Genomic DNA, 100,906 nt, shown 5'->3' with positions numbered 1-100,906 from the left:
CCTTCCCATCCCGAACAGGACCGTGAAACGACTCTACGCCGATGATAGTGCGGATTCCCGTGTGAAAGTAGGTAATCGTCAGGCTCCCTAAGCCAAGAACCCCTGCCCAAAAGGCGGGGGTTTTTGCATTTGAGCGGCGGAAATGCACGGCACAGGCCAAGCAATACTGCGACCGGAGCCGAGACGGCCGACGGTCGTGGATCAGGATCTGCCATCCCCGAGCAATCCGCCACCAAGCATCGTTGATATCCTCGGTACGTTCTCTGCGAACCACGCCGATCCACCTTCAGTTAGCGTCCGGTCGATGTCGATACATCCAGTGGCGATGTTTTGATGATCGATGATGCGCGACGTTCGTCGAAGATGGTCGATAAATGTCGCCTTCTGGCAAAATTCCCTGCTTCATCTGCCGGTCTTTCGACGAACCCTGTCGGCCTGATCGGCGTGCATCCTTCTACGAACGCACCACGAAATCGTCATAAAAATCTATGCGCATAAAGTCCGTTCGCACGGCATGCGCTGCAGAGCGGGGAGCAGGCCCTTCGGGGTAATATCGCCATTCGTCCCGATTCCCAGTGCTTTCAGGCGTCCGCTGGCGGTCGGTATCCTCCGTATTCCGTCTCTCGCACAGTTCATGACTGACAGCCCTGCCCAAGGTAGTCGGACGACCGACTTCTTGCCGTATCTCGTCGCCGCAACGTTCTTCATGGAGTACCTCGACACGACCGTGATCGCGACCGCGCTGCCGCAAATGGCGCGTTCGTTCGGTGTCGGTCCGAACGCGCTGAGCCTCGGGATGACCGCCTATATGCTCGCGTTGGCGGTGTTCATCCCGATCAGCGGCTGGATCGCGGACCGCTATGGATCGCGTACGGTATTCGCGAGTGCGATCGTCGTCTTTACCGGTGCGTCGGTGCTGTGCGGGCTGTCCGAAGGTGTCGTGACGTTCACGGCTGCACGGCTACTGCAGGGCGTCGGCGGGGCGATGATGGTGCCGGTCGGACGGATGATCGTCGTGCGCAGCACCGAGAAGGCGAAGCTGATGCGAGCGATCGCGACGATCACGTGGCCGGGCATCGTCGCGCCGGTCGTCGGGCCGCCGATCGGCGGCTTCATCACGACCTATGCGTCGTGGCGCTGGATCTTCCTGCTGAACGTCCCGTTCGGTATTGCCGCGCTCGTCTGTACCTGGCTGATCGTCCGGAACACGCGGGCTGACGAGCAACGGCCGCTCGACTGGGCTGGATTCGTGCTGGCCGGTGGTGCATTGACTTGTCTGTTGATCGGTACCGAAGCGGCCGGCCAGCAGGATGTGGACTTCACGCGCGCGGGCGTCCTGGTGGGGGCGAGCGTGCTGTTCGGCGCGGCCGCGTGGTGGCATGCGCGACGCTGCGCGCATCCGCTGCTCGACTTCACCACGCTGAAGGTGCCGACCTTCTCGGTGACGGTGATCTCCGGCTCGATCACGCGGATGGCGATCAACGCCGTGCCGTACCTGCTGCCGCTGTTGTTCCAGATCGGCTTCGGGTTGTCGCCGTTCCAGTCCGGCCTGTTGCTGCTCGCGAGTGCGCTCGGCAATCTGGGGATGAAGGCGGGAACGTCGTGGATTCTCGACCGATATGGTTTCCGGCGCGTTGCGCTCGTCGACGTGACAATTGTCGGCATCTTCACGATTGCGTGCGGCTGGCTGACCGCGTCGACGCCGCTGGCAATCACGCTGCTCGTCGTATTCGTCTACGGACTCACGCGGTCGATGCAGTTCACGACGCTCGCGACACTCGCCTATGCGGATATCCCGGCGCATCAGACGAGTGCAGCCAGCACGCTGTGGAGTGCCGCACAGCAGATGACGATCGGGATGGGGATCGCGTTCGGTGCATTGTCGCTGCGGCTCGCAGCGTTGGTGCGCGGCGATGCCGCCGGCATGCATTACGTGCTCGACGATTTCCGCTGGGCATTCGTCGCGGCCGGCGTGCTCGCGCTACTGACGTTGCCGGGTTATGCCCGGCTGGCTTCCGATGCAGGCGATCGGCTGCGGGCGAGTGTGGCGCGAGGGTAGGTCGAACGACGCATCCAATTTGCACCGCGATAGGTGAGCGCGACTGTTTTTCGTCGCTCACCCGAAACGTCGATCCGTTGTGGTGGTTGCGATGGCCTGACGGTCAGCGCAGTCGGCCCTTTGTCGCTGCTGCGGGCGTGCGGGCAGTAGCGTAGCGCGGTGCTCCCCGCGTGAAACAGAAATCATCCGCGTGACGAACGTCGGGACGGCGCCACGCTCGTCCTCGCTGCCGTCACTGCGCGTCATGAAAGATGATGCCGACCGTGTGGCGGTGGCCACTGCGAATCCGGCTCACGCCGTGGCGCAGGTTGACGCGATAGACGCCGCGCGTCCCCTGCACGGGTCTGCCATGCACGGCGAAGATCACCGCGTCGCCTTGCATCAGCGGCACCACTTCCGCCCGTGATTGCATGCGTGGCCGCTGTTCCGTCAACACGAATTCCCCGCCCGTGAAATCGCGGCCCGGCGCCGACAGCAGGATCGCGACCTGCAGCGGAAACACGTGCTCGCCATAAAGATCCTGATGGAGACAGTTGTAGTCGTCGGGACCGTATTGCAGGATCAGCGGCGTCGGTCGCGTTTGCCCCGCCGCCCGGCAGCGATCGAGGAATGTCGTGTGGTCGTTCGGATAGCGGACGTCGATTCCGAGTGCCTGGTTCCAGCGATTCGCGATGGGTGCGAGATGCGGGTAGATTGTCGTGCGAAGCTCGGCAATGACCGCGGGCAGCGGGTACGCGAAATACTTGTATTCGCCGCGGCCGAATCCGTGCCGCGCCATCACGACGCGTGAACGATAAAGCGCATCCCGTGGATAGAGCGACGCGAGCGCATCGCATTCGTTCGTCGAAATCAGGCCTGGCACAGGCGCGCATCCATAGCGATCGAGCTCGGCGCCGACAGTCGGCCAGTCGATGGCGTCGACGCGTTGTGCGATGTCCGTCGATTCGATGGCAGGCTGCAGATCGGCGATGTTCACGGGCGTCCCTTGGTTCGTCAGCGATGTGGCGCCGAGCCGTGCGGAATGCCCGGAAGCATTGCGTGCACGGTTGGAGCCACGAAGAAAGTTGATGAGCCCAGTCTAGCGACGTTCGTGTGCAGACGCGCTCTAGATCTTGCGCTTCAATTCGGAAGCAAGAGGGAAAGGCACAGGACGCGCACGGACACATCGAAGGCGGCGACGTATCAGTGCGGAGAAGCGAAGAAGCGAAGAAGCGAAGAAGCGAAGAAGCGAAGAAGCGAAGAAGCGAAGAAGCGAAGAAGCGAAGAAGCGAAGAAGCGAAGAAGCGAGCGGCGAATCTTCCACGCCAGGCGGCCGGCTCACACCGGCCACCCGTCGCAACGTGAATCAAGCCACCGACCGGAACAACCAGTAGAGCCCGCCGGCAAGCGCGATCGACGCCGGCAGCGTCAGCACCCACGCGAGCACGAGGCTGCGCACCGTGCTCCACTGCAGCCCGGAGCCGTTCGCCGCCATCGTCCCCGCGACCCCCGACGACAGCACGTGTGTCGTCGACACGGGCAATCCGTACACGTCGGCGGCGCCGATCGTCAGCATCGCGACGAGTTCGGCCGATGCGCCTTGTCCGTACGTCAGATGCTGCTTGCCGATTTTCTCGCCGACGGTCACGACGATCCGCTTCCAGCCGACCATCGTGCCGAGGCCCAGCGCGATCGCGACGGCAACCTTCACCCACGTCGGAATGAATTTGGTCGCGTGGTCGAGCTGCTTGTGATAGTTGTCGATCGCCAGCTTGTCGTCGGCCGCGAACGCGGGCTGACCCGACTTCTCGATCAGGCGGATTGCTTCGGATACCAGATACATCGTGTTGCGCACGTTGTCGACGTCGCGCTGCGGCACGGCTGCCATCGAGCCCGACGTGCCGACCGCGGTCGCGAGCGACGTCGACAACTGCTGGACGGCCGGCAGCACCGCGGGCGTCAGTTCGCGATGCTGCACGTAGCGCTCGACGTCGGCACGCGGGTTCGCGGACGGCGCGACGCCGTTCGTGTACTTCCCGAACGTCGCGGCCGCCTGGTTCGCGACCGCCACGAAGGTCTGCGTCTCGGCCGGCGTGACGGCCTTGTTCAGCGCATAGGCGGTCGGCACCGTGCCGATCAGGATCAGCATGATGAGCCCCATCCCTTTCTGCCCGTCGTTCGACCCGTGCGCAAACGACACGCCCGTGCAGGTCAAGATCAGCAGGCAGCGAATCCAGAACGGCGGCGGCTGGTCTTTCGGCGGCTCCTTGTACAACTCCGGAACTCGCACGAGCGTCTTCAGCACGAGCAGCAGCAGCGCTGCGCACAGAAAGCCGACCATCGGCGAGAACAGCAGCGACTTGCCGACACCGAGCGCCTGGCCCCAGTCGACGCCGCTCGTGCCGGACGGCCCGTGCATCAGCTGGTTCATCAGCCCCACACCGATGATCGAACCGATCAGCGTATGCGAACTCGAAGACGGCAACCCGAAATACCAGGTCGCGAGGTTCCACATGATGGCGGCGATCAGCAGCGCGAACACCATCGCGAAGCCCGCGCCGCTGCCGACCTGCAGGATCAGCTCGACCGGCAGCAACTGCAGGATGCCGAAGGCAACGGCACCGCTCGAGACCATCACGCCGAGGAAGTTCCACATGCCGGACCAGATCACCGCGACGTTCGGCGTCAGCGAGTGCGTATAGATCACGGTGGCGACCGCGTTCGCGGTGTCGTGGAAGCCGTTGACGAATTCGAAGCCGAGCGCGATCAGCAGCGCCGCGCCGAGCAGCAGGTACGGGAACAGCTTGCCTTCGCGGATCGGCGACAGATCGTCGATCAGGTGCGTGGCGATATAGAGCGCGCCGAGCGCCAGCACCAGCAGGAAGACGGCATAGCCGACCTGTCTGGTGCGTTCGACGGAGCCCGGGTTGTTCGGTGCGGACGAAGCAGGTTGATTCATGACGCCATCTCGTGAGGGAACCGCGTCCGATCCTATCTGCGGCCAGCAGTCAGTTTGATGACAGTCGGGACCACGAACGGCGTGTCTTGCCGACGTGTAAGGCGATTGAAGGCGTGTATGCGCAACGTGACGTGCCGGCCCGCATCGTCGTCCACATAGTGAGCGCAATGGCGCTCTACGCGTTGCGGTCCGCGCTCAACGTCCATCCGTTCGGTGACGCAACAAGCGTCGTGCAGGACAGCGGCGCGACGTCGATGCGGGCCGCTGCCTTCGAATCCATCCGCCGCACATGGGCGATGGCCGCGCGGACGATTGGCGCATGCGTGATTGCGACGATGTCGCGATCTTGCCGCAGCCCGTTCAACCATGTGCCGACGCGGTGCATGGCGGCTTCGAACGATTCACCGCCGTGCGGCGACGCCGACGGGTCTGCGATCCACGCATCCAGTTCGTCCGGCAAGTCGCGTGCGAGGTCGTGCAGGCGCTGGCCTCGCCAGTTGCCGTAATCGATGTCGCGCAGTGCGTCGTCGATGTCGACATGAAGTCCGAGCGCATCGGCGGTCTGCCGCGCGCAGCATGCGGGGCTGCACAGCAGGAGCGCGCCGGCGGTACCTGCCCACCGGCCGCGTAGCGCAGCGGCTTCGGCGAGCCCGCGTGTATCGAGCGGATCGTCGTCGGGAAACGCGCCGGTGCGCATCGCCCGGGTCGATGCGTGTGCGATCAGGCGCAGCGAGGTAGGCATGTTCATGTCGGTTTTCGGATGATCCGGGACGGGCGCACGTGTTCGCCTGGCACCGCTTCAATACGCGAACATTCGCGCGTACAATTCGCCCGATACGAAGCGCGGAAGCCGGTGCAAGCCCGGCGCGGTCGCGCCACTGTAACCGGTGATCGATGATCCCGGAAGCCAGACCTGCCTTCGTACCCATCCAACATTTGTCGGGGCGCGATTCCCCTGAGGTGCATCCATGAGCGAAGCAGTGCTGAAGCCGGCGGTCGTGCCGGCGCCCATTCCCGTCCGTGAACTGTTGCCGTGGGCCGTGTTCGTCGGCCTGATCCTGTTGCTCGCGCTTTATTTCGTCGGCGCGGAACAAGGTGCGACGTCGCTCGTGCCGGGCATGTACGTCCACGAATTCGTCCACGACGGCCGCCACCTGCTCGGCTTCCCCTGCCACTGACGCGGAGTTCACGATGGTCGGAAAGCTGCTCATGCGCGGGATGCTCGCAGGCATCGCCGCAGGCCTCCTCACGTTCGGTTTCGCGAAGGTCGTCGGCGAACCGCAAGTCGATCAGGCAATCTCCTTTGAAGAAAAAACCGACGCCGCCAAGGGCGACGCACCGGAGCCGGAGCTGGTCAGCCGCCACACGCAGGCCGGCCTCGGCTTGCTGACGGGCGTCGTGACCTATGGCGCGGCATTCGGCGGGCTGTTCTCGCTGGTCTTCGCGTATGCCTACGGGCGAGGCAGCCGCCTCCCGGCCCGTCCGCTGGCCGCGTGGCTCGCGCTGGCGGCGTTCATCGCGCTCGTGATCGTGCCGAACCTCAAGTACCCGGCCAATCCGCCGTCGGTCGGCGACCCCGACACGATCGGCTATCGCACGGGCCTGTTCTTCCTGATGATCGCGATTTCCGTCGCGACGATGGTGTTCTCGGTCAGCGTGCGCCGCCATCTGCTGGCGAAGCTCGGCCAGTGGAACGCGTCGATCGTCGCCGGGCTCGTGTTCGTCGCGATCATCGCGGCCGTGCAGATCGGGTTGCCGTCTGTCAGCGAGTTGCCGGCCGATTTCCCGGCGGCCTTGCTGTGGAAGTTCCGCGTGGCGGCCATCGGCATGCAGGTGATCATGTGGACGACGATCGGCCTGCTGTTCGGCGCATGGGTCGAGCGCGGCGAGCGCATCGGCATGCGCGCCGCCTGACGCGCACGGCAACGGGGCACGCCTAGCGCAGCATGCGTGGCGCGCTCCCCGTCGATTCGCGCGCCAGCGCGACGAACGCGGCCAGATAGTCGATCGATGCGTCCGCTTCGCGGATGCCGAGGAAGATCTGCTTCGCGATCCCCTTCTTGCCGAGCTTGACCGGCACGACCGGCATCCGGTCGGCGTATTCGTCGGCAAGCCATCTCGGCAGCGCGGCCACGCCGCGCTCGCTCGCCACCATCTGCAGCATGATGTCGGTCGTCTCGATCGACTTGTGCCGCCTCGGCACGATGCCGGCCGGCGTCAGGAACTGGTTGTAGATGTCGAGCCGGTCGGTTTCGACCGGATAGGTGATCAGGATCTCGTCGGTCAGCTGTTCGGGCGTCACGTAATCGGCGTTCGCGAACCGGTGCGAATCGGCGACCACCAGCACCTGCTCGTAGTCGAACACGGGGTCGAAGCGCAGGCCCGGCTTGTTCAGCGGATCGGGCGTCACGAGCACGTCGATGTCATGGCCGAACAGGGCGCCGATGCCGCCGAACTGGAAGCGCTGCTTCACGTCCACGTCGACGTCGGGCCAGCGCGACAGGTACGGCGACACGACCTTCAGCAGCCACTGGTAGCACGGGTGGCACTCCATCCCGATGCGCAGCGTGCCGCGCTCGCCCTTCGCGTACTGCTTCATCCGCTCCTCGGCGAGCTCGAACTGCGGCAGCAGCCGGTTCGCCAGCTTCAGCAGATACTGCCCGCCCTGGGTGAGCCGCAGGCCGCGGCCCTCCCGGTCCCAGATCGGCGTGCCGAGCTGCTGCTCGATTTTCCGGACGGTGTGGCTGAGTGCCGATTGCGTGAGGTGCAGCGCGTGGGCGGCCGCGGTCAGTGAGCCCTGGCGCTCGACTTCACGGATTACGACGAGATGGAATCGTTCCAGCATGGATATCGCTCGTGCAACGGATACATGAACAGATTTAATGGATGAATGAAATAATGCCATTTTATTTCATGGAATGAAATCCCTATGATGGCTGCCGGATCTTCACTTCTTCTGGACGGCAGCTCATGGTCACGACACACAACCTCGGTTTCCCGCGCATCGGTGCGAAGCGCGAACTCAAGTTCGGTCTCGAACGCTACTGGAAGGGCGAATCGTCGCGTGACGAACTGAAGGCGCTCGGCGCCGAGCTGCGCAAGCGTCACTGGAACGACCAGCGCGACCTGGACCTGGCCCCGATCGGCGACTTCGCGTTCTACGATCAGGTGCTCGACATGAGCTTCACGCTCGGCAACCTGCCGAAGCGCGTGCAGGGTTTCCACGGCGATGTGCTCGACAACTATTTCCGCGTCGCGCGCGGCCGTTCGGCGCAGTCGGCGGACGAGCATGCGGCGTGCTGCGGTGGGGTCTCCGCCGGTGAAATGACGAAGTGGTTCGATACGAACTACCACTACATCGTGCCGGAATTCCACGCGGACACGAACTTCTCGCTCGACCCGTCGCGCCTGCTCCAGCAACTGGCGGAAGCGCAGGCGCAGGGCGTGGCCGCGAAGCCGGTCATCCTCGGCCCCGTCACGTACCTGTGGCTCGGCAAGGCGAAGGACGATTCCGACCGCCTCGCGCTGCTGCCGAAGCTGCTGCCCGTGTACGGCGCGCTGCTCGACACGCTGACCGCGCAGGGCGTCGAATGGGTGCAGATCGACGAACCGATTTTCGTCACCGAACTCGACGCCGAGTGGCGTCAGGCATTGCGCACCGCCTATGCGGCGCTGGAAACGCGCCGCATCAAGCTGCTGCTCGCTACCTACTTCGGCCAGCTTCAGGACAACCTGGCGCTCGCGAGTTCGCTGCCGGTCGACGGCCTGCATGTCGATGCGATCAATGCACGCGACGAAGTCGACGCGCTGGTGCGTGAACTGCCGGCCGAGCGCGTGCTGTCGGTTGGCGCGATCAACGGCCGCAACATCTGGAAGACGGACCTGAACGCGACGCTCGACTGGCTCGAGCCGCTCGCGAAGCAACTGGGCGATCGCCTGTGGCTCGCCCCGTCGTGCTCGCTGCTGCACGTGCCGGTCGATCTCGCGAGCGAGGAGAAGCTCGATGCGGAAATCCGCTCGTGGCTCGCGTTCGCGCTGCAGAAGCTCGACGAGCTGAAGGTGCTCGCGACCGCGCTGAACGAAGGCCGCGACAAGGTGGCCGATGCACTGACCGCGAACGCTGCCGCGATCCATTCGCGCCGCCACTCGCCGCGCGTGCACAACCCGGCGGTGAAGGCCGCGATCGCCGGCATCGACGCGCAGCTGGGCAACCGCGTGAGCCCCTACACGCAGCGTGCGTCGAAGCAGTCGGCACGCCTGAAGCTGCCGGCGTTCCCGACGACGACGATCGGCTCGTTCCCGCAGACCGGCGAAATCCGTCACGCGCGCAGCCAGTTCAAGGCCGGTGCGCTGGACGATGCGGGCTACCGGGCCGCGATGCAGGCTGAAATCGAACGCAGCGTGCGCGAGCAGGAAGCACTGGAACTCGACGTGCTGGTGCACGGCGAAGCCGAGCGCAACGACATGGTCGAATACTTCGGCGAGCAGCTCGACGGCTACGCGTTCAGCCAGTTCGGCTGGGTGCAGTCGTACGGTTCGCGCTGCGTGAAGCCGCCGATCCTGTTCGGCGACATCAGCCGCCCGAAGGCGATGACGGTCGAATGGATCACGTATGCGCAGTCGCTGACGAACAAGCCGATGAAGGGCATGCTGACCGGCCCCGTGACGATCCTGAACTGGTCGTTCGTGCGCGACGACCAGCCGCGCTCGGTGTCGTGCTACCAGCTCGCGCTGGCGATCCGCGAGGAAGTGCTCGATCTCGAGAAGGCCGGCGTGCGCGTGATCCAGATCGACGAGGCCGCCCTGCGCGAAGGGTTGCCGCTGCGCCGCGCGCAATGGGGCGCGTACCTGAAGTGGGCGGTCGAGTCGTTCCGCATCACCGCGAACGGCGTGCAGGACGACACGCAGATCCATACGCACATGTGCTATTCGGAGTTCAACGACATCATCGCGTCGATCGCCGACATGGATGCGGACGTGATCACGATCGAGACCTCGCGCTCGGACATGGAGCTGCTCGACGCGTTCGACGACTTCAAGTATCCGAACGAGATCGGGCCGGGCGTGTACGACATTCACTCGCCGAACATCCCGACGCAGGAACATATCGTCGGCCTGATGAGGAAGGCGGCGGAACGGATTCCGGCGGAGCGTCTGTGGGTCAATCCGGACTGCGGGCTGAAGACGCGCCAGTGGGCGGAAGTGATTCCGGCGCTGACGAACATGGTCGCTGCCGCGAAGACGCTGCGCAGCCAGGTGCAATAACGCAGCGAGCGCTGCACGCCGCCGTTGCGATCGAAGATCGGACGGCAAAAAAAGCGGCCCGCGGAAGCGGGCCGTTTTGCGTCATGCGTGCACTTGCGTTACGCCGTGCGTGCGCCGCGCGGCAGCGGCTCGTTCGTCTTGCCGGGCGCGCCGGCATCGTCGATGCTGACGCGGCGCGAGATCAGCCACACGCACAGCGACGACAGGAGCGCGGCGCTCGTGTACTGGAGCGCGAGCGGCCACCATTGCGGCGCGGTGTTCTGCGCAATGATGGTCGCGACGAGCGGCGTGAGGCCGCCGGCGAGCGCGCCGCACACCTGGTACGCGATCGAGATCGCCGTGTAGCGGATGCGTGCGACGAAGATGCCGCTGACGAAGCCCGCGACCACCGAGTAGTAGCCCGATTCCGCGAGCGTCGCGAGGCCGACGCCGACCGTGATCGACAGCGGCGTGCCCATGTGCACGAGCGGCAGCATCACGAACGGGACGATCGCGGCCCATGCGCCGGTGATCAGCAGCACGCGCGTGGTGCCGAAGCGCTGCGCGAGGAAGGCGGCCGCGAGCTGCACGACGAACTGCAGCACCGCGACGATCGTCATGCAATGCAGCACCATCGACCGGTCGAGCGACAGGAACTGCGTCGCGTAGCTGATCATGAAGATGTTGCTGAAATACACGCCGGCGATGCCATACACGTTCGCGCCGATCGCGAGCAGCAGCAGCGGCCAGTACTTGAGCGCTTCACGTAGCGGTTTTTGCGCGATGTTGCCGCTCTTCCTGACTTCCTCGAACTCGGGCGATTCGGACACGCTCGCGCGGATCACGAAGCCGACGATCAGCAGCACGGAACTCGCGAGGAACGGCACGCGCCAGCCCCAGCTCATCATGTCTTCCTTCGACAGCGTGCTGATCGCGCCGAACGCGAGCATCGACAGGATCAGGCCGCTCGCGCTGCCGAGCTGCGCGAACGACGCGAAGAACGTGCGTTTGCCTTCCGGCGCATGCTCGCCGGCGAGCAGCACCGCGCCGCCCCATTCGCCGCCGACCGCGATGCCTTGCAGCACCCGCATCAGCACGAGCAGGACCGGTGCAATCACACCGGCCTGCGCGTGGGTCGGCAGCAGGCCGATAGCGACCGTCGACACCGCCATCAGCATCAGCGTCGCGAGCAGCGAGCGCTTGCGGCCGAAGCGGTCGCCGAGATAGCCGAACATCACGCCGCCGAGCGGCCGTGCGAAGAAGCCCACCGCGAACGAGCCGAACGATGCGAGGAGGCTGATGAAGCGGTTTTCGCCGGGAAAGAACAGCGGCCCGAACACGATGGCGGCGGCGGTCGCGTAGCTATAGAAGTCGTACCACTCGATCGTGGTGCCGACGAACGACGCGAGTGCGGCCCGTTTGGGTTGCTTGACGGAAGTCCCCATCTTGATATGTGCTCCTCTGGAATCCTTTGATTTTGGAATAGGGGGTGGCGCGGGAGTCAGTCGCGGTACTTGACGCCCGGCAGCACGCACAGCAGCTCGTAGGCGAGGTTCGCGCCGAGCAGCGCCGTGGTGCCGAACGGGTCGTACGGCGGCGCGACTTCGACGAGATCGCAACCGACGATGTTCAGCCCTTTCGCGCCGCGGATGATCTCGAGCGCCTGCGGCACTGTGAGGCCCGCGATTTCCGGCGTGCCGGTGCCCGGCGCGTAGGCCGGGTCGATGCCGTCGATGTCGAAGCTGATGTAGACGGGCGTATCGCCGACGCGCGCGCGCACTTCTTCCATCAGCGGCGCGAGCGACTTGTTCCAGCATTCCTCGGCCTGGACGACGCGGAAGCCCTGCTCGCGGCACCAGTCGAAATCCTCGGCCGCGTAGCCGGTGCCGCGCAGGCCGATCTGCGTGACCTTGTCGCCGTGCAGCAGGCCTTCCTCGACCGCGCGGCGGAACGGCGTGCCGTGCGCGATCTTTTCACCCATCATCGTGTCGTTCACGTCGGCGTGTGCATCGACGTGGATCAATGCAACCTTGCCGTGCTTGCGGTGGATCGCGCGCAGGATCGGCAGCGCGATCGTGTGGTCGCCGCCCAGCGTGATCGGCTTGCAGTCATGCTCGAGGATCGCGTCGTACGCGGCTTCGATGCGCGCGATGGAATCGTGCAGGTTGTACGGATTGATCGCGACGTCGCCGATGTCGGCGATCTGCAGCGAATCGAACGGCGCGGCGCGCGTGGCCATGTTGTACGGGCGCAGCAGCACGGATTCGGTGCGGATCTGGCGCGGGCCGAAGCGTGCGCCGGTGCGGTTGGAGGTGCCGAGGTCGAACGGCACGCCGACGAAGCAGGCGTCGAGGCCTTCGGCGCTCGCCACGTGCGGCAGGCGCATCATCGTCGCGATGCCGCCGCAGCGCGGCATTTCATTGCCGCCGAGCGGCTGGAAATGGGTGTGGTCGTTCATGGGCTGTCTCTTCCGATGTGGGGTTGCCGTATCATGCGACGCGGCCTGGCGCACAGTTTTACGCGTTCCGCCGGGAAAGAAGAATGCGAAGATATCGACGTAAACATCGATTTTCATCGATGTATGGAAGGGGATGAACGTGCTGGGGAATCTGTCGACCCTCGATCTACGGTTGATCCGCGTGTTTCTCGCGGTCACGGACGCGGGCGGCGTGTCGGCCGCGCAGGCCGTGCTGAACGTCGGGCAGTCGACGATCAGCGCGCAGCTTTCGTCGCTGGAGACGCGGCTCGGCTACCGGCTCTGCGAGCGCGGCCGCAGCGGTTTCCGGCTCACGCCGAAGGGCGAGCGGTTCCACGCGATGAGCCGCAAGCTGCTCGCGGCGCTCGACGAATTCGGGATGGCCGCGCGGCACATGGACCGCCAGCTGGTCGGCACGCTGCACATCGGCCTGATCGGCCATACGCCGGTGAGCCAGAACGCGCGGATCGCCGAGGCGATCGCCGCGTTCCGCACGCGCGACGAGGCCGTGCGCTTCTCGATCTCCGTGCGCGCGCCGGGCGATCTCGAGGAGAAGCTGCTGAGCGACGAGATCCAGATCGCGGTCGGCTACTTCTGGCACCGGGTGCCGTCGCTGCACTACACGCCGCTGTTCATCGAGCGCCAGGTCGCGTACTGCGGGCGCGGCCATCCGCTGTTCGACGGCGCCGGCGCGCTGACGCCGGCCGACGTCGCGGGCTTCGAATGGGCGTGGCGCTCGTATCCGCTGCCCGAAGCGCAGATGTCGACGACGCCCGACCGCGTGACCGCGACGGCCGACAACATGGAGGCCGTCGCGCTGCTGATCCTGTCCGGCCACCACCTCGGCTACCTGCCGCAGCATTTCGCGGCGCCCTACGTCGCGCAGGGGCTGCTCGCGCCGCTCAATCCGGAGCAACTGCGCTACGACGTCACGTTCCACATGGTCGTCGCCCGCAACGGGCGCGGCAATCCGCTCGTGGAAGCGTTTCTCGAAGATCTGGAACGCGCGCACCAGCCGACCGACATCGCGTAGGCGGCCGGCATCGACAATGTGAACGAGTGTTGCGGCGGCGCGATCCGGCGCGGCCCACATCGACGGGCGTCGAAGTGATGAAACGGGTGTCGGGCCCGGCTTGCGTGAACCGTGCACGCGCCGGCATCACGGCACCGGCAGCCCCGCGTCGTGCTTGACCTCGCGCAGCGACAGCGCCGATTCGATCGACGTCACGCCCGGCAGCATCCGCAGCGATTCGCGCAGGAACGTGCCGTAATCGTCGAGATCGCGCGCCACGACCTGCAGCAGATAATCGGCAGTGCCCGCCACGTTGTGGCACGCCAGGATCCGCTCGATGCCGAGCACTTCCCGCTCGAAGCGGTCGGCGGTCTTGCGGTCGTGCGTCGCGAACCGCACGAGCACGAACGCAACGACGCCGTAGCCGAGCGCCTGGCGCGACAGCTGCGCGCGGTATCGCTCGATGTAGCCGTCGTTTTCGAGGCGCTTCAGGCGGCGCGCGCAAGGGGTCTCGGAGAGGCCCACGGTGTCGGCGAGGCGGGCGATCGGCAGGCGGCCGTCGCGCTGCACCGCGGCAAGGATGGCGCGGTCGGTTTTGTCGAGTTCGGTCATGATGGCGGATTCCTGATGCGGATTCGACGATTGTGGCGGATTCCCCTACGGATCGCCAATCCTGAGCCAAAGATGGCCAATAATCCCTCGCGCTCCAGCGGCAACATATCGCCGTAAGAGGAGAGGGGCAGACCATGATTTCCACGCATTTGCTGTTGATTTATCTCGCCGCGCTGGCGGCCATCTACGCGGTGCCGGGGCCGGACATGGCGCTCGTGCTGCAGACCAGCATCGGCCGCGGCGTGCGGCCGGGAATGGCGGCCGCCGCGGGCCTGTCGCTCGCGCGCACCGCGCACGTGACGTTGTCCGCCTGCGGTGTCGCGGCGCTGATCCGCAGCGCGCCGTGGCTGTACGAAGTGATCCGCTACGGCGGCGCGCTGTATCTCGCGTATGTCGCGATCCAGGTGTTCCGTTCGCCCGTGTTCGCGCTCGGCGACGGCGACGCGGCGGCCACGGCGGGCGAGTTGCGGCAGTCGTTCGTGAAGGGCCTGCTCACCAACCTGCTGAACCCGAAGGCACTGTTGTTCTGCTCGGTGCTGCTGCCGCAGTTCGTGCGCCCCGAGGCCGGGCCGGTGGTGTTGCAGATGTTCGAACTGGGCGCGCTGCTGGTGGCGGCCGGCGTGTGCTTCGACCTCGCGTGCGTGTTCGGCGCGTCGCGGATCGCCGCGTGGATGCGTGCGCATCCGCTCGCGCAGACGGTGCAGCGCTGGACGTTTTCCGCGGCGCTGATCGGCTTTGCGCTGCGCCTGTCGATGGACTGAGTGGCGCCGCGGCGCTGCGCCGGCGCAGGTCGCGCGGCGCGTCGCCGCATCCGACGAGGGCCGCGCGCAATGCCGGCCCGCGCATGCGCCCCGCCGCAGAAGGGCGTGCGCGCAAATCGTCTGACTGATCTAAACTCCCTGTTACTTCGCGCTGTCGCGAACCCGAACGACCGAACGGAACCGTCTCCCGCCGGCCCTGTCCGATTTCCTGGCTGTTCCGTGCAACGCGGTACCAAGGAGGGTCTGAACATGGCAAGGCATCTTCACGCCGACCGTGAACCCCGAATCGTCGCCGAGTCCAAGTGCCTCGGGCCGTGCGATCCGGCAGAACGCATCCACGTCACGATCATGTTGCGGCGGCAGGAAGAAGGGCAACTCGATACGCTGCTTCACCAGCTCGCCACCGGCGACGCGCAAGCGAAACCGGTGTCGCGCGAAACCTTCGCGCAACGTTTTTCCGCCAATCCCGACGACATTCGCAAGGCCGAGGACTTCGCGCGTCGCCACCAGCTGACGGTCGATCGCGTCGATCCGGTCGAAAGCGTCGTCGTGGTGTCCGGCACGATCCAGCAGTTCGAAGCCGCGTTCGGCGTCAAGCTCGAGCGCTTCGAGCATCGGTCGATCGGCCAGTATCGCGGCCGCTCCGGCCCGATCGCGCTGCCCGACGATCTCGGCGACGCCGTCACGGCCGTGCTCGGCCTCGACAGCCGTCCGCAGGCGCGGCCGCACTTCCGCCTGAGGCCGCCGTTCACGCCCGCGCGCGGCGGCGCGGCGGGCGTCACGTTCACCCCGGTCCAGCTCGCATCGCTGTACGACTTCCCGGCCGGCGACGGCGCCGGGCAGTGCATCGCGATCATCGAGCTCGGCGGCGGCTATCGCGCGGCGGACATCCAGCAGTATTTCCGCGGGCTCGGCATCACGAAGCCGCCGACGCTCGTCGACGTCAACGTCGGCACCGGCCGCAACACGCCGACCGGCGATCCGAGCGGCCCGGACGGTGAAGTTGCGCTCGACATCGAGATCGCCGGCGCGATCGCGCCGGCCGCGAAGATCGCCGTCTATTTCGCGCCGAACAGCGACGCGGGCTTCATCCAGGCCGTCAACGCGGCCGTCAGCGACAGGACCCACAAGCCGTCGGTGATCTCGATCAGCTGGGGCGGCCCGGAGGCCATCTGGCAGGCGCAGTCCGCGCAGGCGTTCAACCGCGTGCTGCAGGCGGCGGCCGCGCAGGGCATCACGGTGTGCGCGGCCTCCGGCGACAGCGGCTCGGGCGACGGGTTGCAGGACGGCGCCGATCATGTCGACTTCCCCGCATCGAGCCCATATGTGCTCGGCTGCGGCGGCACGCAGCTCGACGCGCTGCCCGGGCAGGGCATTCGCAGCGAGGTCACGTGGAACGACGAGGCGGCCGGCGGCGGCGCGGGCGGGGGCGGCGTCAGCACGCTGTTCGACCTGCCGGTGTGGCAGCAGGGGCTTGCCGCGACGCTGGCCGACGGCAGCCGCGTGCCGCTTGCGAAGCGCGGCGTGCCGGACGTCGCCGGCGATGCATCGCCGCAGACCGGCTACGAAGTGTCGATCGCGGGCACTGCTACGGTGATGGGCGGCACGAGTGCGGTCGCGCCGCTGTGGGCCGCGCTGATCGCGCGGATCAACGCGGCGGCTAGTGCGGCGGCGAGTGCGGCGGCGAGTGCGGCGGGCGGGGCGTCCGCCGGCTGGGTCAATCCGGTGCTCTACAGGAATCCGGGGGCGCTGCGCGACATCACGCACGGCTCGAACGGGACCTACGCGGCCGCGCAGGGCTGGGATGCCTGCACGGGCCTCGGCAGCCCGAACGGTGCGCAGCTCGCCGCGATCCTGACGCGCAAGCCGTCGAGCTGACGGCCGCGGTACACGTCTTTCCGCATGGCGCGGGCTGCCTGCCCGCGCCTTTTTCTCACCTCCAGGAGCAGCACGATGGGCATCGATTCCGCATCTTCCGGCGGCGTGTATCCGCTGCATCACGGCGACCACAATTCGCATGGCGTGCCGCCGACCGTCAACCCGGTCGCGTTGAGCCACGGTCGTGACCAGCCGTTCTTCGATCCGGTCGCGTACGGCAACGGCCCCGACGATTCGGTGACCGACACCACCGAGGCGGCCGCGATCACGCATCACACGATCCTGATCGACGGGAAGCGCATCGCCTACACGGCGACGGCCGGCCATCTCGTGACGGTCGACCCGAGCAGTTCGCTGCCGGCCGCGAAGCTCTTCTACGTCGCGTTCACGGCCGACGGCGCGAAGGAAGAAACGCGGCCCGTGACGTTCTTCTACAACGGCGGGCCCGGCTCGTCGTCGGTGTTCGTGCTGCTGGGCTCGTTCGCGCCGAAGCGCATCAAGACGTCGATGCCGGGGTTCACGCCGCCCGCGCCGTACCAGATGGAAGACAACCCGGACAGCATGATCGACCACAGCGACCTGGTGTTCATCAACCCGGTCGGCACCGGCTATTCGGCGGCCGTCGCGCCGAACAAGAACCGCAACTTCTGGGGCGTCGACCAGGATGCGGATTCGCTGAAGCAGTTCATCAAGCGCTACCTGACGAAGAACAACCGCTGGAATTCGCCGAAATACCTGTTCGGCGAATCGTACGGCACCGCGCGCAGCTGCGTGCTCGCGTACAAGCTGCACGAGGACGGCGTCGACCTGAACGGCGTCACGCTGCAATCGTCGATCCTCGACTACCGGCAGGCCGGCAACCCGGTCGGCGCGCTGCCGACCGCGGCGGCCGATGCGTGGTATCACAAGAAGCTCGGCGTCACGCCGGCGCCGACCGATCTCGGCGCGTTCGTCGAGGAAGTCGCGCAGTTCGCGCGCACCGACTACCTGAACGCGTTGCGCACGGTCCCGCATGCGAACCCGGCCGCCGTGCAGAAGCTGTCGCAATACACGGGCATCGATACGGCGACGCTGCAGTCGTGGAGCCTCGACATCGCCGGCTACGACGCGCGCGGCAATTCGCTGTTCCTGACGACGCTGCTGCATGCGCAGGGGCTCGCGCTCGGCTCGTACGACGGCCGCGTGACCGGAATCTCGTCGGGCATCGCCGGCAAGATCGACCCGAACTCGGGCGGCAACGATCCGACGATGACGGCCGTGACGGGCGTCTATACGGCGATGTGGAACAGCTACCTGAACGAGCAGCTGAAGTTCACGTCGAATTCCGCGTTCACCGACCTGAACGACCAGGCGTTCCAGAACTGGGATTTCAGCCACATCGATCCGACCGGCGCGCAGCAGGGTATCGATGCGCAGGGGAACGTGATCCTCTATACGGCCGGCGATCTCGCCGCGGTGATGGCGCTGAACGTCGACCTGAAGGTGCTGTCGGCGAACGGTTTCTACGATTTCGTCACGCCGTTCTACCAGACCGTGATCGACCTGCAGCAGATGCCGCTCGAGGACCAGAAGGTGCGGCAGAACCTGTCCGCGCGTTTTTATCCGTCGGGGCACATGGTGTATCTCGACGGCGGCTCGCGTACCGCGCTCAAGCGCGATCTCGCGGCGATGTACGACGCGACGGTGAGCGATACGGGGGCGCGGATGCGGATTCGCGCGCTGCAGGCGTCGAAGACGGGCGGGCACGCATAGGGTTGCCCGCCGCCGGGTTGCCGCGCGTAGCCGTCACGGCCGCGCGCGGCGGTTGGGCTCCGACGCTGCCGGCCGGTCGCCAGGCCCCGCAGCGCAGGATGGCGACGCGGCAGTCGTTGTGCCGCGGTCGCGATTTACGCGGCCGGCCAGTCGAACGGCGTGTACGGCAGCGCGCGCTTGTGGCGCGAAGCGTCGAAGAAGCGCAGCACCGTTTCGTACACGCGGTCTTCGACCGGCTTGCCTTCGAGGAAATCGTCGATCTCGTCGTAGGTCACGCCGTACGCGTGCTCGTCGGGCCGCAGCGGGCGCAGCTCCTCGAGGTCGGCCGTCGGCACCTTCATCACGATCAGCTCCTCGCCGCCGAGCGCACGCGCGACCGCGCGGACGCGCCGCTTGCTCAGGCCCGCGAGCGGCAGGATGTCCGCGCCGCCGTCGCCGAACTTCGTGAAGAAACCCATCAGCGATTCGGCCGCATGGTCGGTACCGATCACGATGCCGCGCCGTGCGCCGGCCACCGCATACTGCGCGATCATGCGCTCGCGCGCCTTGATGTTGCCGTGCACGAAATCCTGCTGCGCCGGCGTGTCGAATGCGTGGCCGGAGGCGACCAGCGAGCGGAGCATCGCGTCGGCGGCCGGCTTCACGTCGACCGTCAGCACCTCGTCCGCGCGCACGAACGCGAGCGCGCGCTGGGCATCGGCTTCGTCGTTCTGCACGCCGTTCGGCAAGCGCATCGCGATGAAGCGCGCATCGTAGTCGTCGGCGCGCAGGCGCTCGACCGCCAGTTGCGCGAGCCGGCCGGCCGTCGACGAATCGACGCCGCCGCTGATGCCGAGCACGTAGGTCCGCAGGCCGGTCGAACGAAGATATTGCGCGAGGAAATCGATGCGGCGATCGATCTCAGCCTCGGCGTCGAAGTGCGGGGCAACGTTCAGTTCGGCAATGATCGCGCGCTGGCGGCTGGCGTAATCGGCGGATGTCATGAAGGAAGTTCCGGAACGAAATGCAAGGCGCCCATCATAAGCGCAATCGCGGCGCGGTGCCGCGCCGGGCGTGCGTTCCGGCGGTTTTGCGTTGCATCGGCGAGACGGGCTGCATCGCCATGGTGCACGGTGCGCCGGGCGGGTGCAGGGTGCCGCGTGACGGGCATCCCTGCGCCCGGCGCCGACGCGGGCACCGGCCCGGCGGCGCGCGTCAGCGCCGCGCGAGCACGACGCCCACCAGCGCGAGCGCGAAGCCGGCGAGCTGGATCGCCGCGAGCGTTTCGCCGAACAGCCAGTAGCCCTGCAGCGCGGCCAGCGGCGGCGCGAGGAACAGCAGCGACGTCGCGCGCGCGGCGTTGCCGCGGCGCAGCATCCACATCAGCATCGTGACCGCGCCGCCGGACAGGAACACGACGCCCCACACCAGCGACACCCACAGCGCCGGCGCGCCGATCCAGCGGGTTTCGTGAAGCAGCGCGACGAAGACGGCCGCGACGATCGCCGCACCGAAATTCTGCACGGCAACCGCCGTGCGCAGGTCGCTTTGCGCGAGCTTGCCCTTCTGGTACAGCGAGCCGGCGGTGATCGACCCGACCGCGAGCACCGAGACGGCGACGACGAGCCACGCAGGCGCGGCGCCCGGCGCCGGCGCGACACCGCCCGTCACCTTCGGCGCCAGCACGAGCGCGACGCCGGCGAGCCCGAGTGCCATCCCGAGCCAGCCGCGCGCGGGCAGGCGCTCGTTGAACAGCGGCACGGCGAGCACGGCGGTGGCGAGCGGCTGCAGTGCGCCGAGCAGTGCCATGACGCCTGCGTTCAGCCCTTGCGCGACGGCCCAGTAGCTCGCGCCGAGATAGACGCCCTGCAGCAGCGCGCCCGCGATCAGGTGGCGCGGCCATTCGCGCCGGGCCGGCCACGGCGCGCGCGCGACGAGCGCCACCGCGCCGAACAGCGCGGCCGTGCCCGCGAAACGCGCGAGCAGGAACAGGTTGGGATCGGCGTAGGGCTTGATGGCCCGCGCAACGATGAAGCCGGTGGACCAGAGTGCGACGAAAGCGGCGGCGACGAGCGAGGTCAGCATGCATGGCGGGCCGCGCTGCGGCCGGACAGAATCGTGAAGTCGGCCAGTATCGGGGGAAGCGATGCCGGCGTCTTGTCGAATCCTGCACTCATGCTGCGTGCCGAATGTGCGCCACGTGCGGCCGTCGGTGCGGGCCGGGCGGTGCCGCGGGAGCGGGATGGGCGCCGCCCGGCATGCGCAACGGGCGGGCGTGAAGCAGCGGAGATCAGTCGATCGAGAACGTGTCGAGCGGCTGATTGGCGCGGGCGTCGGTCGCGAAGCGCGCGGCGAGCTGTTCGTAGAGCCGGCGGGCCTCGTCGAGCGTCAGGTCGATCCAGTACGGATCGCCGGCCGCGTCGTTGAGCCGTTCGGGCGGAAACTGGATTTCGATCACACTGCCTTTGCGATACATGGCGTGAGCCCCTTTGCTTGGTCTGTCGTTCTGCGAAGCGCAAAGTGTAGCAACCGGCGCCGCGCCGATTCGCGCGCGTCGGGCAATACAGAATTTCGCTTTCGGGAAACGCGGCCCGCCCGGCGTCCCGCCGCCGTCAAATGCCGGTCAAACGGCCGTAATACAATGGGCGGCTTACCCATTACCAGTCGCCTCGGGCGCACACGCGATGCTGGCGGAACAACGTCATCAATTCATCCTGTCGGAGCTCGGACGGTCGGGCGCATTGTCGGTCGCGGAACTCGTCCGCTCGCTCGACGTGTCGCGCGAGACCGTGCGGCGCGACCTGAACGCACTGGCCGCACGCGGCCTGCTCGTGATGACGCACGGCGGCGCGCTGGCCGCGGATCGCCGTGAGCCGAGCCTGTCGGAGCGCGAAGCCGCGAATGCCGAAGCGAAGCGCACGATCGGGCGGCGCGCAGCCGAGTTCGTGCCCGACGATGCCTCGGTGCTGATCGATTCGGGCAGCACGCCGCATGCGGTTGCGCTCGCGCTCGCCGACCGGCACCGGCTGTCGATCTACACGAACGACTGGCGCACCGCGTTCGTGCTCGCGCGACGCAACGGCAATCGCGTGACGCTGCTCGGCGGCGAGCTGTCCGACGACGAGGACGCCACCTTCGGGCTCGACACGATCCAGCAGCTCGCGCAGTACCACGTCGATTTCGCGTTCATCGGCGCCGGCGGCATCACGCCCGACGGCGAATGCACCGACTACTCGCGGCTCGCGGCCGAGGTGCGCAGCCGGATGATCGCGGCGGCCGGCACGGCGATGATCGTCGCCGATCATTCGAAATTCGGCCGCGTGACGCCGGTACGGATCAACGGCACGGCCGCCGCCCGCTATCTCGTGACCGAGCGCGCGCCCGACAAGGCCGTGCGCCGCGCGCTGACCGCGCGCGGGATCGAGCTGCTCGTGTGCGACTGACGCGCGCCGGACATACAAGGTTCATCGAACCGTCATTCCGCGGGAAGAACCGCCGTCAAGACTGACTCATTCACCTCGACCGGCCGCCAGGCCAGGGAGCAACGAATGACCGTCAGCGTGCGCAGCTATCTTTCCCCCACCTTGGTCCTGCTGGCCTTCGACTGGCCCGATGCGGCGTCGCGTGCCGATTTCCTCGGTTTCGCGATCCGGCGCACGCCGGGCTTCTGGTCGGCCGACGGCAAGACGCGCGCGCCGGACAGCTGGCTGCCGAACCGCCTGACGTTCGACGGCCCGGCCGCGCACACGCAGGGCGACGCGCCGACCGACCAGGCGCCGATCCAGAAATTCATGTGGTGGGACGCACGCATCGATCCGCAGGATCGCGGCGCATCGTTTCGCTACGACGTGTATCCGGTCGTCGGCACGCCGGCGAATCTGCAGGTACTCGACGCGCAAGCCGGCGTGTGCGACGTCGTGCTGCCCGCCCATGTCGAGGACGGCATCGGCACGTGGTTCAACCGCGCGGTGGTCAGTTCGCAGGCGTTCGCAAAGCAGGTGGCGGCGCTGGGCCTCGCGCCGAATGCGGCGCCGAGCGACGCGCAGGCGCTGAAGCTGCGCACCTGGCTCGCGAACGACATGGAGCAGGTGTTCGTGGAGATGCTCGATCCGGCATCGCGCGCGGCGTCGGCCGTCTATCACCTGACCGACACGCTGTGGGCGCTGCCCGCGTTCGAAGCGTTCGGGCGCACTCACGGCGAAGCGTCGCTCGCGATCGTCTACGACGCGCACACGACGGCGCGCAAGGGCAAGCCGCCGCTACCGTCGCCGAACCAGCCGGCCGTCGATGCGCTGCAGGGGCTCGCGACGCTCGCGCCGCGCGACCGGACGCACATCATGCACGACAAGTTCATCGTGACCGATGCGGCGTCGAACCCGGCGCCCGTGCGCGTGCTGACCGGCTCCGCGAACTTCACGACCGAGGGGCTCACGGAGCAGGCGAACGTGCTGCACGCGTTCGATTCGCCCGAGCTTGCCGCGCTCTACAACGCGCGTGCGCATGCGCTGGCCGGGAATCCGCCGATCGCGGCGACCGCGCGGCTGTCGCCGGGCTGGTCGGAACCGATGACGATCGGCAGCGCGCAGGTGCGGCTCGCGTTTTCGCCGGAACCGGCGGGGCAGCGCACCGAGATCGACACGATCGTCGCCGCGATCGCGGCCGCGAAGCATTCGGTGTCGTTCTGCCTGTTCATGCCGACCGACGCGGCGCTGCGCGACGCGTGCTTCGCGGCCGGCGACCGCGGGCTGATGATGTTCGGGCTGGTGAACAGGATCAACGCCGGCAGCGCGACGAAGGCCGATGCCGCGCGGCAGGCCGGCCAGACGCTCGATGCGGCGACGCTCGCGAACCTCGAGCTGTATCACCGCAGCCGCGACAACCGCGACGTGATCGATGCCGCGTATTTCTCGCCGGCCACCGTGCCGCAGGGTTTCGAGCCCGAGCTGCGCCTCTTCCCGGGCGAGCCGGCGCCGGCCTTTCCGCCGGTCGTGATCCATCACAAGTTCATCGTGATCGATGCGGAAGGCGCGAATCCGGTCGTCTATACGGGCTCGGCGAACATGAGCCGCAATTCCGAGCAGTACAACGACGAGAACCTGCTCGAGATCCGCGACAAGCGGATCGCGGCGATCTATCTCGCGGAATTCCTGCGGCTTTACGAGCACTATCGTGCACGGGCGCTGGCGATCGATGCGAAGCAGCCGCACGGCACGGGCACCGGTACGGGCGCGCATGCGCGGCTCGCGCTTGCGCCCGATTCGAGCTGGGCGAAGAAGTACTACGTGGCGGGAAGCCCGGAAGAGAAGGCGCGGATCGCACTGGCGTCGGCCGCGCCGACGGACTGACCTGAGAGAAGGCGACGGGCGCGGATGTCGCGCGCCCGGTATGAGGCCGGCCGGGAAACCGGCCGCCGTCGTCGCTTATGCGGCGACGTAGCGCAGCACGGCGTCGGCGATCGTGTCGCGATGCCGGGCGCGCAGGCGCGGCGCCGACGGGTCGCGTCCGAACGCGGCGCCGAACGTGTAGCGGTTCGACACGCGGTGGAAGCAGAACGAGCTGATCAGCAGGTGCAGGTCGAATGCGTCGATGTCCTTGCGGAACGCGCCGCTCGCCGCGCCGCGCTCGACCAGTTCCTCGAGCGTCTTGATGATGCTGACGTTGCGGTTCTTGAACGACTTGAGCTGTTCGAGATACTTCGCGCCGTGGATGTTCTCGATCGACACGAGGCGGACGAAGTCGCGATGCTTGTCGTGATAGTCGAACGTGAATTCGACGAGGCGACGCATGCCTTCGCGCGGCTCCATGTCGCCGACGTGCAGCTCCTGCTCGAGTGCGCGGATGTCGCCGTACACCTTCTCCAGCACGGCCTCGTACAGGCCTTCCTTGCTTTCGAAGTAGTAGTAGAGCATCCGCTTCGTCGTGTTGGTACGCTCGGCGATTGCGTCGACGCGCGCGCCGGCGAGCCCCATCGCGGAGAATTCCTGCGTGGCGACATCGAGGATGTTGCGCTTGGTTTGCTCGGGATCGTATTTGCGCCGCGCATCGGACGGAAGCGTGCGGGTATCGGACGTGGCGGCCTTGCTTCCTGCTTTCATGTGACTTTATTGTGGCTTCGGCGGCGTGGAAAAGGCATTCTAGCATGCGGGAAATCCCCGCCCGGCCGACCTTCCGCTCTAATCGGCAGGGCGGTTCCGGCCGCCGCGGCCGCTCAGCGGCGGCAGGACGCGAGCGCGTCGCGGGCCTGGTACGCCGTGTACGTGAGCTGCGCGGCCGCGAGGCCCGCCAGCCCGAACGTGCGCGTGAGCCCGAACGCGTTGAAGCCTTCCGGCACCGGCCGGCCTTCGGCCAGTGCGGCCGCGAGCGCTTCGCCGGCGACCGTGGTCGGCGCCATCCCGTGGCCGCCGAACGCGATCGCGTGCCACACGCCGTCCGCGTCGCGGCCGATCTGCGGCATCTTGTGCCGCGCGTAGCTCATCAGCCCGCCCCACGCGTAGTCGACCTTCACGTCTTCCAGTTGCGGATACACGCGCAGCAGGTCGCGCCGCAGCAGGCGGGCGATCGCGTCGGGGCCGCGGTCGAGCACGGAGATCCGGCCGCCCCACAGGATGCGCGTGTCCTTCAGCGGGCGGTAATAGTCGAATGCGAAACGCGTGTCGTAGATCGCGTACGGTGCGTCGATCGCGTCGGGCAGGCGCGTGCCGAGCGGCTCGGTCGCGATCACGTAGGTCGCGATCGGCAGCACCGCGCGCTCGATGCGCGGCGACACGCCGCGTGCATAGCCGCCGCCGGCGAACACGACGTCCTTCGCGCGCACCGTGCCCTGTGCGGTGCGTACGACGTACCCGGCGCCTTCGCGCGCGATGCCGAGCGCGGCCGAGCGTTCGTACACGCGCGCGCCGCCGCGCGATGCGGCCGCCGCGACGCCGAGCACGTACTTGAGCGGATGGAAGTGGAACGCGTTCGGCTCGAACAGGCCGCCGTAATAGCGCTGCGTCTTCAGCCGCTTGCGCAGCGCGGCCGTCGAAACGGGTTCCCAGTCGACGCCGAGTTCGTCCTTCATCAGCGTGCGCACGCTGTCGAGCCTCGAAGGATCGTCGAACCAGTTCGCGAGCATCACGCCCTGGTCGACGATGTCGCAGTCGATGCCGTAGCGCGCGATCCGCGCGCGGATCAGGTCGACTGCCTCGACGGTGAGCCGGTACAGCCGGCGCCCCTCGTCGCGGCCGAGCGTGCGCAGCAGGTCGGCGTTGTCGAGGCTGTAGCCGCCGAAGACGAAGCCGCCATTGCGGCCCGATGCGCCGAAGCCGACCCGTTCGCTGTCGAGCACGACGACGTCATGCACGCCGCGCTCGACGAGGCCGAGTGCCGTGCACAGGCCGGCGAGGCCGCCGCCGACGATGCAGACCTGCGTGTCGATCGTGCCGGTCAGTTGCGGGTAGGGCTGGCGGGTAACGGTGGCTTCGTAGAAGTTCTGCATGCGATTTCGTTGACTCGTAACGGCGGAAAAACAGGCGGCGCGCGTCGATCTTGCCTGAACGCGCGCGCCGCGTCGAATGGGGGCGCAGGGCACCGGCCGTCGCGACTGGGCGGCGGCCGGTGCGAAGTGGGCGGGTGCGGGCCGATGCGGGCCGACTCGCGCGGTCAGGTGCCCGGTGTCGGGTTGGCCGGACGGGCGATGTAGCCCGCGTAGCCGGTTTCGGCCTGCGGCGCGGTTTCGGGTGTCGCGTTGCGTTCGATCCACGGCGCGATTTCCATGTCTTCGTAGCGCACGAGGCGGCATTTGCGCACGAGTGCGTAGCCGAGCCAGATCGCGAGGAAGAACGGCAGGCCGATGTAGGTCGCAGCGACGCCCACCCAGTCGATCTTGTCGGAGAGGAACGCCTGATAATCCTGGCCGAGCGCGACGACCGCGCACAACGCGAATGCGAACAGCGGGCCGAACGGGAACCACTTCGACCGGTACGGCAGCTGGTCGAGCCGGTAGCCCTGCTTCAGGAACCCCTTGCGGAACCGGTAGTGGCTGACCGCGATGCCGAGCCACGTGATGAAGCCGGCCATGCCCGACGTGTTCAGCAGCCACAGGTAGACCGTCTTGTCGCCATACAGCGACGTGAGGAAACACAGCGCGCCGACGGCCGTCGTCGCATACAGCGCGTTGCGCGGCACGCCGCCGCGCGACAGCTTCGCGAAGATCTTCGGCGCGCGGCCTTCGACCGCGAGGTTGTAGAGCATCCGCGTGGACGCGTACATGCCCGAGTTGCCGGCCGACAGCACGGCCGTGAGGATCACCGCGTTCATCACGCCGGCGGCGAACGCGAGGCCCGCGTGGCGGAACACGAGCGTGAACGGGCTCACGCCGATGTCGGTCACGTCGCTCTTCAGCAGGTTCGGGTCGGTATAGGGAATCAGCACGCCGATCACGAAGATCGCGAACACGTAGAACAGCAGGATGCGCCAGAAGATCTGCTTCACCGCGCGCGGGATCGTCGTGCGCGGGTTTTCCGATTCGCCGGCCGCGACGCCGATCATTTCGGTGCCCTGGAACGAGAAGCCCGCGATCATCGCGACGCCGAGCATCGTCGCCCAGCCGCCGGCGAACGGCGCGTCGCCGATCGTGAAGTTGCCCCAGCCCGCGCTCGGGCCGCCCTGCATGATCCCGAAGATCATCAGCAGGCCGACGCCGACGAACGCGAGCACCGTCAGCACCTTGATCAGCGCGAACCAGTATTCGGCTTCGCCGAAGCCGCGCACCGACAGCGCGTTGAGCGCGAAGATCAATGTCAGGAACAGCGCGCTCCACCAGACGCCCGGCACGTGCGGGAACCAGTAATGCATCACGAGCTGCGCGGCGACGAGTTCCACCGCCAGCGTCACGGCCCAGCTGTACCAGTAGTTCCAGCCGAGCGCGAAGCCGAAGCCTTCGTCGACGAACTTCGCGCCGTAGGTCGCGAACGAGCCCGACACCGGCATGAACGCGGCCATTTCGCCGAGGCTCGTCATCAGGAAATAGACCATCAGGCCGATCACCATGTACGCGAGCATCGCGCCGCCGGGGCCGGCCTGCGAGATCGACGCGCCGGACGCGACGAACAGGCCCGTGCCGATCGAGCCGCCGATCGCGATCATCCGCAGATGGCGTGCCTGCAGCGCACGGTGGAGGGACGGCTTCGCGGGCGGCGAGCCGGACGGACGGGGTGAATCGGGGCGGGCATCTGAATGCATGGCGGGCGCTGGGCGCTGTCTCCGGGATTATTTTTCGATGACGAAGCGCGACGCGTTGCCGGCTGCGGGCCGGGCAGCGGTAATGCGGTGCGAAAGCGCGCCGGTGAGCCGGGGCGCGATGCGTGTCGCCTTCGTCAGGCGTCCGGCTGCCGTTGTGGCGGCCGGCGGCGCGCCGGGTGCGTTGCACCTCGACGTCGCAACGATTGTGTGTGCCCGATGCACGGCCGGCAAACGATATTTCCGCACAGGGTGATGCAGGATTGTCATCAACTTGCGTCGAGTTGCGACGCGTCCTCGTGCCCGTCTGCGGGCTTTGGAAACGTCCCATATCGGCGCGCAAGCGCATCGGATCGGCGTGCCAAGGTGTTGCGTTTTCGGAATGAAGTCGTGAGTTAATATCAATAGCGGCCCGACTTGTGGCCACCGACAATGTGTTTCATGGATCGTGCCTTGCGAGGCGGGAGCGCGCCGTCTGGCCGGGCTTCCGGCGGTGGCGCGGCGCGATGCGCCGTGCGGTGCACCGGGCCTGCCGCGCGGCGCATCCGCTTGCACAGGGCGCGCGAACGCGCTCCAATCGAATCACGCGGGCGGCGCTGCCGCCGCACCGATCAATCTGTCCCTGAAGAGGAAGTGATGCAATTCAACGACATTCTTGCCGCGCTCGATATCGATCTCGCCCAGTGGAAAGGCAATGCGCTGACCGCGCGTTCGCCGCTCGACGGCGCGACGCTCGCGACGCTGGCCGTCGACACGCCCGCCGACGCCGAGCGCAAGATCGACGCCGCGCACGACGCATTCCTCAAGTGGCGCACGGTGCCGGCGCCGGTGCGCGGCGAGTTCGTGCGCGTGTTCGGCAACGTGCTCCGTGAGCACAAGGCCGAACTGGGCCGCCTCGTCACGCTCGAAGCCGGCAAGATCACGTCGGAAGGCCTGGGCGAAGTGCAGGAAATGATCGACATCTGCGATTTCGCGGTCGGCCTGTCGCGCCAGCTCTACGGCCTGACGATCGCATCCGAGCGCCCGGGCCACCGGATGATGGAAACGTGGCACCCGATCGGCGTGTGCGGCGTGATCTCGGCGTTCAACTTCCCGGTCGCGGTGTGGGCCTGGAACGCGGCGCTCGCGTTCGTGTGCGGCGATTCGGTCGTGTGGAAGCCGTCCGAGAAGACGCCGCTCACCGCGATCGCGTGCCACGTGCTGCTCGAGAAGGCGCTCCGCGAGTTCGAGAAGACGCATCCGGGCGTCGCGCCGAAGGGCCTGAGCCAGCTGGTGCTGGGCATGCGCGATGTCGGCGAGGTGCTGACGGCGTCGAAGAAGGTGCCGGTCGTCAGCGCGACGGGCAGCGTGCGGATGGGCCAGGAAGTCGCGAAGGTGCTGAGCCAGCGTCTCGCGCGCGGCATCCTCGAACTCGGCGGCAACAACGGGATGATCGTCGCGCCGAGCGCGGACCTGGATCTCGTGGTGCGCGCGGTCACGTTCGCGGCGGTCGGCACGGCCGGCCAGCGCTGCACGACGCTGCGCCGCCTGATCGTGCATCGCAGCCTGGTCGAGCAACTGCTGCCGCGCATCGAGAAGGCCTACGCGTCGGTGAAGGTCGGCAACCCGCTTGAAGAAGGCACGCTGGTCGGCCCGCTGGTCGATCGCGCATCGTTCGATGCGATGCAGAAGGCGCTGGGCGACGCACGCGAACAGGGCGGCGAGGTGAAGGGCGGCGAGCGCGTCGACGTCGGTCACGCGGATGCGTACTACGTGCGTCCGGCCATCGTGCGGATGCCGAAGCAATCGGCCGTGGTCGAGCGCGAGACGTTCGCACCGATCCTGTACGTGATGGTCTACGACAACTTCGACGACGCGATCGAACTGCACAATGCGGTGCCGCAAGGCCTGTCGTCGGCGATCTTCACGAACGACATGCGCGAGGCCGAGCAGTTCATGTCGGCAGCGGGCAGCGACTGCGGGATCGTCAACGTGAACATCGGCACGAGCGGCGCGGAGATCGGCGGCGCGTTCGGCGGCGAGAAGGAAACGGGCGGCGGCCGCGAGTCGGGTTCGGATGCGTGGAAGGCGTATATGCGCCGCGCGACGAATACGATCAACTACAGCCGGCAGCTGCCGCTGGCGCAGGGGGTGAAGTTCGACGTGTGAGGCGGGGCGCCCGATATCGGGCGCCGTGCGTGAACGAGAAGGGCCGGTTACCGCGTTGCGGTACCGGCCCTTCGTTTCTTCCAGTGCGGACGGTGGAGCGCGCGATGCGTCTCCACGCGTCGCTATGCGTTGCCTGCCTCTCCGATTGCCGGCATGTTCTGCACGACCAGCATCTGCGGGCTCGACAGCGTGATCCCCGCCGCGCGCAACTGCTTGAGGATCTCGAACAGCAGATCGCTCTTCGTCGAACTCGCGATCCGCGGGCTCGACACGTAGCCCGTCACGCTCAGCGTGATCCCGTCCGGCGTGAGCTGGCTGAACGTGACCGACGGCGCCGGCTTCTCGAGGATCGCCTGGTGCTCGCGGTACGCGTCGAGCAGCAGGTCGCGCACCTGCTCGGGATCGGTGTTCAGCGGGAACGTCAGCACCAGCGTCGCGACGCCCTGCGTGCTATTGCCCATCGTCACGTTGCGCACGTTCTGCGAGATCAGCTGCGAGTTCGGCACGATCACGGTCGAGCGGTCGCTGAGCTGGATCTCGGTCGCACGGACGTTGATGCGGCGGATGTCGCCTTCGACGCCCGCGATGCTGACCATGTCGCCGACCTTCACCGGGCGCTCGGTCAGCAGGATCAGCCCCGACACGAAGTTCTTCACGATCTCCTGCAGGCCGAAGCCGATACCCACCGACAACGCGCTGACGATCCACGCGAGGTTGTTCCACCGCACGCCGAGCAGCCCGAGCGTCATCAGCACCAGCAGTACGTAGCCCACGTTGGTGAACAGCGTGATCAGCGATACGCGCATCCCGGTATCCATGCCGAGCGCGGGCATGAACTCGCTGTCGAGCCAGCGTCGCAGCGAGCGCAACAGGTAGAAGCCGATCGCGAACCCGATTACGGCGTTCAGGATCCGGTCGGGCATGATGTTCAGGCTCTGCAGCCGCTGGCTGCCGATCATCGCGACCGCGCTGTCGAGCAGGTCGCCCGGGGTCGTGCCGAAGCCGCCCGTCACCAGCGCGATGGCCGCGATCAGCATCAGCAGGCTCGTACCGAAGCCGGACAGCACCGTGCGCGCCTGGTCGAGGTGGCGGTCCTCGAGCGCGAACAGGTGCTTGATCTGCTGCCCCGTCGACAGGCTCGACGAGAACAGGCTTTCGCTCGCGTCGCGCGTCAACTGGATCAGGATGTAGGTCGTGCACAGCACGATCTCGAACCACACGAGTTCGTACGTGATGAAGCGCGCGACCGTGACGTAACCGATCAGGAGTGCGATCAGCGATGCGACGATCGCCAGCGTGACGCAGGCATGGATCAGCCCCGCGAGCGTCGAGCGTTGCTCGGGTGCCTCGCCCGCCGCCGCGAGCGCGGCGCGCGCGCGGTTGGCGCGCAACAGCGACGCGCCGACCGTCAGCGTGACGACGAGCGACACGATGCCGCGACCGAACAGCGTGACCGACAGGCTGGTGTCGACGATCCGGTTGATCGATTCGAGCGTGCCGGACACGAGCAGCAGCGCGGCCAGGATGCCGGGGAACGGCTTCATTGCGAGCGCGACGGGATCGGCGAGCGCGGGGAGGCGCCACGACGGATGCTTCGTGCAGAGCAGTGCGCGGCCGAGCCCGGCGATCAGTGCGCAGGTCGCGGCGAGCTTCGCGAACTGGTCCCACAGATCGGTCAGCCCCGGCGTGAGGTCGTAACGGCGCGCGACGGCGAGGTAAAGGATCTGAACGGCAACGGCGGTGGCCAGCAGGGTCGACAGCGCGATGGACAGTGCCAGCGCGCTGCGGCGCAAGCGGGTGGCCGGCAGGCGGTTTACGCAGAACCAGGCGAGCCCGCGCTCGAGGAGCCGGCGGCCGCCGAGCCAGGCCGCGATCGCGGCAATCAGCAGCAGCGCGGTGATCGCCTTTTGTCCGGGCACCCACGACGAGCGCAGCATGTCGTGGATTTCTTCGTCGAAGTCTCCGAGCCGCTGGGTATCGTCCGGCGAAAGATGGAACAGCGGCAGCCAGAACTGCGCGCTGAAAATGCCGCCCGAACGGAACGCGAGCTGGTTCTTCAGCAGGCTGCGATGCAGCTTCGCGAACTGTTCGGCGAGGTTCGTGAGGTTGGTCTTCTGGTCGGCGGCCTGCTTCAGCGCCGCATCGAGCTGCGTCTTGCGCGCGTCGAGCGTGGCCCGTTGTTTCGCGACGGCTGCCGTCTCCGGCGCGGCGCCCTCGGCGGGCGGCGGCCCGAGCACGTCGAGCTGTGCCTGAATCTGCGCGCGTTGCGGCGTGAGATCGCTTTGCAGTTTCACGACGTCGGCACTCAGCTCCTGCGCCGAGTCGTCGAGCGCGTCCAGCTCCTTGCTGCTCGACGCGGTCGAAGTCTGCTGCTTGATGCGGTCGAGCTCGACCTGCATCTGCTTGAGCTGCGCGACGGCGTCGTTCAGCGAGATGGCCGGCACGGGCGCGCCGACGCCGCTTGCGCCCGGGGCGGAAGCGGCCTCCGGAAACGCCGACGCGGTTGCGATCGCAGCGAACTGCAGCAACGCGATCAGCGCGATCTGGCGAGCGTACGTGGATAGTCGTTGTATGGACATGGAATGCTTACGATTTGCCGACAAGGCCGGGCGCCGAAAGGTGCCCGGAAGCCGGTGGTTGGCCCGGTAGCATGTTACCGGGGTGTGGAACGCGTGGTTGTACTGATTGCGTGCCCCGTTTGTGGAGATTCCGGCGGCGTGCGGCCGAGCGAAACGGCGCATCAGGCCCGGACGGTGGGGCCCGCGCCGCCGCGATGCGTCGCCGCGTCGCCGTTCCTGCGCGTTTTCCGTACCCGACAGACGGTTACGAAAGTTACACGTTGGTCCGCCCAAAAATGGGGCGCCCGAATCGGTTCGACGTACGGCGTGCAGCCGGCCCGTCGTCGCGCTCCGGATATCGGGGCCGGGGTGCGCTCGCGTCGGACGGACGTGCCGGTACAATGCAGCGATTCGCCCGACGGCGGCTCGAAGGTCGCCGGACAACTACACGACACGAACAGGAGACGCGCCCACGATGGCCTCAACGGACAGCCTTTCGCAGGCACCCGCCCAATCCCCACCCGTCGACCCCGGCTCCATCTCGGCCCGCCTCGACCGCCTGCCGCCCACGCGTACCGTCTGGAAGCTCGTCGTCCTGCTGAGCCTCGGCTTCTTCTTCGAGCTCTACGACCTGCTCTACAGCGGCTACGTCGCGCCCGGCCTCGTGAAAAGCGGCATCCTCTCCGCGACGACGCATGGCCTGTTCGGCACCACGGGCGTCGCGAGCTTCATCGCCGCGCTGTTCTCGGGCCTCTTCATCGGCACGATCGCATGCGGCTTCCTCGCCGACCGCTTCGGCCGCCGCGCGATCTTCACGTGGTCGCTGCTGTGGTACACGGCCGCCAACGTCGTGATGGCGTTCCAGGACACCGCGGCCGGGCTGAACTTCTGGCGCTTCGTCGTCGGTCTCGGCCTCGGCGTAGAGATGGTGACGATCGGCACATACATCTCCGAGCTCGTACCGAAGCAGATCCGCGGGCGCGCATTCGCGTGCGAGCAGGCGGTCGGGTTCGTCGCGGTGCCGGTGGTCGCGTTCCTCGCCTACCTGCTCGTGCCGCACGCACCGTTCGGCCTCGATGGCTGGCGCTGGGTCGTGCTGATCGGCGCGCACGGCGCGCTGTTCGTGTGGTGGATTCGCCGCGAACTGCCGGAAAGCCCGCGCTGGCTCGCGCAGCAGGGCCGGGTCGACGAAGCCGACCGCATCATGCGCGCGCTCGAGGCGAAGGTCGAAGCCGAATACGGACGGCCGCTGCCGCCGCCGGCGCCCGCCGAGCCCGTGCCGCCGCGCGGCAGCTTCCGCGACATGTGGGTGCAGCCGTATCGCAACCGCACGATCATGATGACGATCTTCAACGTGTTCCAGACGGTCGGCTTCTACGGCTTCGCGAACTGGGTGCCGACGCTGCTGATCAAGCAGGGCATCACGATCACGTCGAGCCTGATGTATTCGAGCGTGATCGCGCTCGCCGCACCGGTCGGCCCGCTGATCGGCCTCGTGATCGCCGACCGCTTCGAGCGCAAGTCGGTGATCGTCGCGATGGCGGCGGCGATCGTCGTCTGCGGGCTGCTGTTCAGCCAGACGACGGTCGGCGCATTCCTGATCGTGCTCGGCATCGGCCTCACGCTCGCCAGCAACATCATGTCGTACAGCTTCCACGCGTATCAGGCCGAGCTGTTCCCGACGTCGATCCGCGCACGGGCCGTCGGCTTCGTCTATTCGTGGAGCCGCTTCTCGGCGATCTTCTCGTCGTTCGTGATCGCGGCCGTGCTGAAGGGCTTCGGCACCTTCGGCGTGTTCGCGTTCATCGCGGGCGCGATGGTGATCGTGATGGCCGCGATCGGGTTCATGGGGCCGCGCACGAAGGGCATCGCGCTCGAAGCCATCTCGAAGTGACCGGCGATCGTGCACGCGTGTCGCACGGTTCGTGTTGCATGCGTGCCATGCGATCGCATCGCACTGCGCGGCCGGTGCGTACGGCTTGTCGGGAATGATCCGGTTTCCGAATCGATTCGGCGAAGCCCTCGCACCGCGGCGAAAAAGCAGCGCCCTTTGTCGGACTCGAACGTTCAACCAACGAGATTGCCATGCATCGAAAGATGCGTGCGGAAACGAGTTGAAACAAAGCGTGACGAAGCGCAAATTCGCCGTGAAACCGCGACTTGCGTCGCTGAAGATTCCTGTTCGGACGCGTAGAATGAAGGGCCTGACGACTCATTAGCCGCCATCGGACCGTACGCGTTGCATCGGCGAACGGCTCCGCCGCGAAGAGGCGTCTGCGCCGGGCGCACACGATGCGCCGGACGTGTCGATGGCTCGCGCGGAAGATGCGCCGCCCGCAATTGCAGCATGCGGCGGCCGGATCGGCCGATGGCTTCGAACGTATGATGCTTTTCAGCCTGACGCGGCGCATGTCGAAGTCGCGTTGCCGTACCCGCACAGTCGCCGCGTATGTGTCGCTCGCTGTTGCCCTGATCGTTCCCGTGCTTGCCGGGCAGCCTGCGTTTGCCGCGTCCGACGCTTCGTCGTCCGTTGCTCCGTCATCCTCATCAGTTGCACCGCCCGCGTCGGCGGCGTCTCATGCGCATCGTGGCTTGCCTGCGCATGCGTTGTCGGGGGCGTCGGCCGTACAGCCCGCGTCTGCAGCGTCGCTCGAGCGTCATGCGGAGCCTGCCAGCGCGGCATCGGGGGCATCGATTGCTTCCGGCACATCCGCTGCCGACGTCGCCTCAGCCGCTTCCGCCGCCGCGCCCGCTTCCGCCGCTTCCGCCACCGCCGCGAGCGAGGCCGAAGCACCCGCGCCGACACCGCCACGCCGGCATCCGCCGCTATCGGCCGAAGAAGCGAAAAATGCGACGGCGCGCGCGGTCGACATGCGCAAGCGCTTCACGCAGGAAGTCACGCGGCGCCTGAACGTGCCCGCAAGCGAGCAGCGCGCCTACAGCCAGCGGCTCCAGGAGGCGCTCGCCGATGCGGATCTCGGCGACCTCGCCGGCGAATACATCGCGATGGTCGACCGCGCGCCGAACGTGCAGGCGCTCTTCATCTACTTCCGTGCAACACCGGCCAACGCGTGGCTGATGATCGGCGCATCGCCGGTCGGCACCGGGCTGCCGGGCAAGTACGACCATTTCCTGACGCCGCTCGGCGTGTTCCATCACTCGCCCGACAACATGGATTTCCGCGCGGAAGGCACGACGAACGAGAACGGCATTCGCGGCTACGGCCGCCGCGACATGCGCATCTACGACTTCGGCTGGGTGGACGGCGAGCGCGGCTGGGGCAAGGGCGGCGTGTCGCCGATGCGCTTCCAGATGCATGCGACCGATCCCGACCGGCTCGAAGCGCTGCTCGGCATCCGGCACTCGAAGGGCTGCGTGCGGATTCCCGCGTCGCTGAACACGTTCTTCGATCGTCACGGCTTGCTCGACGACGATTATCAGGCGCGTGTCGAGGCCGGCAAATCGCTGTGGGTGCTGCGTCGCGACCGCGACATCACGCCGATCGCGGGCCGTTATCTGGTCGTGGTCGACAGCGCGCGCAAGACCCGCCCGGCCTGGTCGCCGATGCCGGGGCGCAATGCGTGGTCGAAGGTGCCGAAGGGCGGCGACACGGCGGATTGACCGCCGGTCCGCGGGGCTGACGGCTGCGGGCGATGCCACGATGAGAATAAATCCGTTTTATTGATACATAAGAAAAGCAAACTTTTATTATCCGATCCGGGTTCGTATAGTCGAGGCCAGTTTCGCGGAACCCCGCCGCGCCTGGACCACCACCGATCACACGACCCGCATGAAAACTCTCTACAAGCTCGCCCCGCTCGCGATGCTCGGCGCCTTCGCGACGCATGCCTGTGCGCAAAGCAGCATCACGCTGTACGGTCTCATCTCGGCCGGTGTCGGGTTCGCGACCAACCAGGGCGGCAAGAACGCCTGGCAGGCGCTGTCCGGCACGAACCAGAACCCGCGCTGGGGGCTGAAGGGCAAGGAGGATCTCGGGCAGGGGCTGTCCGCGATCTTCCAGCTGGAGAACGGCTTCAACGTGATGACGGGCACGGCCGCGCAGAACGGCCGCGAGTTCGGGCGGATGGCCTACGTCGGCCTTGCCGACCGCACCTACGGCTCGCTGACGTTCGGCCGCCAGTACGATGCGATCCACGACTACATCGGGCCGGTGATCATCGCGAGCAACGGCGTGAACATCGGCGACAACGACAACGGCTACAACGACATCCGCGTGCAGAATTCGGTGAAGTACGTGAGCCCGGTGTACCACGGCCTGAAATTCACCGCGCTGTACGGCTTCAGCAATGCGACGGGCTTCGCGAACAACAGCGCCTACAGCTTCGGGCTCGGCTACGAGCAGGGCCCGCTGCGCTGGAGCGCGGTCTACGCGCAGTACAACCACCCTTACAGCGCGACGAACCAGGACGGCGCGATCGCGAACGACTACGCGTCGCCGCTGCTGATCTTCAGCAAGAGCGCGATGACGCCCGCGGCTTACGCCAGCCGGCAGCGGATCGCGGGCACCGGCGGTTTCTACACGATCGGCCGCGCGCAGTTCGCCGCGATGTTTACCGACGTGCGCTACGATTACCTCGACAATTCGCACCTGCACCTGCAGAACCTCGGCGTGAACATCGTCTACACGATGACGCCGCAGCTCTTTCTCGGCGCCGCGTATGCGTTCACGAACGGCAAGTACGACGTGATCGACAAGCGGCCGAAATGGCACCAGGTGAACCTGCAGGCCGATTACTACCTGTCGAAACGCACCGACGTCGCGCTGACGGTGATCGCGCAGCAGGCGGCCGGCGACGCGGACCATGCGCAGATCTTCGCGTATGCGCGCTCGACCGGCACGCGCCAGATGATGGCGACGCTCGGCGTCCGGCACGTTTTCTGAGCGCCCGACCATGACCCATCCGATCTCATCCCGCCGCACCTTCCTGAAACTGTCCGCCGCGCTGGCCGGCACCGCGCTGCTGCCCGAAACGGGCGCGTTCGCCGCCGGCGGCGATGCCGCGCGCCGCACGGTGATCATCGATACCGACCCGGGGCAGGACGACGCCATCGCGATCCTGTTCGCGCTGGGCGCGCAGGACCGCCTCGACGTGCGCGCGCTGACCGCCGTCGCGGGCAACGTGCCGCTCGACCTGACCGAACGCAATGCGCGGATCATCCGCGACTGGGCCGGCCGCACGAAGACGCTGCCGGTCTACGCGGGCTGCCCGCGGCCGCTCGTGCGCGAGCTCGTGACGGCCGCGAACGTGCACGGCAAGACGGGGCTCGAAGGCGTCGAGCTGCCCGTGCCGCGCGCGCCGCTTGCCGCCGGCCACGCGGTGTCGTATCTCGTCGATACGCTGAGCCGCGCGGCGCCGAACAGCGTGACGCTGTGCGCGCTCGGCCCGCTGACGAACGTCGCGACCGCGCTGGTCGAGGCGCCGCAGATTCGCGGGGCACTGCGCGAGATCGTGCTGATGGGCGGCGCATTTTTCGAGCGCGGCAACATCACGCCGGCCGCCGAGTTCAACATCTATGTCGATCCGCAGGCGGCCGAAGTCGTGTTCGGCAGCGGCGTGCCGATCGTCGTGCTGCCGCGCGATGTCGCGGTGAAGGCGCCGATCACGCCGGCGCGCGTCGCGCCGTTCCGTGCGCTCGGCAACCGCTGCGGCGCGATCGTCGCGGACATCATGGATGCCGAACTCGCGTACAACAAGAAGCGGCGCGGCGCTGAAGACGCGCCGATGTACGACCCGACCGCGGTCGGCTACCTCGTCGATCCGACGCTGTTCGGCGGGCGCAAGGTGAACGTGGTGGTCGAGACGACCGGGCAGTGGACGCTCGGCGAGACCGTCGTCGACTGGAACGGGCGCAGCGGCCGCGCGGCGAACGCGACGTGGATCAACGAGGTCGACGCGGACCGCTTCTATGCGACGCTCGTCGAGCGTATCGCGAAGCTGCCCTGAGCGCGGGCGCTCGTGCGGCGAACGGCGAACCGCACTCGGTCGACGCCATCAGATGTGCTTCGCAATCCACTCGCGGCATGTACGCACGTGCGGGCCGCGATCGTCGCCGGCGAGCGAGATCAGCGAGATCGCCCGCGTGACGCGCGGCTTGTCGACGCGCAGCGCAACGAGTTCGGGATCGTGCAGATGCATCGTATAGAGGCTCGGCAGCACGGCGGTCGCGAGGCCGTTGCGCGCGAGCGCGTAGAGCGGCTCGGTGTATTCCATCCGGTACGTGACGTTCAGGCGCAGCTTCTCGGCGCCGCCGGTGCGATGCAGCGATTCGCTGACGCTGCCGCGCACGAACACCGCGAGCTCGCGATCGACGAGCTTCGCCCACGTGACGCTCTTCGCGCGGGCGAGCGGATCGTCGTGCCGCACGACGATCACGATCTCGTCCTCGAACAGCTGCCGGTAGCGCAGCGTGCCGTCGTCGCTGTCGGGTTCGCGTACGCCGATGCCGAGATCCGCGACGCTGTCGCGCACGGCTTCGACGAGTGCGCTGTTGGGCAGGTCGGTGAGCGTGAAGCGCAGTGTCGGGTGGGCGTCGCGCAGTGCGTTGAGCGCGGGCAGCAGGCGGCCGGCGACCGACGGGATGAACGCGATGCGCACGGTCTGGATGCGTTCGCCGATGAGCCGCGTCATGTCGTCGAAGGTGCCGCGCGCCTGGTTGAGCAGGCGTTCGGCGAGCGGCAGCACGGCTTCGCCAGCAGTGGTGAGCGTGAGCCGGTGCGCGGAACGCGCGAACAGGCGCCCGCCGAGCAGGAACTCGATCTGGCGGATCGACGCGGTGAGCGCGGGCTGCGTGAGCGACAGCGCCTGCGCGGCCTGCGTGAAGCTGCGTGCGTGGGCGAGCACGACGAAGTGCTGGACCTGCCGCAGCGTGAGCGCGGGCAGCAGCGACGAGCGGTCGGACGACATCGGGCAATAACGGTCGGGATACGGTACGCGGCAGTATAAGACCGCGCTGCGTGCATCGACACAGGACAATATTCGGAATCACAGGAGAACCACCATGTCAGCGACTGACACGATGCCGGCGCGCGCGCCGGCCAACTGGCTCGAACGCCGCTTCGCGCTCGCCGCGCGCGGCACGAGCGTGCGCACCGAGACGATCGCGGGCGTCACGTCGTTTCTCGCGGCCGCGTACCTGCTCGTCGTGATCCCGTCGCTGCTCGCGACGGGCGGCATGGAGCGCGGCGCGGCGACGACCGCGACGATCGTCGTGTTCGTGCTGTTCACGACGCTGATGGGGCTCTACGCGAACCTGCCGTTCCTGGTCGGCCCCGGCATCGGCGGATCGGTGATCATCGGCGTGACGCTCGCGACGACAGAGCATGTGGGCTGGCAGACGGGCCTCGGCATCGCGTGCGTATCGGGCATCCTGTTCTTCCTGCTGACGATTCTCGGCGCGCGCGGCGTCGTGATGAAGCTGATACCGGTGCAGATCAAGCTCGGGCTCGGCGCGTCGATCGGGCTGTTCGTGACGATGCTCGGGCTGCGCAATGCGGGGATGGTCGTCGCGAACGCGAAGACCAACGCGTTCGCGCTCGGCGATTTCTCGCGGCCGGGTGCGCTCGTCGCGCTGATCGGCCTGGCGGTTGCGATCGTACTGCAGGCACGCAAGGTGCCCGGCGCGATCCTGATCGCGATCCTCGTCGCCGCAGCGGCGGGCGTGCCGCTCGGCGTCACGCATCTGCCTGCGTCGTTCGTGTCGCTGCCGCACAGCATCGCGCCGATCGCGTTCAAGCTCGACATCGGCAGCGCGTTGAGCCTCGCGGCCGCGCCGTACCTGTTCGCGTTCTTCGCGGCGGAATTCTTCTCGACGCTCGGCACCGCCCTCGCGGTCGGCGCGAAGGCGAACCTGCTCGACGAACAGGGCAACCTGCCGAACATCAACCGGCCGTTCCTCGTCGATTCGCTCGCGGCGACGATCGGGCCCGTGTTCGGCATTCCCGCGCTGACCGCGCTGATCGAATCGGCGGCAGGTGTCGAGGCCGGCGGCCGCAGCGGGCTGTCGTCGCTGGCCGCGGCCGTGCTGTTCGCCGCGATGCTGCTGTTCGTGCCGGTCGCGCTCGCGATCCCGAAAGAGGCGACCGCGCCGGCGCTGATCCTGATCGGGCTGTCGATGTTCGCAACGATCCGCCATACGCATTTCGACGACTTCACCGATGCGCTGCCCGTGATGTCGATGGTGCTGCTCACGCTGATGTCGAACAGCTTCGGCACCGGCATCGCGGGCGGGCTGCTGTGCTACGTGCTCGTCAAGCTGCTGGCCGGCCGCCGGAGCGACGTGTCGTGGGGGCTCGTCGTGCTCGCGCTGCCGCTCGGCTATTACTTCTGGACCGTCGTGAAGCCGCACTGAGAGACGGCTTTCGCGACGTATCGGCACTACCCAAAACGAGACTGCAATGAAGGCAACACCAGGTAACGTCCCGGCCGCGCGCACGGGCATCGAGATCACGCCGGCCCATCGGGCCTTCTTCCACGCGCTGCCGAAGGTCGAGCTGCATTGCCACCTGCTCGGCGCGGTGCGGCACGACACGTTCGTCGCGCTCGCGGAACGCAGCGGCGCGCCGATCGAGCGCGCGGAGATCGACGCGTTCTATGCGCGCGGCGAGAAGCCGGTCGGCGTGCTGCACGTGCTGCGCGCGCTCGACAAGTATCTGCTCACGCGGCCCGACGACCTGCGGCGCATCGCTTACGAGTATCTGGAGGATGCGGCCGCGCACAACGTGCGGCATGCGGAATATTTCTGGAATCCGACGGGCACGGTACGGGTGTCGGGGATCGCGTATGCGGACGCGCAGGCCGCGATCGTGACGGCGATCCGCGACGCCGCGCGCGACTTCGGAATCGGCGCGCGCCTGATCCCGAGCATCGACCGCGAGCAGGATCCGGACGAGGCCGTGGCGATCGTCGAATGGATGAAGGCGCATCGCGCGGACGAAGTGGCGGGGCTCGGGATCGACTATCGCGAGAACGACCGGCCGCCGGAGCTGTTCTGGAAGGCTTACCGCAATGCGCGCGCGGCCGGTTTCCGCACGACCGCGCATGCGGGCGAGTTCGGGATGCCGTGGCGCAACGTCGAGACGGCCGTGGATCTGCTGCAGGTCGATCGCGTCGATCACGGCTATACGATCGTCGACAACCCCGAGCTGTGCGCGCGCTACGCGGAACGCGGGATCGTCTTCACCGTCGTGCCGACGAATTCGTACTACCTGCGCACGCTGCCGCCGGAGCAATGGGCGGAACGGCATCCGATGCGCAAGATGCCGGGCCTCGGGCTGAAGATCCATCCGAACACCGACGATCCGACGCTGCACAAGGTCAACCCGTCGGAGGCGTGGGAGCTGATGTTCAGCCACTTCGGCTTTACGGTCGCCGATCTCAAGCAATTCATGCTGAACGGGATCGACGGCGCGTGGGTCGACGATGCGACGAAGGCCGCGTGGCGCGCGGCGTGGGCGCCGGAGTTCGACACGCTGGCCGCGACGCTCGCGACCGGTTGAGCGCATTGCCTGCCACATCGGCCGGCCGGTACTTCGTTCAGGTGGAAATGCAGCCTTGCGGGCTGGCGCACGTCGGTCGCGTTCGCTATATTGGCGTCCGGCGGCACCCGGTCGTGCCGCTGCCGCCGTGCGCGCCCGCGCCGGCATTCCGACAACAATTCGAATCCTGAGAGGCCCGCCGTGCGTATTCCTGTTTTCTGTCTGATGTTGTTCGTCTCGATGTCCGCGCGAGCCGGCAGTGCCTGCGACGGGCTGCTCGGCGATTACGCGCCGGCCGCCGGCAAGCCGGCGACGCTGCGCGTCGAGAAAGTGGGCGGCAAGATCGTGCTGCGCGGGCGCGACGCCGGCCAATGGAGTGTCGAAACGGCACCGACGCAAGAGGCCGAGCTGGAAACCGACGGCCCTGACAAGGCGCCGCCGGGCGCCTGTGTGCTCGAGGTGCCGGGCGGCGAGCTGATCAAGATGCCGATCGGCTCGCCGTATCAGGTCACGTCGATCACGGGCAACAGCTTCACCACGAAGCATTCGACCACGGGCGTCCTGCTGCGCACGGTGCAGGGCTTCCAGGTCGACGGCACCGAGCTGTATCGGGTCGCGCGCCGCGGCGATTCGCCGCCGGCCGCGGCACGCTGACGGCGTGCGAGCCGACGTACCGCGATACACGACGACACGACGACGAGGGCGACCCTTCCGATGGGCAATCGAGCATGGCTCTATCTCCAGGCCGGTGACGGCGACGACGCGCGAACGATCGAGTTCGCGGAATCCAACAATCACTTTCCGCTGCTGTGGCGCGTGCTGCTGGCCGACGGCGGCGCGGGCGACGCGATAACGGATCAGCGCGTGTTCGGCGACGCCGGCACGCCGAACCTCGCCAGCGATGCACGCGCGGCGCATGCGCGACTCAGCCGGCTCGCGTCGTTCGTCGTCGCGTATCCGCTGCCCGGCGACGATCCGGCGCTCGCGCGCCAGTTCGATGCGCTCGTGCGTCACCTCGGCGAGTCGATCGATGCGTTCGGCGATGCGCATGGCGCACCGCGGCTGTCCGCGAATCTCGACGAACTGTCGTGGCTCGACGGCGGCGATCCGGACGAATACATCCGCGAGGAGCGCGACAACTGCACGCGCCTGTGGTGGCGGGTCGCGAACTGCATGGATTTCCGAGACGTGCGCGGCGTGCGCGACGTGCTCGAGATCGATACGCCCGCCGACTGGCGCGACTGGGCGTGGGGCTTCGGGTTCGGCGGCGTGTCGCATCACTATTTCCAGCGACAGGAGCCGCCGCGCGGCGTGGCGTTTGCCGAGATGTTCGACGCCGGTGAAGTGCACGGCAACTGGCTCGGCTACGGCACGTTCAGCTTTCGCGCGCGCAACGGCCTGTGGGGCGTGCGGCGGGAAGTCGACGACGCGTGGCGCGTGATCGTGCCGCCCGAGTGGACGAACCTGTGGACGAGCGGCGCGCGCGATCGCCGGTTGCTGTGGGCCGCGCGCGACGGGAAGGTCGGCCTGCTGTTTGCCGATGGTGATGGCGACGGTGGTGGCGACGAGATGCGGATCGTGCGCGAACCGGCGTTCGACGCCGTGTGGGATTTCAGCGGCGACGTCGCGTGCGTGCGCGTCGGCGAGCGGTTCGGGCTCGTGGGCACGGACGGAACGTGGGTGCTCGAACCGTCGCTCGACGATTTCGGCGAATTCACCGGCGGGGTTGCGTCCGCGAGCCTGGACGGCCGCTGGGGCTTCGTCGACACGCACGGTGCGTGGGTGATTCCGCCGCGCTTCGACGATGCACACGAATTCGTGAACGGCGCCGTCGCGGCGGTATCCGAAGGCGAGCAGTGGGGGCTGATCGGGCGCGACGGGCAATGGCGCGCGCCGCCCGAGTGGGCCGCGCTCGAATGGTCGTCCGAATGCGGCGCCTTCCTCGCGTGGCGCAACGGCCATGTCGGCCTGGTCGATGCGAAAGGCCGGGTCGTCGTCGAGCCGCATTACGCGGAAATCGCCACGCTGACCGACGACGAACGGACGGACATGCTGTCCGAGCTTGGCGCGATCCGCCATATCGTGCGGCGCGACGACGGGCGTTGCGCGATCGTGGACGGGCAGGGCCACGTGCTGACGCCGTTCGATTTCGTCAACATGGGGGCGCTGCCGTGGTTGCCCGATGACGAAGCCGTGCCGGGCGAACTGTTCACGCGTTACGCGATCGGCGTGCTGCCGGGCGAGCCGGTGAAGTTTGCGATCTGCGATCTCGAGACGGGCGCGACGGTCGTGCAGGGGCGCTACGACGACATGGCCGGCCTGTTCTGGGGCGCCGATCACGGCTGGCTGGCCTGCGTGCAGGACGAGAGCGGTGACGACGTGCGGGCGACGGTGTTTCGCGCGGACGGCACCGTGCTGCATCCGGCGCGTTACACGCGGCTCGGCGACGAAGCGCTGTTCGACGACAATCCCGACGCCGCTGCCGGGCACACGACGTTGATGCCGTGGTACGTCCGTCGTGTCGAGGTCGCGCAGAACTGGAGCATGGGCGAACCGGTCGCCGCGTTGCGCTACGACGGCGTACCCGTATGGCTGTATGCGGACGGGCACGCGACGACGACGCGGCGGTAGCCGGGGCCGCCGTCGTCCATGCCGGCGTGGCGTGCCGGCACGACGATCAGTGGAAGAACCTCAGCCAGTCGAACAGGCCGGGGTGCGGACGCCGTTTCGGCGCCGGCGCCGGTGCGCTGCGCGGCCGGAAGTCGGGCGAGAACTGCGCACGCGGATCGATCGCGCGCGTACGCAGTGCCGCATCGTAGAACGCCCCGACGATCGGCAACGCGCTGTGCGCGCCCGCGCCCCAGTAGTCGCTGCGCAGCGTCACGTTGCCGTCGTCGAAGCCGACCCACGCGCCGGCCACCAGTTGCGGATGCATCAGGATGAACCAGCCGTCCGTGTTGTCCTGCGTCGTGCCGGTCTTGCCGGCGACGTCGACGCGGATCCCGTAGCGCGAACGGATGTCCTCGCCGGTCCCGTAATCGACGACGCCGCGCATCACGTCGACCAGCGTCTGCGCGGCGGCCACCGGCAACGCGCGTTCGGGCGGTGCGCTGTTGAACGCGGCGAGCACCTTGCCGTCGCGATCCTCGATGCGCGTGATCATCTGCGGCGCGACGTATACGCCGCGATTCGCGATCGTCCCGTAGGCGGACACCATTTCCTTCAGCGTGACGGGGCTCGTGCCGAGCGCGAGCGACGGTACCGCGTCGAGCGGGCTTTCGCGCACGCCCATCGCGCGCGCGAGCTGCGCGACCCTGGCCGCGCCTTCGCGCTGCATCACCTGCGCGGTGATGCGGTTGCGCGACAGCGCGAGCGCGTCGCGCAGCGTCATCGGTGCGTCGGTCGGCGGCTCGGCGTCGGTCGGACGCCACACCGCGTGCGTGCCGATCGGGATCGCGACGGGGCGATCGACGAACGTGTCGCCCGGCCGCATGCCGTCCGCGAACGCGGCGCCATAGACGAACGGCTTGAACGTCGAACCCGGCTGGCGCCGCGCCTGCACTACGTGATCGAACGGCTCGCTGCCGAAGTCGGGGCTGCCGACCCATGCGCGAATCGCGCCGTTGCGCGGGTCGATCGCGACGAAGCCGGCCTGCACCTGCGTCTTGCGTTCGCACAACGCATGCATGAACGCGCGATTCGCGCCGAGCTGCTTCAGCGCGGCGACATCGGCGAGCCCAGCGGCGCGCGCGTCGCGATAGTCGGGCGTCTGCCGGATGAAGCCGCGGAACAGGTCGTTGCGCAGCCCGCAGCCGGACGGGCCGCGCCATGCGCTGTCGGCGACTGCCTGCAGGCGATCGGTTTGCTGCGTCAGCGCTTGCGTCGCCATGTCCTGCAGTTGCGCATCGAGCGTCGTGCGCACGACGAGGCCGTCCGAGTAGAGGTCGTAGTTGTTGCGGTCGGTCCAGGCGATCAGCCACTTGCGCAGCTGCACCGCGAAGTGCGGAGCCGGGCCCGGCTGAGCGGTTTGCGGCTCGAAGTCGACGCGCAGCGGCCGGCGCTGCAATTGCGCGAGCTGCCGCGGCGACAGCATGCCCATCGCCGCCATCCGCGCGAGCACGATGTTGCGGCGCTGGACCGCGCGTTCCGGATTCAGCACCGGGTTGTAGTAGCTGTTGCCCTTCAGCATCCCGACGAGCGTCGCGCTTTCGACGATGTCGAGCTGGTCGGCCGATTTGCCGAAGTAGGTACGCGCGGCCATCTCGACGCCGTACGCGTTGTACAGGAACGGCACGGTGTTCAGGTAGGTCTCGAGAATCTCGTCCTTGCTGTACACCGTCTCGATCTTGAACGCGGTGATCAGCTCCTTCACCTTGCGCGTGAGCGTCGGTGCGCGGCCGACTTCGTCCGGGTACAGGTTGCGCGCGAGTTGCTGCGTGATCGTCGAGCCGCCCTGGCGGCTGCCCGAGAACGTATGCAGCCCGGCCGCGAGCGTGCGGCGCCAGTCGATGCCGTGATGCGCGTAGAAGCGGTGGTCCTCGGTCGCGATCAGCGCGTTGACCATATGCGGCGAGATCTGCTTGAGCGGCACCCATTCGCGGTTGACGGGCCGGAATTCGGCGATGACCTGGCCGTCGGCCGACAGCACGCGCGCGGGGCGGTCGATGCGGGCCTTGCGGATGTCGCCGATGCTCGGCGTGAACGGCACGAACGCGAGCAGCACCAGCAGGCCGACCAGCGGGATCGCGGCGAGCGTCAGCGCGACGCCGCGGCGCGTCGGATGGCGCAGGCGATGCCATGCGCCGGCGCACAGCGCGCGGATGCGCGCGCGGCTGGCGGCGGCCAGCGGTGCGACGCGGGCGCGGCAACGGAGCCACGCGTCTCGAAGAAGCGGCACGAAGCGGTTCAAGGCGGCAGGAGCGCGGATGGAGGAGGCGCGATCCTAGCAAACGACCCACGGGCGACGCCCGCTAAAACGGCCGTTTGCTTGCAGGATTTACAGACGATTACGTTTGTTGCCCGTCGACAACCTTTTGCGGCACCCGCCGCCGCGATTCCGCTGACGATACGACGTCCGCGAGCCGCTGCGCGGCCGCTTCCATCTGCGCGCGGCCGAACCCGCCGAAGCCCAGCACGAGCCCCGGGCGGGCCGTGCCCGGCGCGAACATCGGCGACACCGCGCGCACCGCGACGCCGGCTTGCGCGGCGCGCTCGACCACGTCGAGATCGTCGATGCCGTCCGCGAGCCACAGCACGACGTGCATCCCCTGATCGCCCGGCTGCACCCACGCGCGTTCGCGCGGCAGCCGCGCACCGAGCGTGTCGATCAGCAGCGCGCGCTGCTCCGCATACACACCGCGCACGCGGCGGATGTGGCGGTCGAGATGGCCTTCCGCGATGAACGCGGCCAGCACGTGCTGGTCGGCGGTCGGCACATGGCGATCCATCAGTGCGCGCGCGCCGCAGAACGCGGGCACGAGATCGTGGGGGGCGATCACGTAGCCGAGCCGCAGCGACGGAAACAGGATCTTGCTGAACGTGCCGAGGTAGATCACGCGATCGGGGTCGAGACCCTGCAGCGACGGGAACGGATAGCCTTCGTAGCGCAGCTCGCTGTCGTAGTCGTCCTCGACCACCCACGCGTGGCGTGCACGCGCCCACGCGAGCAGCGCATTGCGCCGCGCCATGCTGAGCGGCATGCCGAGCGGATACTGGTGCGACGGCGTGACGAACGCGGCGCGCGCATCGGGCGCGAGGCGGATGCCGGCGTCGACGTCGAGGCCGTCGGCGTCGACCGGCACGCGCACCATCGCGTCGTGTCGCCCGGTGCTCTCGAGCAGCGCGGTGATGCCGCGATAGGCCGGGTTCTCGACCCAGGCCCGGTCGCCCGCGCCGAGCAGCAGCTGGCTCGCGAGGTGCAGCCCCTGCTGCGTGCCGCTCGTGATCACGACCTGGCCGGCCTCGCAGCGCACCGAGCGCGAACGGCGCACGTAGTCGGCGATCGCTTCGCGCAGCGGCAGCGCGCCTTGCGGATCGGCATAGCCGGACGGCGCGCCGGCGCCGCGCGCGCGCAGGCGGTTGCCGAGCCGGCGCCAGATGTCGTCGGGCGCGGTGAGGCCGATCGGCACCGAGATCGCGAACGGCATCGCCGGCAGCGGACGGAATTCGCGGGCGATCCGCGCGAAGGCGGCGGCCGGCTCGGGCAGCCCGGCGTGGGCCGCGCGCCGTCGTGGCGCGGGCGGCGCGGGTTCGGGGCCGGGCGGCGGTTCCGCGAGCGCGTTCGCGACCCGCGTGCCCGCGCCGCCGCGCGATTCGAGAAAGCCTTCGGCGATGAGCTGCGCATACGCATCGACGACGGTGCCGCGGGCAACCTGCAGCGACGTGGCGAGCAGCCGCGTGGACGGGAGCGCGTCGCCCGGCCGGACGTCGCCGCGACGCACGGCTTCGCGCAGCGCCTGCGCGAGCTGGCGGCTCAGGTCGCCGGCCGCGCGGTCGAGCGCGCCGAGCGACGGGATTTCGACGATCCGGGTCGTTCTTGCCATGATTCTGGTCTGCTGAAATTGTTCCAAACCGGCTCTACAGCATAAACCAGTTTGAAGTCACAATCGGCGGGTGACGGGCTCGCGCCCGCGCCGTTTCCAACCCCGCATGACCGTGGAGCCGACATGTACGTCCCCGCCGAATTCAACGAGCCCGACCCCGACGCGATGCGCGAGCTGATCGTGCAGCATCCGTTCGGCAGCCTGATCACGCACGGCAGGAACGGACTCGACGCGAACCACATTCCGTTCGAACTGCTGCCCGACGACGGCGGGCTCGGCGAGCTGCACGCGCACGTCTCGCGCGCGAATCCGGTCTGGCAGGACGTCGCGAGCGGCGACGAGGTGCTCGCGATCTTCCGCGCGGGCGACGCCTACATCTCGCCGACCTGGTATCCGAGCAAGCACGTGGCGCACCGGCAGGTGCCGACCTGGAACTACGTGGTCGTGCACGCGCACGGCCGCATCACGGTGCGCGACGACGAGAAGTTCGTGCGCGGCGTGGTCGCGCGGCTGACGCGCACGCACGAGGCGTCGCAGCCGGTGCCGTGGAAGATGGGCGACGCGCCGAAGGACTACATCGACAGGATGCTGGCGTCGATCGTCGGGCTGCAGATCGAGATCACGCGGCTCGTCGGCAAGCGCAAGCTCGGGCAGAACAAGGACGAAGCCGATATCCGCGGCGCGGGCGAAGCGCTGGTCGCGGAGGGCAGCCTCGCGATCGGGGAGGCGATGCTCGCGGCGGCCGACGCGAAACGCGCGTGATGCGCGTGACGCGCGTGACGCGCAAGCGGCGTGCACGCCGTGACCCCGGCGGCGCGCGGGCGCGTGCCACGCCCGCGCACCGGCGCCCGTCATTGCGTGCGCGTCGCACCCTTCGTGCCTTCTCCCGCCTGCGCGAGCGCATCGCGAATCGCGGCCTCGGTCTTGTCGTACGCGCCTTCGCCATAGCGCGTATAGACGACCTTTCCGCTCGCGTCGATCAGGTACAGCGCGGGCCAGTACTGGTTGCCGTACGCGCGCCACGTGTCGTAGCGGTTGTCCTGCGCGACCGGGTACCGGATGCCGAAGCGCCTGATCGCATCGGCGACGTTGCCCGCGTCGCGCTCGAACGGATACTCGGGCGTATGCACGCCGACCACCACGAGCCCCTGGTCGCGATACTTGCGGTCCCATTCCTTCACGTACGGAATCGTATGAATGCAGTTGATGCACGAGTACGTCCAGAAATCGACGAGCACGACCTTGCCGCGCAACTGGCCGAGCGTCAGCGGCGCGCTGTTGTGCCAGCGGTCGATGCCCGTGAAATCCGGTGCCGCCGTCCCGGCCTGCGAGGCCGGCATGCTCGCATCGTCGCGGGTGCCGGCGAACGCGGCGAGCCCGGCCGTGGCGGCGAGGGCGATGACGAGGGCGGCGGTCTTGAGTCGGGGCAGCATGGCGTTCTCCTGAGCGGGAGGCCGCCGCTCGGAGGCGGCGGCCGGACGGGTTTCGACAGGCCCCATTAGGCGGCGCCGACGTATCTGCGATGTGTCCGGCAAGCCGCGCGTGTGCAATGTTGTGTGTCGTCACGGCGGCGCGATACATTGGGATACAAACGCGCGCCCGCCGTGCGGTATAAAAGCGGACATCGCCTGCCTCGACTCATCGATACCTCGATACCGAAACGACCCATGGACAAGATCGACCACGTGCTGATCGTCGACGACGATCGCGCGATCCGCGAACTGATCGCGGATTATCTGGAGAAGAACGGCATGCGCGTATCGCTGGCCGCGAACGGCCGCGAGATGCGCAACGTGCTGGACGACGGCGCGCCCGACCTGATCGTGCTCGACCTGATGATGCCGGGCGAGGACGGCCTCACGCTGTGCCGCGACCTGCGCGCGGGCAAGTTCCGCACGGTGCCCGTGCTGATGCTGACCGCGCGCGGCGAGGAAACCGACCGCATCATCGGCCTCGAGATGGGCGCCGACGACTACCTCGCCAAGCCGTTCGCGGTGCGCGAACTGCTCGCGCGGATCCGCTCGGTGCTGCGGCGCGCACGCATGCTGCCGCCCGGCATGCAGGTGACGGAAACGGCCGCGATGCTCGCGTTCGGCGAATGGCGTCTCGACACGACCGGACGCCACCTGCTCGATACCGACGGCACGCTGGTCGCGCTGAGCGGCGCCGAATACCGGCTGCTGCGCGTGTTCCTCGACAACCCGCAGCGCGTGCTGACGCGCGACCAGTTGCTCAATCTCACGCAGGGGCGGCAGTCCGACCCGTTCGACCGGTCGATCGACCTGCTCGTGAGCCGGCTGCGCCAGCGCCTGCGCGACGGCGCGCGCGAGCCGCGCTACATCAAGACGCTGCGCAACGAGGGCTACGTGTTCTCGTCGGCCGTGACCGCCGTCGACGGTACGCCATGAGCGCGCGCACGTTGACCTCGTGGCACTGGCCGCGCTCGCTGTTCGCGCGGCTCGCGTTGATCCTGTGCGTGGGCCTCGCGCTCGCGCAGACGCTGTCGTTCTGGCTCACGGTGACCGAGCGCGACCAGGCGACCACCAACCTGATGATGGGCTACATCGAGCGCGAGGTCGCAAGCTCCGTCGCGCTGCTCGACCACCTGCCGCCGGCCGAGCGGGCCGCCTGGCTGCCGCGCCTGGCGCGGCGCAGCTATGCGTTCATCCTCGGGCCCGGCGAGACCGGCACGCCGCCGGAAGCGAGGCTGTCGGCGCGCGTCGAGCGGTCGATTTCCGACGGCATCGGCGGCGACTATCCGCTGACCGCGAACGCGATCCCCGGCGACCGTGAACATCTGCAGGTGCATCTGCGCCTGACCGACGGGTCGCCGCTCACGATCGACATCCATCCGATGTCGACGGTGCCGCTGTCGGGCTGGCTGCCGGTCGTGCTCTTGCTGCAGCTCGCGGTGCTGGCCGCGTGCTGCTGGCTCGCGGTGCGGCTCGCGACGCGGCCGCTCAAGCAGCTCGCGCAGGCCGCCGATGCGCTCGGCCCCGACCTGAAGGGCGAGCGGCTGAACGAGGGCGGGCCGTCGGAAGTCGCGCGCGCCGCCCGGGCGTTCAACGCGATGCAGGACCGCATCGCGCAGTACATGGCCGAGCGCATGCAGATCCTCGCGTCGATCTCGCACGACCTGCAGACGCCGATCACGCGAATGCGCTTGCGCGTCGATGTGATGGACGACGACACGCAGGGCGCGAAGCTGCGCCAGGACCTGCTCGAGATGGAGCATCTGGTGAAGGAGGGCGTGGCGTATGCGCGGACGCTGCACGGCACCGAGGAGGCCGCGCGCCGCATCGATCTCGATGCGCTGCTCGACAGCATCGTGTGCGATTACGCGGATGCGGGGCAGGACGTCGCGCTGCACAGCCGCGCGCCGCTCGCGCTCGTCACGCGGCCGAAGGCGCTGCGCCGCATCGTCGGCAACCTCGTCGACAACGCGCTGAAGTTCGCGGGCGCGGCCGAGATCGACGTGCACGCCGCGCCGGACGGCGGCGCGGTGATCGCCGTGCTCGACCGCGGGCCCGGCATTCCGGACGATCAGCTCGACGCGGTGTTCGAGCCGTTCCGGCGCGTGGAGACGTCGCGCAACCGGGAGACGGGCGGCACGGGGCTCGGCCTCGCGATCGCGCGGCAACTCGCGCTTGCGATGGGCGGCACGCTCACGCTGAACAACCGCGCGGACGGCGGCGGGCTGGAGGCGCGGCTCACGCTGCGCAATGCGGGGTGACGGGGGGCGGCGCGTGAGCCGCGGGGTTTCAGGTTCGTGCTGAAGCCGTAGCGGAAACTGACGCCGACGCCGACGCGCGCGACGTCACACGCGCCGCAGATGCGCATCGACGAGCGGCGCGAGCGTCGCCGCGTGCACGGCCGCGAGATCGTGCCGGCCGCCCGGCACGACGTGCAGCTGCGCGTCGGGCAGCCGCTCGAGCAGGCGCCGGCCGGCCGCGACGGGGCTGAGCGGATCGTCGTCGCCCCACAGCAGCAGCGTCGGCTGCGCGATGCGGCCGATTTCCCGCGACAGGTCGGCACGGAACGTCAGGAACCAGTCGGGCAGCTGCGGGTTGGCTTGCGCGAACCCGGCCCGCCAGTCCTGCGCGCCGAGCCCTGCCATGTCGAGCCCGCCGGACGTGACTGTCAGTACGAGGTGCGTGACCAGGCCGGGCTTGTCGAGCGCCGCGCGCATCGCGATCACGCCGCCCATCGATTGCGCAATCACGGCGGTCGGCCGGTCGATCGTTTCCAGGACATGACGCACGAGGCTGTCGAAATCGTCGACGGCCGGATCGCGCGGCGTGTCGCCGAAACCCGGATAGCCGACGATCCGGCGCTCGGCCGGATGCGTCAGGCTGCCGGCGAGCGGTTGCCAGAAGGCGGTGCTGCCCGATGCGCCGGGCAGGAAGAGCAGTTGCGACGGAACGGGCATGGTGGCGCGGTTTTCCTGTGAATGAAGTAACAGCGGGCGGCGCGTGTCAGCACCGGCCGGTGCGCAGCGCGACGGTCCAGTCGTCGCGCCCGCGCGATGCCGCGGTGGCGGCCGCCGTGTGCCAGTCGTATTCGACCGCATGAAATTCGACGTTCCAGCCGGCCGCCGTGCGCGACACCATCGCGTAGCGCGCATGCGGCGAACCCGTCTCGATGCGGTGCGGGTGCGGCAGGTCGTCCGCGTACGCCTGCAGCCCGACGCTGCCCGGGTTGACGACCAGCCGGCCATCGTCGAGTCGGGCCGTACGCGGGATGTGCGTGTGGCCGCACAGGATCAGCGATGCCGGTTCGTCGCCCGCGCGTTGCGCGATTTCCGCGGGCGTCGCCGCGCGGCAGCCGTCGGGCGTGACGGTTTCGAGGAAATAGGCGAGGTCGCTGCCGGGCGTGCCGTGCACCATCAACACGTCGCCGTCGAGCGTCGCGCGCTCGGGCAGCGCGGCGATCCATTCGAGATGGTCGGCGCGCAGCGTGTCGTGCGCCCAGCGATCCGACAGCCGCATCGACTCGCGATCGCCGTCGAGCAGTTGCCGTTCGTGATTGCCCCTGATGGTCGGCAGGTCGAGCGCGATCAGGCGGTCGGCCGTTTCGGGCGGATGGAGCGCCCCCGACAGGATGTCGCCGAGATTGACGATCACGTCAGCGCCGCGGCGGCGGACGTCGTCGAGCACCGCGTCGAGCGCGGCGAGGTTGCCGTGGATGTCGGACAGCGCGGCGATTTTCATGGCGGATCGTCGGGGAAGGGAACGGCGATTGTCGCCAATTCGGCGCAGGCCGTCCAATGGCGTGCACGTGCGCGTGCACGTGCGATTCCGCAGGCCGTGAGCGGTTTGGCGTGAAGCCGCGGGTGGCGCGTCAGTCGGTCGCGAGGCGCGCGTACATCGCGAAATCGCCCGGTGTGCCGCGCACCATCCTGTACGCGCGCAACAGCCCTTCGTAGCGGTAGCCGCACTTCTGCAGCACGCGAGCGGAGCCCGCGTTGCCGGTCAGCACCACGCCCTGCATGCGCATGAAGCCGCCGTCCGCGAAGGCCCACGCGGTGACGGCCGCGCACAGCGCGCTCGCGACCCCGCGCCCCCAGTGCGACGGCGCGAGATCGTATGCGATCTCGGCCGAGCGGTTCACGGTGGAGACGGTATGCAGGCCGATCGTCCCGGCGAGCGCGCCCGATGCGTCGTCGATCACGGCGAGACGCCGGATCGAATCGGGGTCGGTCGATTCGATGGTGTCGAACAGCGGCAGCAGATCGTCGGGCGCGCGCAGGTTCCAGCTCGTGTGGCGGAAGACGTCGGGCATCGACAGGTACGCATACCACGCGTCGAGGTCGGCGCGTTCGAGCTGGCGGAGCGACAGGCCGGGAAAGCCGGAGCGGGGCGGTGCGGCGATTTTCATCGGTGTCCGCCCCTACGTCGCATGACGCCGGTACAGCGCCAGCGACCCGGCGAGCGCGAGCAGCATCGCGCCGCACGTGCGTTCGAGCCACAGCGCGCCCGCGCGCTTCAGCAGTCGCACCGCGCGTGCGCCGAGCAGCGCGTAGCCGAACATCACCGCGCCGTCGAGCAGCGCGAAGGTGACCGCGAGCGCGACGTATTGCGGCGCGAGCGGCGCGGACGGATCGAGGAACTGCGGCAGGAACGCGGAGAAGAACAGGTAGCCCTTCGGGTTCGTCACCGCCGTGAGGAAACTCTTCGCGAAGATCGACGCGTTGCGCCCGGATACCGTTTCACCGTGCGCGGCGGCGACGTCGAGCGAACCCTTCGACATCAGCAGCCGGATGCCGACGTACGCGAGGTAAGCGGCGCCGAGCCACTTCACGACCGAGAACCAGAACGCCGACGCCATCAGCAGCGCGCCGAGGCCGAGCGCGACCGCGACGATCAGCACGAAATCGGACAGCATCGCGCCCGCGAAGCCATAGGCCGCGCGTCGCACGCCGTAGCGCGAGCCGTTGGTCAGCGCGAGCAGCACGGTCGGGCCGGGTGTCGCGATGCCGACGAAGGCGACGGCGGCGAAGACCAGCAGGGTCGTTTCATGCATGACGGAACTCCCGAGGGAAGGGGCGCGCTCGATTATCGGCTGCGCCCGCCCGGGCTGTACAGGGACGGCGCGCTGCGCACACGGCCGCCCGGTCGACTATCTCGATTTTGGCAATAAACATTTTTCATTATTCCGCTTCAGATTGAAACCGGTTCCATCTACCATGGCGGCCGCAGCGGGCATGCCCGCCGCGTCGTCGCGCGCGGACGATGCCGGCCTCGCACCGCCGGCGGATCTCGCCGCCCGCGCGCTACTCGCAACTGACAGCCAGAACAACGGGTTCACCGCCCGGAGACACGACAATCATGAACAAGCAACTGATCGCAGCCCCGCTGCTGCTCTCGCTCGCGGGCGTCGCCGCCGCGCAAAGCTCCGTCACGCTGTACGGCATCGTCGACGCGGGCGTGACCTATCGCAGCAACGAACGGGTCGGCTCCGCGGGCGCGTACACCGGCCATTCGAACGTCGGGCTCACGACCGGCAACCTGTCCGGCAGCCGCTGGGGCATCAAGGGTTCCGAGGATCTGGGCGGCGGGATGCGCGCGCTGTTCGTCCTCGAGAACGGCTTCGACATCACGAACGGCACGTCGGGCCAGGGCGGCCGCCAGTTCGGCCGCCAGGCGTTCGTCGGCCTCGGCAGCGACCGCTACGGCACGGTCACGCTCGGCCGCCAGTACACGTCGCTCAACGACTTCGTGAGCCCGGTCGGCCCGTCGTCGTTCATCGGCGGCTTCGGCGCGCACCCGGGCGATATCGACGACCTCGACCAGACGGCGCGCGTCAACAGCTCGATCAAGTACACGAGCGCCAACTACTCGGGTTTCACGTTCGGCGCGCTGTACGGTTTCGGCAGCCAGCCGGGCAGCATGAAGCAGCGCAACACGTGGAGCGTCGGCGCGGCGTACGCGGCGGGCCCGCTGCGCGTCGGCGTCGGCTACGAGCGATCGGACAACAGCAAGACGGGCGCGACCGACCCGACGGCCGGCAAGTGGCAGAGCACCGACGACGGGCTGTTCAACTCGTCGATCAACGAAGGCTATGCGAGCGCGCAGTCGCAGCAGATCATCGCGACCGGCGCGACCTACGATTTCGGCCCGGCCGTCGTCGGGGTGAACTACAGCAACGTGCAGTACCGCAGCGGCGACCAGTCGCGGTTCACGGGCCACGCGACGTTCAACGTCGCGGGCGTGTTCACGCGCTGGAACGTGCGCCCGCAGACGCAACTGTTCGCGGGCTACAGCTACACGCGCGGCAGCGATGTCGACGGCGTGGACGACCGCGCGCAGTATCACAACGTCACGCTCGGCGCCACCTACGACCTGTCGAAGCGTACCAGCGTGTACCTGCTCGGCGCGTACCAGCACGCATCGGGCATGACGCTCGACGCGCTCGGCCGGCCGGTGGCCGCGACCGCGTCGGTGTCCGACAAGGCGAACGGCCACTCGTCCGATTCGCGGTCGCAGGCCATCGTCAGCCTCGGCCTGCGCCAGAAGTTCTGACGCGCCGCGATCGTTGCGTCCGCAACGTCGCCCGCAGCCGATGCGGGCGACGTTGCAGGCATGCCCCTATACTGTCGCCTCCGTTTTTCGAGGAGACGACATGACCCGAACGCATTCCGCGAGTTGCCTGTGCGGAACCGTCACCGTGACGTTGCGCGGCGAGCCGGCGGCGCGCGCGAACTGCCATTGCGCGACCTGCCGCGATTTCTACGGCACGCCGATGCTGTCCGCGACCGCGTGGCCGCCGGAGCAGGTGGCCGTCGAGGGCGACCATGCGACGTTCCCGCATCCGGCGAAGTCGATGTCGCGCATGTATTGCGCGTCCTGCGGCGAGATCGTGTGCGGCACCAACCGGTTCGGCATGCGCGTCGTACCGAACAGCCTGGCCGCGCGTGCGCACGGCGGGCAACTGCCCGGCGACCTGCAGCCGACGATGCACCTGTTCTACCGGCACCGCGTGATCGACGTCGTGGACGCGCTGCCGAAATTCCTCGACGGCTGGGACGGCCCGACGCTCGACGACGCGAACTGAACGATCGCGGCTGCGTGCCGGCATGGCCGGCGCGCGGTTCTTTCCGCCGTATCCCGCATTCTCCTTCCTTCCTCCCGCCGCATGCAGCCGCGCTGAATCGCACCGACGCGATCGAGCCGGACAATATTTTTTCCCTTTCATTTCAATTTCGATTTGTAATCATCGAACCCATTTCCGGGGGAATGAAAAAGGCAATGCGGGTAATTCAGAAAAAATGACGTATTTGCATTGAACAATCCGGAAGAAAATGCCGGGGAAAAGCGCCGAAACCGTGCGGCCCGCAAGCCGTTGCGGCGTGATGGACGGGTTTGACCATCGTTGACGGAAAAGCGCCGGACGGCAAAAAGAATGGCGTGAATAATTCGGGATGAAGGCGAATGCGCTTTAGCCGGAATCACCAATATTTCATGCGCCGCGATTTACAGTGTCGACAATTGAACGTTCGGGAGCATTATTCATGTCAATGAAACAAATTCGGGCGGCATTGCTGGGAATGTGCATGGCGATGCTGGCGCCGGCGAGTCACGCGCAGGTGTCGTACTCGACCGACTGGCTCGCGAACACGTACGGCACGCTGGCCCAGCACGTGGGCAACGCCGCGCGCTCGATGTGGGTCGCCCCCGAGGGCGTGATCTACACGGCGTCGCGCTGGGACGAGAACGCGGGCGGTGTCGCGCTCTACCAGAACGGCCAGCCGATGGGCACGATCGGCATCCACGACGAATTCCAGGGTGGCGCGATCACCGGCAACGCGACGTCGATCTTCGTCGCGCTCGGCTACAACCGCAACTTCGGCAGCGGCTCGGTGGGCCGCTACAACCGCGGCACGAACCAGCGCGACCTGCGCATCCCGGTCAGCACGTGGACGGGCCTGCCGAATCCGGACGTGATCACCGGCCTCGCGACCGCCGGCAACCTGCTGTATGCGAGCGATTTCTACGGCAACCGCGTGCGCGTCTATACGACCGACGGCGTCTGGCAGCGCGACATCGGCGTGACCGGGCCCGGTGCGCTGGCGCTCGATGCGGCGGGCAACCTGTGGGTGGCGCGCATGAGCGCGGGCGTGGTCGTGCAGTACAGCGCGACCGGCACGCTGATGAACACGATCCAGATGGCGGCCGGCGCACGGCCGTCGGCGCTGTATTTCGACGCGTCGACGGGGCAGTTGCTGGTGGGCGACCAGGGCCCGGACATGAACATCAAGCTCTACAGCCTCGCCGGGTCGCCGCAGCAGGTCGGCACGTTCGGCGTGCAGGGCGGTTATCTCGACACGACATCGGGCATCAAGGGGCAGGTCGGCGACAAGCGCTTCACGCGCGTGGTCGGCATCGGCAAGGATGCCGGCGGCAACCTGTACGTGCTCAACAATGCGTGGGGCGGGGGCTGGGATCTCGGGCGCAACGGCAGCACCGACCTGCATTCATACGGCCCGACGGGCGCGTTGCAATGGAAGCTGCAGGCGCTGAACTTCGAGGCGATCGCCGCGCCCGACCCGGCGACCGACGGCGCGTTCTTCTATAGCGGCAACAACGTGTACACGGGCTCGGCGGGCGGCACGTTCGTCGCGAACACGGTCGATCCGTTCAGCTATCCGAAGGACCCGCGCCTCGACATGAACGACTACCAGCGCGGCCAGCACTTCGGCCAGCTCGTGACGGTCGGCGGCAACCGGATCCTCGTCGCGTCGGGCCAGAACCCCGGCAACTTCAACTTCTACTACTTCACGCCGGCGACCGGCTACATCGCGAATCCGGCCGGCTCGCTGCCGGGCAAGCCGTTCAACACGACGCTGCAGGTCACGGCCGGTTTCGACATCGACGGCAACGGCGACGTCTGGGCCGGGTTGAACGGCTCCAACGTGATTACCCGCTACCCGATGACGGGTTTCGATGCGACCGGCAAGCCGTCGTGGGGCAAGCCGACGACGACGGCCGTGCCGGGCACCGTGGCGCCCGTCACGCGCATCATCTACCAGGCGGACAGCGACACGATGATCCTCGCGCAGGGCCTCGCCGGCAACTGGGACTGGACCGCGATGAACGGGCATATCGAGGTCTATCACGGCTGGAAGAACGGCAACACGAGCGCGCCGAACCCGGTGATCAACCTGACGAGCGCGAACCCGAAATCGATCGCGGCGGCCGGCCACTACCTGTTCGTCGGCTACGTGCACACCGTGCCGAACGTCGACGTGTTCGATCTCAATACGGGCGCCCTCGTCACGACGCTGACCAACTCGAACACGTCGGCGATGGATGTCGGCAACGACGTCGACTCGATGTACGGGATCCGCGCGTACCTGCGCTCGACCGGCGAATACGTGATCACGAAGGACAACTACAACGGCACCAGCATGATCGTGTATCGCTGGCGTCCGTGAACGCGCGGGCGGAGCAGGCCGCGCGGTCTGCGCGGCCTGCCCGGTGCCCGCGTCACGGCGCGCCGAGCACGCGGCCGTTCACGCTGAGCCCGTACATCGAATCGGGCGAATCGTGGAATTTCGCGCGCGTGTCGTGCACCGAGCCCGTGAAGCGCGGGTCCTGCGGACGTTCGTGGCTGTCCATGAAGGTCGCGACGTCCCACGCCTCCTGATCGGTCAGCGTACCGCCGAGCCCGAGCGGCATGTTGGCCTTGATGAAGCCGGCCGCATTGCGGATGTCGCCCATCCCCGCGCCCCAGTTGAACGAACGCGCGCCCCACAGCGCCGGGAAGACCGCCTTGCCGCCGCTCGACTGCCCCTGGCCGTCCGCACCGTGGCACAGCGCGCAGTGCTGCGTGTAGACGGCGGCGCCGCGCGCATAGTCGGCTTTCTGCGCGGGCGGCGGCAGTTTCAGGAAACCCTGCCCCGGCAGCTTCGTGCCGACCGGCGCACCCTTCGCGAGCCAGTACGAATAGGTTTCGAGCGCGACGAGAATCGGGTCGCCGGCCGGCGGCGCCTTGCCGTTCATGCTGTAGCGGAAGCATCCCTGCAGGCGCTCGGCGAACGTGTTCACGTGGCCGTTCTTGCTGCGGTACGCCGGATACAGCAGGTACGCGGCCCACATCGGGCTCGAATCGGGCCGCCGGCCCGCGTCGAGGTGGCAGCTCGCGCAGGTCAGCTTGTTGCCGACGTACTTGCCCGCGAACTCGGGCGTGTGCAGGAAGATCTGCTCGCCGAGCTTCACGGTCTTGCCGAACTCGTCGGCGGGGATCGCGGATTCGGCGGGCGGCGCGAACGGCCTGGCTGCCGGCGCAACGGCGGAAGGCGCGGATGCGGAAGCGTTGGCCGGTGGTGCATCCTGCGGTGCGGCCGCGAACGCGAGCGCGGGCAACCAGGCCGCGCCGAGCAATGCCGTGCGGGTGCGGCGGATCAGCGTCGTGCGGTCGATCATCGCTTGTCTCCCTGCGCGGCGCCGCCGCGTGCGTAGTAGGCGGCCACTGCGTCGATGTCGGCGTCGGACAGCTTGCCGGCGATCGCCGGCATCAGCGCCATCGGCCCGGGCGGGCGCGTGCCGTGTTTCCAGCCGTTCAACTGGCCGGCGATATAGGCGGCGGGCTGGCCCGCGAGCGGCGGAAACGCGCTGCCCACGCCGAGGCCGCCGGGGCCGTGACACTGGGCGCATGCGGGCAGGCCTTGCGACCAGCGTCCGCGCGTCGCGAGCCACGCGCCGGTGTTCGCCGGATCGATCGACGTGTCGTCGGCGGCGGCGATGCCGGCCGGCGCGGGCAGGCTCGCGAAGTACGCGGATACCACATCGCGCTCATGCGGCGTCAGCAGTTTCGAGAGCGGCTGCATGACGGGATTCTGGCGGCTGCCGTCCGCGAACGCGGCAAGCTGCGCGGACAGATACGCGGCGCTCGTGCCCGCGAGGCGCGGGAAGCCGGCCGCCGCGTTGCCTTCGCCCTGGCCGCCGTGGCAGCCGATGCAGGCGGCGACGCCCGTCGTCGACCCCTGTGTCGCGAGCGTCTTGCCGAGCGTCGCGTCGTCCGCGCGCGCGTGGCCGGCCAGCAGCGTCGCCGCGGCGAGCAGCAGCGGCGCGAACAGGCGTCGCGGTGTGTGCACCGTATCGTTCACGTGTCCCCTCCTTGTTGTAGGCCGCGAGCGCGCCGCCGGGCAGCCGGCGCGGCCGCGCGGTCAGCCCGCGTCGGGCTGCTTCTCCTGCTGCGCCGGCGCGAGGTGCCGCGGCGGTGTCGCCGCATCGTATCGGCCGAAGCCGTAGCGCTGGAAGATCCCGAACGCTGCCGGCGACCGGATGAACGCGAGCCATGCGCGCGCGGCTTCCGGATGCGGCGCGTCCTTCACCATCGCGCCCGCATAGATCGCAGTCGTATTCTGCTCGGCCGGAATGTCGATGTGCATCAGCGGATGCCCGACCTGTTCCTGGAACGCCGCTTCGGATTGCCACAGCACGCCCGCGTCCGCGCGCCCCTGCATCAGGAACAGCGCGGTTTCCCGATGGTGGATGTGCGTGAGCTCGGTCGTGCCGGCGCGCACCTTGTCGTCGTAGACGGTACGCGCGAGCGCGTCGCCGCCGGCCTTCACGAGCGACGCGCGGATCTGCCGCGCGACGCCTTCGAATGCAGGATTGGGCATCGCAAGCTGCACGTCGGGCCGCGCGAGGTCGTTCAGCGACGCGATGCGCTTCGGATTGCCGGCGCGCACCATGATCGTCAGCTGGTTCGTCACGTAGGGCACGGCCGGCCCGACGAGCGTGCCGTCCGCGATCAAGCCGTCGATCTTGCCGAGCCCCGCGAAATACGCGTCGGGCTTGACCGTCCACGTCATGTTGCCGACGGTGATCGTGCCGCCCGCCTGGATCTGCTTCACGAGCAGGCCGGGCGGGATCGTCTCCCAGTAGATGCGGCCGCGGTACTCGGGATGGTCTTCCTCGAACTTCGCGACGAGCGGCGCCATCGCGAAGAAATAGTTGCCGCCGACGAACAGCACGAGCTTCGGCGCGGTGAGGTCGCCGTGGAAATCGGCGAGTACGTCGACCTGCGGCACCGTGAATTCGAGGCCGCGATGCGTCGCGTCGTTGTTGCGGCCGTCCTGCCAGGGCGGGAAGACGTTCGCGGCGGGGCCGGCCGGCGCGGCGAGCGACAGCGCCGATGCGCAGCAGAGCCAGGCGGCCAGCGCGGCGCGCAGCGTGCGCCGACGGCGCGGCAACGGTGATGGCGATGGCGGTTGCATGGGGATCGATGTCATCGCGGTGCTCATTTCGCGTACGTGAAGCCGGCCTGCTGCAGTTCGGGCAGTGTGCCGACCGCGCCCGGCGTGACGATTGCCGACGGGATCACGTGGTTGGTCAGGTCGGCCGCGAGCGCATCGAGCGGCAGCTTGTCGGGATTCGCGTTCGCGCCGTCGAGCCGCTCTGCGAGTTCCCAGATCGCGTTGTGGCACGACAGGAACACGACGCCGCGCTGCTGCAGCGCGGCGATGCTGTTGTCGTGCGACGAGAACGCGCCGTCAGGCGACTCGTGGTTTTGTGCGCCCTTCGATTGCGCGGGTTTCGCGTCGAGCAGCGTGTTGGCCGGAAAGGCGGCGCCGGCGAATTTCGCGAGGCCGTATTTGTCCCACGCGGCCTGGTCGAACAGTGCGAGATGCGCGCTGCCGTGCGTGGCCGATACGACGAGGAAATCCGGATGGCGATACGACCAGATCTGCGCGTTCAGCGAATTGCGCATCAGGTTCAGCCACGGGCCGCCGAGCTCGGTGTTGTCCCACACCTGCTTCGGGCCGCCGCGGTATCCGGTCAGTTCGGCGAGCGCCGCATGATCCCACTGGTCGGGACGTTCGAGGATCATCGGCACCGTCTTGAAGTCGCGCCGCCGCGGTGCGGCCGCGAGGCGGCGCGTGAGGTCGGCGAGGTGCGTGGCGCCGCCGGGCAGCAGCGCGCCGGTTTCGGGCGCGGCGGCGCGAGCGGGGCGCGCGGCGGCGAGCAGCGCGGTGCCGGCCGCAAGGCCGAGTGTCTTGAGCGCGCCTCGGCGCGCGTGCCGGTCGGACATGGGGTATCTCCCGGAATCGTTTTTGTGGGGCGTGCCGCGTTGCGGTACGGCGCTGCGGCGTCGCGAATGCGTAGCCAGTCTAGCGGCGCGCGTCCGGTACGGAAAATCGCGGTATCGGATGGGAGATATTCGGGAGGCTGATGATTGGGCGGGCGGGGTTGGGGCGATCGGTGAAACGACCATCGGTTCGGTCATTGCACTCGGCTTCGGTCGGCGAGCCCGTCGTTGAGGGGCTTCCTGCGGACGGTTCCGGTTTTGATCGGCGAATCGATCGTCCTTTTGATACGGATGGCTGATTATCCGGAACGGTCTGCACAGGATCGACTTGTATAATCGCCTCCTGCGAATGCACACATGCCTTACCGAGAGAGAGAACGTTACTCATGAATTGGGACGATGCCCGCGTTTTTCTGGCCGTTCATCGCACCGGGACGCTGCGCGAGGCCGCGGCCGTTCTCGACGTCGATCAGGCCACCGTGGGGCGACGGTTGACCGCACTCGAGAAGGCGCTCGGTGCGAAGCTGTTTCTCAAGACATCGTCAGGTTATGTCGTGACGCAGGTCGGCGAGCATTCGCTGCAGGCCGCGGAAGCGATGGAGCGGGCGGCGTGCGAATTCGAGCGTCGCGTCCAGGGCTCGGACGATCGCCTCGAAGGCGAGGTCCGGGTCACGACGACCGATTCCCTCGCGATGGATTTCGTCGTTCCCGCGATACGGGAACTGCGCCGGAAATGTCCGGCGATACACGTGATCCTGACGACGTCGGTGCAGGTGCTCAACCTGACGCGACGCGATGCGGATCTCGCGATTCGCACCGTGATGCCGGAAAACCCCGACCTCGTGCGCCGGAAGCTCGCCGAATGGGAGGTCGGGCTGTTCGCGAGCCGCGAGTATCTGGATGCGCATGGCGAGCCCGCGATCGGAGCCGCGTTCGAAGGGCATGACCTGGTCGTCTACCAGCCCGGCACGACGTCGAACCAGGGGCACGCGCTGTGCGGCGAGTCGATGGAACGCGGGCGCATCGTGGCGCAGGTGAGTTCGAGCCTGATGCTGGCGGCGTCGATCCGCTCGGGTATCGGCATCGGTGAACTCCCCGCGTATATGGCGCAAGACGACGATTCGCTCGTGCGAATCTGGCCCGACCGGACGCGAGCCGTGCCGTATCAGGTCTGGCTCGTATCGCATACCGACCTGAACCGGACGGCGCGCGTTCGGGCGGTCACCGCGGAGATCGCGGCGACGTTCGACCGTTATCGATAGCGGCCGGGGCCTCGCCCGCGCAGGGCCACGGGCTCAACGGGGGAGCGTGTCGCGCATCGAGAGCGTGCGCCGCGCGGCACACCAGCGCGGCACGATCGCGATGGTCGCGACGATCGCGAAGAACGGGATGGCCGTCGCCAGCACGTGGCTTCCGGTGCCGAGCAGGCCGCCGGACACGGTGGCGGCGAGCGACGCACTGCCGATCTGGAAGAAGCCGACCAGCCCCGACGCCGTCGCCGCGCGCCCGTGTTCGCTCGCGATGGCGCCCGAGACCGCGAGCGACAGCGACGATCCATTCGACAGGCTGACGAGCACCATCGGCATCACGACCGCGACGACGCCTTTGACGTGCCACGATTCGCACAGGGCGAACGCCACGCCGCCGGCAACGAAGCAGCCCACGCCGGCCACGACGATCGAGTCGTAGGACATCCGGTCGAGCATGCGGCGCGCAATCAGGTTGGCGGAAACGATGCCGGCGGTCAGCGGCAGATAGAGCCAGCCGCTTTGCCGTTCCGAAAGACCGAGGCCGGAGAAGATGAACGGCGACTGCGTCAGGTAGACGAACCACGCGCAATAGATCGCGCAGACGACGAGCGTGTAGCGGATGAAGGCCCGGTCCGCGAGCACGCCGGTGAAGCCGGCCAGCGGTGCGGCGCGATGTTGCCCCGGTGCGACCGGCGGCCGGGTTTCCTTCAGGCGCAACTGAACGAGCGCGAGCGCGACGACGCCGAATGCGGCGACGAAAATGAAATCGCTTCGCCACCCGAACCACGCAGCCAGATATCCGCCGATTGCGGGGGCGATTGCCGGAGACAGCGACACGAGCGGATACACGATGCTGTAGATCTTCGCGGATGCGTTCTTGTCGCAGGTGTCGGCGATGATCGCGCGACCGATGACGAGACCGGACGCCGCGCCGAGCGCTTCGAGCACGCGCCATCCGAGAAAGCTCGCGAAGCCGCCGGCGCTCGCGCAGCCGATCGAGCCAAGGATGTACAGGACGATGCCGGCCGTCAGCACGAGTTTGCGCCCCCATCGATCGGAGAGGGGGCCGTAGACCAGTTGCGCACAGGCGAGCGCGATCAGGTAAGCCGATACCGTCTGGGGCATCTGCCATGCGCCGATCGAAAATTCGTGGGCCATCGACGGCATCGCGGGCAGGTAGACGTCGGACGCGATCAGGCCGAAGGCGCTCAGCATGGAGACGACGAGGATGAGTGAGAGGTTGGACATGTTCGCAGGTGGTTGGAGCGGAGCGCGTGAGCGAATGGAGAGGTAGACGCGTATCGGGCCGCCGTGGAAAAAAAGCCGGGGCGATCATACGGCGCGCGATGCGGTAAGGGAGCGGGCGGAATTGCATCGCACGGATGCATTTTTGCGGGCGGTGAAGCGAGTGCCGGGGAGGCGTGTGAATGGTGGCGTCGGGTGCCGCGCGGGACGGCAGTCAAGCGGAATCCGGCGCTGGTGTGGGCGGCGAGCAACGGGAAGATTCGCTGTCGTTCCTGCTTCGCCGGCGGATCGGACGATGTTCGGTCGCCGCGTCGTTGGTGGTTGTCCGGCACAACGCGCGCGGAGTCGCGGTGACCGCTTGCGAAGCGGCAAGGATGCTTCGCTGGAGCAAGGGGCGAGCCGCTACGCGTCGCGAGCGGCTGCGAATGCGGGCGTGGTGCATGGGCCGCCGCGTTTGGGCCGGCCCATGCACGCATCGGGCGATCGGAACGTCAGACCATCAGAACGTCAGACCATCAGAACGACACCGTCGTCGTCAGCGTGACGAGCCGCGGCTCGCCGACCGCGACGATCAGGTTGTTGTTGCTCGACGGGTAGTAGGTCTTGTCGAGCAGATTCTTCACGTTGAGCTGGAAGCGCGTCGGGAACTTGCCGATCGTCGTTTCGTAGGCTGCGAAGGCATCGACGGTCACATAGCCGGGCAGCGTGAAGCTGTTCGCCGTGTCGCCGGAGCGTGCGCCGACGAGACGCGCGCCGCCGCCGAAGCGCCAGCGGCCGGGCAGATTCGCGATGGCCGTGTCGTACACGGCGAACAGGCTGCCCGTGTGGCGCGCGACGTTCGTGAGCGGGGTGTTGCTGTCGCGATCGGTCGCGTTCGTATACGCATAGCTGCCGATCACGCTCAGGTGGCGCGTGATCTGCCCGGCGACGTCGAGCTCGATCCCGCGCGAGCGCGCGGTGCCGATCGTCGACGTGATGTCGCCGACCGTGACCGCGACGTTGCGCTTGTCGATCTGGTAGACCGCGAGCGTGCCGGTGATCGCGGGCTTCAGGCTGAACTTCAGCCCGGCCTCGAGCACGCGGCCGTATTCCGGCGCGAGCGGCGCGGCGACGTTCGATGCGACGTTCGGCTTGAACGAGCGGCTCACGTTCGCGTAGGCGGTCAGCGCCGGCGTGAGCGCGTAGGCAAGCCCGAACTGCGGCAGCCAGACGCTGCCGCGCGAGCGGTCGGCGAACACGAACGGCCGCCCCATCCCCGATTCCTGCTGCCAGTTTTCCCAGCGCAGCCCGCCCACCGCGGTGAGGCGGTCGGTGATCTTCACCGAGTCCTGCACGATCGTCGAATACGCATGCACGACCGAGCGCGAATCGCTTTGCTTCGCGTTGGGCGTGCCGCCCGCCGCGAGCAGGCCGTACACGGGATCGTAGAGATTGAAGCCCGTCGTCGCCTTGCCGCGGTTCGTGTCGCCGCGGAAGCTGCGCTGCCGTTCGTATTCGCCGCCGATGTAGATCGCGTGGTTCATCCCGGCGAGCGTCACGTTGCCGAGCAGGCCGAGCGTCGCGATCTGGTCGGAGTCGTTGCGGCCGAGGTTCGCATCGGACGAGCGCGTCATCGCACCGGTCTTGCTGTTGAACGCGGTGGCGCGCGTGATGGTTTGGTCGTAGCGGTCGCGGCCCCAGCCGTAGGTCGCGCGTACGCGCCATGCATCGGAGAAGCGGTGCTCGATGCGCGTCCGCAGCGTTTCCTGGATGCCGCTGCTTTGCGACCATGCTTCTTCGTAGCGGCGATAGCGCAACGCATCGTCGAGCTGGCCGTTCACGAGCACGGTGCCGCGATCGAACGGCATCGTGTAGTCGACGTACTGATAGCTGACGTCGACCGACGTGTTCGCGTCGTGCCACGACAGCGCGGGTGCGATCAGCGCGTTGCGTTCGCGGCCGAAGCTGCGCCAGTAGCGGCTCGTGTCGTATTCGCCGGTCAGCCGGAACGCGAGCGTGCCGCCCGCGACCTGGCCCGGCTTGCCGAGCGGCCCCGTGAGATCGAACTGCGCGTTGCTGCCGCCGTGGCTCGTGCGCGATGCGGAGATCGAGCCGCCGAACGTGTCTTCCGGCTTGCGCGTGACGAGGTTGATCACGCCGCCGGGATCCTGCATCCCGTACAGCAGCGAAGCGGGGCCCTTCAGCACCTCGACGCGGTCGATCGTCGCGAGATAGCTGTGCAGCACCGGCGTGCGCACGCCGTCGACCAGCACGGAGCCGTCGTTGTTCGACCCGAAGCCGCGCTTGATGAACGCGTCGCGCGTGCCGCCGAGCGTGTTGGTTTGCGTCACGCCGCTGATGTTGCCGAGCACGTCGTCGAGCGAACGCGCCTGCTGGTCCTGCATCACGCTGCTGCTGACCACCGCGACCGATTGCGGAATCTCTTTCAACGGACGGTCGTTGCCGCCCGCGATGCTGCTGGTGCGCGGCTGGTAGCCGATGGTCGGGTCTACGGTCGACGATGCGTTGACGTTGATGGCGGGGAGTTCTTTCCCGGCCGGCGTTGCGGGTGCCGATGCAGTTGCACCGGCTTCGGCGTTGGCCGCATGCGCGCCGCTTGCGACGCAAAGGGTAATCAGGGCAGGCAGGCTCGAGCGCCACGGACGCGGGGTCCGGACGCGGCGGGGCGTTCGACGGGATGGCATGAATCGATACAGGAGGGAATGCTAAGGATCGTGTCGCGGGCCGCGGCGTTTCGTTACGGCCAAGGCGTGCATGATATATGTAATGAGAATCATTTGCAATTGTAATGACATGATTGTCGAGCTCGGGCGTTGGTTGCCGGGCTGGCGGCCGTCTGCTACCGTAGCGGCCAAAATCAGACGCAGTGAAATTCAACGAGAGAGCCGGGGGCCGCACCATGTCATCTTCCTGTCACGTCGCGTTCCGCGCGACGCCACGCACCGCGCACGACCACGCGGGCGATGAAGTGATCGCAGCCGTCATCCGCCATTCGAACGATTAAAGCAACGGAAGCGAGTTCATCCGGCGTTGCGCCGGGCTTCAATCACTTCAACCACCACGCTAGACGGGAGACCACCCATGAAGAAGATTTCCGCGCCGTTCGCGGCGGCCGCGCTTGCGGCCTGCGCGCTGCTGGCAGGCATTCACCAGGCTGCTTGCGCGGCTTCCGATGCCGACCCCGCGATCGACGCGCACTACGGCGCCGTGATCGAGGCCTACACGCAGGACGCGACCGCGGCGAAGTCGAAGTACGACGGCAAGCGCCTCGCGTTCGTCGGCGCCGTGATCCGGATGGGCAGCGATCCGGGCGGCACTTACTTCGGCGCGCTGACGGCCGACGGCGAGCAGTTCGATACGCATTTCGACGTGGCCGACCAGGATGCGCTGAAGCCGAAATTCCCCGGCGGCGAAATCAAGCCGTTCGTCACGTCGACGGCGTTCCGCTTCAGCTGCGTGAACGAAGGCTATATCGATGCGCCCGTGTTGCCGGGCCTGAAGCTGGCCCACTGCCGTCTCGCCAACTGACCGGCGCACGCGCATCCGGCGTTCAGAACTTCTGCTGGATGCCGGCCATCACGCCGAGCTGGTTCATCCCGGTGCCGACCGTCCCGCCCGCGGCGACCGCGTTCGCGGCCAGCGTGCTGTTGAACATGTAGCCCACCGACGTATAGACGGTCGTCCGCTTCGACAGGAAATAGTTCGCGCGGCCGACGAGCAGCGTCGCGTTCGTGCCGCCTTCGCTGTTTTCCCGGCGTTGCAGGTAGCGGACGCCCTGAAGGTCGAGCGCGAGGTAGGGCGTCGCGTAGTACGTGCCGCCGGCGAACACGATATCGGCCTGCAGGTGCTCGGCCGCCGCGAGGTTGCGGCGGATCCACCCGGCGCCCAGTTTCGCGGGGCCGATCTTCACGTAGCCGGCGACGATGTCGCGCGTGTCGGTGTACGCCGGATTGTTCAGCGGCGCGAGCGCACCACCGCCGCCGCGCATCACGTCGTGCGACGCGGCGAGCCCGAAATTGCTCGCGTCATAGGCGAGCATCGCCGTGTATTGGCGGCAAGCGACGATGTCGCCGGGCACCTGTCCGGCGCAGCCCGTCGCCGACGGCCCGGCCGGTCCGGCCGCGTCGCGGCCGAAGCTGTAGGTGGCGCCGAGCGTTACCCCGTGGAACGTGCCCTTGTAGCCGATCGCATTGTCGCTGCGCGCGTTCGGCAGATAGGAATCGAAATCCGCCATCGAGTGAATCGACGGGCCGATCACGTCCGCATTGGTCAGCACGATCATCGACATGTTCATCTGGCGGCCGAGGGTCAGCGCGCCGAACGGACTGTTCACGCCTACGTTCGCCTGTCGCCCGAACAGGCGCCCGCCGTAGTTCAGTGCGCCCGTGCCGGGCTGGAAGCCGTTCTCGAGCACGAAGAAAGCCTGGTAGCCGCCGCCGAGATCCTCCGTGCCCCTCAACCCCCAGCGTGACGGCACTTCGCCGGTCAGTGTCGGCATACCCGTGAACGATCCGCCATGTGCGGCGTTGTTGTAGTAGGACACGCCGGTATCGATGATCCCGTACAGCGTGATGCTGCTTTGTGCGCAGGCCGGTCCGGCCAGCGCCAGCGTCAGTGCCATCGCCGTCGCGAGTGCGGCGCCCAGTTTCGTTTTCATGGCTGTCTCCAAACAGTATGTAGATATGCTTATCGATATTTTTATGGCCCGAGCCGATCCGGGGTGCCGACGGGTATCGGCAAGGCTGCGGCGTCGTGCGTTACGACATCGCCGGGTCGCGTTGCCTGCGCGGTGCCACGGCGCGCGTACCCGCCACGGCGACGGCGATCGCCGCGCCGGCCATCGGCACGAGGAACGCGAGATACAGATGGGACACGGACCAGCCGTCGTCCAGCAGCGCACCGACCGTCATCGGCGACAGGATCGCGCCGAGGCGGCCGATGCCGACTGCGAGGCCGATGCCAGTCGTGCGGATTTCGGCGGGATACGGCGTCGGCGACAACGCATACATGCCGGCCACGCACGCATTGATCACGGCGCCGAGGAATACCCCGACCGTCATCCCGATCCCGAGCGAGCCGGTGTTCGCGCCGAACACGGCCATCAATACGCCGCCGAGCAGCAGCGTCGCGCCGAGCAGGTTACGGAGGCCGAACCGTGTCGACAGCAGGCTGAAGAGCGATGCGCCGGCAATGCCGCCGAGATTGAGCAGCACGCCCCCGGTGACCCCCTGCGATGCCGACAACCCGGCCTGAACCAGCAGCTTCGGTGTCCAGCTCACGACGAAGTAGAAGCTGCCCATCACGAGAAAGAATGCGATCCACAACGCGATCGTGCGGCGCGTCAGCGGCGCGCGCAGCACGGCCGTCCAGCTCGACGCGGCGTTCGCCGAGCCGATGGAGGCAGTCGCCGCCGGCAGCATGTCGATCGGCGCGCGCTTCATTCTCGCGAGGATGCGGTTGATTTTCTGCAGCGCGTTGTCGGGACGCCTTGCCAGCAGGAAGTCGAGCGATTCCGGCAGCAATGCGAGCACCATCGGGATCGACATCAAGGTCAGGATGCCGCCGAACGCGAACACGCTGCGCCATCCCCACGTCGACAGCAGGTAGCCGGCGATGACGCCGCCGCCGGTCGCGCCGATCGCGTAGCCGGTCGACTGCATGCCGATCGCGGCGCTGCGCCATTTGTTCGATGCGTATTCGCCGCTGATGACGGTCAGGCTCGCCAGCATGCCGCCGATGCCGAGCCCCGTATACGCACGCGTGACGGCAAGTTGAAGCGTGCTGTGCGTGGCCGCGCAGGCCAGCATCCCGGTCGAGATCACCGCGAGGCAGAGCAGGATGATGCGGCGGCGGCCGACGCGGTCGGCGAGCGGCGCGATCAGCACCGAGCCGATGCCCATGCCCGCCAGCCCGGCGCTCAGCAGCAGGCCGATTTCCTTGCCGCTCAGTTTCCACTCGGCCGCCAGGTGCGGCGCGGCGAACGCGATGGCCAGCACGTCGAAGCCGTCGAGCATGTTCAGCACGACGCAGGCGGTGACCGCCATCGTCTGGAACGTGCTCATCGGGGATTCGTCGATCGTATTGCGGATGTTTGCACTCACGTCAAAGATCCTTGTAAATAGTATGACTAATTAAATGGGGTGAAATCGAAGCCGGTGATGGCGAATGGGACGAAAGCGATTGAACGGGCCGACGGGGCATCCCGCGGAGCGCCCGTCGCGACCGGCGGGTGTTGTCGGCGGGGCGGCGCGATGCTTAAGCGGGTTCGAGCAGCAGCCGCTCGATCACGCGCCGCGCGCGATTGGGGCCCGCGTCGACGTGAATGTCGATCTGGCGGCCGCCGGGGAACCGCAGCTGGTTCCGGTACTGCGCTTCGATCACGGTCTTGTCCTCGTCGAACGTCGCCGCGGATTGCTCGATGACCGCTTGCGCGACGCGCTCGACGTCGTGTTGCGGATTGGTCGCGACGGTCCAGAAGTAGTGCGTCGTCGTTTCCGTTTCGGGCGTGATGCCGTGGAAGCCGCGCATGTGAAAGCCGCCGCGTGCCGGATCGTGCAGGTCGCCGGTTCCGGCGTCCATCGCGCCCGTCCAGATCCGGATGTGCGACACGTGGAATTCGATTTCCTGCCAGCGATCGACGCGGCCCGCGAACGGCCACGCGGCGGTATAGGTTGGCGGCGGGTCGGAATCCGGCATCCGGCGAACCAGCGTCACGGTATCGCCGTCGCTGCTGACGCGGGTTTCCGCACCCATGTGCAGCGCCGCGTTGCCGCCGATCGTTTTCAGATGGACATAGCCGAGGTGGCTCAGGTCCATCAGGTTGTCGTGAATCAGTTGATACGGTGCGTCGTAGTGGTAGTGGCCGCCGCCGAACCGGTATTGCGGATCGGCATGGAACGCATAGTGTGGCGGCGCGTTTGTCGGTTGAGCGTGCGCGTCGGCGCCGATCCAGATCCACACGATGGCGTCCTGTTCCCGTACCGGATACGACGACACGCACGCCTTCGCCGGAATCCGGTCCTGGCCGGGAATCTCCACGCACGTGCCGTCGCGGTCGAACAACAGGCCGTGATAGCCGCAGCGCAGGCCGCGCGATTCGAGCGAGCCGCACGACAACGGCAGCGACTTGTGGCAGCAGCGATCCTCCAGCGCGCCGACTTCCCCGGACGGCAACCGGAACAGGACGACCGGGCGGCCGAGGAGCGTGCGGGCGACGGGTTTGTCCGTCAGTTCGGATGACAGCGCGGCGACCCACCATCGGTCGACCGGGAACTGAGTAGTATTGATCGGTGCCCGGGCATGTTGCTCCATTGATCGTCTCCAGTATTGTGGTTGGCCGCCGCGAGTCGGGCGGTCCGTCTACCGATTTGCAGACCTACAGATCGAGGACCAGCAGGTCGCTTCGCGATCGCGAGCAGCACGGCATGAACTGGTCGCCGGCTGCCTGTTCCGCTTCCGTCAGATACGAGTCGCGATGATCGGGCTCGCCTTCGAGCACACGCGTCGCGCAGGTGCCGCATACGCCTTGCTCGCACGACGTCAGCACGTCGACGCCGTTCGCCGCCAGCGCCGCGATGACCGTGCATTCGGCCGGCACGTCGATCACCATGCCGCTGCTCGCGATCCGAACCTGGAACGCACGGTCCGCGCCGGACGACGCAACCGCGCCGCCGAAGAACTCGTAGTGCAGCCGCGCTTCGGCCCAGTTGCGCTCGCGCGCGGCGTTCAGCACTGCGTCCATGAAGCCGCGCGGGCCGCATACGTACAGGTGCGTGCCTGCGGGCGCGGCGGCGAGCACGGCGGCGAGGTCGAAGCGTTGCTCGGGGGCGCCGTCGTCGACGTGGAGGCGGGCGCGATCGCGAAACCCGGCCGCGTTGATCCGCTCGACGAAGGCCATGCGATCGGTCGAGCGCGCGCAGTAATGCATGTCGAACGGCGTGCCGGACGAGAACAGCCGTTCCGCCATGCTGAGGATCGGCGTGACGCCGATCCCGCCCGCGAGCAGCAGGTGGTGCGGAGCGTCGGGGGCGAGCGGAAACTGGTTGCGTGGCATGCCGATCCGCAGGGTATCGCCTTGCCGGACTTCGTCGTGGATCGCGCGCGACCCGCCGCGGCCATCAGCATCGCGCAGCACGGCGATCTGATAGCGATCGGCATGTTCCGGGTGATTGCACAGCGAGTACTGGCGCACGAGCCCGCCCGGCAAATGCACGTCGATATGGGCGCCGGCTTCAAAGCCCGGCAACGGCGAACCGTCGTCGCTGACGAATTCGAAACCGCAGATGTCGCGCGCTTCCTGCCACTTGCGGGCCACCCGGACCGTCAAGGTCGCGGCGCTCATGACGCCTCCTTGATTTGCGCGACCGGAATCACGGGCCGCTGCGGGCTCGCCGCGTTTTCTTCGGCGAGCAGCCGTTCGATCACCTTGCGCGACAGCACGCCGCCGGCGTCGATGTTGAGTTTGAGCAGCTTGCGGTCCGGCCACTGCTCGAGGTTGAGCTGCTGGCGTTCGAGCATATCGAGATCCTCGGCGAAGATCTTGCCCTGGCCTTCGCGGATTTCGGCGGTCAGCGCGTGATCGTCGGGCCGGAAGTTGCGCGCCATGCCCCAGAAGTACCAGATCGAGGTGTCCGTCTCGGGCGTGATGAAGTCGACCACGATCGACGACGCCTTCGACTCGGCCGGCGCGTCGTAGCCGCCGTGGCCCGCATGGGCGACGCCCACTTCGATCATCACGTGGCTCGGCGGCGTGAAGCGGCAGATCTGCCAGCGGTCGACCGGCACGTCGTCGGCGAGCCCGTTGCCGCGCAGCGCCATCCGCCAGAACGGCGGCGGCATCACGTTCTCCATGAAGCGGCTCGTGACGACTTCGTCGCCGCGGCTGACCGTCTTCGGCGGCGCTTCGTCGATCTCCTTCTGGCCGATGCTCGACGCATGCACGTAGGTTTCGTGCGTGAGGTCCATCAGGTTGTCGATCATCAGCCGGTAATCGCAATGGATGTGATAGAGGCCGCCACCGTGCGCCCAGGCCGGGTCTTCGGCCCAGGCCAGCGCGGGCAGTTTGGCGGGATCGGCTTCCGTCGCATTGCCCGGCCAGACCCAGACGAATCCGTACCGCTCGATCACCGGGAAGCTGCGAATCGGCGGGAAGCCGCCGACGCGCTGGCCCGGCATGCCGGACGCCTTGCCGTCGCAGCCCATTTCCAGCCCGTGATAACCGCACACGAGCACGCCGTCGCGCACGAATCCCAACGACAGCGGCGCGCCGCGGTGCGGGCAGAAGTCCTCGAGCGCGGCGACCCGGCCGTCCGCCGCGCGGTAAAACACCATCGACTCGTTGCAGATCTTGCGGCCCAGAGGCTTGCCGTCGATTTCATCGGGCGTGCATGCCACATACCAAGCGTTCTTGAGAAACACGTTCGTCGTCTCCTTCGGGGCGGTGCCGCTGACATGCGGCAGTTCTTCATTCCGTGTACTGAATGAGATTCAGTGTACGCATTGAGATTGGCCGGAGCAAGGCGAGCGGTATACTGGTTTTCCCGGGAAATGGCGCGAGGCAGCGCCATGCCGTCGGCGCGCGCAACCGGCGCGCGCCGCCTATGTCATCGACTCATTCATGGAAAAAACGAATCCCGCCGACGCGCCGGCTTTCCCGCTCGACCTGTACGACGAGCCGGGGCACCTGATCCGGCGCGCGCACCAGATTGCCGTCGCGATGTTCTACGAGAAGCTGGGCCGGGACGTGACGCCGGTGCAGTACGCCGTCCTGCGGATGCTCTACGAGTGTCCGGGGCTCGATCAGGTGACGCTGGCGCAGCGGGTGGCGCTCGACACGTCGACGACGGCCGACCTCGCGGTCCGGCTCGAAGCGAAAGGATTGATCGTTCGCGAAGTGCTGCCGCGGCGTCAGCGGCGCCTGCTGCTGACACCGACGGGCGTCGAACTGCTCACGCGCCTGATTCCGTCAGTGCAGGAGCTGCGTGCCGGCCTGTTCGACGGGATGGGCGAGGAAGATTCGCAGGAACTCGTACGCCTGTTGCGCAAGTTCGTTCATTTGAACAACGAGCAGAGCCGCGCGCCGCTGCGCGTCGGCGAGGATTCGTAGCGGTCGGTTACGCGCGGCGCACGATACGACGTACGCCGGGCCGCGCCCTTGCGTCACGGGCGTGACGCTTCCCCTTCCAGCCGGCGCACGGCTTCCGCCACTTCATTCCTGAACCGCACGAGCGCCGCCTGTTCCGGCGCCGGCGGCTGCACGGCGGCCCACAGCATGTCGACGAGCTGCGTGGCCGTCGTTTCCGTGTCGAGCTTGCGGTGCCCGAGGATCGCATCCCACAGCACGTGCTCGATCGGCCCGAACACCATCGAGCGCAGCAGGCTCAGCGGCAGGTCGGTACGTACCTGCCCGGCTGCCTGGCCGCGCGCGAGCACGTCCATCAGCGGCGCGGTGTAGCGGCGCTGCAGCGCGGTGAGTTCGTCGCTCAGCGCATGCTGCTTCGCGCGGCCCTCCGACAGCACCAGTGCGCACAGGCCCGTGCCGTTCACCAGCATCAGCCGCAGGTGGGTGCGCACGATGAACGCGAACTGCTGCTGCACCGACGCTTCCTGCGGCATCCCGTGCTCGAACGCCGCGATGTTTTCGTCGTACCAATCCGCGATGACGCGCGCGCACAGCTCGCGCTTGCCGCGGAAGTAGCTGAACACCGTCGCCTCCGATACGCCCACGCGCTGCGCGATCTCGGCGGCCGTCGCATGCTCGTAACCCTTTTCGGCGAACACTTCCCGGCCGGCGCGCAGAATGTCCTGCACGCGTTGCTGGGATTTGCGCCCGGCGGGCGCGCGCGACGTGTCGGCGCGATCGGCTTTGACGGTGGCGGTCATGGTGTCTGCGGTAGCGGCTGTCATCTCGGCATGATATCTGAGTGTCACTCAAAAAACTATTGACGCCGAACCCGGCGAGGCGCGAAACTGTGCAAAATTTACGCTGTATTGGTCAATGAATCGGTGCATTCATTCGATTTGAGCGAAACTCAGAAATCAGTGGATGCCACACACTTTCTGGAGACGGAGGAGACATGATCAACTTGCCCGGTGTGCAATTCATGCTCGGTGAAGACATCGAGATGCTGCGCGACGCCGTCGCGACGTTCGCGGCGAAGGAAATCACGCCGCGCGCGGCGGAGGTCGACCGCACCGACCAGTTTCCGATGGATCTGTGGAAGAAGTTCGGCGATCTCGGCGTGCTGGGCATGACGGTGGCCGAGGAATACGGCGGCGCGAACATGGGCTACACCGCGCACATGGTCGCGATGGAGGAGATCTCGCGCGCCTCGGCGTCGATCGGCCTGTCGTACGGCGCGCACTCGAACCTGTGCGTGAACCAGATCCACCGCAACGGCACCGAGGCTCAAAAGCAGAAATACCTGCCGAAGCTCGTGTCGGGCGAACACATCGGCGCGCTCGCGATGAGCGAGCCGAATGCCGGCTCGGACGTCGTCAGCATGAAGCTGCGCGCCGACAAGCGCGGCGATCGCTACGTGCTGAACGGCACGAAGATGTGGATCACCAACGGGCCCGATTGCGACACGCTGGTCGTCTACGCGAAGACCGACCTCGAAGCCGGCCCGCGCGGCATTACCGCGTTCATCGTCGAGAAGGGGATGAAGGGCTTCTCGGTCGCGCAGAAGCTCGACAAGCTCGGCATGCGCGGCTCGCACACGGGCGAGCTGGTGTTCCAGGACGTCGAAGTGCCGGAGGAAAACATCCTCGGCCAGCTCAACGGCGGCGTGAAGGTGCTGATGAGCGGCCTGGACTACGAGCGCGCCGTGCTGTCGGGCGGCCCGACGGGCATCATGGCCGCGTGTCTCGACGCGGTGGTGCCGTACATCCACGACCGCAAGCAGTTCGGCCAGGCGATCGGCGAATTCCAGCTGATCCAGGGCAAGGTCGCCGACATGTACACCACGTTCCAGGCGTGCCGCGCGTATCTGTACGCGGTCGGCCGCCACCTCGATTCGGCCGGCAGCGACCACATCCGCCAGGTGCGCAAGGACTGCGCGGGCGTGATCCTCTATACGGCCGAGAAGGCGACGTGGATGGCCGGCGAGGCGATCCAGATCCTCGGCGGCAACGGCTACATCAACGAATACCCGGTCGGCCGCCTGTGGCGCGATGCGAAGCTGTACGAGATCGGCGCCGGCACGAGCGAGATCCGCCGGATGCTGATCGGCCGCGAGCTGTTCGCGGAAACGATGTAACGCCCCACGTCACGCGAACGGAGCCCCGTCGATGCCGATCATCGAATCGAAACTGAACCCGCGCTCGGAAGACTTCCGCGCGAATGCCGCCGCGCTCGAGGCGGTCGTCGCCGATCTGCGCGCGAAGATCGAACAGCTCGCGCAGGGCGGCGGCCAGGCCGCGCGCGACAAGCACCTGGCGCGCGGCAAGCTGCTGCCGCGCGACCGCATCGCGCAACTGCTCGATCCGGGTGCGCCGTTCCTCGAGTTCTCGCAGCTCGCGGCGAACGGCATGTACAACGACGACGCGCCGGGCGCGGGCGTCATCACCGGGATCGGCCGGATCGCCGGCCGCGAGTGCGTGATCGTGTGCAACGACGCGACGGTCAAGGGCGGCACCTATTACCCGGTCACCGTGAAGAAGCACGTGCGCGCGCAGGAGATCGCCGCGGAAAACCGGCTGCCGTGCGTGTACCTCGTCGATTCGGGCGGTGCGAACCTGCCGAACCAGGACGACGTGTTTCCCGACCGCGACCACTTCGGCCGCATCTTCTTCAACCAGGCGACGATGTCGGCCGCGGGAATCGCGCAGATCGCCGTCGTGATGGGCTCGTGCACGGCGGGCGGCGCGTACGTGCCGGCGATGAGCGACGAGTCGATCATCGTGAAGGAGCAGGGCACGATTTTCCTGGGCGGCCCGCCGCTCGTGAAGGCCGCGACCGGCGAGGAAGTGAGTGCCGAGGATCTCGGCGGCGGCGATGTGCATACGCGCCTGTCGGGCGTGGCCGACCATCTCGCGCAGAACGACGCGCATGCGCTGTCGATCGCGCGCAACATCGTCGATCATCTCGCGCCGAAGATCGCGTCGCCGGTCGCGCTGCGCGAGCCGAAGCCGCCGCGCTACGACGCGAAGAGCCTGTACGGCGTGATCCCGGTCGATACGCGCAAGCCGTTCGACGTGCGCGAGGTGATCGCGCGCATCGTCGACGATTCGGAGTTCGACGAATTCAAGGCGCGCTACGGCACGACGCTCGTTACCGGTTTCGCGCACATCTGGGGCCACCCGGTCGGGATCGTCGCGAACAACGGCATCCTGTTCTCCGAATCGGCCGTGAAGGGCGCGCATTTCATCGAGCTGTGCTGCCAGCGCAAGATTCCGCTCGTGTTCCTGCAGAACATCACGGGCTTCATGGTCGGCCGCAAGTACGAGAACGAAGGCATCGCGCGGCACGGCGCGAAGATGGTGACCGCCGTGTCGAACGCGAAGGTGCCGAAGTTCACGGTGATCATCGGCGGCTCGTTCGGCGCCGGCAACTACGGGATGTGCGGCCGCGCATTCGGCCCGCGCTTCCTGTGGATGTGGCCGAACGCGCGGATCTCGGTGATGGGCGGCGAGCAGGCCGCTTCGGTGCTCGCGACGGTGCGCCGCGACGGCATCGAGGCGAAGGGCGGTTCGTGGTCCGCCGAGGAAGAGGACGCGTTCAAGCAGCCGATCCGCGACCAGTACGAGCGCCAGGGCCATCCGTATTACGCGAGCGCGCGGCTGTGGGACGACGGCGTGATCGACCCGGCGCAGACGCGCGACGTGCTCGGGCTCGGCCTGGCCGCATCGATGAACGCGCCGATCGAAGACACGCGCTTCGGCGTGTTCCGCATGTAACGGCCGGGAGGGCTGACCGATGCGATACGAAACGATCAAGGTAAGCGAAGCCGGCCGCGTGGCGACCGTCACGCTCGCGCGCCCCGACGTGCGCAACGCGTTCAACGAGACGACGATCGCCGAGCTGACCACCGCGTTCGAATGGCTCGACGCGCATGAAGGCGTGCGCGCGATCGTGCTCGCCGCCGAAGGCGCCGCGTTCTGCGCGGGAGCGGACCTGAACTGGATGAAGAAGATGGCCGGTTACTCGGACGACGAGAACCGCGCCGATGCGCGCAAGCTCGCGCGCATGCTCGAGGCGATCCATCGCTGCGGCAAGCCGGTGATCGCCCGCGTGCACGGCGATGCCTACGCGGGCGGGGTGGGTCTGGTGGCCGCGGCCGATATCGCGATTGCCGCCGACGGCGTGAAGTTCTGCCTGTCGGAAGCGCGTCTCGGGCTGATCCCCGCGACGATCGCGCCGTACGTGGTGCGCGCGATGGGCGAGCGCGCGGCGCGCCGTTACTTCACGACGGCCGAGGTGTTCGACAGCGCGCGCGCGGCGTCGCTCGGCTTCATTCACGAAGCGGTGCCGGCCGATGCGCTCGACGAAACCGTCGCGAAGCTGGCCGCGACGCTCGTCGCGAACGGGCCCGACGCGGTGCGCGCGTGCAAGCGGCTCGTCGCCGACGTGGCCGGCCGCGCGCTCGACGCGACGCTGATCGAGCAGACCGCCGACTGGATCGCGCGAACCCGGGCCGGCGCGGAAGCGCGCGAAGGGATTGCGTCCTTTCTCGAGAAACGCACGCCTTCGTGGCGTGAATGACGGCGTGACCCTAACTTTCCGGACGACACCGAAGCCATGTTCGACAAGATTCTGATCGCCAACCGCGGCGAAATCGCGTGCCGCGTCGCCGCGACGTGCAAACGTCTCGGGATCGCGAGCGTCGCCGTCTATTCCGACGCGGACGCGAACGCGAAACACGTGGCCGCGTGCGACGAAGCCGTGCACATCGGCGGCTCGGCCGCCGCGGACAGCTACCTGCGCATCGAGCGCATCATCGAAGCCGCGCGTGCAACCGGCGCGCAGGCGATCCACCCCGGCTACGGATTCCTGTCGGAGAACGAAGATTTCGCGCATGCGTGCGAAGCAGCCGGCATCGTCTTCATCGGGCCGCCGGTCGACGCGATTGCGGCGATGGGCTCGAAGGCGGCCGCGAAGGCGCTGATGCACGCGGCCGCCGTACCGCTCGTGCCCGGCTATCACGGCGACGACCAGGACGCGGCCAACCTGCATCGCGAAGCCGACGCGATCGGCTACCCGGTGCTGCTGAAGGCGAGCGCGGGCGGCGGCGGCAAGGGGATGCGCGTGGTCGAGCGCTCCGACGATTTCCCCGCGGCGCTCGCGTCGTGCCAGCGCGAAGCCGCGAGCAGCTTCGGCAACGACCGCGTGCTGATCGAGAAATACCTGACGCGCCCGCGTCACGTCGAGGTGCAGGTGTTCGGCGACACGCACGGCAATACCGTGTACCTGTTCGACCGCGACTGCTCGGTGCAGCGCCGTCACCAGAAGGTGCTCGAGGAAGCGCCGGCGCCGGGCCTGCCCGACGACGTGCGCCGTGCGATGGGCGAAGCGGCCGTTGCGGCCGCGCGCGCGGTCGGTTATGTCGGCGCGGGTACCGTCGAATTCATCATGACGGGCGACGCGTTCTACTTCATGGAAATGAACACGCGCCTGCAGGTCGAGCATCCGGTCACCGAGATGGTCACCGGGCTCGATCTCGTCGAATGGCAACTGCGTGTCGCATCCGGCGAGCCGCTGCCGCTTCAGCAGGACGAACTGCGCGTGCAGGGTCACGCGCTCGAGGCGCGCCTTTATGCGGAGAACCCGGCGCGCGGCTTCCTGCCGTCCACGGGCACGCTGAAGCACCTGCGGCTGCCGGCAGGCGTCGAGTTCGCGATCGGCGCATCGGTGCGCGTCGACAGCGGCGTGCGCGAAGGCGATGCGATCACGCCGTTCTACGATCCGATGATCGCGAAGCTGATCGTCCACGGCGCGGACCGTGCGGAAGCGCTGAGCCTGATGCTGCGCGCGCTGCGTGCATGCGAAGTGGTCGGCCTGCACACGAATGCCGCGTTCCTGCAGCGGATCGTCGCGTGCGAGCCGTTCGCGACGGCCGATCTCGACACGGGCCTGATCGAGCGCAATCACGATGCGCTGTTCGCGCCGCAAGAGCCGCCGCGCGCGATGCTCGCGCTCGCGTGCGCGGCGCTGCTCGCGCGCGAACGCGGCGCGGCCGCGCAGGGTTCGTCGCCGTGGGGCGCGCTGCCGGACTGGCGGCTGAACGGCGGCTATCGCCGCACGCTCGACTGGCATGCGGCCGAGCGCGAAGCGGACGTGACGGTCACGTACGAGGACGACGGCGCTGTCGCGCGCCTCGCGACCGGCGGTGCGGCCGCGCAACCGTTCGCGTGGACGCGTGGCGCCACGCCGCTCGATTTCGACGTGACGCTCGGCGGCGTGCGCAGCAGCGGCCGCGTGTATGCGGACGGCGACACCTTCCACGTGTTCTCGCAAGGCGCGGCCGAGACGTTCGAATGGCGCAACCTGCTCGCGCATGCGGGTGATGCGGAGCAGGGCGGCGGCCGCCTGACCGCGCCGATGCCCGGCAAGGTGATCGCGGTGCTGGTCGAGCCGGGCCAGAAGGTCGAAGCGGGCACGCCGCTGATCGTGATGGAAGCGATGAAGATGGAGCACACGATCGGCGCGCCGAGCGCGGGTGTCGTCGCGGAAGTGCTGTACGGCGTCGGCGACCAGGTTTCGGATGGCGCGCAGTTGCTGATGATGGCGGAAGGCTGAGCGGCGCCGGCTTCGCGTATGCGGGCCGGCTGCCGCGGCTGCCGGCCCGTAAGACAGGCGTCGTGATGCGTTGCACGACCGACACCGCGACAGATTCGCTTCGACCGCTTCGGCAAAAACGAAGCAATGCAAATCTTTCGATTGCATTACGTCAACCTCTCGTTATCCCCTCCGCCGCGGCATGCGCGCCCCGTGCGTGCACGCGGCGCGCCTCCTTGCACGACACCATCGTGTAACACGTGATAATTAGCATCTCGCCGTCGACACGACCGGTGCGCACCCGCGCCTGTGTCAGGTCGTCACATCCACGGAGAGACGTTATGCGAAAGTCGGCCCTACGGCCTTTCGCGGTCGTTGGCCTGATCGCGCTGACCGCACTCCTCGGTGCCTGCAACGACGACCTGACCGCACCCGCCGCACCGGTGGCGCAGCAGAAGGCCGCCTGCGGCGGCGGCGTGGTCGCCACCGCGCAGATGCACTGCCCGCCCGGTTTCACCGCGCCTGCTTCCTCGCCCGCTTCCTGATCCCGGCTGTTTCCACCAGAAATCCAATCAAGAGCAACCAGCATGGCCATCCATTCGCGACGCGATTTTCTGAAGTTCTCCGCCGGCCTCGCTGGCGCGACCGCCGCCACCGCACTGCTTCCCGAATCGATCCGCAAGGCGCTGGCGATCGAGCCGAATACCGTGACGGGCACGATCCAGGATGTGCAGCACATCGTCGTGTTCATGCAGGAAAACCGCTCGTTCGACCACTACCTCGGTCACCTGAGCGGCGTGCGCGGCTACAACGACCGCTTCCCGGTCACGCTGCCGAACGGCAAGCCGGTGTGGTTCCAGCCGCGGCAGGAGGACAAGACGAGCGTGATCGCGCCGTTCCGCTACGACACGACCGACCCGGGCGTCAACGCGCAGTGCATCGGCGGCCTGCCGCATACGTGGGCGACGACGCACGGCGCGATCGACAACGGCCGAGCCGACCAGTGGGCGGTGCAGAAGTCCAACATGACGATGGGCTACCACGTCCGCGACGACATCCCGTTCCATTACGCGCTCGCGGATGCGTTCACCGTGTGCGACAACTACTTCTGCTCGATCCCGGGCAACACGCACCCGAACCGCATGTACCTGATGACGGGCATGGTCGACCCGCTCGGCACGGGCGGCGGCCCGCTGCTCGACAACACCGACTACATCGACAACCAGTTCGACAAGATCAAGTTGCCGCCCTTCAGCTGGACGACCTATCCGGAGCGCCTCGAGAAAGCGGGCATCTCGTGGCAGATCTACCAGCAGGGCACCGGGTTCGACAACTTCACCGGCAACTACGGCACGAACATGCTCGCGTGCTTCAACAACTTCGTGAATGCGCCGGCCGGTTCGTCGCTGCAGACGCGCGGGATGAGCACGCGCCCGATCACGCAGCTGAAGGCCGACGTGCAGGCGAACGCGCTGCCGCAGGTATCGTGGCTGCTGCCGCCCGCCGCGTATTCGGAGCATCCGAAGTTCACGCCGCTCTACGGCGCGTATTACCTGTCGACCATTCTCGATGCGCTGACGTCGAATCCGGACGTATGGAGCAAGACCGTCCTGCTCGTCATGTACGACGAGAACGACGGCTTCTTCGATCACGTCGTGCCGCCGTCGGCACCGACGCTGCCGGGCTCCGGCATGAGCACCGTGGACGTGTCGCTCGAGCGGCACAACGTCGTGACCTCGACGCAGACGGGTACGTACACGGCCGACAACCTGCCGTACGGCCTCGGCCCGCGCGTGCCGATGTTCGTGGTCTCGCCGTGGTCGAAGGGCGGCTTCGTCTGCTCGCAGGTCTTCGATCACACGTCGGTGCTGCAATTCATCGAGAAGCGCTTCGGCGTGATGGAAACGAACATCTCGCCGTGGCGTCGCGCGATCTGCGGCGACCTGACGTCGGCGCTCGATTTCTCGAAATCGGATGCGACGCTGCCGACCCTGCCGAGCACGCAGGCGTATGTCGCGCAGGCGGACCTGCAGTGTTCGCGCGCGTCGTCGCAGACCGCACCGGCCAGCACCGCGCAGCAGGTCGTGACGGCACAGGAGCCTGGCACGCGGCCGGCGCGTGCGCTGCCGTACGAATTGCACGTGACCGGCCAGCTCCAGGCGCAAGGCTACGCGCTGACGTTCGCGAATACCGGCACGCAGGGCGCGCATTTCTGGGTCTATACGGGCGACCCCACCGCGATGCCGCGCCGCTATACGGTCGAAGCGGGCAAGCAGTTGACCGACACGTGGGCGCTCGATGCGAGCGGCAACTACCTGGTGAGCGTGTGGGGGCCGAACGGCTATTTCCGGCGCTTCGCCGGATCGGCCGTCGCGGATGCCGGCGCGAAGCCTGAAATCACGCCGTGTTACGACACGGCCAACGGTGACGTGTACGTGACGATCGCCAACGCGGGCACCGGCACGCTCACGGTCACGGCGACCGATGTCGCGTACGGCGGCGCACCGCGCACGTTGACGGTTCCGGCGGGGCAGCGCGTCGAAGCGCACTGGGATCTGTCGTGCAGCAGCCACTGGTACGACCTGCAGTTCGCGGTGGCCGGGAACGCCGGCTGGACGCGCCGCATCGCGGGGCACGTCGAAACCGGCAAGGCCAGCATCACCGACCCGGCCGCCGTGGCGCCGACGACCGCGGCGATCTGACGGCAATCCATGCGTGCCGGCTCCGCGCCGGCACGCGACGAGCGCATGTCAGAAACGAAAAAGGCGCCGCGCGGCGCCTTTTTCAGTCAGGTGCGCGAAATCAGATGGGGCGAAAAACCGTGTATTGATCGCCATCGAGTTTTTCCAGGTACCGGGAATCATGGAGCGTCAGGTTGACCGGCTGGAGAAATTTCTCGTCGGCGGCCTCGTGTTCGTTGCTGGCGCGCGTATTGAACAGGCTCGAAGCATTTGCGGAGTTCACGAGAGAATCGAGGCGCGGTGCGTTCCAGTCGAGGTGCCCCCTGAGCAAGTAGAAGTGCATGATCCCGCATTGCTGATGGGCCCAGAAGTCATGCCACATGAATGAATCGGGCCGCCACACGGAGTTGTGGCTCTCGAAGTACGATGCGCTGCTCATCGGCATGCACTCGGGGGTCGAGATGATGATGTATCGCGATCGATAGTTGAGAAACTCCAGTAGATCGCGACCGTGGGAGTGGCGCATGTGCTCGATGACATCGCCCAGGATGATCGTGTCGTACGAGTCGCCGGACCGTTCGTACAGCGTGTCGCTGACGCCGGAAATGATGTCGTCGTAGCCGTTCTCGATCAGGAACGGATGGGTCTCTTCATCACATTCCAGCGCCGTGAAACGGCAATCGGGCACGATCTTCCTGAGCAGGCGCCCGTATTTCCCGCCCCCGGCCCCGACATCCAGAATCCTGCCCGGGTTGATCGACTTGACCAGATGCTGCGTGAGTTGATCGAAGGTTGGCCACGAGTACCCGATCTGTTCCACTTTGACCTCCCGTCAAGGCTGGTTTGAAAAATTGATCGTAGCGATGTCACAGCGTTGCTGCGAGGTCGTTTTCTGCCCACCCTGGATCCCGATACGGCCCGGCAACCCGGTGGCATGGCAGGTCGCCCGAGTATCGCACGACCGTCTCGCGGACTTGCGTGTGCCGACCGGGCGCTGACCATCCCTGACAGTATGCGGCGGGCACTCCGCTAGAATGCCGGGTTGCCGGCGGCGTGCGCCGCTTGACGCGGGCGGCGCTTCGCGCGCTACACTGCATCCATTCCATCCCCATCCAACTTCCCATCCCGCCGACGATGACATCCCCTGTCCTGAACGGCCTGCGCATCGGTATCACGATCGGACTGCGTGCCCCTGACGAAAGCCTGTGGATCAACGGCATCAAGCAGAACGCGCTGTTTCTCGCGAAGCTGCTGATGGCGTCGCCGCACGGCTACCGCGTGACGCTGGTCAACACCACCGACGTACCGCTCACCGATGCATTGCCGTGGGATCGCAGCGTGTACGACACGCGCGCATTCGCCGAGATGAAGGATTCGCTCGACGTGGTGATCGAGCTGGGCGGGCAGATCGACGGCGAGCAGACGGCCTACCTGAAGGCGCGCGGCGCGAAGCTCGTCAGTTACTGCTGCGGCGTCGAGTACATCAACGCGATGGAATCGATGCTGTTCGGCCGCCGGCTGTGGGATTCGCTGTTCATCAACCGCGGCTACGACGAGGTGTGGGCGATTCCGCAGATCGCGCCGTCGTCGCTGCCGTTCCTGCAGTCGCTGCGCCGCTGCCCCGGGCGCGTCGTGCCGTTCGTGTGGGACCCGATGTTCCTGAGCGCGCGCGCGCAGTCGCTGCCGGAGCGCGGCGAATACCGGCCGCGCAGCGAGCCGGGCAAGCGGCTGACGGTGATGGAGCCGAACCACGACGTCGTGAAGTTCTGCGTGTATCCGATGCTGATCATCGACGAAGCGTATCGCCGCGATCCGGATGCGATCTGCTTCACGCACGTGACGAACGCCGATCGCCTCGCGCACGACAGCCCAGAGTTCGTGATGCTGATGAACTACCTGGACATCGTGCGCGCGGGCAAGGCGAGTTTCGTCGGGCGCTTCGATACGCCGCTGTTCCTGGCCGACCTGACCGATATCGTCGTGTCGCACCAATGGTCGAACCCGCTCAACTATTTCTATTTCGACGTGTGCTGGCAGGGCTATCCGCTCGTGCACAACGCGAGCCTCGCGCCCGATCTCGGCTACTACTATCCGGACAACGACGTGCAGCAGGGCGCCGATGCGCTGCTGCGCGCGCTGCATACGCACGATGACGACTGGGAGGCGTACACGCGGCGCCAGCGCGACATCCTGAGCCGCTATACGTCGGCGAATCCCGCGCTCATTGCCGAATACGACACCCTGCTCGCGAACCTGGTCGGCGCATCGGCTGCATAAGGCCCGATTTTTCTCGCGGCGCACACGTTGCGCCGCGGCCCGCCATCGGGATTGTCCCGCCCTAATGTCTGACGAAATAATGCCGTTAAAAAAGAAACCGCCGAACCCGATCGGTTCGACGGTTTTCGAAGGCACGAATTTGACGGCTCCGAGGGAAGTCCGTCGGAAATCATTTTATAGGTTAACAAGTATTTAAGATTGTTAAAAATGGTTTGATCGATAATCGTCATATGATTTAAATTGATATTATCGATTAACGGCTGTTCGATTCTGTTTAGAAATTTAATAATTCGTTTGAAACGGGAAAATTGAGCGCTGCGATGATCGAATGACGTGCGGCAGCCGATTTGCTGCGATGCGCAAGCCGGGCCGCCAGCCTTCACGGCGAGTCCGGCGGCGGCCGAGGGCGCTGCCTCGCGGGCCGGTATTTATCTGATTAATTGAAGGCTTTCGAATTTGCGAGGCATGCAAATTACGCCGGAATTGATTCGGGCAAGGCTGTTTAGGTGGTTTGAATAAACAATATCCGGATCGGGTTTAAGTAATTTGCGTTAGTGTGACCTGTCGCACAATCGGTATCGCGCATGCGTGGTGTATTCCAGTAACTGAATATCGTTGAAAATATCGAATTTGACGGCGCGCCGAAGCGAAAAGTACGCTCCCCGGAAAAGATCGACATAACAGGATGGGCCGGGTAGGCGGCGGAGCACGTCATGATCGGTTTGCTCCGCATGTTTGTTGAGGTCGAGCCGCGATCGGCGGCTCGCCATTTGCCGGAGCGCCGGATGAATGCGGTCGAAGCTCGCCAGGAGGCGAATCGGGAAGCGAATCGTGACGAAATCGATCTCGTGTTCGGCGCCCCCGACGATCATCCCGACCTCGCGTCGGTACGCAGTTTCGTGGAGAGCCGGCTCGCGTTCGCGCAAGAGCCCGTGTGCCGGGCCGACCTGTCGGGCGGTGTGCTGTACCAGGAATGCCTGGCGCGATTGCGGTGGGGCGAGCGCGATGCGCTGCCGCCGGTCGCGTTCCTGCCGCGCCTCGAGGCGCTCGGGCTGATGCGGTGGTTCGACCGGCTCGTGGTCGGCCGGACGATCGACGCGCTGCGCGCCGATCCGGCTGCCGTCTATGGCTGCAATGTGGCGGCAGCGAGCGCGGTCGTCGACGATGCGTGGCTGGCCATCTTCAGGCGGCTCGAGCGCGAGCCGTCGGTCGCGGCGCGGCTGGTGGTCGAGATCACGGAGACGGGGCCGCTGAATCCCGTCGCGGGTCGTTCGTTCGTGAACCGCTTTCGGCAGACCGGATGCCGCATCGCGATCGACGATTTCGGGGTCGGCTTCAGCGCATTGAACAACCTGGTGGTCGGCAATCCCGACATCGTGAAGCTTGACCGGTCGATCCTGTCGATGATCAAGCGCAACGCGATCGGCCGCTACCAGTTCCGCAGGCTGATCGCGTTCGCGCATGAAGGTGCGCGGCACGTCGTCGTCGAAGGCGTGGAGAGCGAGATCGACCGGCAGATCATCGTGGATGCCGGCGTCGCCTGGGCGCAGGGTATCCGATTTTCATGGCGGTCGCCGGCCGCCGCGTGACGGCGCGGAAACAGGCGGGGTGGCGTGCACGACGCACGCCGGTGTCGGGCGTGGCCGGCGCGTGGCCGGGACGAATCGCAAAGGGGCATGGGCATGGCGGGGACGAAGGCCGGAAGCGGAACGGGCACGCAGGCAGCCGGTGCGCGCGAACTCGTCGCGATCGCCGAGCTGGCCGACATGCTGTGGCAGCTGGGCGCCGAATCGACCGAAGTGCCGATCGACGTCGCGCCGTATCTCGACGGACTGACAACCATTGCGCGCCGCATCCAGCGGATGACGCCGCTCGACGCCGGCGGCCGCGAACTGGCCGCGCGGCACTATTACGCGGGTGTCATCGCGGGCGCGTGCGGCGACGATTCGGCGATCGCGCGCGGCGTGTCCGACAGCCTCGTCAAGCAATCCGGCGGCATCAGCCGGCGGGTCGCGCACTGCTTCGCGGTGCTCGCGCGGACGGGCCGGCGGCATGGCCGTGTGTTCGCCGCGCAGAGCGGCGACCGGGTGCTGGTTTAGCGCCTGTTCACGCCGGTCGCGGGCGCCGGCGCGGCGCGATGCGCACGGCCCGCGTCGATCTCATCTTTTCGTGTAGCGGCCCGAGCGTGCGCCAAACCGGTCAATCCTTCCCGAATCCGCCGAGCACGAACGCCATCGCGCGGTCGACCGCGTCGTCCCATCGGCCGACGTGCGCGGCGCGCACGATCCGGACGCCCGGATAGAGGGCGGTGCGCGAGCCGGTTTCCCAGCGCGCATCGGCTTTCGGGCTGAGCAGCAGCACGGCCGGCACGCCGAGCGCGCCGGCGAGATGGACGTGCGCGGTGCAGGTGGTCACCACCGCGTCGAGCGCGAGCATCAGCGCCGCCAGGTCGCTGAAATCGCCGATCGCGTGATGCGGGAAGGTCACCGGCAGGTCCGATTGCTCGGACTGCGCGGACAGGTCGCGGTTGATGCAGTACGCGGCGTGACCGTGCAGCCGCGTCAGCGGCGCGAGATCGCGCAGGCTGGCCGCGCGATGGAAGCGCGCGTCGCTTTCGTCGCGCCCGCGCCAGTTGAGCCCGATGCGACGCGTGCCGGCGGCATGGCCGTCGCGCGACACGCGCTCGCGCCACGCCGCCGCATGCCCCGGTGGGCAGGACAGGTACGCGCCCGCCGATCCTTTGGGTGCCGGCGCGTAGCCGAACTGCGCGGCGAGCACCAGGAACGAACACCAGTAGTCGTGTGCGATCTGCGACGTGTCGATCCACGCGCCGTGCGCGCCGATGAATTCGATGTGCGGGAACGTGTGACGCATCAGGCCCGTCAGCGCGTCCGGAACGATGACGGTCACGCTCGTGCAGCCGAGCGTGTCGAGCGCATGCAGGTAGCGTGCGTACTGGAGCTGATCGCCGACACCGCCGTAGCTGAGCACCAGCAGCCGCTTGCCCTGCAGCGGCTGGCCCTGGTAGAGCCGCTCCGTCGGCAGCCCGAACTGCGCGGCCGTCAGGACGTTTTCGCTCGCGATGGTGGCGCGGGCCGCTTCTTCGCGCCGGCCGGCGCGCAGCAGCAGCATCGAACGCATCAGCTCGATGCGGCCGCGCGTCGCGTCGGGCAGCGCATCCGGATCGCCGAAGCGTTTGAGCGCCGCGAGCCCGGCGTCGGGTGCCCCGGCAAAGCCGTAGCACGACGCGAGTTGCAGCGCGATCGCATCGTCGTCGAGCCCGCGGCCGCGCGCGCGTTGCCAGCGGTCGATCGCGTGCCCCCACTCGCAGCGCGACTCATGGTCGAGTGCGCGGTTCCAGTGCGTTTCAGGCGCGTCGGTGTCGGCGGCTGCGTCGGGGGGCGCATCGACGTCGGCCGGCGACGCGACGGCGATCGGTTCGATCGAGATGACCAGCCGCTGCCTGTCCCAGCGCGCGTTCGGCACGCAAAGCAGGTTCAGCGGGTCCATCCGGTAGAACGTGTAGTCGAGGCCGGCAAAGGTGGCGATGATCGGCGCTTCGCCGACTTTCCAGTATTCGACCCAGCACCAGGGCAGGTGCGTCTCGATCAGACGGCGCGCGCCGCGCAGCGCGTCGATCTCCATGCCTTCGATGTCGAGCTTCAGGAAATCCAGCCGCGGCAGGCCGAGCGCGTCGAGCCTGACGACCGGCGTCGGCGTGCCGCCTTCCGCGTGCGCGCCGACGAGCGACACCTGGCCGAAGTCGGCATCCTGCCCGTAGTCGACGTCGGGCACCTTCATCGTGCCGTTGGCGCCCGCAAGCCCCATGTTCAGCAGATGGACGTTGTCGAGCTGGTTGAGCGCGACGGTGCCGCCGAGCGCATGGAACAGCGTGCGCTGCGGCTCGAATGCGTACACGCGGCCGCCGCGCGCATGCAACCGGTGGGCGATCGGCACGCACACGAGCCCCGCATTCGCGCCGCCGTCCACGGCGATCGCGTCGTCCGGCAACTGGTCGATCACCTTCAGGATCGTGTCGAGCTCATCCTGGATGTGCGGCCGCCCGGTCTTGATCAATGCTTCGGCCTGGTACGCGCAGTGCCGGTTGATGACGAACGGACCGTGAATCGAATCGATCACGACGAAATTGCGGACGGTCTGATTCATGGGCGGTAGCAGGGGCGAATGAGGTCAGCCGAGTGCGCGGCCGGCGAACAGGTGCTGGATCTGCGCGGAATACGCGTGGACGTTGTGCGCGGCGAGCGTGTCGACCTGGTGCAGGCAGCGGCGTGCCGCGGCGGCGTATTCGTCGAGTCGCGCGTCGTGCGTCTGCGCGGCGGTCGCGATCGCACGCGCCGCATCGAAGATCTCGAAGTCCGGATAGTAATAGCCGACGTCGCGCAGGAACGGCGAGTTGTGCACGAGCGGGTAGTTGCCGTACAGCGCGTCGTACAGCAGGTAGTTGAGGCCGTTTTCCCAGTGGTGGGACACGACGATGTCGGTGTGATGCGCGGCCCACGCGACGAACGGCGCGCGCACGTCGGCGGTCGCCTTGCCGTCGCGCACCATCTCGAGCCCGAGCGCGAGATGCTTGAAGGCGACGTTTTCTTTTTTGTCGAACGTGTTGGTCATGTACACGTGCTCGACGAGTTCCGGATGCTCGACGTAGCACGCGTTGGCGGCGAGCATCGGCACGATCGAGCTTTTCACGACGTTCAGGTTCGGCTCGAAGAACGCGATGCGTTTCGCGGGGCCGTGGTTCCGATAACCGAAGCGCGCCTTCAGTTCGGGATCGGCGTCGAGGCTGCGCTCGATGAAATACGGCGACCAGATGTGCGGCAGCTCGATCACCGGCGCGCGGTACACGGCCTGGAAATACGCGGCGCATGTGTGCATGTGCTGCGGGTTGGTCCAGATCTCGTCGAACTGCACGCGGTGCGGGTTCGGCCGCCACGAGTTCTTCTCGAAGTTGATCGTCTCGACGGCGATCACGTAGTCGTTGCCGAAGCGGTACGACACGCACTTGCCGCCGCGTCGGCGCACGGCGTCGGTGTGCGTCGAGTCGACGAACGCGTTCATCTCGATCAGCAGGTCGGTCTGGTGGACGACGGCGGACAGCGGCCGCAGCGCGTCGCCGAACGCGTCCATCATCAGCGCCTGCGGATACTCGGTCACGCCTTCGTCGTGCGCGAGCCAGACCTCGCCGATCAGCGGCGACTGCTTCAGCAGCATGTACAGGTACACGCAGTGCTGATTCGCGCCGTTGTACCAGATCGACTGCGTCGAGTCGCGCTGCACGTTCATCGTTATCGCGACATTGAGTTTCATGACGGCTCCGTGGTGCGGGCGTTGCTCGGGTTACGGCGTGTAGTTTTGCGACGAGCGCGGCACATAGCCGGTCAGGCGCCAGTGGCCGTCATCCTCGCGGCGAAAGCTCAGCTTCTCGAACATGGTCGCGCCGCTCGTCAGCGTCGTCGCGTAATCGACGTTCGCGTAGAGCCCGTCGGGTGTCGTCGACGCGTTGGTGTAGCGGATGCGCGTGATCTGCGCCCAGCCGCGATGACGCACCGCGCCGACCGACTGGCGCGCGCGCTGCATGTCCGACGCGAACTGGTCCTGCTTGATGCGCGCCTTCACGAACGCGGCGGCATCGGTCCACACGGCGTTGTACTGGCCGGCGTCGAGCTGCTTGAACACGGCGTCCGAGTCGCGGAGCAGCGCGTCGGCCGATTCGCCGTCGGCTTGCGCATGCGCGCCGATCGCGATCGATGCGACGGCGCAGCCGATCAGCCATTTGGCGCGGGTGAGGGGCGTGCGTGCGGTCATGTCCGAGTCCGGAAAAGGGCGGTGCGTCACGCGTCGCGATAAAGGGTGGCGATCGCGTCCGTATAGGCGGCGACGTTCTCGGGGTTGTAGATGCTCACGGAGCTGAGCACGTGCTTCGACTGCTCGCGATACGCTTCCAGGTTCGCGTCGTGCTCGGCGAACGCCTTCAGCAACGCGCGGCCGCCGGCCTGGCAGTCGAAGTCCGGATAGAAATACCCGGCCTTGCCGAGGAACGGCGAGTTGTGGATCAGCGGGTAGTCGCCGTACAGCAGCTCGTAGTACAGGTAGTTCTGCGCGTTTTCCCACGTGTGCGACACCACCGCGTCGCCGAATGCGGCCATGAACTCGTACACCGCGTAGCGGCTCTCGAACGTCGTGACTCCGTGGTTCACGATGTCGAGGCTCTTCGCGAAATGGACGAACGTCGCATGTTCCTTCAGGTGCAGCGTGTTGCATACGCGCACGAACTCGAGGAAATCGGGCTTCGCGCGATACGCCTCCTCGGTCACCAGCATCGGGATGACGCTCGTCTTCACCATGCAGATGTTCGGCTCGAACATCGTCACGCGCCAGCGCGGCTTGCCGGGCTCATAGCCGAACGACAGCCCGGCACCGAGCGTCGCGCGCGCCTTGTCGAACAGCATCGGGTGCCAGATGTGCGGAACGATCGTGACGGGCGCGCGCAGGCCCGTCTGGTAATAGTGCAGGCACGAGCGCTCGAATTCGGGAATCGTCCACACGGCATCGTACGGCGCGCCCGAGAACAGGAAACCCGACGGCTTGTTGAACATCGCGCGTTCGATGTCGATCACGTAGTCGTTGCCGACCCGCATCGTGACGACCTTGCCGCCGCGCTCGCGGAACGCGCGCAGGTAATCCGCGCCGAACTGCGCGCTCATTTCGATGAGCACGTCGCAGCGCTGCAGTGCTTCGTCCATCGACAGGAGCGGCACATCCCATTCGCCGAGCATCATCTGCGGATCGGCGACCTGTTCGCCGCCGTTCACCATCACGGCTTCCGCGACGAGCGGCGACTGGCGCAGCAGCAGGATCAGCAGCAGGCAGTTCTGGAAGATGCCGTTTTCCCACAGCGACTGGCCGGCGCCGCGCACGAACAGCGACACGCCGACGACGAGACGCTTGCCCTCGCCGGGCGCTTGACGGGCATTGGAGTCCGACATGCGTATTCTCCGGTTCAGGCGACCAGACGCGAGACGAACGCGTCGAGGTTCGCGGGGTTGTCGATCGAGACCGACTGCAGCAGCCGGCCGGCCTTCGCACGATAGTCGTCGAGGCGTTCGTCGTGGTGCAGCCACGCGTCGAGCAGCGCACGGCCGCCCGCGGCGGAATCGAAGTCCGGGTAGTAATAACCGGCGTCGCCGATCAGCGTCGAGTTGTGGATCAGCGGATAACCGCCGTACAGCACGTCGTAATACAGATAGTTCTGCCCGTTTTCCCAGTGGTGCGACACGACCGCATCCGCGTGGCGCGCCATGAAGCCCGGCAGGTCGAGGCGCGGCTCGAAGGTCGCCTTGTGCTGGCGCACGAGATCGAGGCTGTTCGCGAAGTGCACGAAGGTCGGATGCTCCTTCATGTGCAGCGAGTTCACGACGAACATGTGCTGAACCGCGTCCGGACGCGCACGGTAGAACGCGTCGCACGCGAGCATCGGATAGTGGCAGGACTTGGCGACCGAGATGTTCGGCTCGAGCATCGCGAGGTACCACGGGCGGCGGCCGGGCCGATAGCCGAACGTCGCGCCTTCCGCGGCGAGCGCGGCGATGCGCCGATCGAGGAAGTACGGCGACCAGATGTGCGGCATCAGGTGGACGGGCGCGCGCAGGATGGTCCGCAGCATCGGCGCCGCGGTCTTGTCGTATTGCGGCAGCAGCCAGACTTCGTCGAACGGTGCGCCGTTGAAGACGTGTCCCGACGGCTTCCCGAAGATCGGGGTTTCGCACAGGCCGGCGTACACGTGCCCGCAGAAGAACGCGGCGATTTTCTTGCCGAGCGCCTTCATGTGTCGGAGCCACTCCACCGGCAGCTGTGCGCCCATTTCGATCACGACGTCGAGTTCGTGCGTGACGTCGGAGGGTTTCACGAGCGGGATGTCGAGGCCGTCGAGTTCGAGGCCGGCCGGCAGCGCGTTGGCGTCGCCGCCGTTCAGGAAGTAGACCGGGCCGACGCGATCCGAGCGCTTGAGCATCATCGCGAGGAACGCGATGTTCTGGTGGATGCCGTTTTCCCAGATCGCCTGGCCGTCGCGCGCAAACAGCGAGATGCCGACCGCCGGCCGTTGCTTGCGGGTGCCGCCCGAGGCGGCTTCATTGATGTCCGTCACCGGTTGGTTTCCTCTGCGGCGTCGTGCGTCCGGGCATCGCGTCGAGCGTCTGGCCTGGAAGCGGCGCGCCGTGGATTGTCATGGTTGCATTTGCGCCGGTGTGCCGCGGCGGGCGAATCGGGCGACCTGGTTCGCGAGGGCGGCAGCCGGTTTCCGGCGTGTCATCGGGCACGCCTGGCACGGCGCGTGATTCGGACAGGTTGCCCCGGCGACTGTCTGCGGCGATTGTGGCACGGAAACCGCCGGTTTTGGCGGGACGTGACGAACTTTGACATAGCCGCCGGTCAATGCGAGCAGGGCGCCGGCGAAGCGGCGCCCGGGGCGTCCGGCGGGGAGCGGGTGCGGGTCCCGCGCGGCGCTGACGGCCGGCCGGATCGGGGCGCCGCGCGCGGCGGCGGCCCGCTCAGTGCTGCAGGCGGATTTCGACGCGGCGGTTGCTGGCGCGGCCTTCGGGCGTCGCGTTCGACGCGACCGGGTCGGCCTTGCCGCGACCCGAGACCGTCAGCGAATCGGTCTTCAGGCCGTGTGCCTTCAGATAGGCCGCGACGGATTCGGCGCGGCGCTTCGACAGCGCGAGATTGTAGTCGTCGCTGCCCACCGAATCCGTAAAGCCGGTGACGCTCACCTGCGAGTACGTGTGGTCGGCGCGCTCGCTCAGCAACCGGTCGAGCGATTCGCGCGCGGTCGGGGCGAGCGTCGCGTGGTCGGTGGCGAACAGCGCGTCGCCCGACAGGTTGACCTGTTCGACGACGGCAGCCGCCGGCGCGGCGGCCTGCGCCGCTTCGGCCTGCGCCGCGCCGCACTGGAACACGAGCGTCGCGGGATCGGACTTGTCGCGCAGCGCGCGGGCCGAATCGACGGCGCGCACGGGCTCTTCGCCGCAGATCTTGCGGGCGGCCTTCATGCAGGTCTCCGGGCCCGACAGCAGGCCGTGGCAGTCCACCTGGAAGGTGCGCACGCCGTCGCGCGGCTGCAGTTCGGAGGCGCTGAAGGTCGGGCCGGATGCGGTCGAGCACGCGGCGAGGGCCGTAGTAGAAAGTGCGAGCGCAAGAGCGAGTTTGTTCACGGTTACATCCTCAAAACTTGGGTTGACTGAAGCCCGCCGCGGGTCGCGCGGCGGGCTCGTCCGGCCGTCGGGGCCGCCGCAAGCCGTCCGGCTGGCGAGCCGGGCGGCCTGGCGGCGCGACGCGTTACTTCCACTGGTACAGCATGCCGGCGCCGATCACCTTCTGACCGCCGCTGAAACCGCCGTTGATCGACGCCTTCAGGTTCTCGGTAATGCGCGCCTGCATGTTGACCGCCATCGCCTTCTGGCCGAGGAAGGTCGACGTGCCCACGCCCATCCCGAAGTTGGCGTCGCGATCGAGCTGCGGGATCGACGCCATCGCGCCGACGGCCGCGATACCCTGCTTCGCCATCTGGTCGGTCTGCTGCAGTTGCGAACCCAGCGAGTTGATCTGCGCCTGCTGGCCCGACAGTGCCGTCGACAGCGTCGTCTGCACCTGCGTCAGCTGGTTCACGTTCACCGCGTCGGTGCCTTGCGTACCCGGCGCGACGTTCGTGATCTGGCGCTGCTGCTGGTCGTTGCCGACCGACACCACGTTCGAGCGACCGCCGTCGTTCGAATTCGCACCGATCGCCACCGAGTTCGAACCCGCGGTGACTGTCGGGACGTCGGTGCCCTTGCCGTTCATGTCGGCCGCGATGCCGTTGTTGTTGGCGGCGCGCGTCGTGTTGTTGTTGATCGACGTCGACAGCTGGTTCAACTGATTGTTGATGTTCGTCACGCCGGTCGACAGCGAGGCCACGTTGCTGTTCGTCGTGCTCAGGCCGGTGGACAGCGAACCGATGCCCGTCGAGGTCGACGTCGACAGCGAGTTGACGTTGCTGTTCGTCGTGCTCAGGCCGGTCGACAGCGAGTTGATCGCGGTCGAGGTCGACGTGGACAGCGAGGCCACGTTGCTGTTCGTCGTGCTCAGGCCCGTCGACAGCGAGTTGATGCCGGTCGACAGCGATGCGACGTTCGATGCGGTGGACGTCGACAGCGCGTTGACCGCGTTGTTCGTCGCGTTGAGCTGGCTGCCGTTGATCGCGTCCGTGCTCGTGGCCGAGATCCGGCCGGCGGCGACGTTCGTGATCTGGCGTTCCGCACCCGGTGCGCCGACGCTCACCACGCCGACCGGCGAGCTGCCCGCGAAGAAGTACGTGACGCCGCCGATCGTGGCGCTTGAGGTGCCGACAGCCGCGGCCGTGACCGAGTTCGCGCCGAGTGCGATCGAGTTGGCGACGTTCGCGGTGGCGTTCGAACCCAGGGCGAGCGCGTTGGCGGCGCTGGCCGTGGCGCTCGAGCCGTAGGCCTGCGCACCGACGGCGCTGGCCGTGGACTGGTTGCCCAGCGCGATCGTGTTGTCCGCGGTGGCCTGGTTCGAGCTGCCGAGGGCGAGTGCGCTGGCACCGGTTGCGGTGTTCGCGTTGCCGAGCGCCACTGCGCCGTTGCCGGTCGCCGTGTCGTTCGCGCCCAGTGCGACCGCGCCGGTGCCCGTCGCGATGCTCGGGTCGCCGATCGCGACGGCGCCGTCGCCGGTTGCCGTGTTGCCGGAGCCGATCGACACGGCCTTGCCGCCCGTGGCCGATGCGTTCTGGCCGATCGCGACCGCGCCTGCCGACTGCGCGTTCGAACCGTCGCCGACTGCCACGCTGCTCGCGCCTGCCGCGCTGGCGTTCACGCCGGCGGCGAGTGCGTTGGTGCCGGTGGCGCCCGTGTTGTCGTAGTTGGCCTGCTGCGTGCCGTTGTCGTTGACGCTGTAGTAGTGCGTCTTCGCGGCGTTGATCGCGGTCGAGGTCGAAGTCGACAGCGACGACACCGAGCTGTTCGTGCTGCTCAGGCCGGTGGACAGCGAGCCGATGCCGGTCGACGTCGAGGTGGACAGCGACAGGATCGTGCTGTCCGTGCTGCTCAGGCCGGTGGACAGCGAGCTGATGCCGGTCGAGGTCGACGTGGACAGCGACGTGATCGAGCTGGTGGCCGAGGAGAGGCCGGTCGACGTGGAGGTCGACAGCGAGCTGATCGAGCTGTTCGCCGAGGACAGGCCCGTCGAAGTCGAGGTCGACAGCGACGACACCGAGCTGTTCGTGCTGCTCAGGCCAGTGGACAGCGAACTGATGCCGGTCGAGGTCGACGTGGACAGCGAGGTGATCGAGCTGTTCGCCGAGGACAGGCCGGTCGAGGTCGAGGTCGACAGCGACGACACCGAGCTGTTCGTGCTGCTCAGGCCGGTGGACAACGAGCTGATGCCGGTCGAGGTCGACGTGGACAACGACGTGATCGAGCTGTTCGCCGACGAGAGGCCGGTCGACGTGGAAGTCGACAGCGAGGTGATCGAGCTGTTGGCCGAGGACAGGCCGGTCGAGGTCGAGGTCGACAGCGAATCGATCGAGCTGTTCGCCGAGGACAGGCCCGTCGAGGTCGAAGTCGACAGCGAATCGATCGAGCTAGTCGCGGACGACAAGCCCGTCGAGGTCGAGGTCGACAACGAGGTGATCGAGCTGTTAGCCGACGACAGACCCGTCGAGGTCGACGTGGACAATGACGTGATCGAGCTATTCGCCGAGGAGAGGCCGGTCGAGGTCGAAGTCGACAGCGACGTGATCGAGCTGTTGGCCGACGAGAGGCCCGTCGACGTGGAGGTCGACAGCGAGGTGACCGAGCTATTGGTCGACGAGAGGCCGGTCGACAGCGAGCCGATCGAGCTGGTGGCCGACGACAAGCCAGTCGAGGTCGACGTCGACAGCGAAGTGATCGAGCTGTTGGCCGACGAGAGGCCGGTCGACGTGGAGGTCGACAGCGAGGTGACCGAGCTATTGGTCGACGAGAGGCCGGTCGACAGCGAGCCGATCGAACTGGTGGCCGACGACAAGCCGGTCGAGGTCGACGTCGACAGCGAAGTGATCGAGCTGTTGGCCGACGAGAGGCCGGTCGAGGTCGAAGTGGACAGCGAGGTGATCGAGCTATTAGCCGACGACAAACCGGTCGACGTCGAGGTCGACAGCGAGGTGATCGAGCTGTTGGCCGACGACAGACCCGTCGAGGTCGAAGTCGACAGCGAAGTGATCGAGCTGTTAGCCGACGAGAGGCCCGTCGAGGTCGAAGTCGACAACGACGTGATCGAGCTGTTAGCCGACGAGAGGCCCGTCGAGGTCGAGGTCGACAGCGAGGTGATCGAGCTGTTGGCCGACGACAGACCCGTCGAGGTCGAGGTCGAGAGCGAAGTGATCGAGCTGTTAGCCGACGACAGACCCGTCGAGGTCGAGGTCGACAGCGACGTGATCGAGCTATTCGCCGACGAGAGGCCGGTCGAGGTCGAGGTCGAGAGCGAAGTGATCGAGCTGTTGGCCGACGACAGGCCGGTCGAGGTCGAAGTCGACAGCGAGGTGATCGAGCTATTAGCCGACGACAAACCGGTCGACGTCGAGGTCGACAGCGAGGTGATCGAGCTGTTGGCCGACGACAGACCCGTCGAGGTCGAAGTCGACAGCGAAGTGATCGAGCTGTTAGCCGACGAGAGGCCCGTCGAGGTCGAAGTCGACAACGACGTGATCGAGCTGTTAGCCGACGAGAGGCCCGTCGAGGTCGAGGTCGACAGCGAATCGATCGAGCTATTCGCGGACGACAGACCGGTCGAGGTCGAGGTCGAGAGCGAAGTGATCGAGCTGTTGGCCGACGACAGACCCGTCGAGGTCGAGGTCGACAGCGACGTGATCGAGCTATTCGCCGACGACAGGCCGGTCGAGGTCGAAGTCGACAGCGAGGTGATCGAGCTATTAGCCGACGACAAACCGGTCGACGTCGAGGTCGACAGCGAAGTGATCGAGCTGTTGGCCGACGACAGGCCGGTCGAGGTCGAAGTCGACAGCGAGGTGATCGAGCTATTAGCCGACGACAAACCGGTCGACGTCGAGGTCGACAGGGACGTGATCGAACTGTTGGCCGACGACAGACCCGTCGAGGTCGAAGTCGAGAGCGACGTGATCGAGCTGTTAGCCGACGAGAGGCCCGTCGAGGTCGAAGTCGACAACGACGTGATCGAGCTGTTGGCCGACGAGAGGCCGGTCGAGGTCGAGGTCGACAGCGAATCGATCGAGCTATTCGCGGACGACAGACCGGTCGAGGTCGAGGTCGACAGCGAGGTGATCGAGCTATTAGCCGACGACAAACCGGTCGACGTCGAGGTCGACAGCGAGGTGATCGAGCTGTTGGCCGATGAGAGGCCGGTCGAGGTCGAGGTCGACAGCGAGGTGATCGAGCTATTAGCCGACGACAAACCGGTCGACGTCGAGGTCGACAGCGAGGTGATCGAGCTGTT

General features: G+C 67.4%; 80 protein-coding genes and 1 rRNA gene. 39 read left to right on the top strand and 42 right to left on the bottom strand.

Annotated elements, in window-relative coordinates:
• Together rrf and ABIC51_RS34990 are read left to right on the top strand one after the other, a co-directional pair.
• Positions 1-84: ribosomal RNA gene (rrf, locus tag ABIC51_RS40945) — 5S ribosomal RNA — on the top strand; the annotation flags it as partial.
• 550 nt (positions 85-634) lie between these two features.
• A complete protein-coding gene (locus ABIC51_RS34990) occupies positions 635-2,059 on the top strand; it encodes an MFS transporter (protein ID WP_060083304.1) in 1,425 nt (474 codons plus the stop codon).
• Between the two features lie 232 nt (positions 2,060-2,291).
• Here ABIC51_RS34990 and ABIC51_RS34985 read toward each other — a convergent pair whose 3' ends face one another.
• From ABIC51_RS34985 to ABIC51_RS34975, 3 genes are all read right to left on the bottom strand, one after another.
• Positions 2,292-3,035, bottom strand: coding sequence for a 2OG-Fe(II) oxygenase (locus tag ABIC51_RS34985; RefSeq protein WP_175900967.1), 744 nt, complete (start codon positions 3,033-3,035; stop codon positions 2,292-2,294).
• A 369-nt stretch (positions 3,036-3,404) separates the two neighbouring features.
• Positions 3,405-4,997, bottom strand: coding sequence for an inorganic phosphate transporter (locus ABIC51_RS34980; RefSeq protein ID WP_226129446.1), 1,593 nt, complete (start codon positions 4,995-4,997; stop codon positions 3,405-3,407).
• A 175-nt stretch (positions 4,998-5,172) separates the two neighbouring features.
• Positions 5,173-5,745: a histidine phosphatase family protein gene (locus tag ABIC51_RS34975; protein WP_027790523.1), complete on the bottom strand. Its 573-nt coding sequence runs from the start codon at positions 5,743-5,745 to the stop codon at positions 5,173-5,175.
• Between the two features lie 220 nt (positions 5,746-5,965).
• On the opposite strand from ABIC51_RS34975, the gene ABIC51_RS34970 reads away from it, so the two are divergent.
• Together ABIC51_RS34970 and ABIC51_RS34965 are read left to right on the top strand one after the other, a co-directional pair.
• Positions 5,966-6,175: a CbtB domain-containing protein gene (locus ABIC51_RS34970; RefSeq protein ID WP_006488502.1), complete on the top strand. Its 210-nt coding sequence runs from the start codon at positions 5,966-5,968 to the stop codon at positions 6,173-6,175.
• Positions 6,176-6,188: 13 nt separating this feature from the next.
• Positions 6,189-6,911: a CbtA family protein gene (locus tag ABIC51_RS34965; RefSeq protein ID WP_060206551.1), complete on the top strand. Its 723-nt coding sequence runs from the start codon at positions 6,189-6,191 to the stop codon at positions 6,909-6,911.
• A gap of 22 nt (positions 6,912-6,933) precedes the next feature.
• On the opposite strand, the gene ABIC51_RS34960 is transcribed toward ABIC51_RS34965, so the two are convergent.
• Positions 6,934-7,842, bottom strand: a complete 909-nt coding sequence (locus tag ABIC51_RS34960) for a LysR family transcriptional regulator (RefSeq protein ID WP_059697053.1) — start codon at positions 7,840-7,842, stop codon at positions 6,934-6,936.
• 125 nt (positions 7,843-7,967) lie between these two features.
• Here ABIC51_RS34960 and metE point away from each other — a divergent pair, with 125 nt between their 5' ends.
• Positions 7,968-10,262 (top strand): 5-methyltetrahydropteroyltriglutamate--homocysteine S-methyltransferase, encoded by a 2,295-nt coding sequence (gene metE / locus ABIC51_RS34955; protein WP_226129444.1) that lies wholly within the window; start codon positions 7,968-7,970, stop codon positions 10,260-10,262.
• Positions 10,263-10,360: 98 nt separating this feature from the next.
• Here the strand turns inward: metE and ABIC51_RS34950 are convergent, their stop codons facing one another.
• Together ABIC51_RS34950 and speB are read right to left on the bottom strand one after the other, a co-directional pair.
• Positions 10,361-11,686, bottom strand: a complete 1,326-nt coding sequence (locus ABIC51_RS34950) for an MFS transporter (RefSeq protein WP_027790527.1) — start codon at positions 11,684-11,686, stop codon at positions 10,361-10,363.
• A 56-nt stretch (positions 11,687-11,742) separates the two neighbouring features.
• The gene (gene speB / locus ABIC51_RS34945) at positions 11,743-12,699 is read right to left on the bottom strand and encodes an agmatinase (RefSeq protein WP_021161147.1); all 957 of its coding nucleotides are present in this window, start codon (positions 12,697-12,699) and stop codon (positions 11,743-11,745) included.
• A 139-nt stretch (positions 12,700-12,838) separates the two neighbouring features.
• Here speB and ABIC51_RS34940 point away from each other — a divergent pair, with 139 nt between their 5' ends.
• Positions 12,839-13,750 (top strand): LysR family transcriptional regulator, encoded by a 912-nt coding sequence (locus ABIC51_RS34940; protein WP_027790528.1) that lies wholly within the window; start codon positions 12,839-12,841, stop codon positions 13,748-13,750.
• Positions 13,751-13,876: 126 nt separating this feature from the next.
• Here the strand turns inward: ABIC51_RS34940 and ABIC51_RS34935 are convergent, their stop codons facing one another.
• Complete coding sequence (locus ABIC51_RS34935) at positions 13,877-14,341, bottom strand: Lrp/AsnC family transcriptional regulator (RefSeq protein ID WP_027790529.1); 465 nt, start codon at positions 14,339-14,341, stop codon at positions 13,877-13,879.
• Positions 14,342-14,475: 134 nt separating this feature from the next.
• Between ABIC51_RS34935 and ABIC51_RS34930 the strand changes: the two genes are divergently transcribed.
• The 3 genes from ABIC51_RS34930 (at position 14,476) to ABIC51_RS34920 (ending at position 18,732) form a co-directional block, all read left to right on the top strand.
• Positions 14,476-15,102: a LysE family translocator gene (locus tag ABIC51_RS34930; RefSeq protein WP_027790530.1), complete on the top strand. Its 627-nt coding sequence runs from the start codon at positions 14,476-14,478 to the stop codon at positions 15,100-15,102.
• A 249-nt stretch (positions 15,103-15,351) separates the two neighbouring features.
• Positions 15,352-16,980 carry a S53 family peptidase gene (locus ABIC51_RS34925; protein ID WP_226129442.1) on the top strand — a complete coding sequence of 543 codons (1,629 nt, stop codon included), beginning with the start codon at positions 15,352-15,354 and terminating at the stop codon, positions 16,978-16,980.
• A 75-nt stretch (positions 16,981-17,055) separates the two neighbouring features.
• Positions 17,056-18,732, top strand: coding sequence for a S10 family peptidase (locus tag ABIC51_RS34920; RefSeq protein ID WP_059697056.1), 1,677 nt, complete (start codon positions 17,056-17,058; stop codon positions 18,730-18,732).
• Positions 18,733-18,866: 134 nt separating this feature from the next.
• On the opposite strand, the gene nadE is transcribed toward ABIC51_RS34920, so the two are convergent.
• The 3 genes from nadE to ABIC51_RS34905 form a co-directional block, all read right to left on the bottom strand.
• Complete coding sequence (nadE, locus tag ABIC51_RS34915) at positions 18,867-19,715, bottom strand: NAD(+) synthase (RefSeq protein ID WP_027790533.1); 849 nt, start codon at positions 19,713-19,715, stop codon at positions 18,867-18,869.
• Positions 19,716-19,926: 211 nt separating this feature from the next.
• Entirely contained in the window at positions 19,927-20,796 is an 870-nt protein-coding gene (locus ABIC51_RS34910; RefSeq protein ID WP_027790534.1) for a DMT family transporter, read from the bottom strand.
• A 205-nt stretch (positions 20,797-21,001) separates the two neighbouring features.
• On the bottom strand, positions 21,002-21,187 hold the full coding sequence (locus tag ABIC51_RS34905) for a hypothetical protein (protein WP_006480515.1): 186 nt from the start codon (positions 21,185-21,187) through the stop codon (positions 21,002-21,004).
• A 208-nt stretch (positions 21,188-21,395) separates the two neighbouring features.
• Here ABIC51_RS34905 and ABIC51_RS34900 point away from each other — a divergent pair, with 208 nt between their 5' ends.
• Entirely contained in the window at positions 21,396-22,154 is a 759-nt protein-coding gene (locus tag ABIC51_RS34900; protein ID WP_021161157.1) for a DeoR/GlpR family DNA-binding transcription regulator, read from the top strand.
• 105 nt (positions 22,155-22,259) lie between these two features.
• Positions 22,260-24,056, top strand: coding sequence for a phospholipase D-like domain-containing protein (locus ABIC51_RS34895; protein ID WP_175900990.1), 1,797 nt, complete (start codon positions 22,260-22,262; stop codon positions 24,054-24,056).
• A gap of 75 nt (positions 24,057-24,131) precedes the next feature.
• On the opposite strand, the gene ABIC51_RS34890 is transcribed toward ABIC51_RS34895, so the two are convergent.
• From ABIC51_RS34890 to ABIC51_RS34880, 3 genes are all read right to left on the bottom strand, one after another.
• A complete protein-coding gene (locus ABIC51_RS34890) occupies positions 24,132-24,806 on the bottom strand; it encodes a TetR/AcrR family transcriptional regulator (protein ID WP_027790537.1) in 675 nt (224 codons plus the stop codon).
• Between the two features lie 113 nt (positions 24,807-24,919).
• On the bottom strand, positions 24,920-26,188 hold the full coding sequence (locus ABIC51_RS34885; RefSeq protein WP_175900993.1) for an NAD(P)/FAD-dependent oxidoreductase: 1,269 nt from the start codon (positions 26,186-26,188) through the stop codon (positions 24,920-24,922).
• Positions 26,189-26,352: 164 nt separating this feature from the next.
• Positions 26,353-27,933 (bottom strand): amino acid permease, encoded by a 1,581-nt coding sequence (locus ABIC51_RS34880; protein WP_060170484.1) that lies wholly within the window; start codon positions 27,931-27,933, stop codon positions 26,353-26,355.
• 633 nt (positions 27,934-28,566) lie between these two features.
• Here ABIC51_RS34880 and amaB point away from each other — a divergent pair.
• Positions 28,567-30,078, top strand: a complete 1,512-nt coding sequence (gene amaB / locus ABIC51_RS34875; RefSeq protein ID WP_021161161.1) for an L-piperidine-6-carboxylate dehydrogenase — start codon at positions 28,567-28,569, stop codon at positions 30,076-30,078.
• A gap of 122 nt (positions 30,079-30,200) precedes the next feature.
• On the opposite strand, the gene ABIC51_RS34870 is transcribed toward amaB, so the two are convergent.
• The gene (locus ABIC51_RS34870) at positions 30,201-32,657 is read right to left on the bottom strand and encodes a DUF3772 domain-containing protein (protein WP_175900996.1); all 2,457 of its coding nucleotides are present in this window, start codon (positions 32,655-32,657) and stop codon (positions 30,201-30,203) included.
• A gap of 454 nt (positions 32,658-33,111) precedes the next feature.
• On the opposite strand from ABIC51_RS34870, the gene ABIC51_RS34865 reads away from it, so the two are divergent.
• The 4 genes from ABIC51_RS34865 to ABIC51_RS34850 all read left to right on the top strand — a co-directional run bounded on the left by ABIC51_RS34865 (position 33,112) and on the right by ABIC51_RS34850 (position 38,602).
• Entirely contained in the window at positions 33,112-34,530 is a 1,419-nt protein-coding gene (locus ABIC51_RS34865; RefSeq protein ID WP_027790543.1) for an MFS transporter, read from the top strand.
• Between the two features lie 398 nt (positions 34,531-34,928).
• On the top strand, positions 34,929-36,257 hold the full coding sequence (locus tag ABIC51_RS34860) for a hypothetical protein (RefSeq protein WP_175900999.1): 1,329 nt from the start codon (positions 34,929-34,931) through the stop codon (positions 36,255-36,257).
• Between the two features lie 169 nt (positions 36,258-36,426).
• Entirely contained in the window at positions 36,427-37,539 is a 1,113-nt protein-coding gene (locus ABIC51_RS34855; protein WP_059697066.1) for a porin, read from the top strand.
• A gap of 10 nt (positions 37,540-37,549) precedes the next feature.
• Positions 37,550-38,602: a nucleoside hydrolase gene (locus ABIC51_RS34850; protein ID WP_175901003.1), complete on the top strand. Its 1,053-nt coding sequence runs from the start codon at positions 37,550-37,552 to the stop codon at positions 38,600-38,602.
• A 48-nt stretch (positions 38,603-38,650) separates the two neighbouring features.
• Here ABIC51_RS34850 and ABIC51_RS34845 read toward each other — a convergent pair whose 3' ends face one another.
• The gene (locus ABIC51_RS34845; protein ID WP_027790547.1) at positions 38,651-39,562 is read right to left on the bottom strand and encodes a LysR family transcriptional regulator; all 912 of its coding nucleotides are present in this window, start codon (positions 39,560-39,562) and stop codon (positions 38,651-38,653) included.
• A gap of 94 nt (positions 39,563-39,656) precedes the next feature.
• On the opposite strand from ABIC51_RS34845, the gene ABIC51_RS34840 reads away from it, so the two are divergent.
• The 4 genes from ABIC51_RS34840 to ABIC51_RS34825 all read left to right on the top strand — a co-directional run bounded on the left by ABIC51_RS34840 (position 39,657) and on the right by ABIC51_RS34825 (position 44,763).
• A complete protein-coding gene (locus tag ABIC51_RS34840) occupies positions 39,657-41,006 on the top strand; it encodes an NCS2 family permease (RefSeq protein WP_175862771.1) in 1,350 nt (449 codons plus the stop codon).
• Positions 41,007-41,052: 46 nt separating this feature from the next.
• Positions 41,053-42,153: an adenosine deaminase gene (gene add, locus ABIC51_RS34835; protein ID WP_124919929.1), complete on the top strand. Its 1,101-nt coding sequence runs from the start codon at positions 41,053-41,055 to the stop codon at positions 42,151-42,153.
• Positions 42,154-42,333: 180 nt separating this feature from the next.
• Positions 42,334-42,786, top strand: coding sequence for a hypothetical protein (locus ABIC51_RS34830; RefSeq protein WP_226129438.1), 453 nt, complete (start codon positions 42,334-42,336; stop codon positions 42,784-42,786).
• Between the two features lie 60 nt (positions 42,787-42,846).
• Positions 42,847-44,763, top strand: a complete 1,917-nt coding sequence (locus ABIC51_RS34825) for a WG repeat-containing protein (protein WP_175901006.1) — start codon at positions 42,847-42,849, stop codon at positions 44,761-44,763.
• A 46-nt stretch (positions 44,764-44,809) separates the two neighbouring features.
• Here ABIC51_RS34825 and ABIC51_RS34820 read toward each other — a convergent pair whose 3' ends face one another.
• Positions 44,810-47,041 (bottom strand): penicillin-binding protein 1A, encoded by a 2,232-nt coding sequence (locus ABIC51_RS34820; RefSeq protein WP_175901021.1) that lies wholly within the window; start codon positions 47,039-47,041, stop codon positions 44,810-44,812.
• Positions 47,042-47,138: 97 nt separating this feature from the next.
• Positions 47,139-48,674, bottom strand: coding sequence for a MocR-like pyridoxine biosynthesis transcription factor PdxR (pdxR, locus tag ABIC51_RS34815; RefSeq protein WP_049097938.1), 1,536 nt, complete (start codon positions 48,672-48,674; stop codon positions 47,139-47,141).
• A 123-nt stretch (positions 48,675-48,797) separates the two neighbouring features.
• Here pdxR and ABIC51_RS34810 point away from each other — a divergent pair, with 123 nt between their 5' ends.
• Entirely contained in the window at positions 48,798-49,436 is a 639-nt protein-coding gene (locus ABIC51_RS34810; RefSeq protein WP_175901024.1) for an FMN-binding negative transcriptional regulator, read from the top strand.
• Between the two features lie 89 nt (positions 49,437-49,525).
• Here ABIC51_RS34810 and ABIC51_RS34805 read toward each other — a convergent pair whose 3' ends face one another.
• Positions 49,526-50,107, bottom strand: coding sequence for a thioredoxin family protein (locus ABIC51_RS34805; RefSeq protein WP_027790553.1), 582 nt, complete (start codon positions 50,105-50,107; stop codon positions 49,526-49,528).
• A 234-nt stretch (positions 50,108-50,341) separates the two neighbouring features.
• Between ABIC51_RS34805 and ABIC51_RS34800 the strand changes: the two genes are divergently transcribed.
• Both ABIC51_RS34800 and ABIC51_RS34795 read left to right on the top strand, forming a co-directional pair.
• On the top strand, positions 50,342-51,082 hold the full coding sequence (locus ABIC51_RS34800; RefSeq protein WP_021161177.1) for a response regulator: 741 nt from the start codon (positions 50,342-50,344) through the stop codon (positions 51,080-51,082).
• Positions 51,079-52,407 (top strand): ATP-binding protein, encoded by a 1,329-nt coding sequence (locus ABIC51_RS34795; protein ID WP_175901027.1) that lies wholly within the window; start codon positions 51,079-51,081, stop codon positions 52,405-52,407. The genes ABIC51_RS34800 and ABIC51_RS34795 overlap by 4 nt, the downstream gene beginning before the upstream one ends.
• An 84-nt stretch (positions 52,408-52,491) precedes the next feature.
• Here ABIC51_RS34795 and ABIC51_RS34790 read toward each other — a convergent pair whose 3' ends face one another.
• From ABIC51_RS34790 to ABIC51_RS34775, 4 genes are all read right to left on the bottom strand, one after another.
• Entirely contained in the window at positions 52,492-53,103 is a 612-nt protein-coding gene (locus tag ABIC51_RS34790; protein ID WP_059697075.1) for an alpha/beta fold hydrolase, read from the bottom strand.
• 46 nt (positions 53,104-53,149) lie between these two features.
• Positions 53,150-53,884, bottom strand: a complete 735-nt coding sequence (locus ABIC51_RS34785; RefSeq protein WP_060372474.1) for a metallophosphoesterase family protein — start codon at positions 53,882-53,884, stop codon at positions 53,150-53,152.
• Positions 53,885-54,014: 130 nt separating this feature from the next.
• Positions 54,015-54,551 carry a GNAT family N-acetyltransferase gene (locus ABIC51_RS34780; protein ID WP_175856223.1) on the bottom strand — a complete coding sequence of 179 codons (537 nt, stop codon included), beginning with the start codon at positions 54,549-54,551 and terminating at the stop codon, positions 54,015-54,017.
• 12 nt (positions 54,552-54,563) lie between these two features.
• Positions 54,564-55,196 (bottom strand): LysE family translocator, encoded by a 633-nt coding sequence (locus tag ABIC51_RS34775; protein ID WP_027790559.1) that lies wholly within the window; start codon positions 55,194-55,196, stop codon positions 54,564-54,566.
• Positions 55,197-55,501: 305 nt separating this feature from the next.
• Between ABIC51_RS34775 and ABIC51_RS34770 the strand changes: the two genes are divergently transcribed.
• The 4 genes from ABIC51_RS34770 to ABIC51_RS34755 all read left to right on the top strand — a co-directional run bounded on the left by ABIC51_RS34770 (position 55,502) and on the right by ABIC51_RS34755 (position 59,607).
• Complete coding sequence (locus ABIC51_RS34770) at positions 55,502-56,695, top strand: porin (RefSeq protein ID WP_175856220.1); 1,194 nt, start codon at positions 55,502-55,504, stop codon at positions 56,693-56,695.
• 100 nt (positions 56,696-56,795) lie between these two features.
• Positions 56,796-57,227 (top strand): GFA family protein, encoded by a 432-nt coding sequence (locus ABIC51_RS34765; RefSeq protein WP_027790561.1) that lies wholly within the window; start codon positions 56,796-56,798, stop codon positions 57,225-57,227.
• Between the two features lie 14 nt (positions 57,228-57,241).
• Positions 57,242-57,445, top strand: a complete 204-nt coding sequence (locus ABIC51_RS34760; RefSeq protein ID WP_175862766.1) for a hypothetical protein — start codon at positions 57,242-57,244, stop codon at positions 57,443-57,445.
• Positions 57,446-57,684: 239 nt separating this feature from the next.
• A complete protein-coding gene (locus ABIC51_RS34755; RefSeq protein WP_027790562.1) occupies positions 57,685-59,607 on the top strand; it encodes an SMP-30/gluconolactonase/LRE family protein in 1,923 nt (640 codons plus the stop codon).
• A gap of 52 nt (positions 59,608-59,659) precedes the next feature.
• On the opposite strand, the gene ABIC51_RS34750 is transcribed toward ABIC51_RS34755, so the two are convergent.
• The 4 genes from ABIC51_RS34750 to tetH are packed head-to-tail and all read right to left on the bottom strand — an operon-like array spanning position 59,660 to position 63,212.
• Positions 59,660-60,598 (bottom strand): c-type cytochrome, encoded by a 939-nt coding sequence (locus ABIC51_RS34750; protein WP_175865444.1) that lies wholly within the window; start codon positions 60,596-60,598, stop codon positions 59,660-59,662.
• Positions 60,595-61,281 carry a c-type cytochrome gene (locus tag ABIC51_RS34745; RefSeq protein WP_175901030.1) on the bottom strand — a complete coding sequence of 229 codons (687 nt, stop codon included), beginning with the start codon at positions 61,279-61,281 and terminating at the stop codon, positions 60,595-60,597. Before ABIC51_RS34745 ends, ABIC51_RS34750 begins: the two co-directional genes overlap by 4 nt.
• Before the next feature lie 60 nt (positions 61,282-61,341).
• Positions 61,342-62,412 carry a molybdate ABC transporter substrate-binding protein gene (locus tag ABIC51_RS34740; RefSeq protein ID WP_175901033.1) on the bottom strand — a complete coding sequence of 357 codons (1,071 nt, stop codon included), beginning with the start codon at positions 62,410-62,412 and terminating at the stop codon, positions 61,342-61,344.
• An 8-nt stretch (positions 62,413-62,420) separates the two neighbouring features.
• Positions 62,421-63,212 (bottom strand): thiosulfate dehydrogenase, encoded by a 792-nt coding sequence (gene tetH / locus ABIC51_RS34735; RefSeq protein ID WP_027790566.1) that lies wholly within the window; start codon positions 63,210-63,212, stop codon positions 62,421-62,423.
• Between the two features lie 383 nt (positions 63,213-63,595).
• Between tetH and ABIC51_RS34730 the strand changes: the two genes are divergently transcribed.
• Positions 63,596-64,471: a LysR family transcriptional regulator gene (locus ABIC51_RS34730; protein ID WP_060170533.1), complete on the top strand. Its 876-nt coding sequence runs from the start codon at positions 63,596-63,598 to the stop codon at positions 64,469-64,471.
• A 33-nt stretch (positions 64,472-64,504) separates the two neighbouring features.
• On the opposite strand, the gene ABIC51_RS34725 is transcribed toward ABIC51_RS34730, so the two are convergent.
• Positions 64,505-65,707 carry a multidrug effflux MFS transporter gene (locus tag ABIC51_RS34725; protein WP_354006926.1) on the bottom strand — a complete coding sequence of 401 codons (1,203 nt, stop codon included), beginning with the start codon at positions 65,705-65,707 and terminating at the stop codon, positions 64,505-64,507.
• 512 nt (positions 65,708-66,219) lie between these two features.
• Positions 66,220-68,388 carry a TonB-dependent siderophore receptor gene (locus tag ABIC51_RS34720; RefSeq protein ID WP_354006925.1) on the bottom strand — a complete coding sequence of 723 codons (2,169 nt, stop codon included), beginning with the start codon at positions 68,386-68,388 and terminating at the stop codon, positions 66,220-66,222.
• A gap of 397 nt (positions 68,389-68,785) precedes the next feature.
• On the opposite strand from ABIC51_RS34720, the gene ABIC51_RS34715 reads away from it, so the two are divergent.
• Positions 68,786-69,232: a hypothetical protein gene (locus ABIC51_RS34715; RefSeq protein ID WP_027790570.1), complete on the top strand. Its 447-nt coding sequence runs from the start codon at positions 68,786-68,788 to the stop codon at positions 69,230-69,232.
• Between the two features lie 22 nt (positions 69,233-69,254).
• On the opposite strand, the gene ABIC51_RS34710 is transcribed toward ABIC51_RS34715, so the two are convergent.
• The 5 genes from ABIC51_RS34710 to ABIC51_RS34690 form a co-directional block, all read right to left on the bottom strand.
• Positions 69,255-70,361 carry a porin gene (locus ABIC51_RS34710; protein WP_124536090.1) on the bottom strand — a complete coding sequence of 369 codons (1,107 nt, stop codon included), beginning with the start codon at positions 70,359-70,361 and terminating at the stop codon, positions 69,255-69,257.
• Positions 70,362-70,461: 100 nt separating this feature from the next.
• Positions 70,462-71,805, bottom strand: coding sequence for an MFS transporter (locus ABIC51_RS34705; protein WP_175862761.1), 1,344 nt, complete (start codon positions 71,803-71,805; stop codon positions 70,462-70,464).
• A 154-nt stretch (positions 71,806-71,959) separates the two neighbouring features.
• Entirely contained in the window at positions 71,960-73,015 is a 1,056-nt protein-coding gene (locus ABIC51_RS34700; protein ID WP_354006924.1) for a Rieske 2Fe-2S domain-containing protein, read from the bottom strand.
• A 64-nt stretch (positions 73,016-73,079) separates the two neighbouring features.
• The gene (locus ABIC51_RS34695) at positions 73,080-74,045 is read right to left on the bottom strand and encodes a PDR/VanB family oxidoreductase (RefSeq protein WP_175862760.1); all 966 of its coding nucleotides are present in this window, start codon (positions 74,043-74,045) and stop codon (positions 73,080-73,082) included.
• Positions 74,042-75,121: an aromatic ring-hydroxylating dioxygenase subunit alpha gene (locus ABIC51_RS34690; RefSeq protein WP_175856197.1), complete on the bottom strand. Its 1,080-nt coding sequence runs from the start codon at positions 75,119-75,121 to the stop codon at positions 74,042-74,044. Before ABIC51_RS34690 ends, ABIC51_RS34695 begins: the two co-directional genes overlap by 4 nt.
• Positions 75,122-75,320: 199 nt before the next feature.
• On the opposite strand from ABIC51_RS34690, the gene ABIC51_RS34685 reads away from it, so the two are divergent.
• Positions 75,321-75,809, top strand: coding sequence for a MarR family winged helix-turn-helix transcriptional regulator (locus ABIC51_RS34685; RefSeq protein WP_021163015.1), 489 nt, complete (start codon positions 75,321-75,323; stop codon positions 75,807-75,809).
• A gap of 53 nt (positions 75,810-75,862) precedes the next feature.
• Here ABIC51_RS34685 and ABIC51_RS34680 read toward each other — a convergent pair whose 3' ends face one another.
• Positions 75,863-76,609, bottom strand: a complete 747-nt coding sequence (locus ABIC51_RS34680) for a TetR/AcrR family transcriptional regulator (protein WP_119338352.1) — start codon at positions 76,607-76,609, stop codon at positions 75,863-75,865.
• Between the two features lie 170 nt (positions 76,610-76,779).
• Here ABIC51_RS34680 and ABIC51_RS34675 point away from each other — a divergent pair, with 170 nt between their 5' ends.
• The 6 genes from ABIC51_RS34675 to ABIC51_RS34650 all read left to right on the top strand — a co-directional run bounded on the left by ABIC51_RS34675 (position 76,780) and on the right by ABIC51_RS34650 (position 85,120).
• Positions 76,780-77,961, top strand: a complete 1,182-nt coding sequence (locus tag ABIC51_RS34675; RefSeq protein ID WP_021163017.1) for an isovaleryl-CoA dehydrogenase — start codon at positions 76,780-76,782, stop codon at positions 77,959-77,961.
• Positions 77,962-77,992: 31 nt separating this feature from the next.
• Positions 77,993-79,600 (top strand): carboxyl transferase domain-containing protein, encoded by a 1,608-nt coding sequence (locus ABIC51_RS34670; RefSeq protein WP_027790577.1) that lies wholly within the window; start codon positions 77,993-77,995, stop codon positions 79,598-79,600.
• Positions 79,601-79,619: 19 nt separating this feature from the next.
• Positions 79,620-80,405: an enoyl-CoA hydratase/isomerase family protein gene (locus ABIC51_RS34665; RefSeq protein ID WP_059697092.1), complete on the top strand. Its 786-nt coding sequence runs from the start codon at positions 79,620-79,622 to the stop codon at positions 80,403-80,405.
• Positions 80,406-80,441: 36 nt separating this feature from the next.
• Positions 80,442-82,439 carry an acetyl-CoA carboxylase biotin carboxylase subunit gene (locus ABIC51_RS34660; RefSeq protein ID WP_175862759.1) on the top strand — a complete coding sequence of 666 codons (1,998 nt, stop codon included), beginning with the start codon at positions 80,442-80,444 and terminating at the stop codon, positions 82,437-82,439.
• A gap of 320 nt (positions 82,440-82,759) precedes the next feature.
• Entirely contained in the window at positions 82,760-82,963 is a 204-nt protein-coding gene (locus ABIC51_RS34655; protein WP_021163021.1) for a hypothetical protein, read from the top strand.
• A gap of 42 nt (positions 82,964-83,005) precedes the next feature.
• Positions 83,006-85,120, top strand: a complete 2,115-nt coding sequence (locus tag ABIC51_RS34650) for a phosphocholine-specific phospholipase C (protein ID WP_175901043.1) — start codon at positions 83,006-83,008, stop codon at positions 85,118-85,120.
• A gap of 100 nt (positions 85,121-85,220) precedes the next feature.
• Here ABIC51_RS34650 and ABIC51_RS34645 read toward each other — a convergent pair whose 3' ends face one another.
• Complete coding sequence (locus ABIC51_RS34645) at positions 85,221-85,919, bottom strand: class I SAM-dependent methyltransferase (RefSeq protein WP_027790581.1); 699 nt, start codon at positions 85,917-85,919, stop codon at positions 85,221-85,223.
• Between the two features lie 314 nt (positions 85,920-86,233).
• Between ABIC51_RS34645 and ABIC51_RS34640 the strand changes: the two genes are divergently transcribed.
• From ABIC51_RS34640 to ABIC51_RS34630, 3 genes are all read left to right on the top strand, one after another.
• Entirely contained in the window at positions 86,234-87,376 is a 1,143-nt protein-coding gene (locus ABIC51_RS34640; protein ID WP_175901047.1) for a DUF2827 domain-containing protein, read from the top strand.
• A gap of 785 nt (positions 87,377-88,161) precedes the next feature.
• Positions 88,162-88,965: an EAL domain-containing protein gene (locus tag ABIC51_RS34635; RefSeq protein WP_027790583.1), complete on the top strand. Its 804-nt coding sequence runs from the start codon at positions 88,162-88,164 to the stop codon at positions 88,963-88,965.
• Positions 88,966-89,052: 87 nt separating this feature from the next.
• Complete coding sequence (locus tag ABIC51_RS34630) at positions 89,053-89,475, top strand: hypothetical protein (protein ID WP_081066190.1); 423 nt, start codon at positions 89,053-89,055, stop codon at positions 89,473-89,475.
• 100 nt (positions 89,476-89,575) lie between these two features.
• On the opposite strand, the gene ABIC51_RS34625 is transcribed toward ABIC51_RS34630, so the two are convergent.
• The 7 genes from ABIC51_RS34625 to ABIC51_RS34595 form a co-directional block, all read right to left on the bottom strand.
• Positions 89,576-91,543 carry an FkbM family methyltransferase gene (locus tag ABIC51_RS34625; RefSeq protein WP_175901049.1) on the bottom strand — a complete coding sequence of 656 codons (1,968 nt, stop codon included), beginning with the start codon at positions 91,541-91,543 and terminating at the stop codon, positions 89,576-89,578.
• 24 nt (positions 91,544-91,567) lie between these two features.
• Positions 91,568-92,704, bottom strand: coding sequence for a DUF2827 family protein (locus ABIC51_RS34620; protein ID WP_027790586.1), 1,137 nt, complete (start codon positions 92,702-92,704; stop codon positions 91,568-91,570).
• A gap of 30 nt (positions 92,705-92,734) precedes the next feature.
• Entirely contained in the window at positions 92,735-93,202 is a 468-nt protein-coding gene (locus ABIC51_RS34615) for a DUF4019 domain-containing protein (RefSeq protein ID WP_027790587.1), read from the bottom strand.
• Between the two features lie 26 nt (positions 93,203-93,228).
• Positions 93,229-94,383: a DUF2827 domain-containing protein gene (locus tag ABIC51_RS34610; RefSeq protein ID WP_027790588.1), complete on the bottom strand. Its 1,155-nt coding sequence runs from the start codon at positions 94,381-94,383 to the stop codon at positions 93,229-93,231.
• A 14-nt stretch (positions 94,384-94,397) separates the two neighbouring features.
• The gene (locus ABIC51_RS34605; protein ID WP_048025465.1) at positions 94,398-95,543 is read right to left on the bottom strand and encodes a DUF2827 domain-containing protein; all 1,146 of its coding nucleotides are present in this window, start codon (positions 95,541-95,543) and stop codon (positions 94,398-94,400) included.
• A gap of 403 nt (positions 95,544-95,946) precedes the next feature.
• The gene (locus ABIC51_RS34600) at positions 95,947-96,609 is read right to left on the bottom strand and encodes an OmpA family protein (protein WP_175862755.1); all 663 of its coding nucleotides are present in this window, start codon (positions 96,607-96,609) and stop codon (positions 95,947-95,949) included.
• Between the two features lie 124 nt (positions 96,610-96,733).
• On the bottom strand, positions 96,734-100,906 hold a 4,173-nt coding region (locus ABIC51_RS34595), incomplete at its 5' end, for a YadA family autotransporter adhesin (RefSeq protein WP_354006927.1).

The organism is Burkholderia sp. 572, assembly GCF_040545135.1.
Classification (GTDB): domain Bacteria; phylum Pseudomonadota; class Gammaproteobacteria; order Burkholderiales; family Burkholderiaceae; genus Burkholderia; species Burkholderia cepacia.
The sequence above is the reverse complement of the archived record's forward strand: the minus strand, read 5'-3'. Positions and strand labels throughout refer to the sequence as shown.

Coding starts and splice junctions, on each gene's coding strand:
- ABIC51_RS34970 (WP_006488502.1), top strand. CDS start 5,966: ATGAGCGAAGCAGTGCTGAAGCCGGCGGTCGTGCCGGCGCCCATTCCC.
- ABIC51_RS34870 (WP_175900996.1), bottom strand. CDS start 32,657: ATGTCCATACAACGACTATCCACGTACGCTCGCCAGATCGCGCTGATC.
- ABIC51_RS34615 (WP_027790587.1), bottom strand. CDS start 93,202: ATGACCGCACGCACGCCCCTCACCCGCGCCAAATGGCTGATCGGCTGC.
- ABIC51_RS34610 (WP_027790588.1), bottom strand. CDS start 94,383: ATGTCGGACTCCAATGCCCGTCAAGCGCCCGGCGAGGGCAAGCGTCTC.
- ABIC51_RS34780 (WP_175856223.1), bottom strand. CDS start 54,551: ATGAAAATCGCCGCACCGCCCCGCTCCGGCTTTCCCGGCCTGTCGCTC.
- ABIC51_RS34750 (WP_175865444.1), bottom strand. CDS start 60,598: ATGATCGACCGCACGACGCTGATCCGCCGCACCCGCACGGCATTGCTC.
- ABIC51_RS34950 (WP_027790527.1), bottom strand. CDS start 11,686: ATGGGGACTTCCGTCAAGCAACCCAAACGGGCCGCACTCGCGTCGTTC.
- ABIC51_RS34890 (WP_027790537.1), bottom strand. CDS start 24,806: ATGAAAGCAGGAAGCAAGGCCGCCACGTCCGATACCCGCACGCTTCCG.
- ABIC51_RS34960 (WP_059697053.1), bottom strand. CDS start 7,842: ATGCTGGAACGATTCCATCTCGTCGTAATCCGTGAAGTCGAGCGCCAG.
- ABIC51_RS34885 (WP_175900993.1), bottom strand. CDS start 26,188: ATGCAGAACTTCTACGAAGCCACCGTTACCCGCCAGCCCTACCCGCAA.
- ABIC51_RS34910 (WP_027790534.1), bottom strand. CDS start 20,796: ATGCTGACCTCGCTCGTCGCCGCCGCTTTCGTCGCACTCTGGTCCACC.
- ABIC51_RS34680 (WP_119338352.1), bottom strand. CDS start 76,609: ATGACAGCCGCTACCGCAGACACCATGACCGCCACCGTCAAAGCCGAT.
- ABIC51_RS34860 (WP_175900999.1), top strand. CDS start 34,929: ATGCGCCGGACGTGTCGATGGCTCGCGCGGAAGATGCGCCGCCCGCAA.
- ABIC51_RS34840 (WP_175862771.1), top strand. CDS start 39,657: ATGTCAGCGACTGACACGATGCCGGCGCGCGCGCCGGCCAACTGGCTC.
- ABIC51_RS34795 (WP_175901027.1), top strand. CDS start 51,079: ATGAGCGCGCGCACGTTGACCTCGTGGCACTGGCCGCGCTCGCTGTTC.
- ABIC51_RS34845 (WP_027790547.1), bottom strand. CDS start 39,562: ATGTCGTCCGACCGCTCGTCGCTGCTGCCCGCGCTCACGCTGCGGCAG.
- ABIC51_RS34650 (WP_175901043.1), top strand. CDS start 83,006: ATGGCCATCCATTCGCGACGCGATTTTCTGAAGTTCTCCGCCGGCCTC.
- ABIC51_RS34810 (WP_175901024.1), top strand. CDS start 48,798: ATGTACGTCCCCGCCGAATTCAACGAGCCCGACCCCGACGCGATGCGC.
- ABIC51_RS34765 (WP_027790561.1), top strand. CDS start 56,796: ATGACCCGAACGCATTCCGCGAGTTGCCTGTGCGGAACCGTCACCGTG.
- ABIC51_RS34635 (WP_027790583.1), top strand. CDS start 88,162: ATGAATGCGGTCGAAGCTCGCCAGGAGGCGAATCGGGAAGCGAATCGT.
- ABIC51_RS34670 (WP_027790577.1), top strand. CDS start 77,993: ATGCCGATCATCGAATCGAAACTGAACCCGCGCTCGGAAGACTTCCGC.
- add (WP_124919929.1), top strand. CDS start 41,053: ATGAAGGCAACACCAGGTAACGTCCCGGCCGCGCGCACGGGCATCGAG.
- ABIC51_RS34905 (WP_006480515.1), bottom strand. CDS start 21,187: ATGTATCGCAAAGGCAGTGTGATCGAAATCCAGTTTCCGCCCGAACGG.
- ABIC51_RS34630 (WP_081066190.1), top strand. CDS start 89,053: ATGGGCATGGCGGGGACGAAGGCCGGAAGCGGAACGGGCACGCAGGCA.
- ABIC51_RS34865 (WP_027790543.1), top strand. CDS start 33,112: ATGGCCTCAACGGACAGCCTTTCGCAGGCACCCGCCCAATCCCCACCC.
- ABIC51_RS34720 (WP_354006925.1), bottom strand. CDS start 68,388: ATGCCATCCCGTCGAACGCCCCGCCGCGTCCGGACCCCGCGTCCGTGG.
- ABIC51_RS34805 (WP_027790553.1), bottom strand. CDS start 50,107: ATGCTGCCCCGACTCAAGACCGCCGCCCTCGTCATCGCCCTCGCCGCC.
- ABIC51_RS34965 (WP_060206551.1), top strand. CDS start 6,189: ATGGTCGGAAAGCTGCTCATGCGCGGGATGCTCGCAGGCATCGCCGCA.
- metE (WP_226129444.1), top strand. CDS start 7,968: ATGGTCACGACACACAACCTCGGTTTCCCGCGCATCGGTGCGAAGCGC.
- ABIC51_RS34770 (WP_175856220.1), top strand. CDS start 55,502: ATGAACAAGCAACTGATCGCAGCCCCGCTGCTGCTCTCGCTCGCGGGC.
- tetH (WP_027790566.1), bottom strand. CDS start 63,212: ATGTCCGACCGGCACGCGCGCCGAGGCGCGCTCAAGACACTCGGCCTT.
- ABIC51_RS34725 (WP_354006926.1), bottom strand. CDS start 65,707: ATGTCCAACCTCTCACTCATCCTCGTCGTCTCCATGCTGAGCGCCTTC.
- ABIC51_RS34640 (WP_175901047.1), top strand. CDS start 86,234: ATGACATCCCCTGTCCTGAACGGCCTGCGCATCGGTATCACGATCGGA.
- ABIC51_RS34800 (WP_021161177.1), top strand. CDS start 50,342: ATGGACAAGATCGACCACGTGCTGATCGTCGACGACGATCGCGCGATC.
- nadE (WP_027790533.1), bottom strand. CDS start 19,715: ATGACATCCGCCGATTACGCCAGCCGCCAGCGCGCGATCATTGCCGAA.
- speB (WP_021161147.1), bottom strand. CDS start 12,699: ATGAACGACCACACCCATTTCCAGCCGCTCGGCGGCAATGAAATGCCG.
- ABIC51_RS34755 (WP_027790562.1), top strand. CDS start 57,685: ATGTCAATGAAACAAATTCGGGCGGCATTGCTGGGAATGTGCATGGCG.
- ABIC51_RS34980 (WP_226129446.1), bottom strand. CDS start 4,997: ATGAATCAACCTGCTTCGTCCGCACCGAACAACCCGGGCTCCGTCGAA.
- pdxR (WP_049097938.1), bottom strand. CDS start 48,674: ATGGCAAGAACGACCCGGATCGTCGAAATCCCGTCGCTCGGCGCGCTC.
- ABIC51_RS34825 (WP_175901006.1), top strand. CDS start 42,847: ATGGGCAATCGAGCATGGCTCTATCTCCAGGCCGGTGACGGCGACGAC.
- ABIC51_RS34685 (WP_021163015.1), top strand. CDS start 75,321: ATGGAAAAAACGAATCCCGCCGACGCGCCGGCTTTCCCGCTCGACCTG.
- ABIC51_RS34695 (WP_175862760.1), bottom strand. CDS start 74,045: ATGAGCGCCGCGACCTTGACGGTCCGGGTGGCCCGCAAGTGGCAGGAA.
- ABIC51_RS34880 (WP_060170484.1), bottom strand. CDS start 27,933: ATGCATTCAGATGCCCGCCCCGATTCACCCCGTCCGTCCGGCTCGCCG.
- ABIC51_RS34620 (WP_027790586.1), bottom strand. CDS start 92,704: ATGAAACTCAATGTCGCGATAACGATGAACGTGCAGCGCGACTCGACG.
- ABIC51_RS34775 (WP_027790559.1), bottom strand. CDS start 55,196: ATGCATGAAACGACCCTGCTGGTCTTCGCCGCCGTCGCCTTCGTCGGC.
- amaB (WP_021161161.1), top strand. CDS start 28,567: ATGCAATTCAACGACATTCTTGCCGCGCTCGATATCGATCTCGCCCAG.
- ABIC51_RS34625 (WP_175901049.1), bottom strand. CDS start 91,543: ATGAATCAGACCGTCCGCAATTTCGTCGTGATCGATTCGATTCACGGT.
- ABIC51_RS34895 (WP_175900990.1), top strand. CDS start 22,260: ATGACCGTCAGCGTGCGCAGCTATCTTTCCCCCACCTTGGTCCTGCTG.
- ABIC51_RS34710 (WP_124536090.1), bottom strand. CDS start 70,361: ATGAAAACGAAACTGGGCGCCGCACTCGCGACGGCGATGGCACTGACG.
- ABIC51_RS34660 (WP_175862759.1), top strand. CDS start 80,442: ATGTTCGACAAGATTCTGATCGCCAACCGCGGCGAAATCGCGTGCCGC.
- ABIC51_RS34900 (WP_021161157.1), top strand. CDS start 21,396: ATGCTGGCGGAACAACGTCATCAATTCATCCTGTCGGAGCTCGGACGG.
- ABIC51_RS34665 (WP_059697092.1), top strand. CDS start 79,620: ATGCGATACGAAACGATCAAGGTAAGCGAAGCCGGCCGCGTGGCGACC.
- ABIC51_RS34990 (WP_060083304.1), top strand. CDS start 635: ATGACTGACAGCCCTGCCCAAGGTAGTCGGACGACCGACTTCTTGCCG.
- ABIC51_RS34730 (WP_060170533.1), top strand. CDS start 63,596: ATGAATTGGGACGATGCCCGCGTTTTTCTGGCCGTTCATCGCACCGGG.
- ABIC51_RS34655 (WP_021163021.1), top strand. CDS start 82,760: ATGCGAAAGTCGGCCCTACGGCCTTTCGCGGTCGTTGGCCTGATCGCG.
- ABIC51_RS34925 (WP_226129442.1), top strand. CDS start 15,352: ATGGCAAGGCATCTTCACGCCGACCGTGAACCCCGAATCGTCGCCGAG.
- ABIC51_RS34790 (WP_059697075.1), bottom strand. CDS start 53,103: ATGCCCGTTCCGTCGCAACTGCTCTTCCTGCCCGGCGCATCGGGCAGC.
- ABIC51_RS34700 (WP_354006924.1), bottom strand. CDS start 73,015: ATGGAGCAACATGCCCGGGCACCGATCAATACTACTCAGTTCCCGGTC.
- ABIC51_RS34740 (WP_175901033.1), bottom strand. CDS start 62,412: ATGACATCGATCCCCATGCAACCGCCATCGCCATCACCGTTGCCGCGC.
- ABIC51_RS34920 (WP_059697056.1), top strand. CDS start 17,056: ATGGGCATCGATTCCGCATCTTCCGGCGGCGTGTATCCGCTGCATCAC.
- ABIC51_RS34855 (WP_059697066.1), top strand. CDS start 36,427: ATGAAAACTCTCTACAAGCTCGCCCCGCTCGCGATGCTCGGCGCCTTC.
- ABIC51_RS34935 (WP_027790529.1), bottom strand. CDS start 14,341: ATGACCGAACTCGACAAAACCGACCGCGCCATCCTTGCCGCGGTGCAG.
- ABIC51_RS34975 (WP_027790523.1), bottom strand. CDS start 5,745: ATGAACATGCCTACCTCGCTGCGCCTGATCGCACACGCATCGACCCGG.
- ABIC51_RS34930 (WP_027790530.1), top strand. CDS start 14,476: ATGATTTCCACGCATTTGCTGTTGATTTATCTCGCCGCGCTGGCGGCC.
- ABIC51_RS34850 (WP_175901003.1), top strand. CDS start 37,550: ATGACCCATCCGATCTCATCCCGCCGCACCTTCCTGAAACTGTCCGCC.
- ABIC51_RS34715 (WP_027790570.1), top strand. CDS start 68,786: ATGAAGAAGATTTCCGCGCCGTTCGCGGCGGCCGCGCTTGCGGCCTGC.
- ABIC51_RS34675 (WP_021163017.1), top strand. CDS start 76,780: ATGATCAACTTGCCCGGTGTGCAATTCATGCTCGGTGAAGACATCGAG.
- ABIC51_RS34785 (WP_060372474.1), bottom strand. CDS start 53,884: ATGAAAATCGCCGCGCTGTCCGACATCCACGGCAACCTCGCCGCGCTC.